The sequence below is a fragment of the Sphingopyxis sp. MG genome, assembly GCF_002953155.1.
In the GTDB taxonomy this organism is placed as follows: domain Bacteria; phylum Pseudomonadota; class Alphaproteobacteria; order Sphingomonadales; family Sphingomonadaceae; genus Sphingopyxis; species Sphingopyxis granuli.
The window spans coordinates 2,896,136-3,008,499 of record NZ_CP026381.1 but is presented as its reverse complement, the minus strand read 5'-3'; the positions used below and the strand labels follow the sequence as shown (position 1 = coordinate 3,008,499).

Genomic DNA, 112,364 nt, shown 5'->3' with positions numbered 1-112,364 from the left:
GCGATCACCTCGTTGGCGTTCATGTTGCTCTGAGTGCCGCTGCCCGTCTGCCAGATGACGAGCGGGAACTGGTCGTCGTGCTCGCCGGCGGCGACTTCGGCGGCGGCGGCCTCGATCGCGTCGGCTTTTTCGGGGGACAGGCCGTGGCGGCGGTTGACCCGCGCCGCCGCCTGCTTGACCAGCGCGAGCGCGTGGACGATCCCGACCGGCATCCGCTCGCGAGCGCCGAAGGGAAAATTCTCGATCGACCGCTGCGTCTGCGCCCCCCAATAGGCGGCGGCGGGCACCGTGATCTCGCCCAGGCTGTCGCTTTCGATCCGCGTGTCGTTCATAGGATCAATATCCTCGTCACCATCACCGCCCCGGCCCAGATCAGCGCGACGAGGCTGAGCAGCTTCCAGAAACCGCGCTCGCCGACCCGCGCGCGCAGCCACGCGGCGACGATCCAGACCAGCACCAGCGCAGGGGTCAGCACCAGCAGGCTGAAGCGCAGCAGCCCGTCGGCGATCTGGCCGCGGGGATAAGGGCCCTCGAACAAGGCATAGCCCTCGACCCCCCACCAGAAGGCGGCGGTCAGCACGACCATGCCCGCAAGAGCCCAATATTGCCAGAAGCGCGACGGCGGCCAATTGTCGGCCACGGCGCTATTTCTTCTTGCCGAAGTCCACGGTCACCACGTTCGACCCGTCCTCGGCCGATACGTCGGGGCGGTCGTTATGGGCTTCGTCATGCGGTTCGGGCGCTTCCATATCCTCGTCGCTGACCTGGAACTGGAGCCCGAAATCGACCGACGGATCGACGAAGGCGGTGATCGCCGCATAGGGGATCACCAACATCGACGGCGTCTGGTTGAACGACAGGCCGACGCTGAAATGATCCGATTCGACCTTCAGGTCCCAGAAGCGGTTCTGGAGCACGATCGTCATTTCGTCGGGGAACTTGGCGACCAGATGCGCGGGGATCGACACGCCTGGCGCCTGCGTCTTGAAGGTGATATAGAAATGATGCTCGCCGGGCAGGCTGTCCGATCCGACGATCTGCGACAGCACGCGGCCGACCACGGCGCGCAGGGCGTCCTGCACGATCTCGTCATAGGGAATCAGGCTGTCGCGGACATCGTCACTCATGGGCGAGGGGGATGAACGGCGCGCGGGCGATGGTCAAGGGGGGTCGAGAGCGGAGAGTCGCCTTGCAACGCGAAAAGTCGCTGCTATGGCGTCGGCCATGCGAACCGCCACCGTCCAGCGCACGACCCGGGAAACCGATATCGCGATCACCGTCGATCTCGACGGCAGCGGCACCTATTCGGTATCGACCGGCATCGGCTTTCTCGACCATATGATCGAGCAGCTGTCGCGCCATTCGCTGATCGACATTTCGATGACGGTGAAGGGCGACCTGCACATCGACCAGCACCACACGGTCGAGGATTCGGCGCTCGCGCTGGGCGATGCGGTTGCCAGGGCGCTCGGCGACAAGCGCGGCATCGCCCGCTATGGCGAGGCGCATGCGCCGATGGACGAGACGCTGACGCGCTGCATCCTCGACATTTCGGGGCGGCCGCATTGCGTCTGGAACTCGGGTTTCTCGCAGCCGCGGCTCGGCGAGATGGATACCGAGCTGTTCCCGCACTGGTTCGCCAGCTTCGCGCAGGCCGCCGGGATCACGCTGCACATCGAAACTCTCTATGGCGAGAACAACCACCATATCGCCGAGAGCATGTACAAGGCGCTGGCGCGCGCGCTGCGCCAGGCGGTCGAGATCGACCCGCGCAAGGGCGACGCGATTCCCAGCACCAAGGGCGTGCTATGACGCGCGTCATCCCAGCGAAAGCTGGGATCGCCCGCGTTCCGGCGGAGCGCCAACGACCCCAGCTTTCGCTGGGGTGACGGGACGGATATGACCATCGCTCTGATCGACTATGGCGCGGGCAATCTTCGCTCGGTGCATAATGCGCTGATCGCGGCGGGGGCGGAGGATGTCGCCGTGACCGCCGACCCGCGGACGATTGCCAAGGCCGACCGCATCGTGCTGCCCGGCGTCGGCGCCTTTGCGGCGTGCATGGACGGCCTGTCGGCGATCGAGGGGCTGATCGAGGCGATCGAGCGGCGCGTGCGCGGCGAGGGGGCGCCGTTCCTGGGCATCTGCGTCGGCATGCAGCTGCTCGCCGACGCGGGCGAGGAGCATGGGCGGCACCGGGGGCTCGGCTGGATCGGCGGGACGGTGCACGCCTTCGATCCGCAACCGGGCCTGCGCATCCCGCACATGGGCTGGAACGACGTGGTTCCGGCCGTCGCGCATCCGGTGATCGCGGCGGGCGAGGCCTATTATCTGCACGGCTATCATTTCGCCGACGCCGTGGACGTGCTGGCGACCAGCAGCCATGGCGGTCCTTTCACGGCGGCGGTCGGCCGCGACAATATCGTCGGCGTGCAGTTTCACCCCGAAAAGAGCCAGGCCTATGGCCTCGCCACCCTCGAAAGATTTTTGGCATGGCGGCCCTGACGATCTTCCCCGCGATCGACCTGAAGGGCGGGCAGGTGGTGCGGCTGGCCGAGGGCGACATGGCGCGCGCGACCGTTTACGGCGACGATCCGGCGGCGCAGGCGCGGCTGTTCGCCGCGGCGGGCGCGGACTGGCTGCATGTCGTTGACCTCGACGGCGCCTTCGCGGGGGAAAGCGTCAACGGCGCGGCGGTCGAGAGCATCATCGCCGCGTTTCCGGGCAAGGTGCAGGTCGGCGGCGGCATTCGCGACCGGGCGGGCGTCGATCGCTGGCTGGCACGCGGTGTCGAGCGGATCATCATCGGCACCGCGGCGCTGAAGGACCCCGAATTCGTGAAATCCGCCGCGCGTGCGCTGCCCGGACGGATCGTCGTCGGGGTCGATGCGAAGGATGGCATGGTCGCGACCGAGGGCTGGGCCGACGTCTCCGATGTCCGCGTCGCGGATCTGGCGCGCCGCTTCGAGGATGCCGGCGTCGCGGCGCTGCTGTTCACCGACGTCGGGCGCGACGGGCTGCTGAAAGGCTGCAACGTCGAAGCGACGGTGGCGCTGGCGCAGGCGGTCGACATCCCAGTGATCGCGAGCGGCGGCGTCGCGGGAATCGAGGACATTCACGCGCTGCGTCCGCATGTCGCCGACGGCATCGAAGGCGTGATCACCGGGCGGGCGCTTTACGACGGGCGGCTCGATCTGGCGCAGGCGATCGCGGCGGGGCGGCAATGAGACGCGCCTCCATTCTCGACACAGGCCCGTGGGGATTCGGAGTTCGGCGCGCTGCCTCATCCGTTCGTCATACTGAACTTGTTTCAGCATCCATGGCCGGACCTTCCCTTTTGTGCTGCCTTTCATTCGAGGGCAGACCATGGACCCTGAAACAAGTTCAGGGTGACGAAAGGGAGAAACTGCGCAGAAACCCGAATCCCCACAGACCTACGAACGGATTTTCAAGGTTGGCGCCATGACCGTCCGCGTCCGCGTCATTCCCTGTCTCGACGTCGCCGACGGCCGCGTCGTCAAGGGGGTCAATTTCGTCAACCTGCGCGACGCCGGCGATCCGGTCGAGGCGGCGCGGGCCTATGACGCGGCAGGCGCCGACGAACTGTGCTTCCTCGACATTTCGGCCAGTCATCAGGGGCGCGGCACCCTGCTTGACATGGTCGCCCGCACTGCGGAGGTCTGCTTCATGCCGCTGACCGTCGGCGGCGGGGTGCGCAGCGCTGAGGATGCGCGCGCGCTGCTGCTCGCGGGCGCCGACAAGGTCGCGGTGAACAGCGCCGCGGTGGTGCGTCCCGAACTGGTCGCCGACATCGCCGACCGCTTCGGCAGCCAGTGCGCGGTGGGCAGCATCGACGCGCGGCAGGTCGATGCGGGGCGATGGGAAATCTTCACCCACGGCGGGCGGCGGGCGACCGGGATCGACGCCGTCGCGCATGCGGTGCGGCTCGCCGGACTGGGGGCGGGCGAACTGCTCGTCACCAGCATGGATCGCGACGGCACGAAGGACGGCTATGACCTCGCGCTCACCCGCGCGATCGCCGATGCGGTTTCGGTGCCGGTGATCGCGAGCGGCGGGGTCGGCAACCTCGACCATCTCGTCGCCGGAGTGATCGAGGGCGGCGCGAGCGCGGTGCTGGCCGCGAGCATCTTCCACTTCGGCGAGGCGACGATCACCGATGCGCATGCCCGGCTGGCGGCGGCGGGATTGCCGGTCAGGTCTTCCTGACGAACACCGTGCCCGCCGAATAGCCGGCGCCGAACGAGCAGATGAGGCCGGTGTCGCCCGCCTGCATATCGTCGTGATGCAGGTGAAAGGCGATGATCGACCCCGCGCTCGACGTGTTGCCATAGGTGTCGAGGACGGTCGGGCTTTCGTCGTCGCTCGCTTCGTGGCCCAGCACCCGCTGCGCGATCAGCCGGTTCATGTTGGTGTTTGCCTGATGCAGCCACAGTCGGCGCATGTCGGCGCCTTCGAGCCCCAGCTTCGCCATTTCCTCGACGATCATCGCCGCGACCATCGGGACGACTTCCTTGAATACCTTGCGGCCTTCCTGGACGAACAGCTTGTCGGTCCTCGGTCCCGACTGGTCGATGCCGCCGTGGGCACGGTTGAGGAAGCCGAAATTGTTGCGGATATTGTTCGAGAAGACCGTCTTCAACTTCGTGCCGAGGATGTCCCAGTGCCCCGCGGGCGCCAGTCCCTTGTCCTCGATCAGGATCGCGGTCGCGACGTCGCCGAAGATGAAGTGGCTGTCGCGATCGCGCCAGTTGAGGTGCCCCGAACAGATTTCGGGGTTCACGACCAGCACGCTTTTCGCATGGCCCGCCCGGACATAGTCGGCGGCGGTCTGGATGCCGAAGGTCGCCGACGAGCAGGCGACGTTCATGTCGAAGGCGAAGCCGTCGATGCCGAGCGCCTGCTGAATCTCGATCGCCATCGCGGGATAGGGGCGCTGCATGTTCGACGCCGCGCACAGCACCGCATCGACATCGGCGGCGTCGCGCCCCGCGCGGGCAAGCGCGTCCTTCGCCGCCGCGACGCCGATCTCCGCAAGGATCGACACTTCGTCGTTGCCGCGCTCGCGCAGCCGCGGCGCCATGTGCGCGGGGTCGAGAATGCCCGCCTTGTCGACGACGTGGCGCGACCCGATGCCGCTGGCCTTTTCGATGAACTCGACGCTCGATTCGGTCAGCGCCGGGATTTCGCCCGCTGCGATCGCCGCCGCATTGTCGCGATTGTAGAGGGCGACATATCGGTTGAAGCTGGCCACCAGTTCTTCGTTGCTGATGCGTTCGGCGGGGGTGAAGAGGCCGGTGGCGGACAGGACCGGCTGCTGTGGGTGCGACATGGATGACCTGCGTGTCTTTTGTTGTTCGGGGACAGCCTGTTGATTAGGCCGCGGCATCGCGGCGCGCAACGCCCGTCGCAACAGGCTGAACGATCGCCGACATCATGGTTAACCGACTGCTAACTATCGGGGTGGCATGGTGCGCGGTGCAGGCCTCCGGGGGGATGGCTCCCCGGGCGCTGAGCGGGAGCACGACCATGGCCACGCGTTCAGGACCGGCAGCCGGCGATCTGTCGCTCGCGGAGATCAGGGAATTCGCCGCCTTCCTTCCGGGCACCCAGCGCTATATCCGCCGCTCGCTCGACATCGGGCTGGAGCGCGACGACGCGGTTGCGCGCTGGTCGCGCGATCAGGTCGAGGAAGCGGCGATCCGCGTGCAGGCGAAGGTCTATGGGCGGCTTGGCGCGATCCGTGCGCATATTCCGGAGGACAGCGGGCTCGACGCGCTGGAGGGTTTCATGGCGCCGCTGGTCGCGGTGTCGGCCTTCGACCTCGGGCAGGATCGCCTGCCGAGTTTCCGGGCCTATCGCTTCCTGTACGAACGATTGCTGGGCGCGCATGCGCGGCCCTGGCTGCCCGGTGCCTTCTGCGCCGCGGCGGCGTTGCCGCACCTCCATCCCGACAAGCGCAAGGCGCTGCTTCAGTCGATCGGCGAATCGGCGGCCACCGCGCCGGGCTGGTCGGCGCGCGAACCCAGCTTCTATCCCGAATGGGTCGACAAGATCGACGAGACGCGGCCGGCGAACTAGCGCCAAACAGCCCCTCCGGTCATAGCAGCGCTCGCCACAGGCCGAAGGCGCTGGTCAGCGTCAGGACGACGCCGACGAGGATCAGCATCAGCTTGGGCGAGAAGCGCTTGGCCATGAAGGCGCCCATCGGTGCCGCGATCACCCCGCCGATCAGCAGGCCGAGCGTCGCGCCCGCGATGTCGGCGAGGCCGAGGTGCCAGATGAAGGTGGCCGATACCGCGAGGGTCAGGAAGAATTCGACGCTGTTCACCGTGCCGACGACCTTGCGCGGCTCGGCGCCCTGGACGAGCAGGTTCGAGGTGACGACCGGTCCCCAGCCGCCGCCGCCCGCCGCGTCGAGGAAGCCGCCGACGAGGCCGAGCGGTGCGATCACCTTGGGCTTGCGGATCTTCGGCGGATACAGGAGGCCGCGGACGAGCAGCCAGACGCCGACCAGGATCAGATAGGTCAGCACCATCGGCTTGACCACCGCGCCGTCGATCGACGACAGCAGATAGGCGCCGGTCACGCCGCCGATGATCCCGGGAACGAGCAGGCGGAAGAAAAGCCCCCATTCGATGTTGCGGTGGATCAGGTGGCTGATGCCCGACACGCCGGTCGTGAACACCTCGACGACATGGACGCGCGCCGACGCGGTGGCCGGGGGCACGCCCATCACCGCGACGAGCAGCGTGTTGCAGATGACCCCGAATGCCATGCCGAGCGCGCCGTCGACGAGTTGCGCGGCGAAACCGATCAGAATGAAGGGCAGGAGCGCCGACGGATCGAGCGCCGAAAGTTCAAGCATGATTTCATCCCAACTGTTTTCGTTGAGAAGGTGCTGCCGCGATTCTACGGCGAACGCCAGTACAGTTTTTCTGCTGCCGTTGAAGGGAAGGGTTTCCGCGCCCAGCCGAGACGGCCCCGGTGCGGCATCAGCCGTTCACCTGGTCGGGAAGATATTCGCGCACATGGTCGATGAACGCGCGCAGCTTCGGCATCACCTGCTTGCGGCTGGGATAATAGAGGAACAGCCCCGATGTCGAACTCGCATGGTCGGTCAGCACCAGTTCCAGATCGCCGCTCGCAACCATCGTCTTTGCGACGGGTTCGGCCAGCATCCCCATCGCCACCCCCGCCCGCATCGCGACCATCGCCGCGATCCAGTCGTTGACGATCACCGGCCCCGTCACCGGCACCTCATATTCGCGATTTCCCCGTTCGAAGGTCCATGGCATCAGACCGCCCGTCGCATAGCGAAAGCGGATGCAGCGATGGTCGCGCAAATCCTCCGGCGTTTCGGGGCGCCCATGGCGGTCGAGATAGGCCGGCGCAGCCGCCGCGACGAAGCGGAAGGGACCGGTGAGGCGCACCGCGATCACGTCGGCGTCGAGCGTTTCGCCCATCCGGACGCCCGCATCGAAGCCGCCGGCGCTGAGGTCCGCCAGCCCATCGTCGGCGTAAATCTCCAGCTCGATGTCGGGATAGGCTTCGCAGAAGCCAGCGATGATCGGCTCGAACAGCGGCTGCACCGCGCCGCGCATCAGGTTGATGCGCAGCCGTCCCGCCGGCCGGTTGCCCAGATTGCGCGCCGCTTCGTAGGCGTCGGTCAGCCCCGCATAGGCCGGCGCGGCGCGTTCGAGGAACATTTCGCCCGCCTGAGTCAGACCGACGCTGCGCGTCGTGCGCATGAACAGCGGGGCACCGACCCGCGCTTCCAGCGCCTTCACCGTCTGGCTGATCGCCGAGGGCGAAACACCGAGGTCCGCGGCGGCGGCGGAGAAGCTTCGCCGTTCCGCCACGCGCAGAAAAGCCTCGATCCCGTCGAGCGCCCCCTGAGGGATTGTTAAATCCTGCTTCAAAGCACTTGCAGATTATAGAGGATTATCTATTGGCGCAAGCGCGGCTAGATAAGTTGCACAACGAAACGAAAGGATCTCTCCCATGACCAATCGGCTCTCCTCTTTCAACCGCTTTCCCTCCGCCTTCGCGATCGTCGCGGCTTCGGCGCTTGCCTTCACCGGCCTGATCGCCTCGACCGCGCCGGCGCACGCCCAGCCCCAGAGCGGCGACTATCGCTGCACCGCGCTCGCCGAGCAGGCGCGCGGCGCCGCCGACACCGTCCAGAGCGGCAAGCAGGCCAGCGCGAAGCGCTTCGTAGCCGCAGGCAACAAGCTGTGCGAAGCGGGCAACGAACGCGCCGCCGCCAAGCAGTATCGCACCGCGCTGAAGATCGCGGGCGTGGCCGAAGCGCAGGGCGACAGTCAGGTTGCTTCGCGCTGACATCATCCCAAGCCAGACACCATTCTCCGGTCCGCCCTCTCCCTCTCCCCGGCGGACACAACTGGGGCGGCCCTAATCGGGCTGCCCCATTTTGCTTGGAGTCGGATCGCGCAGCCCCAGCATGTCGCGCAGCATCCACAGTGGCAGCCACGGGCGCGCGAGCGCCTTGCCGATCGCATAGGGCCACCAGCCGGGGCCGAACGGGATATAAAGGCGCACGGGCACGCCGCGCTGCCGCGCAATGGCGACCGTTCGCGCCCGCGGAAGCCCGCGCAACTGTTCGAGTTCGACGGGCGTCCCGGCGGCGATCAGCCTGTCGAGCGCCTGCGCGGCGAGCGCCGGCTTGTGCGTTGCGATGGCGACCGGCGCAGTGCGGCCGGCGAGTTCCGACACCAGCGCCAGATAGGCCGCGTCGGTATCGGCGGGGTCCGCATCGGGATCGGGCCACTCGCCCTTGACGACCCGGATGCGCGCCGTCGTTTCGCGAAGGCGTACAGCATCGGCGGAGCTGCGCCGCCAGCGCGCGGGAAGCACGCAGCCGGTCCCCGGAAAGTCGGCGAGCAGCTGCTCGGTTGCCGCAATCGTCGCCTCGGCGTCGGCGGGGCCGTGGGCGTCGAGCATGAGCGGCATTCCCGCTGTCGCGCCCGCGTTGGCGAGCGCGCGCAGGCGCGCGGGACAGAAGCCGAGCGGCGGCGCCTTGATCGACAGATAGGCGCCGGTGCCGATAAGCCGTGCAGCGACGGCGCGGTAGGCGGCGACGATCGTATCCGGGTTGTCGCCGTCGTCCTGGAAATAGCCGACGGTCGCCGCGAACTCCCGCCGCCGCAGTCGCGCGCATAGCGCGGCGGCATCAGCGGGGTCGGGCGTCCGCAACCATCGCGCCGCGCGGCGCGGCAGCGCGTAACGCTGGTCGCGCAGCCAACGCCAGGCGGCCGACTCCTTCACCGCGCGGCTCTACCCAGTCGATGCCGCAGCCAGAACAGGCCGTCGGCAAGCAGCGCGACAAGGCCGGGCGGCGTGAAGGGATAGGTTCGCACGCGGACACAATCGCGTTGCTCCTGCGTCCAGAAGCGTGTGATCCACGCCTCTGTCTCGCCAAGCAGTTCATAGCTTTCGAGCCCCTGCTCGGCCGCCCAGCGCAGCGTGTGCAGCATCAGCAGGGTTCCGGGCGAGCATTTGCCGAAACGATCGTCGTGCCCGATCTTGAACAGCCAGTATCGCCCCGCCCAGAGCAGCGCCAGCTGCATCGCCACCGCCTCCCCGCCGATGCGCATGAATGACAGCCGAAAGGTGCCGCGCGCCGCGGCCGAACGGAAGAAGCGGCGAAAGAAGGTCTCGCGCCGCCGGTCGACCGCCAGCGCGCTGCCGGCCTCGCGCTTCCAGCTTCGCAGCTCGACACCGATCGCTTCGTCGAACAGCGCGTCGAAGTCTGCCGGGCCCGGGGCCAGCGTCTCGAACGTCACGGGGCCGATCGCTTCGGCGCGCCGCGCCGCGCGCCGAAAATCGGACCGGCGGCCGGCGTTGAACCGGCTTTCGGGATCGCGCCACGATTCGCCGAGCGGAATCATCGGGCATGGCATGGCGGGGCGGACCGATACCCAGCCGCGGCCCCGCATCGCCCGCCGCAACGCGGGTACGAGGGGCGAGTCCCGGGAAATGCGGTCGAGCGATAGCGGGTGATGTGCCGCACGGATCGCGGCGGCGATCGGATCGCCCGCCGTCGGGTCGGCACAGAGCAGGTCGCCGGGCTCGAACAATTCGATGGCGCCGGCCATCCGCCAGCGGGCGAGATAGCGCCGGTCCCGGCACAGCGGCAGCAGCGCGGTGATCGTGACGCCGTTGCGGACGCCGAGCAGTTTTTGATGTTGGCCGGACAGGAGCGGAGCGAGCGCTGCCGCGAAATCCCGCGTCTGCGTCGGCCAGCATCCGAGCGGTTCGAGCCGTTCCCATTCCGCCGCCAGCCGGACCGCGTCCATCTCGCGGGCGAGATCGATCGCGCGCGCCGGCCGGCGCCGCGCGGGGCGCGCATTTCCGCTTCCCATCCTGTCGAAACGCGCGTGCCGCAAGCGATGCCCCCCTTCCGCGCGGATACGACCGAAAAGCTAATAAATCTCTGCGATCCGCCGCGCGGAGGGATCTGCGGTCCGCAATCCCTTTTGCCAATGGGACCGCGGACGTATAGGCAGAATTTCCTGTCCCGCCGCGGAGCCGATCCTTGCGTCCATCTTCCGTTTCCCGCAGCCTTTCCGCTTTCGTCGGTCTTGGGCTGCTTTACGCAGCCTTCGGGGATCTGGGTCGATCGTGGGCGCATGATGCGGAAAAGCCGGCTCCCGCCGCCGCGGAGCGCGTTCGGGCGCGCGACATCGGCATCGCGCCCGGCCTGTTCGCGCCGGGGCCGCTCAATGCCATTACCGACGTAGGCGACATTCGCGTCGGACAGGTGACACGGATCGAAGGCGCCGACGTCCGCACGGGCGTGACCGCCATCCTGCCGCACGGCGGCAATCTGTTTCAGGACAAGGTGCCGGCGGGCGTCGTCGTCGCGAACGGCTTCGGAAAATTCGCGGGCACGACGCAGGTCGCCGAACTGGGGGAGGTCGAGACGCCGATCGTCCTCACCAACACGCTGAACGTCGCGCAGGCGATCGACGGCATCGTCGACTGGACGCTGCGCCAGCCGGGGAATGAATCGGTGCGGTCGGTCAACGCCGTGGCGGGCGAAACCAACGACGGCCATCTCAACGCTATCCGCAAGCGGGCGATCACCCGCGCCGACGTTGTCGCGGCGATCGAAGGCGCGCGGTCGGGGCCGGTCGCCGAAGGCAGCGTCGGCGCGGGCACCGGTACCATGGCGTTCGGCTGGAAGGGCGGGATCGGAACGAGCTCGCGGGTCCTGCCGCCGGCGCTGGGCGGCTATCGCGTCGGCGTCCTCGTCCAGACAAACTATGGCGGCACGCTGGTCATGGACGGCCTGCCGGTCGGCCGGGCGCTGGGGCGCTATTATCTGAAGGAGCATGGTGAGCGGACGGCGGCGGATGGCTCGATCATCCTGGTCGTCGCGACCGACGCGCCGCTCGGCGACCGCAACCTGACCCGTCTCGCGCACCGCGCGATCGCCGGGCTGGCGCGAACCGGATCGGCCTTTTCCAACGGCTCGGGCGATTATGCCATCGCCTTCTCGACCGCCGCCGAGGTGCGCCGCACGCCCGCGCGGCGCGCCGGGGTCGCGGCCTATCCCGAATTGTCCAACGATGCCGTCTCGCCGCTGTTCGTCGCCGCTGCCGAAGCCGCCGAAGAGGCGATCTACAATTCGCTGCTGATGGCGACGACGGTCGAGCGGCAGGCGACGGCGGAAGCGCCGGCGGCGCGCGGCGAGGCGCTCGACATTGCAGCGGTCAGGGCGCTGGTCGCGCGCCACCGCCCGCCGACGGACGACCGGCATGAAACGAAAAGGAGCAGCCGTTGAAGCGCGTGGAGATCGTGGTGATCGGGGGCGGGATCGCGGGCGTATCCGCCGCCGCGCTGTTCGCAAGGCATGCGCCGACCGTGCTGCTCGAGCGGGAAAGCGCGCTCGGCTATCATTCGTCGGGACGCAGCGCGACCTTCTATCATTTCGGGATCGGCGACGATGTGGTGCGCGGCCTGACCGCGGCCAGCCGCTTCTTCTTCGCCGATCCGCCGCCCGGCTATTCGGACGTGCCGCTGTGGCAGGAAAAGGCGGCGCTGTTCATCGCTACGCCGCAGCACATGGACGAGCTGGTCGCGCTCGAAACGGAGATGCGCCGCTTCACGGACAGCATCGCCCGGGTCGGCCCGGACGAGATGCAGGCGATCGTGCCGGTACTGAAGGTCGGAGGCGAGGGCGCGGTGGCGGGCGTCCTCGATACCGGCGGGCGAAAGCTTGACGCCGACCTGCTGCTCCAGGCCAATGCGCGCGCGCTGCGGGCGGCGGGGGGTGAGATCCGCTTCAACGCCGGCGTGACGGGGATCGCGCACGACGGCACCGAGTGGATCGTCGACACCGCCGAAGGAAGCTATGCCGCGAAGACGGTGGTCAACGCGGCGGGCGCCTGGGCCGACGAACTGGCGGTGCTCGCGGGGGTCCGGCCGCTCGGCCTGACGCCGCTGCGGCGCACGATCATCGGGTTCGACCCGCCTGAAGGCATCCCGATCGCGGACTGGCCGTTCCTCAAGACGGTTCAGGACGACGGCTTCTACATGCTGCCCGACGCCGGGCGCCTGCTCGTGTCGCCGATGGACGTCACGCCGTCGCCGCCGTGCGACGTTCAGCCTGAAGATTATGAGATGGCGCTCGCCGCCTGGCGCATCGAAGAGGCGACAACGCTGTCGGTGGGCCGGATCGCGCTCAAATGGGCCGGACTTCGCAGTTTCGTCGCCGACAAGGTGCCGACGGCGGGTTTCGCCCCCGACGCACCCGGCTTCTTCTGGCTGGCGGGGCAGGGCGGCTACGGTCTCCAGACGTCGCCGGCGATGGCGATGGCGGCGGAGGCGCTGCTGTTCGGCCTGCCGTGGCCGGGGCTGCTTTCGGAGCATGGCGTCGAGCCGCATCATATCCGTCCCGACCGGCTGTTCGCCTGACGGCGCGCCCGGTCCGAAGATCGTCCACCGCAACAGGGGAGTTCCGCATGCGTTTTCTGTTCCTTCTCGGCGCTCTTTCCCTGGTCGCCGCGCCGGCTGCCGGGACTCAGTCGCCATCGCAGGCCTCGGCCCCGCCGGGCTGGACCATCGTGATCCACGGCGGTGCCGGCACGATCGAACGCGATCGCCTGACGCCTGAGCAGGACAAGGAGATTCGCGCTGCGCTCGATCGGGCAATCGATGCGGGAAGTGCGGTGCTCGCGGCCAAGGGCAGTTCGCTCGATGCGGTCGAGGCGGCGATCAAGGTGCTCGAGGACGATCCGCATTTCAACGCGGGCCGCGGCGCGGTCTTCACCTGGGAGGGGCGCAACGAACTCGACGCCGCGATCATGGACGGCCGCACCCGGGCGGCGGGCGCGGTGACGGGCGTGACGCGGACGCGCCATCCGGTCAGCCTGGCGCGCGCGGTGATGGAAAAGAGCCCGCATGTCTTCCTGAGCGGTGCGGGAGCCGACGGCTTCGCGGTCGAGCAGGGCCTGCAGCAGGTCGATCCGGAATGGTTCGCGACGCCCGAGCGCCGCCGGCAGCTCGAACGGATGAAGGCGAAGCAGCTCGGTTCCTATGACGTCGATCGCAAATATGGCACCGTGGGCGCCGTCGCCGTCGACGTCGAGGGGCATGTCGCCGCGGCGACCTCCACCGGCGGCCTCACCGGCAAGCGCTGGGGCCGCATCGGCGACGCGCCGGTGATCGGCGCCGGCACCTACGCCGACGATCGCGCCTGCGCGGTGTCGGCGACCGGCGCGGGGGAATATTTCATCCGCGTCGGCGCGGCGCACGAAATCTGCGCGCGCATCCGGATGAAGGGTGAGACGCCCAGGCAGGCGGCCGATGCGGTCATGGTCGAACTGGAGGCGATGGGCGGCACCGGCGGCGTGATCGTCACCGGGCCCGGCGGCACCGCCGACTGGTCGTTCAACACGCCGGGCATGTATCGCGGCAAGGCGAGCAGCACCGGCGAGCGCAAGGTTGCGATCTACAAGGACGAAGACTGACCGGCTTCGACCGGGCGGTCTTCCCTGCGGTCACGCTCATGACAAGGGGCGCCGGAGGCCAAGCCTCCGGCGCCCTTGTTTGCCTTGGGCGAGCCGTTCGCCTTATTTCTTCTCGTCGACGGGCGGCACGGTCGCCGGGGGGGGCGCGACGGTTCCGTTGTCGATCGCGTCGGCCTTGGCTTCGCCGGCTGCTTCAACCGCGTCGGCCTTGTCCTCGGTGGCTTCCTTGGCGGGGCCTTCGGGCATGGCGTCGGCCTGGGCGTCGATGGCGTCCGCCTGGGCTTCGGCCTGATCCTCGACCTTGTCGGCCTGCGGGCTCTGGCAAGCGCCCAGCGCGAGGGCCGACGCGGCGGCGAGGGTGATCACAATCTTGCGCATATCGAGTTCTCTCCAAGTTTGACTCGGGGGCTTAACGCGGGATGAACGCATCGGTTGCAGGAAAATCGCCAAATATCGGAAGCAAGGCGATTCTTTCTTGATCCCGCCGCCGCTGGGGCGGGGTGCGGGGCAAAAAGAAGGCGCCCGAAGGCGCCCCCTTTCGTCCAGCGATGCCCGCGGTCAGAAGCGTTGCTGGCGCTCATAGAGGTCGCGGTAGTGCTGGATGCGCGTGACGCGCAGGCCGGCCATGCCGCTGCGGTCGATCGAGCGCTGCCAGCTGGCGAATTCCTCGAGGCTCAGGCTATAGCGCTCGCACGCTTCGTCGACCGTCAGCAGCCCGCCATTGACCGCGGCGACGACCTCTGCCTTGCGTCGGACGACCCAGCGCGTGGTGTTCGGCGGCGGCAGCGTGTCCAGCGTCAGCGGTTCCCCGAGGGGGCCGATGACCTGGGCCGGGCGGATTTTCTGATTCTCGATCATGCTCATTCCATAATGTCTGCAACGGGGGGGATCGGTTCAACCGACATTCGCGGGTCTAGAAAGGCGGGGCTCAACATCGGCTGAAACCCTCTGGTAAACGGACCGTTCACGGTTTCGGTCAAATCCTGCGTTTCGGGCGACAGGTCGAAGAAGCGCGCGGGCCGTGCCGCCGCGTCCTGCATGTCGCCGCGCCTGCCCCCCAACAGGTCGCGGACGGCGCCCACCCGCACCGCATGCGCTTCGCCGTGTGCGCGCTCGCGCATCATCCGCACCGTCGGCAACGCCGCCTGCCGCGCGCTCGACACCGCCAGCAATATGTCGAAGCCGGGCTTCGACAGGCGGGCCGCACCGGCGAAGGGCGGAAGATCGGACGGCACAAGGTTCATGCCACCCGTCTAGCGGCAACCGCCTAAGGCCGCGTAAATGCTCATTTCAGAGCTTGTTAGCGAAGCTTAATCTCCGTCAATATTTTGACAGACGTCCCGGAAATACTGGCATCTCGCCGCTATCGTCCCTAGATGGCGGCCATCATGGCAGCGCTGCTTACCCCCGACCGACTCGGCGATTTCCAGCTCGCCGAACCGCTGAAGGCCCGGCGAATCGTCGTCGCCATGTCGGGCGGCGTCGATTCGAGCGTGGTCGCGGCGCTCGCCGCGCGCTCGGGCGCCGAGGTAATCGGGGTGACGCTCCAGCTTTACGAGCATGGCGCGAAGGCGAAGCGCGTCGGTGCCTGCTGCGCGGGCCAGGACATCCGCGACGCGCGCGCCGTCGCCGACCGGCTGGGTTTCGCGCATCATGTCCACGACCATGAAAGCCGCTTTCGCGACACCGTGATCGACCAGTTCGCCGACGAATATCTCGCCGGGCGCACCCCGATTCCCTGCGTGCGCTGCAACATGGGGGTCAAGTTCACCGATCTGTTCCAGCTCGCGCGCGATCTGGGCGCCGATTGTCTGGCGACCGGCCATTATGTGCGGCGCGTGATGGGGGCCGCCGGCGCGGAATTGCACCGCGCGCTCGATCCAGCGCGCGACCAGAGCTATTTCCTCTTCGCGACGACGCAGGAGCAGCTCAATTTCCTGCGCTTCCCGCTCGGCGGGCTGGAAAAGAGCACGGTGCGCGAGATCGCGCGCGAGCTCGGCCTCGGCGTTGCGGCCAAGCCCGACAGCCAGGACATCTGTTTCGTCCCCGACGGCGACTATGCGGGGCTCGTGCGCAAGCTGCGGCCCGAAGCCGACGACCGGGGAGAGATCGTCCATGTCGACGGCACCCTGCTCGGCGCGCACAAGGGCCTGATCCACTACACGGTCGGCCAGCGCCGCGGGATCGACATCGGCGGGCAGGCCGAGCCGCTCTATGTCGTGCGGCTGGAGGCAGAAACGAAGCGCGTCGTCGTCGGCCCGCGGCGGGCGCTCGCGGTATCGGGCGCGCGGCTCGGCGAGGCGAACTGGCTCGCCGATGTCGAAGGGCGCGATGTGCTGGCAAAGGTCCGCAGCATGGCGAAGCCGGTGCCGGCGCGCATGGTGGGCGACCGGCTGTTGTTCGCGGCGCCCGAATATGGCGTCGCGCCGGGGCAGGCGGCGGTGCTCTATGACGCCGGCGATGCGAGCCGGGTGCTCGGCGGCGGGTGGATCGAGGAAAGCTTCGCGGCCGACGCCGCCTGATCCGAAGCGCGGCGCGCCGTCGCGGCGCGCAAGGATGGGATTGCACTTTTCCCGGCGATGCCGCAGCCTGCGGTCAACAAGGGAGAAGAGCGATGATCAACTGGGTATTGCGCGGTGCCGTCCTGCTCTGGGCGCTGCTGTTCGCCATATTGGGCGTGCGGGGCGTGCTCGATCCCGCCACCTATGTCGAACAGTTCGGCATCGGCATCGATGGCGCCGCCGCGAACACGGTGCGCGCCGACATGTCGGCCTTTTTCCTGGTCGCGGCCGGCGGGGCGGCGGTCGGGGCGCTCGTGCCAGGCTGGCTTCGCGCGCTGCTGGTCCCCGCGGCGCTCTATGGCACCGCGCTTCTCGGCCGCCTGATCGGCGCCGCGAGCGGCGATGTGGTCAATGGCGGTATCGTCCAGGCGATGATCATCGAAGCGCTGTCCACCGCTCTGATGATCGGGGCCTGGTGGACCCTGTCGCGCTCAGCCCTGGCGGCGGACGGCGCCATGCCGGAGGGCGGCTGATCCGGGCCTTCGATATTCCGCCGATTGTCTTTTCGGCGATAATGTGAATAATGTTTCGCGGGTCGCAGCAGCTTTTCCCTTTTCGCGTGGGAAAGGAAGACCATGTCGCGAGATCAGGACAAGAGGGACCGGGCGGATCGGCGCTCGGGTGACCGGAGGGTAGCGGACGACCCGAATTACAAAGGGCCGGAGCGACGCAGCGGTGACGATCGCCGTTCGGGCAAGGATCGCCGTTCACCTTCCTGAATCCGGTCAACACGCACGGCGGTGCGCAGGAGGACAATCGTGACCGACACGGCAATCCCGCGCCTCGACGTCGACATCGTGTCCGACGTGATGTGCCCCTGGTGCATCATCGGCTGGCTCCGTTTCGAGCAGGCGATGGCGCATTTCGCGGGGCGGCTGGCCTTTCGCGTCCGCTGGCACCCGTTCGAGCTCAACCCCGACATGCCGCCCGAGGGCGAGGACGCGGCGAGCCACGTGATGCGCAAATATGGCATCAGCGCCGAACAAAGCCGCGCGAACAGCGAAAGGCTCGCCACCGCGGCCGCCGAACTGCGCTTCGTCTTCAATCGCGGGCCCGCGTTCCGCATGCGCAACAGCTTCGACGCCCACCGGCTGCTCGCCTGGGCGGCTGGATGCGAAGCGGCCGAACCGGCGGGGACGGCGACCGGGGTCCAGACCGCGCTGAAGCTCGCGCTCTTCCGCGCCCATTTCACCGACAATCGCGACGTCGGCGACCCGCAGGTGCTGGCCGATGTCGCGGCATCGGCGGGCCTCGATCCCGCGCGCGCCGCCACGATCCTCGCGGGCGATGCCTATGCCGAGGAGGTCCGCGCCGAAGAGGCGTATTGGGCCGATAACAATATCACCGGCGTGCCGGCCTTCATCCTCGGCGGCCGTATGCTGATTCCCGGCGCGCAGGATCCCGAGGTTTTCGTCCGTATCATCGAGAACAAGCTGTTGACGGCCGCCGCCTGACGGAACGGCCGCGGCGTTTCGGGCGTTTCCCGGTCATCCCCCAGCGATGGAGCCGGTCATGGTCGACGAACCCCGCAACGACGAGAATGAAGCGCCCGAGGCGCGGAACCGCGAACAGCAGGACGAGGAAGCGCAGGCCCAGACTGTCGCCGAGGCCGCGCGGCGCGCCCGTCCGCTCGAAGACAGCCGGAAGACGAAGGCGCGCGACGAACGCGACGATGCCGAGGATCTGATCGATCATATGCGCCAGATGGAGCGATCGGGCCGGATCGACATGGATGCCTATCGCGGCGAGCGCAGCGACGATGACGAAGAGGCCGAACTGGGGCCGGGCGGTATCGAAGACGACGAACCGCGCGGCGCGCCCTGACAGACCCCATCCTATCGCGAGGCGCTGCGCGACCGCAGCTTTCGGGCGGTTCGTCGGAGCGGGCGGAGCCGAAGCGGGCCTTGCGCGTATCACCTCCATCGTCGCCGCGGAATGGACGGCGGCGCGGCAAGGAGACAGACCATGGCCGATCACGACCATAGCGCGATCAAGGAACATATGCATGTCATCGGCGCCGACGGCGTCCATATCGGTACCGTCGATCATCTCGACGGCGAGCGGATCAAGCTGACCCGCGCCGACAGCGGCGACGGCCGGCATCATTATCTGCCGGCTGGTCTTGTCGCTTCGGTCGATGGCGACACGGTTCGCCTGTCGGCGAACGCCGCGAACGCGGTCGATCTGTTCGAGGAATGATCGGATAACCAGAGGGCCGGGGGTGCAATCCGGCACCCCGGCACCGAAACTGGCCCGTCCCGACGCCCCGGGGCGGGCCATTTCCTTTTGGCGAAAGCCGAGATTAGCTCATTCCGCTCGGGCGATTGATCGATTGCACATCGAAAAACGGAGCCGACACGCAGACCGGCTCCGTTCGATACGCGCCCGGTCGCCACGCGGATCGCAGCGGCTGGGGCTTTTTTACTGACTTCAGCGCGTCGTTGCGTCGGCGTTCGTCTCGCCCTCGGCGCTGCCGCGCGCCTCGAGGCCGGCCTTCGGCAGCTTGGTCACCAGCGTGCCCGCCGCGCCGTCAGCCTGCCGGTAGAGCGAGGAAAGCGGCACGTTGTAAAGCTTGCCGCCATCGACCACCACCGCATTGTCGCCATCGATGCTTTGCACCGTGCCGATGCTCTTGCCCTTGGTATCGGTGATCTGAACGCCGGCGCGCACCTCTTCACGCGTCGCGAGGGTCAGCTTGGTCGCATCGGCAGTTCTGTTCACCGTGCCGTCGACGCGGTCGACCGTATCGCCGACCGGCTGCGTTACCCGGTCGACCGTGTTGCCGACCGTCGCGCCCGGATCGACCTGCGCGCCGAGCGTGCCGCCAACATCGAGCTGGGCGAACGCGGGGACCGCAAGCAGCGCGGTGCCCGCGGCGAATATCATCATCGTCTTGCGCATCATCATTCTCCATCGGATAGGGGAGTCCGCGAAGGGACGGATGCGGGTAAAACGAAGGATCGGCGGCGCTGTTGCATGGCGCCAAGTCGCGCCGACTGCCTGATCAGACGCGGCTATTGGAAATTACCTATTTCTTACACACGCTTATGCTGAATCTGGAAGGATGGCGAAAAGCGTCGAGACGCCGCGAGGTTGCGACGAACGCGGCCGGTGGCAGCGGAATGATCGTCGCAGACCATCGGCTTTCCGATTCGCTCTTGCAGCGGGCTTCCGACTTCGGCGCGAGGCGTCAGTGTTGGGACGCGGGCCGCGGCGCGATCAGCCGGTTCAACGTGGCGATGCGCCGGCGCGCCGCGGTCCAGTCGCGCTCGGGATGCGCCTGAATCTGATAGAGGAGCGCGCGGACCTCCTTGCGGCGATCGCCTTCGGTCACGACCTGCATGGCATTTCTCCTTTTCCGGACCAGCGTAGCATGCGCGCGCCGAGTCGGGCAAAGCGGTCGCCCGCAACCCGTCGTGGAGGGAGAGCGGAGTAGCGTGGCGCCGCGACGGTTGCGCGCGGGCTGGCGCGGTGCGGCGGCGATGCTATGGACCGGGCGATGACGCACCGGGGTTCCAGGATGATCGTGATCGGCCGATTGAGGGCGAAGCCGCTGCTGGCGGGGCAATTGCTGTGCGCGCTGGCGGCGGCTGGCCTGATCGCGCGGCAGGCACGTGGCGCGAACGTGACGGAGATCGCGTTGAACCTGCTGTTCGGCAATCTGGTGGTGACCGCGGCCCTTGCGGCGGCGATCTTCGGCTTCGTCGGCTTCTTCCGCGCGTGGCGCCGCCGCGATGCCTGGATCGTCCATGACGGCGCGCAGCTCTATCGCGGCACCGACGCCGCGTGGCCGCTCGCGCTGATTCGCGACGTGGTGATCGAACGCAACGATCTCGGCATCGCGTCGCTGCGGCTGGTCGTCGACGATGACAGCGAAGTGACGCGCGAACTGGTCAAGCTCTACCTGCTCGAAGACTCGCCGGAAGCGGTGCGCGGCGGCGTGATGTTCGCGGTGGGCCGCATGCGAAGCCCCGGCGGTTCGGTGTCGGTGCATTGATGCCGCGGCATTCGGGGGCGATTCCCCGTTGCAGGATCGTCCGGGGGAACCCGGAGCGACCGGAATAGCCGCCTTAAACCGAAAATCCGCCCTTGTTCCGCCGGTTGGAGTTTGCCGCCAGCACCTTCTTGCCCGTCGGGGTCAGCGCCCATCTGGCGCCCTGCTGCGCGACGAGGCCCAGCGCGACGAGCTCGTCGCGGATGGGATCGACGGCGAGTTGGGGGCGGCGGTTGGAGAGACCCTCGAGCGTCGCGCGCTGGGGCTGGCTGAGGATCAGGAGTTTGAGTTTCTTCTTTTCGGTCATTCTGTCGTCTCTGACTTCTCGTTCCTAAGCGTCCGGGGCGGACATCGGATGCCCGCCCCGCTACTGTGATCGATGGGACGGAGCCCATAAGTCTCGCCGTCCCTCCCCGCAAGCAGGAGGGGGTGAGGACGGGTTATTCCGCCGCGATGCCCGCCTTGGCGAACATGTCCTCGCCGTCGCCTTCGGCTTCGTCGACCGGCGCGTCGTCGTTCGCCTTCGCCTTCTTGCGGTTGTCGAAGCTGTCCCACACGCTGTTCCAGTCGCCGCGCGTCGCCGCCTTCGAATATTCGGTGGCGCGGGTTTCGAAGAAGTTGGCGTGCTCGACGCCGTTGAGCAGCGGCGCGAGCCAGGGGAGGGGATGCTCCTCGATCATGTAGATCGGCTGGAAGCCGAGCTGCCCGAGGCGCCAGTCGGCGATGTAGCGGATATAGCGCTTGATCTCCTTGGGCGTCATGCCGGGGACCGGTCCCTGCTCGAACGCCAGGTCGATAAACGCATCCTCAAGCCGCACCGTCTTCTGGCAGCAGTCGATGATGTCCTCCTTCACCGCCTTGGTCAGGCAGTCGCGTTCCTTGGCGAAGGCGTGGAACAGGCGCGTGATGCCTTCGCAATGCAGGCTCTCGTCGCGGATCGACCAGCTGATGATCTGACCCATTCCCTTCATCTTGTTGAAGCGCGGGAAGTTCATCAGCATCGCGAAGCTGGCGAAGAGTTGAAGCCCCTCGGTGAAGCCGCCGAACATCGCAAGCGTACGCGCGATATCCTCGTCATTGTCGACGCCGAAGGTGCCCATATAGTCGTGCTTGGCGCGCATCTCCTCATATTCGAGGAACATGCCATATTCGCTTTCGGGCATGCCGACCGTGTCGAGCAGATGCGAATAGGCCGCGATATGGACGGTTTCCATGTTGCTGAACGCGGTCAGCATCATCTTGATCTCGGTCGGCTTGAACACGCGGCCGTATTTTTCGTGGTAGCAGTCCTGCACCTCGATGTCGGCCTGGGTGAAGAAGCGGAAGATCTGCGTCAGCAGATTGCGTTCGTGATCGCTGATCTTCTGCGCCCAGTCGCGGCAATCCTCGCCCAGCGGCACTTCCTCCGGCACCCAGTGAATCTGCTGCTGGCGCTTCCAGAAATCATAGGCCCAAGGATATTCGAAGGGCTTGTAGGTCTTGCGGGCTTCGAGAAGAGGCATGGTTCGTTTCTTTCGTCAGGCAATGACAGCGGCAGGGCGGACAAGGGCAGATGCCGGACGGCCCGGCGGGCGTCCGGCGTGATAGAAGGGGGTGCGCGGGCCTGGTGCCCGTGCCCCCGGTGCTCGTGCCGGCGTCAGCCGGCGGGCGGGATATAGGGCGCGCTGAGCGTCGCGCGGCCGTCGATCGCGTCGAGCTCCTGACGCTCCCCGCTCAGGAACAGCATCAGGAAGGCGCCGAATCCGCCGAGAACGAACAGGATGATCGCGATCCACACCGCGCGCGCCGATGCCGTCACGCCGCGCGGCGCCGGGCCGGGCTCCAGATCGTTGGTCCGCCTGGCGAACAGCCGCGCCACGCCGCGTGCGTTGATGATGAGCCAGATCATCGCGACGAAGCTGACCAGCGTGAACAGCGCGGTCAGGATCGGGTAGTGGATGATGTCGCTCATCGCCATGCTCCGCTTCGGCCCGCCTCGCGTCGGAATAACGCGCGAGGGCTGCGGAGGATGCGTGGCGGCGCTCGCCGTGGGACAGTGATGCGCGTGCGCGCATCACTGGCACGCCAGGCATTCGTCGTAATCGGTGCTTTCGGCCGTGAGTTCGTATTTGGGCGCTTCGGCCGTGTTATCGGCCTCGACACCGCCCGCGAAGCCCGCGCGCTGCACCGACTTGGACCGCAGATAATAGAGCGACTTGATACCGAGTTCCCACGCGCGATAGTGGAGCATCAGCAGGTCCCACTTCTCGACGTCCGCCGGGATGAACAGGTTCAGCGACGCCGCCTGGTCGATATAGGGCGTGCGGTCGGCGGCGAGTTCGAGCAGCCAGCGCTGGTCGATCTCGAAGCTCGTCTTGAACGCGTCCTTCTCGTCCTGCGTCAGGAAGTCGAGGTGCTGGACGCTGCCGCCCTTTTCGAGGATCGAATTCCACACCGCATCGCTGTTCTTCGCCTTGTCGACGAGCAGCGATTCGAGGTGCGGGTTCTTGACCACGAAGCTGCCTGACAGCGTCTTGTGGGTGTAGATGTTCGCCGGGATCGGCTCGATGCATGCGCTGGTGCCGCCGCAGATGATGCTGATCGACGCGGTCGGCGCGATCGCCATCTTGCAGCTGAAACGCTCCATCACGCCCTGGTCCGCCGCGTCGGGGCAGGGGCCGCGTTCCTTGGCGAGCAGCATCGACGCCTGGTCGACCTGCGCGCGGATATGCTTGAAGATGCGCAGATTCCACGATTTCGCCATCGCGCCCTCAAAGGGCAGACCGCGCGCCTGGAGGAAGCTGTGGAAGCCCATGACGCCGAGGCCGACCGAGCGTTCGCGGCTCGCGCTGTATTTGGCGCGCGCCATTTCGTCGGGCGCGCGATCGATATAGTCGCTGAGGACATTGTCGAGGAAGCGCATCACGTCCTCGATGAACGGCTTGTCGCCGCTCCACTCGTCCCAGGTTTCGAGGTTGAGCGACGAGAGGCAGCAGACCGCGGTGCGGTCGTTGCCCAGATGGTCGCGGCCCGTCGGCAGCGTGATTTCCGAGCAGAGGTTCGAGGTCGAGACCTTCAGCCCCAGATCGCGGTGATGCTTGGGCATCATGCGGTTCACCTGGTCGATGAAGATGATGTAGGGCTCGCCGGTCGCGAGCCGCGTCTCGACCAGCTTCTGGAACAGCCCGCGCGCGTCGACGGTGCCGCGGACGCTCTGGTCCTTGGGGCTGCGCAGGTTGAACTCGGCGCCGTCGCGCACCGCTTCCATGAACTCGTCGGTCAGCAGGACGCCGTGGTGGAGGTTGAGCGCCTTGCGGTTGAAGTCGCCCGACGGCTTGCGCACCTCGAGGAACTCCTCGATCTCGGGATGCGAGATGTCGAGGTAGCAGGCGGCCGAACCGCGGCGCAGGCTGCCCTGGCTGATCGCAAGGGTCAGCGAGTCCATCACGCGCACGAAGGGGATGATGCCGCTGGTCTTGCCGTTGAGGCCGACGGGTTCGCCGATGCCGCGGACATTGCCCCAATAGGTGCCGATGCCGCCGCCGCGGCTGGCCAGCCAGACATTCTCGTTCCAGGTACCGACGATCCCCTCGAGGCTGTCGTCGACCGAGTTCAGATAGCAGGAGATGGGCAGGCCGCGGCCGGTGCCGCCGTTCGAGAGCACCGGGGTCGCAGGCATGAACCAGAGGCGCGAGATATAGTCGTAGAGGCGCTGGGCATGGTCGGCATCGTCGGCATAGGCGCACGCGACTCGCGCGAACAGGTCCTGATAGGATTCGCCGGGCAGCAGATAGCGGTCCTGCAGCGTTTCCTTGCCGAAATCGGTGAGCAGCGCGTCGCGGCTGGAATCGGTCGCGACCTCGAATCGGCGCGCGTGCACTTTCGGTTCGCCCGAATCGCCCTGCCCGGCGACCGGCGAATCATTCTTCGATTCGGCCGCACCCGGTGCATCGTTCCTCGTCAGTTCCACCGTCGCCACGTCGTTCATCTCCACCCGTTCGGTCTCGCGAAAATCCATCCTGCTTCACCCCGTTTGCATGGCGCGCGACGGCGCCTTCGTTCTTGTCTTGTTCGACTCGGGGCGAAGCCCCAGCCTAGCATCTTTCGGCGCGTCGGGTGGGACATATTTGGCGCACCACGTCCTTTTCCCGCCCCTCTGCACGAAGAGCGACGGAAATCCGCCATTTGCAGCCAGATACAATTTCTTGGGGCCCCCCGACGGATCACCCACCACCTATAGTGCCACTTCGGCGCAGGGATGCAAGAGAGTAAATGCCCGATTACCGACTCGATTCGTCGCTGATTTGATTCGGTTCATCGCTCGCGCACGCTCCGCGACGCGCGCCGGTCACGCTATTCCGCGGCGTTCGACGCTTTCAGGTGCGTGGCCGTCAACGGCCGTGTCATGGCAGGGAGCGGGATGGGGGCAGTGGGGCCCGGGCGCGGACGGAAATGGCTCCATCCCGAATCGCCATTCGCCCAAAAAGAAAAGGCCCCGGCGATGCCGAGGCCCTTCCTGCAGTTTTTCAAGGCTTAGGCGGACGCGCCGCCGATGGCGCTACCGGAGCCACCAAGCCAACCCCAAAACCAACCCATGATCAATCTCCTGTCGGCACTGCCCCACGAAAAGAACAGTTAACCGCGCGTATACCTTAATTTTTAAGGTAAATCGAGTCTTAACCAATGGGATTGCCGCCAGATTGGCAGCTATGCGATGCGGCTGTGGGAGTTGGGGAAGATCGACGCGATCAGATCGGAAAACAACTGCGGTTTTCCAAGATGATAGCCCTGTCCGACGTCGCAGCCGAGTTGATGGAGCAACGCCATCGTCGGGGCGTCCTCGATCCCTTCGGCGACCGCGACGGCGCCCAGGCGATGCGCCAGATCGATGGTCGATTTGACGATTTCGAAGTTGCGCTGCGAATCGCGCATCGTCATCACGAATCGCTTGTCGATCTTGATCTCGTCGGCTTCGATCTCGGTCAGATATTCGAGGTTGGACTGGCCGGTGCCATAATCGTCGATCGACAGGCGGATGCCGGCACGACGAAGCTGCGCCAGCGTCTGGCGCGCCTGCCGGCTGTTCTCGATCTGCGCGGTTTCGGTAATCTCGATCGTCAGCAGTTCGGGCGGCAGATGATGCGCCGTGAGCATCACGCGGATCGTGCCGACGAGGTCGTCATGGTCGAGCAACGCCGCCGACAGGTTCACCGACATGTTGGCGTGGAGGCCGCGAGCATGCAGCTGGGCCGCCGACCGGATCGCCTGGTCCATGACGAACAGCGTCAGGCGATAGATGTCCTGGCTCTTCTCGGCCTGGACGATGAACTCGTCGGGCGGGATGGGGCCGCGCGTCGGATGCGTCCAGCGCACCAGCGCCTCCACCCCGACCAGCTGGCCGGTCGCGATGCCATATTGCGGCTGAAAGGCGACCCAGATGTCGCCGCCGGTCAGTGCGTCCTCGAGCTGCGAATGGAAACTCAATTGCCAGCCGGCGTCCTCCTGCTGGCGCGGCATATGTTTGGTCCACAGCGTGCGGGTGCGGACCGCGTGATCGGCGGCAACCAGCGCCGCGGCCAGCCGCTGCGCATTCGATCCCTCGAACTCGTCGTTGACGCCGAAGGCGATCGCGACGTCGATGCGCGCGCCGCCGATCGTCAGCGGGGCGTTGAACAGCGCGGCGAGGCCCGCGAGTTGCGCCTCGATCTGGCTGTGCTGATAAAATGGGACGAGCCAGGCGAAGTTGCCGTCGGGGTCGTGGTGCAGCGCCGTCGACTGCGACGCGAGCTGCAGGCGTCGGGCGACCTGCTCGACGAGCTGCTGGCTGCCTTCGCCGGGCAGAAAGGCGACGAGATCGCCGAAATTGACAAGCTTTGCCGCAACCACGGTGTGGCTTCCGAACGGCGCCTGCGACCGCAACGCCTCGAAATTGGGTAGCCCCGATACGGGATTTTCGTGGAGCGCCGATTCGCGGCGGCGGCGGCGCGAAACATTGGCACCGAACACCCCGATCAGGACCAGTGCGGCGCCGATCGAACAGGTGACGAGCATCGTCGTCAGCCAGACCTTGACGACGATCAGCGCCGCGATCGTGCCCAATGCGGTCGCATTGAACCATCGGCCACGGCGGAAGGCGACGGCGCCCAACGTCGTGAGGAGGGCGAGCGCGAACGCCGGCATCCAGCCTATGTCGGCCGGATTGCCGCGCTTCAGCGTCTCCGCGCCGATGACATGGATGAAGGCGCCCGGCACGCGATTATGTCCCGGCAGAAAATGCGCGTCCTGAAAGGAGGGGGCGGTGGGTGCGAAGACGACATCCTTGCCCGCCAACTCGCGCCGGCCGACCTTTCCCGAGAGCAGGTCGATGGCCTCATAGACGGGAATGGAGCTGGTTCGATAGGAATAGTCGAGCGCGAAACTGCCGATCGGAAGCGACCGCTGCGCCAACAACGCGGAAAAGCTCGGAACGGTTTTCCCGCCGATCGAGACGGCCGTCGCGAGACGCCAGACCTGCCAAAAATCATATTCCAGCCCTATGCTGGCCTGACCGGCGGCAGAGCCGAACGCGGGACTGGGAAGGAACGTCGGCTGGAAATCGCCGGGCCTGTTCGAGCCGGCAACCAGCCCCAGGACGACCCGGTCGCCCATGCGGCGAATGGCCCCGGTCAGTCGGGGAAAGTCGCTGTCCGCCTCGCGTCGGTTGTAGTAGAAATCGATGAACAGCCGCCGCGCGCCGGCGGCATTGACCGCGTCGACGACCTGTGCGTGCTGTGTCAGCGAAAAGCTGGATTTGGGCGAATTGTCGAGCGTTCGCTCGTCGATTGCGACGACCACGATATCGCCCGACACCGGTCGCCAGGCAAACCGGCCGATGGCCGCTTCGACCAGCCGGTCGAGCGGCACCGCGGCCGCCGACAGGCCGACGAGCACGCTCAACAGCAGCGACAGGCCGATGGACCGCCAACTGATGATCAGGCTTCTGACCGGATTGGGCACGCACGTCTCCAGCGATTGCCCGCCGTGCTTAGGACGCGATGGTTATCATCGCGTTAATCATGCGCCCGACCCCGGCGGAAATCAGCCGATCCGCGGTAGCGTGGGAAGCGCGGCGTCGCCTGCGAGCGCGGCGGCGGCCAGACCCGTCGCGGCGGGCACGATCTGCTGAAGATAGAAACGCGTCGAGGCGATCTTGGATCCCAGGAAGGCGGCATCGCCGTCGTTCGCTTCGAGCGCCGCTTTCGCCGCCCGATGCTCGATCGCCATCAGCCAGCCGCAGGTCGCCGTCGCGAGCATTGTCAGATAGGGATAGCTGCCCGCAAGCCGGTCGGGCATGCTCGCCTGTTCGAGCCAGTCGGTGACCGCGCCGCACGCCTCGGCAAGCTGCGTCAGTTCGGGGAAATCGGCGCCGCCGTGCGCGATGTCGGCGATCAGCGAGCGCACCCCCTCGCCGCCGGCAAGGCCGAGCTTGCGTCCGACGAGGTCGGCGGCCTGGATGCCGTTGGTGCCTTCATAGATCGGCGCGATGCGCGCATCGCGGTAATGTTGCGCGGCGCCGGTCTCCTCGATGAAACCCATGCCGCCGTGGACCTGCACGCCGAGGCTCGCGACCTCGCAGCCGATGTCGGTCGCATGCGCCTTCGCCAGCGGGATCAGGACGTCGGCGCGCAGCGCCGCGGCGGCGTCGCCCAGCTTGCCGAAATCGGTCTGCGCCGACGCATAATAGATGAGCGCGCGCGCGGCCTCGGTCTGCGCGCGCATCCGCCACAGCATGCGCTTGACGTCGGGATGATGCTCGATCGTCACCGGGGTCCGGTCGGGCGAACCCGCGAGCGCCGACTGGACGCGCTCGGCGGCATAACGCTGTGCCTGCTGCAGCGCGCGTTCGGCGATCTGGACGCCCTGACAGCCGACCATCAGGCGGGCGTTGTTCATCATCACGAACATCGCGCGCATGCCGCCCATCTCTTCGCCGACGATCTCGCCGAGGCAATCCTCCTCCTCGCCATAGATCATCACTGCGGTCGGCGAGCCGTGGATGCCGAGCTTGTGTTCGATCGATGCGCAGCGCACGCCGTTCGAAATCGTCGGCCGCCCTTCGGCATCGAGCCGGTATTTGGGGACGAGGAACAGCGAGATGCCGCGCGTCCCCTCGGGCGCGCCCGGCGTGCGCGCGAGGACGAGGTGGACGATATTGTCGGTGAGATCGTGCTCGCCGAAGGTGATGAAAATCTTCTGCCCCCGGATCCGGTAGAGGCCGGCATGTTCGCCCTCGGCCACCTTCTCGGCGGTCGAGCGCAGCGCGCCGACGTCGCTGCCCGCGCTCGGCTCGGTCAGGTTCATCGTGCCGTTCCACTCGCCGGTGACGAGCTTCGGGAGCCAGGTCTGGCGCTGTTCCTCGGTGCCATAGGCCATCAGCGCGTGGATCGCGCCGGGCGTCAGGATGTTGCACAGGGTGAAGCCCATGTCGGCGCTGCCCAGCGCCTCGATCACCACGGTCGCGAGGGTGAAGGGCAGGTCCTGCCCGCCATAGGCGGCGGGACCGTCGAGGCTGCCCCAGCCCGCCTCGACGAACTGCCGATAGGCTTCCTTGAAGCCCGGCGGCATGGTGACCTTGCCGTCTTCCCAGCGGGGATTGTTCACGTCGCCGACGCGGTTGAGCGGCGCGTAGACCTCTGCCGCAAAGTCGCCGATGCCGGTGACGATCGCCTCGACCATGTCGGGGGTCGCGGCGGCGAAGCGCTCGTGCTGCGCCATCGCGTCGATGCGGGCGATATGGTCGAGGACGAATAGCTGTTCGGTGGTCGGCGCGGTATAGGTCATGAAGCGTCCCGTTTTAGGGGGTGATTCCGTTGCAGCCGGCGCTATAGCGCGGCATGGCCGATGGTCCAATCGAGAGTATGGCAACCGAAGTCTGCGCCTTCGACGCCGACACGGTCGTGTGCGCCGCGGCGCTCGTCGCGCAGGGGCTTCCGGTCGCGGTGCCGACCGAAACGGTCTACGGCCTCGCCGCCGATGCACGGAACGCCGATGCGGTCGCGCGCATCTATGCCGCGAAGGGGCGGCCTGACTTCAACCCGCTGATCGTCCATGTGCCCGATCTGGCGGCGGCCGAGGCGCTGGGGGTGTTCGGCACGGCCGAGCGCACCCTCGCGGCGCGCTTCTGGCCGGGGCCGCTGACGCTGGTGGTGCCGCGCACGCGCGACTGCACGGTTGCGCGCATCGCGACGGCGGGGCTCGACACGATCGCGCTGCGCGTGCCGGCGCACCGGGCGATGCGGGCGCTGCTTGCCGCCAGCCGCGCGCCGCTCGCCGCGCCGAGCGCCAACGCCAGCGGCCGGGTGAGCCCGACGAGGGCGGCGCATGTGCTGACGAGTCTCGACGGACGGATCGCGCTGGTGATCGACGATGGTGCGACGACGGCCGGAGTCGAATCGACGATCGCACGGGTCGTGGACGGCGCGGTGGAGGTGCTGCGACCGGGGCCGGTGACGGCGGCGATGCTCGGCGCAGCCAGCGGCCTCCCTGTCCGCGGACGCAAGGGGGCCGACGTCGTTGCCCCCGGTATGCTGGCAAGTCATTATGCGCCGGGCAAGCCGGTGCGGCTGGATGCGGCTTCCTTTGCGCCCGACGAGTTCGGCATCGGCTTCGGCGCCCTGCGCGGCGACTATTGCCTGAGCGAGGCGGGCGACGCGACCGAGGCGGCGGCGCATCTGTTCGACGCGCTGCATGCGGGAGCGGCGAGCGTAAAGCCGCGGATCGCGGTCGCCGCGATTCCGGCCGATGGACTGGGCGCGGCGATCAACGACCGGCTCGCGCGCGCGGCGGTGTGAATTCGCGCGAAATATTGCCTAAGCCGCCGCCGGCTCGACCGGGTCTCTGCGCGGGGTCTTGCGCGTGACGATCAGGCAGGCGGCGACGATCAGCAGCGCGCCGGCGATCGTCGGCAGCGTCACCGGCTCGGCATAGAAGAACCAGCCGAACAGCATCGCCCACAGGAAACCGGTATATTCGGTGGTCGCCAGGATCTGCGCCTCGGCACGCGCATAGGCCCAACTCAGCAGCAGCAGCGACAGGATGGCGAGCAGCGCGGCGCCGACGATCGGCGCAGCGTGGGCGGCGGCGGGAATCGCCGCGAACCACGGCGCCGCAAGCGACAGGAACAGCGCGACGAACAGATTCTGATAGAAGGCGATCTCCGCCGGCCCCGCCATCTTCGCCTGCCGCCGCGCGAGGATGAGGTTGTAGGCGTAGCAGACCGCCGAAAGGAACACCGCGCCGACCGCCCACAGCGCCTGCGTGTCGTGCCCGCCGCCGCGCAGCTTGCCCGCGACGATCACCAGCACCCCCGCGAACCCCAGCAGCGACGCGGCGATCGAGCGTCGCCCGATCCGCTCGCCGAGGAAGATCGCAGCCATGTAGAGCGCGAGCAGCGGCGCGACGAAGGCGAGCGCGATCGCCTCGGCCATCGGCAGCCGCGCGAGCGCCCAGAAGAAGCCGAGCGCCATGCCGGTGACGAACAGCGAGCGCCAGGCGTGGATGCGCATCGTCGCCGTGTCGGGGCGCGCCGGCCGCGCCGCGAAATAGACGAGACCGCTCAGCACGCTTCCCGCCATCGTACGCCACAGCACCGCATTATAGGCGCCGATGCCGATCGACAGGCCCTTCATCAGCACGTCCATCGACGAATAGGTCGCTATCCCCGCGCAGGCGACGAGGAACGGGACGAGCGGCGAGGGCGAGTCGGGACGCATGACGGGGCTTCGGTGCGATGAGATGACCGCCGCGCGGTTCAGTCGATATGGTCGGTGCGGCGGATGAAGTCGGCGACGTCGACGCGCATCTCGCGAAGCAACGGGACGTTGACGTAGACCATGTGGCCGGCGGGATAATATTTATAGGCGATGTTCGCCTGCAGCTCCTTGGGAACCGGCAGGTGCTGAAGCTCGTACCAGCCCGCGAAATAGGGGGTCGAGACGTCGAAATAGCCGCCGGTGACGAGCAGCTTCATCTGGGGATTCTGCTTCATCGCGGCCGCGAGGTCCGGCAGCACGTTGGGGAGGGCGATCAGCGGCCTGCCGGCCTCGGGCGGTTCGTGCTTGTAGTCCCAGCTTCCATAGACGCCGAGGCTGCCCTCGTAATGCCGGCCCTCGCCATAGCCGAGCGTGCGCCGGGCGTAATCGTTGAACGCCGCGGTGTAGGCGCCGCCGATCGCGCTGCCCTGCGGATCGTAGGAGGCGGTCTTGCTCAGCGGGTCGAGCGTCGGCCCGGTGAAGCGCGTGTCGAGCGTCCCGGTCGTCTGCCCCTTGTCGGCGAGCAGTTCCTTCTGCATCGCGCCATATTCGATGCGCAGGTTCGTCTTGAGCAGATAGGCGAGCGGCAGCCCGGTATAGGCGTGGAGCCTTGCGGCGATCGCCTGCCGCTCATCGTCGGGAAGCCCGTTCCCCTTCATCAGCGCGAGCGCATAGTCGGTGGTGGCGAATCTTTCGACTTCGTCGAGGAAGGGACGCAGTTCGGGATGATTGCCCGCGGCGCGCTTGTGGTACCAGGCGGTCGCGGCATAGGTCGGCAGCGACACGATATAGGGCAGGTCGACCCCGGGGTTGAGCTGCGGGTCGTCGGGGACAAGGTCCCAGTTCAGGATGTCGGACAGCAGGATCACGCCGTTGAGGTCGATGTCCTGCCGTTGCAGCGCCAGCGTCATCCCCGCGGCGCGCATCGTCCCATAGCTTTCGCCATAGAGATATTTGGGCGATTTCCAGCGGCCGTGTTTCGATAGGAAATCGCGGATGAAGACGGTGAAGGCGTGGATGTCCTGATCGACGCCGAAGAAGGCGTCGGCCTTGTCCTTGCCCGCGACGCGGCTGAAGCCGGTGCCCGGCGCGTCGACGAAGACGAGGTCGCTGACGCCCAGCAGGCTCTGGTCGTTGGCGACGATGCGATAGGGCGCGCTGCCGTGAACCAGATCGGGCGTCTCGACGCGCACCGGGCCGAAGGCGCCCATGTGCAGCCACAGCGTCGGCGATCCGGGGCCGCCGTTGAAGAAGAAGGTGATCGGGCGGCTCTCGGCGGGCACGCCCTCCTGGAAATAGGCGGTGTAGAACATCGACGCCTCGGCGTCGGGCACGTCCTTTCCGGCATCCTTGTCGCGGCGGCGCTCGGCGGCGAGCGTGTCGGTCCATCCCTTCGGATGGACGATCAGCGTGCCCGCCACCGCCTGATAGGCGATGGCGACGCCGTCGACCGTCACCGACCCCGCCGAGCGCACCTCGGTAGGCTCGAACATCGGACCGGCGGGCGGCGCCGTTTCGGATGCGGCGCGCGGTTCCTTCGACTGGGCGGCGGCGCAGCCCGCAAGCAGGACGGCAAGGGCAAGGGCGGCGAAGGATTTCATGGATCGGACCTCGGGATCATTAGGGACGGGTCATAGGGGCGACGGTGCGGGGGTCAGCGAAAGCTTCCCTGTCCGGCGCCGTCGATGTTGAGCTTCTGCCCCGAACAATAGGGGTTGGCGTCGGAGACGAACCACAGCACCGCCGCGGCGACATCGTCGGGCGTGGGGACGCGGCCGAAGGGGAATTTGGCGTCGAGGTGATGGATGTCGTCCTGCCCCGTGATCGCGCGTGCCAGCCGCTCACCCATGTCGCTGACGGTCAGCGACGGTGCGACGATGTTGACGCGCACGCCGCTGCGCACCTCTTCCTTGGCGAGGGTGAGCGCCAGCGCCTCGGCCGCCGCCTTCGCCATGTTGTAGGGCGCGCCGTTGGCGGCGTGGTTCAGCGTCGCGACGCTCGAGATGACGACGATGTCGCTGCGCTCGTGCCGGCGAAGCTGCGGCAACGCGAGGCGCGACAGGCGATGGGCGCCGACCGCGTGGATGGCGAGCAGCTTCTCGACCTCGGCGGCGTCGGTGTCGGCGACGGTTTTGCCGCGACTGGCGATGCCGGCGTTGTTGATCAGGATCGACATGGGGCCGAAGTCGGCCTCGATTGCGGCGACCATCGCGGCGGACGCCGCTTCGTCGGCGACCGATGCCTGATAGGCCCGAGCCTTGCGGCCGAGTGCGATCACCCCGGCCACCGTTTCGGCGGCGGCCTCGCCATCGCGCGTATAGTTGACCGCGATATCGGCGCCCGCCCTGGCCAGCGCCAGCGCGATGCCGCGCCCGATGCCGCGCGAGGCGCCGGTGACGAGCGCGGTGCGGCCCGCGAGGGTGATGTCGGTCATATCTCTTCTCTCCCCTTTGCCCCTCTCGTAAACGGGAGGGGAGAAAATGGGAATGACGTTTCCGTCAACGTAAGCTAGCGTCGCGCGATGAGCTGGGAAAAGGAAGTCGCCGAACTCGCCGCGCGGCGCGCGATGGCGGAGAAGATGGGCGGCGCCGAAAAGGTCGCGCGCCAGCACAGCCGCGGCAAGATGGACGCGCGGGCGCGGCTCGCCGCGATCGTCGACGCGGGCAGCTTTCGCGAGATCGGGCAGATCGCGGGACGGGGCACTTATGGTCCCGACGGCGAACTGGAAGATCTGGCTGCGAGCAACTTCATCTTCGGCCGCGCCAATATCGACGGGCGGCCGGTGGTCGCGAGCGCCGACGACTTTACCGTGCGCGGCGGCGCGGCCGACGCGGCGCTGCACCGCAAGTTCATCCAGTGCGAGGCGATGGCGCACGAATATCGCCTGCCGCTGATCCGCATGATCGACGGCACCGGCGGCGGCGGGTCGGTCAAGACGCTGGAGGACATGGGCTATACCTATATCCCGCATGTGCCCGGCTGGGACCAGATCATCGCCAATCTCGACACGGTGCCGGTGGTCGCGCTCGCGCTGGGGCCGACGGCCGGGCTGGGCGCGGCGCGGGTCGTCGCGAGCCACTACAGCCTGATGGTGCGCGGCCTGTCGCAGCTTTTCGCGGCGGGGCCGGCGGTCGCGGCGGCGATCGGCGACACGCTCGACCGCGAGGAACTGGGCGGCAGCGACGTGCACACGCGCAATGGCGTCGTCGACGACGAGGTGGCGAGCGAGGCGGAGGCTTTCGCGCGCGCCCGCCGCTTCCTGTCCTACCTCCCGTCGTCGATCCACGATCGCGCCGTGCGGACGAAGAATCGCGACCCCGCGGGCCGGCGCGAGGAGGCGCTGCTGTCGGTCGTGCCGCGCGAGGCGAAGCAGGTCTATTCGATGCGGCGCATCGCCGAAGCCGTGTTCGACAAGGGCAGCGTCTTCGAAATGGGCGCGCGCTGGGGGCGGGCGGTCATCACCGCCTTTGCCCGCCTCGACGGCTGGCCGGTCGCGGTGCTCGCCAGCGATCCCACCTACCTCGGCGGATCGTGGGACGCGAAGACGAGCGAGAAGGCCGAGCGCTTCGTCAAGCTCGCCGACCAGTTCCATCTGCCGATCGTCCACCTCGTCGACAATCCGGGCTTCATGATCGGCGGCGAGGCCGAGCGGACAGGGACGATCCGCTATGGCGTGCAGGCGATGAACGCGATCTATCGCGCGTCGGTGCCGCTCGCGTCGGTGGTGGTGCGGCGCGCCTACGGCATCGCGGGGAGCGCGATGTCGAACGCCGAGCGCTTCCAGTACCGCTTCGCCTGGCCGTCGGGCGACTGGGGCAGCCTGCCGATCGAGGGCGGAGTCGAGGTCGCCTACAAGAGCGAACTGGAAGCGGCCGAAGACCCGGGGGCGCATCTGGAGGCGATCCGCGAACGGCTCAACCGCGTACGCAGCCCGTTCCGCACCGCGGAGAAATTCGGGGTCGAGGACATCATCGACCCGCGCGACACGCGGCCCCTGCTGTGCGAGTTCGCGGAGCTCGCGTGGCGCGTGGTGGGGCGGGGCTAGGGATGGCGCGTCAAGCTCGCCCTATCCCCCCAGGCCGTCGACCTTCTTCGACTGCTTGACGATCAGGCCGGGGAACCAGCGGGCGAGGCGGGCGAGACGCTTCGCCATCTTGCCCACCGTCACATGCACCCGGTCGCCGTGCACCGCGTCCCACGCCGCTTCGGCGACGCGTTCGACGGGCACGATCTCATATCCGTTCGCCGACAGGCGATTGCGCGCGGGTTCGTTGCTGTCGGCGCTGACCTGATCGAGCAGCGGGGTGTCGATGAAGCCCGGCATCAGCGAGCGGACCTTGATGCCGTGCTTGGCGAATTCGATGTCGAGGGCCTCGGTCAGGCCGCGCACCGCGAATTTGGTCGCCGAATAGATGGCGAGCCCGCCGACGCCGTAGAAGCCCGATGCGGAGCCCGTGTTGAGGATCGTCGCCCCCGGCGTCGCGCGGAGCAGCGGCAGCGCCGCGTAGATGCCGTTGACGACGCCACCGAAGTTGATCGCGATCAGCCGGTCGGCCTCCTCGGGCGGCATGTCGATCAACTGGCCCCCCGTTCCGATGCCGGCATTGTTGAACAACACGTCGAGCCGGCCGCCGCTCGCCGCCGCGAAATCGGCAAGCGCCGCCCGCCACTGGTCGCGGTCGCGCACGTCCATGACGTGGCGCGACGAGGCGCCGTCGGGAAGCAGCGCCGCGGTTTCGTCGATCCCTTGCGCATTGACGTCGGCGATGCCGACGAACCAGTCCTGCGCGGCGAAATGTCGCGCGGTCGCCCGGCCGATCCCCGATCCGCCGCCGGTGATGAAAATTGCCTTCCTCGTCATCGCGCCCTCCCTGACATGTTTGTCAGCGAGGGATGGAGCGTCGGAAGCCCGCGCGTCAAGCGGCAATGCCGACCAGGGGTCAGGACCCTAGACGCGGCGGGGCTTTCACCCTATGTTCAGCGTCGCGTGCGCATAGGGGGGCGCGCTCAACCTGAAGAGGGGCGATTCTTGCGGTTATTGCTGACCCTTTTGGCCTTGCTGACCGGCCTCGCCGGTGCGGACCGGGCCGTGGCCGCGCCGCTGGCGCCCGCCACGATGGGGTCGCTCGTCTTGCTCGCCGATGTGGCGAGCCAGAGCGAGAATAACGACAAGGTCCGCCGTCCCGTCGACCCGACCCCGACCCGCCGCGCCTCCTGCGCCTGCCGCAAGGCGCCGCGCTCGTCGGCGCCGCATCTTCCCGGCCTGCTCGGCCGCATCGACCGGGCGCTCGAATAGCCTTTTTCGCGGGCCTTCGCGCCTGACGATCGACCAGCGGCCGCAATCAGCGGCCCGGCGGCGCACAAGCCGCCTCTTTCAGTTCATATACCAAGGAAATCGCCATGTTCGGCAGCTTCGCCAAAAGCCTTTTCGGTTCGTCCAACGACCGCTACGTCGCCTCGATCCGCAAGATCGTCACCGGGATCAACGCCTTCGAGCCCGCGATGGAGGCGCTCGACGACGACGGCCTGCGCGCGCAGACACAGAAATTCCGCGACCGGCTCGAAGCCGGCGAGACGCTCGACGATATCCTGCCCGAAGCCTTCGCCACCGTCCGCGAGGCCGCGAGGCGCCGGCTCGGCATGCGGCATTTCGACGTGCAGATGGTCGGCGGCATCGTCATCCACCGCGGCGAGATCGCCGAGATGGCGACCGGCGAGGGCAAGACGCTGATGGCGACGCTGCCCGTCTATCTGAACGCGCTCGAGGGCAAGGGCGTCCACGTCGTCACGGTCAACGACTATCTGGCCCGCCGCGACGCCGAATGGATGGCCGAGGTCTATGGCTTCCTTGGCCTCACCACCGGCGTCATCGTCCCGAACCTCAACGAGACGCAGCGGCGCGAAGCCTATAATTGCGACATCACCTATGCGACGAACAACGAATTGGGGTTCGACTATCTGCGCGACAACATGAAGTTCGACCGCACGCAGATGGTGCACCGCCCCTTCAACTTCGGCATCGTCGACGAGGTCGATTCGATCCTGATCGACGAGGCGCGCACGCCGCTGATCATCTCGGGCCCGACCGACGACAAGTCGGAACTCTACATCCGCGTCAACGAGGTGGTGAACCAGCTCGTCGAAGCCGATTACGAGAAGGACGAGAAGACCAAGTCGATCAGCCTGACCGAGGACGGCACCGAGCATGTCGAGCGACTGCTCGAGGCCGCCGGGCTCCTCCAGGGCAGCAACCTCTATGACATCGAGAACACCCAGGTCGTCCATCACGTCAACCAGGCGCTGAAGGCGATCCAGATGTTCCGCCGCGACACCGACTATATCGTCAAGGACGACAAGGTCGTCATCATCGACGAGTTCACCGGCCGCATGATGGACGGGCGCCGCTGGTCCGATGGCCTGCACCAGGCGGTCGAGGCGAAGGAAGGGGTCAAGATCGAGCCCGAGAACCAGACGCTCGCGTCGATCACCTTCCAGAATTATTTCCGCATGTACCCGAAGCTCGCGGGCATGACCGGCACCGCGGCGACCGAGGCGGCCGAATTCTTCGAAATCTACAAGATGAACGTCGTCACCATCCCGACCAATCGCCCGATCGCGAGGGCCGACGAGGAGGACGAGTTCTACAAGAACATCACCGACAAGTTCGGCGCCATCGCGCGTACGATCCGCGAGGCGAACGAGCGCGGCCAGCCGGTGCTGGTCGGCACCGTGTCGATCGAGAAGTCGGAACTGCTCTCCTCCTTCCTCGAAAAGGAAGGCGTCGCGCACAGCGTGCTCAACGCGCGCTTCCACGAGAGCGAGGCCAATATCGTCGCGCAGGCGGGGCGGCTGGGTGCCGTCACCATCGCGACCAACATGGCGGGCCGCGGCACCGACATCAAGCTGGGCGGCAACGAGGAATCGCGCATCGAGAACGAAGTGGGCGACATGCCCGCGGGGCCCGAGCGCGACGCGGCCGAAGCGCGCATCCGCGAGGAGGTCGCCGCCGAACGCGAGGCGGTGAAGGCGGCGGGCGGGCTGTTCGTGCTCGGCACCGAACGCCATGAAAGCCGCCGCATCGACAACCAGCTGCGCGGCCGCTCGGGACGCCAGGGCGACCCCGGCCTGTCGAAATTCTACCTGTGCCTCGACGACGACCTGCTGCGCATCTTCGGCCCCGACACGCTGTTCGCGAAGATGATGAACAAGAATCTGGAGGACGGCGAGGCGATCGGGTCGAAATGGCTGTCGAAGGCGATCGAGACCGCGCAGAAGAAGGTCGAGGCGCGCAACTACGACATCCGCAAGCAGGTCGTCGAATATGACAATGTCATGAACGACCAGCGCAAGGTTATCTACGACCAGCGCGGCGAGATCATCGACAGCGACACGGTCGACGACGCGATGGACGCGATGCGCGCCGAAACGGTCAATTCGATCGTCGCCGACGCCTGCCCGCCCGGCAGCTATCCCGAGCAGTGGGACATCGCGCAGATGAAGGCGCGCATCGCCGACGTGCTCGAACTGGCGCCGCCGCTCGAAGCGTGGATGGAAGAGGACGAGGTCGATCCCGAAATCTTCGAGGAGCGCATCCAGAAGATGGCCGAGGACGCCGCCGCCGCGAAGGCGGCGCAGGTCGACCCCGAAACGTGGCGCGGGATCGAGAAGTCGATCCTGCTCCAGACACTCGACCATCATTGGAAGGAGCATCTGTCGACGCTCGACGCGCTGCGCCAGGTCGTCTTCCTGCGCGCCTATGCGCAGAAGCAGCCGATCAACGAATATAAGCAGGAAGCCTTCGCCCTGTTCGAGCGCATGCTCCAGAACATCCGCGAGGATGTGACGCGCACCGTCGCGCGGATCGACTTCCAGTTCCAGGAGCCCGAGCCGCTGCCGCTGCCCGATCTCCCCGACTTCCTGACCACGCACATCGACCCCTTCACCGGCGAGGACAACAGCGCCGACATCGACGGCGGATCGCTGGGCGTGATCGCCGACACGCTGCCCCCGATGGCGGCCCCGCGTCCCGACCTGCCCGAGGGCGAGAATCCCTATGCGGCGATGGAGATCAGCCGCAACGCGCCCTGTCCCTGCGGGTCGGGCCGCAAATACAAGCATTGCCACGGGGCGCTTTGAGGCCGCGCGCACCGCTGCCCTTGACGGCGGCGGCGGACCGGGCGAACTTCGGGCGATGACCTATTGCGTCGGCATGCGCCTGAACAAGGGACTGGTGTTCATGTCGGACACCCGCACCAACGCGGGCGTCGACGACATCTCGCAGGTCCGCAAGATGCGGAGCTGGCACGTTCCCGGCGAGCGCGTGATCACGCTGATGTCGGCGGGCAATCTGGCGACGACGCAGGGGGTCGTCAGCCTGCTCGACGAGCGGCTCAAGGCGCCCGGCGACCGGCATCCGCCGATCCTCACCGCGGCGTCGATGTTCGAGGTCGCGACGATCATCGGCGAGACGCTGCGCGGCATCGTGATGCGCTATGGCGCGGAGGGCCAGAACGCCGAATCGATCTTCCGCGCCTCGCTGATCGTCGGGGGGCAGATCCGCGGCGGCGAGCCGCGGCTGTTCCTGATCTATCCCGAGGGCAATTTCATCGAATCGGGCGAGGACAATCCCTTCTTCCAGATCGGCGAGACCAAATACGGCCGCCCGATGATCGTCCGCTCCTATCATCCCGCCATGGCATTCGAGGATGCGGTGAAACTGCTGTGCGTCTCGTTCGATTCGACGATCCGCGCCAACGCCGGGGTCGATCTGCCGATCGACCTGAAGGTGCACGCGCGCGACGACTTCACCACCGTGCGCGAACGTCGCTTCGAACGCGGCGATCCCTATTACCAGAGCGTCTCCGACGGCTGGGCCGCGGCGTTGGGGCACGCGCTCGACACGCTGCCGGACTTTCATTTCTGACCACCGGCATTTCTGACGACCGACGCCGCTCCGGCTTTCGCTAGAGCATCGTGCGTTAAATCTGCATCACCCTTTCTGCCGTTCGTGCTGAGCTTGTCGAAGCACCGTCATTCTTCTTGCGGCGCCAAAAGAAAGAACGGCCCTTCGACAAGCTCAGGGCAAACGGTTCAGATTTAATGCTCGATGCTCTAGAGGCGGCGAAGCTACCGGTTCCGCCGCTCCTCGATCAGCCCGTCGACCAGGCTCGGGTCGGCGAGGGTCGAGGTGTCGCCGAGCGATCCGAAGTCGTTTTCCGCGATCTTGCGCAGGATGCGCCGCATGATCTTGCCCGAGCGCGTCTTGGGCAGCGCCGGGGTCAGGTGGATATGGTCGGGGGTCGCGATCGGGCCGATCTCGGTGCGCACCTGCTGCTTCAGCATGGTGACGATCTCGTCGGTCGGCTCGATACCCGCGTTCAGCGTGACATAGGCGTAGATGCCCTGGCCCTTGATGTCGTGCGGGAAGCCGACGACCGCCGCCTCTGCCACCAGTTCGTGCAGCACCAGCGCGCTTTCGACCTCGGCGGTGCCCATGCGGTGTCCCGACACATTGATGACGTCGTCGACGCGGCCGGTGATCCGCCAATAGCCTTCGGCATCGCGGCGGCAGCCGTCGCCGGTGAAATATTTGCCCTTGTAGGTCGAGAAATAGGTCTGAACGAAGCGCTCGTGATCGCCATAGACAGTGCGCATCTGCCCCGGCCAGCTGTGCGTGATGCACAGATTGCCCTCGGCGACCCCGCCATCCTGTTCGTCGGCGAGGACGTTGCCGTCGGAATCGACGAGTTGCGGGCGGACGCCGAAGAAGGGGCGCCCCGCGCTTCCCGGCTGCATCGGATGCGCGCCGGGCAGGGTGGTGATCATCGTGCCGCCGGTCTCGGTCTGCCACCAGGTGTCGACCACCGGCACGCGGCCCTTGCCGACGACATCGTGATACCAGCGCCACGCCTCCGGGTTGATCGGTTCGCCGACGCTGCCCAGCAGGCGCAGCGACGACAGGTCGTGGCGTGTCACATAATCGTCGCCTTCGCGCATCAGCGCGCGAATCGCGGTCGGCGCGGTATAGAGGATGTCGACCTTGTGCTTGTCGACGACCTGCCAGAAGCGGTCGTGGTCGGGATAGTTGGGAACGCCCTCGAACATCAGCGTCGTCGCGCCGTTCTGTAGCGGACCATAGACGACATAGCTGTGCCCGGTGACCCAGCCGATGTCGGCGGTGCACCAGAAGATCTCGCCGGGGCGATAGTCGAAGCCGTACCAGAAAGTCGATGCGATCCACACCGAATAGCCGCCGGTGGTGTGAAGCACGCCCTTGGGCTTGCCGGTCGAGCCCGAGGTATAGAGGATGAACAGCGGGTCCTCCGCCCCCATCGGCTCGCAGGGGCATTCGGCGCCGACGTCGGCCGACAGCGCGTCGTACCAATGGTCGCGGCCTTCCTTCATCGCGATGTCGCCGCCGGTGTGCGCGATGACGAGCACGCCTTTCACCGCGACGCGTTCAAGCGCCTTGTCGACATTGGCCTTCAGCGGAATGGTGCGGCCGCCGCGCAGCCCCTCGTCGGCGCAGATCACCCAGTCGCTGCCGCAATCCTCGATACGGCCGTGGATCGCCTCGGGTGAGAAGCCGCCGAAGATGACGCTGTGGATTGCGCCAATCCGCGCGCAGGCGAGCATCGCCACCGCGCCTTCGGGGATCATCGGCATATAGATGGTGACGCGGTCGCCCTTGCGGACGCCCAGCTTCTTCAGCGTGTTCGCCATGCGGACGACGTCGGCGAGCAGCGCCGCATAGCTGATCGTCCGCGCCTCGCCGTCGGGGGCGTCGGGTTCGAAGATGATCGCGGTCCGGTCGCCGCGGCCCGCCGCGACATGGCGGTCGAGCGCATTGTGGCAGAGGTTGAGGACGCCGTCCTCATACCATTTGATGCTGACGGGATCGAACGACCAGTTGGCGATCTTCGTGGGCGGGGTGAACCAGTCGAGCCGTTCGGCCTCCTTCGCCCAGAAGGCATCTGGATCGGCGATGCTTTCGGCATAGAGCCGCTCGTAATCGGCGGCGCTGGTGTGCGTGTTCGCTGCTGCCGCGGGCGGGACCGGGACGAAGGGCTCGGAAGGGGGCAGTTCGGACATCCTTGATTCTCCCGATCTTTGGGCCTGCCCGTTGCCGGGGCGTTCGGCCGCGAATCCTTTTTCCTTCCTTATCCGTTCGCATCGAGCGAAGTCGAGATGCCTATCGCTTGCATTCGCCTTCGGGGTGTCTCGACTTCGCTCGACACGAACGGAGAGAGGGGTATTGGGATGGAAGGCGAAAGGCTGAAAGGATGGACGTTGGCCGGGATCACGGAAGAAACTGGACGCTTGCTCGACGCATTGGGCGTCGATCGTGCCGCATGGACCGACGGTTCGATGCCGTCGCTGTCGCCGCTGACCGGCGAGCAGGTCGCGATGGTGCGCGTTTCCGGCGCGGCCGACATCGATGCGGCGCTGGATCGCGCGACCGCGGCATTCCGCGCGTGGAGCCGGGTCCCGGCGCCGCGGCGCGGCGAGCTGGTGCGGCTGTTCGGCGAGGAATTGCGCGCCGCGAAGGATAGCCTCGCCCGGCTGGTGACGATCGAGGCGGGCAAGATTCCCTCGGAAGGCGCGGGCGAGGTGCAGGAGATGATCGACATCTGTGACTTCGCAGTCGGGCTGTCGCGGCAGCTCTATGGCCTCACCATCGCGACCGAGCGCCCGGGGCACCGGATGATGGAGGTCTGGCACCCGCTCGGCGTCGTCGGCGTGATCTCGGCCTTCAATTTCCCGGTCGCGGTATGGGCGTGGAACGCCGCGCTGGCGCTGGTGTGCGGCAACAGCGTGGTGTGGAAGCCGTCCGAAAAGACGCCGCTCACCGCGCTGGCGACGCAGGCGATCTTCGAGCGCGCGCTGGTGCGTTTCGGCGAAGCGCCCGCGGGGCTGTCGCAGCTTCTGATCGGCGGACGCGAGGCGGGCGAGGCGCTGGTCGACGACGCCCGCGTCGCGCTCGTTTCGGCGACCGGCTCGACGCGGATGGGCCGCGCGGTCGCGCCGCGGCTGGCCGGGCGCTTCGCGCGCGCGATCCTCGAACTCGGCGGCAACAACGGCGTGATCGTCGCGCCGTCGGCCGACCTCGACCTCGCGTTGCGCGGGGTGGCGTTCGGGGCGATGGGCACGGCGGGGCAGCGCTGCACGACGACGCGGCGGCTGTTCGTCCACGACAGCATCCATGACGCCTTCGTCGCGCGGCTGAAAGCCGCCTATGCGAGCGTCGCGGTCGGCAACCCGCTGGAAGGCGACGTGCTCGTCGGGCCGCTGATCGACCGGGCCGCGTTCGAGGCGATGCAGGCGGCGCTGGCCGCCGCGCGGGCGGCGGGCGGCGTCGTCCACGGCGGGACGCGCGTCGGCGAGGGCGCGAGCTATTATGTCCGTCCGGCGCTGGTCGAGATGCCGGGGCAGGTCGGGCCGGTGCTGGAGGAGACGTTCGCACCGATCCTCTACGTGATGCGCTACGACGATCTGGACGCGGCGATCCGGCTGCACAACGCCGTCGCCGCGGGGCTGTCGTCGGCGATCTTCACGCGCGACCTGACCGAGGCCGAGCGCTTCCTCGCCGCAAGCGACTGCGGCATCGCCAACGTCAATCTGGGGACGAGCGGGGCCGAGATCGGCGGCGCCTTCGGTGGCGAGAAGGAGACGGGCGGCGGCCGCGAGTCGGGATCGGACAGCTGGAAGGCCTATATGCGCCGCGCGACGAACACGGTGAATTATTTGGACGCGCTGCCGCTGGCGCAGGGGGTGTCGTTCGATATCTAGTTCCCCTCCCGCTTGCGGGAGGGGTTAGGGGAGGGCGTGTCGCTCTCCCGTACCTTGGCTTTCAAACGGGCCCTCCCCCGACCCCTCCCGCAAGCGGGAGGGGAGAATTAGGCCCGCCAGCCGAATCCCTCGTCCAGCGCTACAATGCGCCCTTCCGTTCCCACCGGTTCGGCCTTGCCGTCGGTCAGGAAAGCCAGCATCGCCGCGTCGCGCACGTCGACATGCGCGAGCGTGCGCTGCCCTTCGGGCGTGCGCGCGACGACGACGCCCGCTCTGGGCGCGCCATCGCGCCCGTAGAAGACCGTGTAGCTCTCGATCGTCGCCGGCCCCGCATAATCCTCGACCAGTTCGGGAACGGGGCCGCGCTTTTCCTCGGCTTCGGCCTGATAGTCGAAATCCTGCGGAAAGCGTGCCGCCGCGATCGGCCGGTTGCCCAGCACGATGCAATGATTGTCGGTCGCGAAACCGCCATTGGCGAACAGGAAGCCATAGCGGCCTTCGCGGCGCAGCTTGTCGACCATCGAGACGACCGCGTGGCTCATGTAATTGGCGATCGGGCCGCCGCCGAAGGTCAGGCCGCCGAACACGCTCGCGGGCCGGTCCCACGGCCAGCCGAGGATGCGCCGCGCCATCTTCGGCACGCAGGGAAAGCAGCTGTAGAGTTCGACGCAGTCGCAATCCTCGACCGTCATGCCGTTCAGGTCGAGCGTGCGGGCGATCGACGTCTCCATGCTGACGCTATGGTCGTAGCGGTCGCGCGCCAGAATGCTCGCGGGTTCCTTCGCGGCAGCGCCCATGCCGACGTAGATCAGCCGATCCTCGGCGATGCCGCGTCGCCGCGCCTCGGCAAGGCTGGCGACGAGAAAGCCCGCGCCCTGGTTCACCGACGAATTGGCGACCATCAGCTTCGAATAGGGAAAGGCGATCGGGCGGTTGCGTTCGTTCACGTCGAGGATGTCGGCGGGCGAGGTGGGCTTTCTTATCCACGCGCCGGGGTTTTCCGCCGCGACCTCGGAAAAGCGCGACCAGATTTCGGCGCTTTCGAACTGCGCGTCCTCGAGGCTTTCGCCCCATGCCGCGCGCGTCGCATTTTCGTAGAGCGGATAGATGTCGACCGGCGCCGACAGGCCGTGCCTCTGGGCGTAGTTGGGTTCGCGCCGCGTCGCCACCTTGCGCACGGCATTATAGCTCTTGTCCTCGCCGCTCGCCGCCTTGGCGGCGCGGCCCGCGGCGGTGCGCAGCGCCTCGCCGCCGACGACGGCCGCCAGCTTGACCTCGCCTGCGCCGATGCGGTTCGCGGCCTCGTTGAGCAGGCGGATCGGCGTGTCGCCATGCGGCGCCGCCGACTGGTAGTTGATCGCGGGCGCTGCTCCGATCGCCACCGCGAGCGGTTCGCACAGCTTGCCGAGATGATGGAAGCTGATCTGGTCGACGATCGCGAGGCTGTCGATGTCGGCGAGCGGCACGCCGGCGTCCTGCGCCGCGACCTTCAATGCCTCGACCATCAGGCCGAGCGAGTCGAGCCCCCGGTCGGGATCGTCGGGGCGGTCGTTGACCTGCCCGACGCCGATGATGACGGGAATGCGTTCGGGATCGGTCATGCTCATCTCAGCGTGCCTTCCACACCGGCTTGCGTTTCTCCGCGAAGGCGCGCGGCCCCTCGCGCGCGTCCTCGCTCGCCATCAGCAGCTTGCGTTCGCGGCTGTTGTCGGCCCAATGCGCATCGTCGCCGGCGATCTGTCCGTCCTGCATCCTCAGCGCGACGCGCTTGGACGCCTGCACCGACAAGGGGGCGTTGCCCGCGATCTTCTCTGCGAGCGCCATCGCGGTCGGCATCAGGTCGGCGAGCGGCACGACGCGGTTGGCGAAACCATAGCGCAGCGCGGTCGCGGCGTCGAACGGATCGCCGGTCAGCAGATGTTCCATCGCCAGCTTCGGCGGTAGCTGCTTGACGATGCGGAAGGCGCCGCCCGCCGCCGCGAACAGCCCGACCTTGACCTCGGGCAGGCCGAACTGCGCATTTTCGGCGGCGACGATCAGGTCGCACATCAGCGCGAGCTCGCAGCCGCCGCCGAAGGCGAAGCCGTTGACCGCGCCGATCACCGGTTTCGAGATCGGGTGCGCGGCAAAGCCGCCGAAGCCCCATGCCTGCTGCGCCTTGTCTTCGGGAGCCAGCGCGCCGCCGCGCGACAGGGCGACGAGGTCGGCGCCGGCGCAGAACGCCTTGTCGCCCGCGCCGGTGATGATGACGACGCGGATTTCGGGGTCGCTTTCCGCTTCGTTGAGCGCGGTGCCGATGCCGACGTGGACCGCCGCGTTGACGGCGTTGCGCGCCTCGGGCCGGTTGATCGTGACGATCAATATATGACCGTTGCGTGTCGTCAGGACGGCGGGGGCGGCGGTGTCGGTCATGCGAATCTCTCCCTTTCGGGCGAGTATCGGCGCGAGTTGACGTTTACGTCAACTGGAAAGGGTGCGATTATGCAGTGTGTCCCCGCGAAGGCGGGGACCCATCTCCCGCCAGTTCAAAATAGCGCTGCAGGATGATGGGCACCCGCCTTCGCGGGTGCACACGGCTTGTTTATGTTCGGCAGATCAGATCGACTGCCCGGTCTTGGCCCAGTCCGCCAGAAACCCTTCGATGCCCTTTTCGGTCAGGACGTGCTTGAACAGCCCCTTGATGACCGACGGCGGCGCGGTCATCACGTCGGCGCCGATCTTCGCAGCCTCCAGCACATGGATGCCGTGGCGCACGCTGGCGACGAGGATTTCGGTGTCGAAGGCGTAATTGTCGTAGATCAGGCGGATGTCGGCGATCAGCTGCATGCCGTCGAAACCGTTGTCGTCGTGGCGGCCGACGAAGGGTGAGACGAAGGTCGCCCCCGCCTTTGCCGCGAGCAGCGCCTGCGTCGCCGAGAAGCAGAGCGTGACGTTGACCATCGTCCCGTCGCCGGTCAGCGCCTTGCAGGTCTTGAGCCCGTCGATGGTCAGCGGCACCTTGATGCAGACATTGTCGGCGATCCTGCGAAGGATTTCGGCCTCCTTCATCATCGTTTCATGGTCGAGCGCGACCACCTCGGCCGACACGGGGCCGTCGACGAGGGCGCAGATTTCCTTCGTCACCTCCTTGAAGTCGCGGCCCGACTTGGCGATCAGCGACGGGTTGGTCGTGACGCCGTCGAGCAGGCCGGTCGCGGCGAGTTCCTGGATGGCGTCGATTTCGGCGGTGTCAGCGAAGAATTTCATGGCTCGGGTGATCCTGCTGGATGGTGATTCGGGTTTTCCGATCCCCTAGAACCCTTTCCTCGTCATTGCGAGCGAAGCGAAGCAATCCAGGGCGGCTTACGCATGCTCTGAATTGCTTCGCTTCGCTCGCAATGACGATGGTGGGAAATTGCTAGCGTTCCATTTTTGTTCCGACTATGCGAGGCCGCATGGCCAAAGCGAAACGCCAATATGTCTGCCAGAATTGCGGCGCCGTCAGCTATCGCTGGCAGGGTCAGTGCGCCGATTGCGGCGAATGGAACACGCTGGTCGAGGAAGCGGCCGAAACGGTCTTTTCCGCGAAGCACGACCTGTCGAAGGGCGGCCGCACGCTCGCGCTCGAAACGCTCGACGAACAGAGCGCAATGCCCGAGCGGATGCTGTGCGGCATCGCCGAGTTCGACCGCGCGCTCGGCGGCGGCTTCGTCGCCGGGTCGGCGACGCTGATCGGCGGCGATCCCGGGATCGGCAAATCGACCTTGCTGCTTCAGGCCGCGGGCCGGATCGCCAAGGCGGGCAGGTCGGTCGTCTATATCAGCGGCGAGGAAGCGGCGGCGCAGGTGCGGCTGCGCGCGCAGCGGCTGGGGCTCGGCGACGCGCCGGTGGCGCTCGCCAGCGCGACTTCGGTGCGCGACATCCTCGCAACGCTGGAGGGGCGCGGCGCCGATTTCGTCGTCATCGATTCGATCCAGACGATGCACAGCGACCTGATCGACAGCGCGCCGGGCACCGTCAGCCAGGTGCGCGCGAGCGCGCAGGAGTTGATCCGCTATGCCAAGGACAGCGGCGCGGCGATCGTGCTCGTCGGCCATGTGACGAAGGACGGGACGATCGCGGGACCGCGCGTGCTTGAGCATATGGTCGACACCGTGCTGGCGTTCGAGGGCGAGCGCAGCCACCAGTATCGCATCCTGCGCGCGGTCAAGAACCGCTTTGGCGGCACCGACGAGATCGGGGTGTTCGCGATGGGCGAGGAGGGGCTGGGCGAGGTCGCCAACCCGTCGAGCCTCTTCCTGACCGACCGCAGCCGCGACGTGCCGGGGTCGGTGGTGTTCCCCGCGCTGGAGGGCACGCGGCCGGTGCTGGTCGAGGTACAGGCGCTGACCGTCCGCCTCGCCAGCGGCGCGACGCCGCGCCGCGCCGTCGTCGGCTGGGACAGCGGGCGGCTCGCGATGGTGCTCGCGGTGCTCGAGGCGCGCTGCGGGCTCCAGATGGGTGCGGCGGAGGTCTATCTGAACATCGCGGGCGGCTATCGCCTCACCGATCCGGCGGCCGACCTCGCCGTGGCGGCGGCGCTGATCTCGGCGTTCAGCGAGCGGCCGGTGCCCGCCGATGCGATCGTCTTCGGCGAACTTTCGCTGTCGGGCGAGGTGCGCCCGGTCGCGCACGACGCGCTGCGCCTGCGCGAGGCGGCGAAGCTCGGCTTTTCAAGCGGCTGGGGGCCAAAGGGGATGAAGGGTGTGAAGGGGATCGGCGTCACCGGCTTCGGCCGGCTCGGCGAACTCGTTGACCTGATGCTCGGGCGTGCCTAGGACGGATCGCCATTCAGAAGATGGCGAGCCGAAAATGGTGGTTTTTCGTGACCCGGAGCGCAGCGTGCTGATGGCACGTGAGCACCGGAAGCGCGAAAAGCCGCCATTTGCAGGCCGCCAGAGCTGAATGGCGATCCGTCCTGGATCGACGGACATCAAGCTATTCCGTTCGCCCTGAGCTTGTCGAAGGGCTGTTCTTTCTGCCGGGAAGGAGAAAAAGGACGGTGCTTCGACAAGCTCAGCACGAACGGTTGTATTTCATGCGTGATTTTTGGATTGCGGTTCGATGGCGAATCTGACGGCCCTCGACATCATCGTGCTGACGCTCGTCGGCGGCGGAGCGGTGCTCGGCTTTTCGCGCGGGCTGGTGCAGGAGGTGACGTCGCTCCTCGCCTGGGTGCTCGCTTTCCTGGCGGTGCGCTTCTTCCATGCGATGCTGACCGGCCTGCTGGGCGCCTATATCAGCGCCCCCGGCGGCGCGGCGATGCTGTCCTTCGTGCTGTTGTTCGGCGGCGCGTTCGCGGTGACGAAATGGGGATCGCGCGCGATGGGGCAGCGCAGCCGCGCCTCGCTGGTCGGCGGTTTCGACCGCGGGCTCGGCGCGGGGTTCGGCGCGGTGAAGGGGCTTTTGCTCGCGACATTGCTCTTCATGGCGGCGACCTTGCTCTACGATGTCGGTTACGGCAACGCGGCACGTCCGGGCTGGATGACCGAAAGCCGCACCTATCCCGCGCTGAGCGCGACGAGCGCGGCGCTGAGCAAGGTCATTGCCGACCGCCGCGCCGACGCGCGCTCGGCGGCGGTGCCCGACGCGGCGGAACAGGATGCCGCGGCGCAGGGCGGGGCGGATCGGGCGCGATGAGCGCGCCGCTCTACAATCGCGACATATTGGCGCTGGCCGTCGCCAACGCCGACTATCCGCTGCTGGATACCGGGCAGCGCGCCTCGCTGCGCGCGCCGCTGTGCGGCAGCCGGATCATCGTCGATATCGATGCCGACGCCGCCGGGACGGTGCGCGCGGTCGGCCTGCATGTCGAGGCATGCGCGCTGGGGCAGGCATCGGCGGCGCTGCTCGCGCGCCATGCGCCGGGGCGCAGCCTTGCCGACCTGCGCGCCGCGCGCGATGCGATCGCCGGCTGGTTCGCGGGCGAGGGTGCGGTGCCCGACTGGCCGGGGTTCGACCTGCTCGCGCCGGCGCGCGACTATCCGGCGCGGCACGGCGCGATCCTGCTGCCCTTCGATGCCGCGGTCGCGGCGCTCGCGGGCGCCGACGTCGCGGGATGATGCTGCCGCTCCTCTCGGCGGGCGCGGCGGTAACCGAGCGGGTATCCGAAACGCCGACCGACACCTTGCTGTTCGAAGGCGCGATCCTGCTCGGTGTCGCGACGCTGTTCGTGATGCTGTTCCGCCGCCTCGGGCTCGGCGCGGTGCTCGGCTATCTGGTCGCCGGGGCGCTCGTCGGCCCCTATGGGCTGGGGCTCGTCGGCGGCGGCGAATCGAAGCTCGCGTTCGCGGAGATCGGCATCGCCTTCCTGCTCTTCCTCGTCGGACTCGAACTGCATCCGCGGCGGCTGTGGCAGCTCCGCAAGGCGATCTTCGGGCTCGGCCTCGCGCAGGTGGTGGTGACGGGGCTGGTGCTCACCGGACTGATCCTGCTGACGCAGGGCTTCAGCTGGCAGGCGGCGCTCGCGCTCGGCCTGCCGCTCGCGCTCTCCTCGACCGCGCAGGTGCTGCCCAGCCTCAAGAGTTCGGGGCGGATCAACTCGCCTTTCGGTGAAAAGGCCTTTTCGATCCTGTTGTTCCAGGACCTCGCGATCGTGCCGATGATCACCATCGTCGCCGCCCTGTCGCGCGCGCCCGCCAATCCCGCGGCGCCGCCGGGCGGGGTGCTGGCGCTCTACACGGTGCTCGCGATCGTCGGGCTGGTGCTCGCGGGGCGCTTCGTCGTCAATCCGCTGCTGCGTCTCGTCGGCCGCTATGGTGAGCGCGAGCTGTTCGTGGTCGTCGGCCTGCTCGTCGTGCTGGCGAGCGCGGCGCTGATGCACAGCCTGCACGTCTCGACCGCGCTCGGCGCCTTCGTCGCGGGCGTGATGCTCGCCGATTCGCCCTATCGGCACGAGATCGAGGCCGATGTCGAGCCGTTCCGCCTGATCCTGCTCGGCCTCTTCTTCCTCGCGGTGGGCATGGTGCTCGACGTCAACGTCGTGCTCGCCGATCCGCTGCGCGTCGTCGGGCTGGCGGCGGGGCTGGTGATCGTCAAGGTGGTGGTGCTGACGCTGCTGGTGCGCGCGGCCGGCAAGTCGTGGCAGGTCGCCTTCGGCCTCGCGCTGCTGCTCAGCCAGGGCGGCGAGTTCGGTTTCCTGCTCTTCACGCAGGCGGCCGATGCGATGCTCATCGCGCCGCAGGCGGCCAGCCTGTTCAGCGCCGTCGTCACGCTGTCGATGGTCACGACGCCCTTCCTGATGCTGTTCGCGCGCAACCTCGAACTGGCGCCGGGGAGCGATGAGGCCGGTTATGACGGGCCCGATGCCGCGCCGCGCGGTTCGGCGCTGGTCATCGGCTATGGCCGCTTCGGACAGATCGTCGCGCAGATGCTGCACGCGGTCGACTGCTCGGTGACGCTGATCGACCGGAAGCCGAGCCAGATCGAGCTGTCGGGACGCTTCGACACCAAGGTCTATTTCGGCGACGGGCTGCGGCTCGACCTGCTGCGCCGCGCGGGGGCGGAGGAGGCGCGGCTGATCATCTATTGCATCGACGACCCGTCCGTCGACGCCGCGACGCTGGCGCCGATCGTCGAGGCCTTTCCGCAGGCGCAGGTGCTGACCCGCGTGTTCGACCGCCGCCAGTTGATGGCGATCGACGGCGCGGGGGTTTCCGGGGCGGTGCGCGAGCTGTTCGAAAGCTCGATCGCGCTCGGGCTGATGGCGCTCGGCCGGCTCGGCGTCGACCCGCGCGAGATGGAGGATGTCGAGGCGGCGCTGCGCCAGCTCGACGCCGAGCGGTTGGGCATGCAGATGAGCGAAGGCGACCTCGGCGCCGGGCGTGATTATCGCTTCGTCGCGGGCGGCGGCCGCCAGGCGGCGAGCGTCCTCGAAGCGCTGCGCGAGCGGCGGGCGGCGGCGAAACGCGCGCGCGAAGAAGAGGAAAGCGGTGCGGCGGCGTGACTTCAATAACCTCGCAATGACGAGTGTTTTAGGTAGCCTGCTGCCCGTCCAGAAAGGCCGCCACCGCGTCGAGCCCGTAGGCGTCGGTCACGAAGCTTTGCCCGATGCCGCGCGTCAGAATCAGCGGCAGCTTGCCGCCGCGCACCTTCTTGTCGTGCGCCATATGCGCCGCGAGCGCCGCGCCGCCGCTGTTGACCCCCGCACTCGTCAGGCTGTGCGGCAGGCCGACGCCGGCGAGATGGTCGCGCACCCGTGCCGCGTCGGCGGCGGAGCAGAGGCCGTGGGCGGCAGAGAATTGATGCGCGAGCACCATCCCCGCCGCGACCGCCTCGCCATGCAGCAGCCGGTCCGAATAGCCGGTCTCGGCCTCGAGCGCATGGCCGAAGCTGTGGCCGAGGTTGAGTAGCGCGCGCACATCCTGCGTCTCGCGCTCGTCGGCGGCGACGATGCGCGCCTTGGCGGCGACGCTGTGCGCGATCGCCCGGTGCCGCGCCTCGCCGTCGCCCGCGAGCAGCGCCGCGCCGTTCGCTTCGCACCAGGCGAAGAAACCGGCGTCGTCGATCAGCCCATATTTGACCACCTCGGCATAGCCCGCGCCCAGCTCGCGCGGCGGCAGCGTCGCCAGCGTCGTCGGGTCGATCACCACCAGCGCCGGCTGGTGGAAGGCGCCGATCAGATTCTTGCCTGCGGCGACGTTGATCGCGGTCTTGCCGCCGACGCTGCTGTCGACCTGCGCCAGCAGGGTCGTCGGCGCCTGGATGAAGGCGCAGCCGCGCTTGACGATGCTGCACGCGAAGCCGACGAGGTCGCCGATCACCCCGCCGCCGAGCGCGATCACATGATCGCTGCGTTCGATGCCTTCGCCGATCAGCCATTCGGTGAGGCGTGCAAGGCCGTCCCAGCTCTTGGTGCCCTCGCCCGCGGGCAGCACGAAGGAGGAGAAGGAGATGCCTTCGGCGCCCAGCGACGCGCCGACGCGCGCCAGATAGGAATCGGCGACATGGCTGTCGGTGACGATCATCGTGCGCGGCCGCTTCAGCAGCGGCGCGACGTGCGCGCCGATCTCGGCGAGCAGCCCGTCGCCGATCAGGATCGGATAGCTGCGAGCACCCAGTTCGACCGTCAGCTTTTCCATTGCGATAGAGCCTCCAATATCGCGCGCACCGTATGCTCGTGCGGCTTGCTCGCCGAACTGACGCGCAGATGCGCCTCGGCATAGATGGGGTTGCGGACCGCCGCCAGTTCGCGCAGCACCTCGCCGGGGTCGCGGTCCTTCAGCAGCGGGCGGTGGCTGCGCCGCGCGACGCGCTCGACCAAAGTCGGGATGTCGGCGTCGAGCCAGATGCACAGGCTGTCCTTCAGGATCAGCGCGCGCGTCTCTTCGTTGATGAAGGCGCCGCCGCCGGTTGCCAGCACCAGCGGCCGGCCGGCGAGCAGCCGCGCGATCACGCGCCGTTCGCCGTCGCGGAAATGCGCCTCGCCGAAGCGCGCGAAAATGTCGGAGATCGTCATGCCCGCCGCGCGCTCTATCTCGTCGTCGGCATCGGCGAAGCGCATCTTCAGCCGGTCGGCGAGCCGTCGGCCGATCGTCGACTTGCCCGACCCCATCAGCCCGACGAGCACGATCGAACGCTCGCGGATCGCGGGGGGAACGGCCGGTGCCGGGCTTTTCGGGTTTCGCGTCATGCCGCGCGCGGCTATACCGCCCGCGCCGCGCGGGACAATCATTTTACCGCTCGCGCGGCGCGGCGTGGCTGTTTTGCGTCGCCGCCGGCAAGGATGGGCATGGACTATTGCGTGCGAAGGACGGATCGGGAAAAAGCCGCTGGATCGGGCGACTGGCCATATTGGCCCTGCTGCTCGCGGCCTTCGCGCTGTTGCTGCTGGTGCTCGGCCGGCCGATCGAACCGCGGATGATTGAGGTGGACGTGACCGACAAACTGGCCGAAAGCATGGCCCGATGACGCGCAAGCTGCTTGCCCTGACCCTCGGCCTGTCGGGCACCGCGCTCGCCGCGGCGCTGGTGCTGCCCGCGATCGCGCAGGAATCGCTGCTGCCGGAGGGATTCGGCAGCCCCGCCGAAACGCCGGCGCCCCGGCCGGCCCCGACGCCCTCGACAAGTCCCGCGCCGACCCCTTCCGCCCGCCCGGTACCGCCCGCCGGCACTACCGTGACCCCGCCGCCGGTCGCTTCGACGATCGCCGCCGCCGAGCCGGGCGACGCCGCGACGGAGGAGGGGACCGAAGAAGAGGCGACGAGCGGCGGGCTGAAATACGACCTGCCACCCGGCGCGCGGCGGCTGCTCACCCGCATCGGGCCGCTGACGCCCGAAACCGGCGGCCTGGCGCCCGACGCCTTCGGGGTGCGCGGCCAATATGCCGCCGCGATCATGCGCGCGACCAGCGGCACGCTCGCGTCGCGCTGGGGGCAGATATTGCTGCGCCGCGCGCTCGCCTCGGCGATCGATACGCCGGAAACGATCAACGGCGCCGACCTGGCGGCCGAGCGTGCCGCGCTGTTGCTGCGAATGGGCGAATCGACGACCGCGCGGCGGATCGTCCAATCGGTCGATTACGACCGCGCGACCCAGCGGCTGGTCGCGGTCGCGCAGCAGACCTATCTTGCCAATGCCGACCCCGCGGGCCTGTGCGCCTATGTCCCCGCCGGTCTCGCGCACGGCGACGAGCAGGCATGGCGGCTCGGCGCGGCGATCTGCGCCGGGCTGTCGGGCGAGGCCGGGCCGGCGGGCTGGGCGATCGGGCGGGTGCGGTCGAGCGGCAAGATCGCCAATTTCGACATATTGCTGGCCGAGCGCGTGCTCGGCGCGACCGGCGCCGGACGCCGCTCGACGACGATCGAATGGGACAAGGTCGACCGGCTGACGAGTTGGCGCTTCGGCATGGCGACCGCGACCGCGGTGCCCATCCCCGACCCGCTGCGCGCGTCGGCGCCGCCCCAGATGCGCGGCTGGACGGTACTCGCCCCGATGACCGAAATGCCCGACCGCATCGCTGCCGCGCCCTATGCGGCGGCGCGCGGCGTGCTGTCGAGCGACGCCTATGTCTCGCTGCTCAGCGCCGCGGCGGGCGAAGAGGAGCCTTCGGAGGCGCTGGAGGAGCAGACCGACCGGCTTCGCAGCGCCTTCCGTGCCGCGAACGGCGCCGACCGCTATGCCGCGATGCAGACATTGTGGAGCGCGGGAACCGGTCCGGCGGCACGCTATGCCGCGATGGTGGCGACCGCGCGCGCGGCGGCGGGCCTGCCGCCCGCGACCGACGTCGGCGACGATCCGTGGCAGCTCGTCGGTTCGATGCTGACGGCGGGTTACGACAATAATGCGATGGCGTGGGTTCCGACCGTGTCGGTCGGCAGCCGCGCCTGGGGCATCCTGGCGGTTGGCTCGCCGCGTCCGCTGAACGGGACGACGTCGGGGGCGATCGGCAATTTCGCGAGCGACGACGACAGCGCCGATGCGCTGCGCAGCAAGCTGCTGCTCGCGGGGCTTGCCGGGCTCGGCCGGATCGACGAGGGACAGGCGGCATCGGCGGCGAGCGATCTCGGCATCAGCCTGTCGAAGCAGACGCGCTGGACGCGCGCGATCGAGGCGGCGGCGCAGCGGCGCGAACCCGGCATGGTCGCGCTGCTCGCCGCGGCGGGGATGCAGGGCGACTGGTCGAAGATGCCGCCCTATCACCTCTATCATATCGTCCGCTCGCTGCGCGAGGTCGGGCTGGGATCGGAAGCGCGGATGATCGCCGCCGAAGCGCTGGTGCGTGTCTGACGCGGCGCTGATCGACCGCTTCCTCGAGATGATGGCCGCCGAGCGCGGCGCGTCGCGCAACACGCTGGCGGCCTATCGCCGCGACCTGGTGCAGGCGGCGGAATGGGTGCGCGGTCCGCTCGCGGCGGCCGATGCCGCGGCGCTGCGCGGCCTGATGGCGGAGTATCGGACCCTCGCCGCGAGCAGCGCCGCGCGCAAGCTGTCGGCGCTGCGCCAGTTCTTCGCCTTCCTGCTCGACGAGTGCGAGCGGGCGGACAATCCGGCGCTCGACATCGCCCGCCCGGCGACGCGGCGGCCGCTGCCGCGCATCCTGACCCACGATCATGTCGACCGGCTGTTCGCGCAGGCGGGCGAAGAGGCGGACGGGGCGGCGCCGCCGGCGTCGGCGGTGCGGATGCTGCTGCTGCTCGAGCTCCTCTATGGCTCGGGCCTGCGCGCGAGCGAACTGGTGTCGCTGCCGCGCCGCGCGGTCGCGGGCGGACGCGACTATCTGATCGTGCGGGGCAAGGGCGACAAGGACCGGCTGGTGCCGCTGTCGGCGCGCGCGGGCGCGGCGCTGGACCGCTGGCTGCCGCTGGTCGCCGAGGGAAGCCCGTGGCTGTTTCCGTCGGGCAAGGCGCATCTGTCGCGCGTGCGGCTGTTCCAGATGCTGCGCGAACTCGCCGCGCGCGCCGGGGTCGATCCGGCGGCGGTCAGCCCGCATGTGCTGCGCCACGCCTTTGCGACGCACCTGCTCGAAGGCGGGGCCGACCTGCGCGCGCTGCAACTGATGCTGGGCCATGCCGACATCGCGACGACCGAAATCTATACCCATGTCGACAGCCGCCGCCTCGTCGAACTGGTCAACCGCCGCCACCCGCTCGCGCGGATCGACGAATAGGACCCGCCCCCGTTTCCGGCAGGCGTTGACCTGAACGCCCCATCCGCCTAGCGAATCCGGCATGACAGCCTTTCTGGACTTCGAAAAACAGGTCGCGGCGCTCGATCGCCAGATTGCCGAACTGCGCGAGATGGGCGACGATCCGTCGCTCGATATCGAGGGCGACATCGCGCGGCTGGAGGCGAAATCCGCGAAGATGCTGCGCGATATCTATGCGAAGCTGACCCCGTGGCAAAAGACGCAGGTCGCGCGCCATCCCGACCGGCCGCATTTCAAACATTATGTCGCGGGTCTGTTCGACGACTGGATGCCGCTCGCCGGCGACCGCAATTTCGGCGACGATCAGGCGATCCTCGGTGGGCTCGCGCGCTTCCGCGGCCGCCGCGTGATGGTGATCGGGCACGAGAAGGGCGACGACATCCCTTCGCGCATGAAGCATAATTTCGGCATGGCGAAGCCGGAGGGCTATCGCAAGGCGATCCGCCTGATGCAGCTCGCCGACCGCTTCGGGCTGCCGGTGGTGACGCTGGTCGATACCTCGGGCGCCTTCCCCGGCATCCAGGCCGAGGAGCGCGGCCAGGCCGAGGCGATCGCGCGCTCGACCGAGCAATGCCTGGCGCTCGGCGTGCCGATGGTCGCGGCGATCGTCGGCGAGGGCGGTTCGGGCGGCGCGATCGCGCTTGCCGCCGCGAACCGGGTGCTGATGTTCGAACATGCGGTCTATTCGGTGATCTCGCCCGAAGGCTGCGCGTCGATCCTGTGGCGCACCGCCGACAAGGCACCCGACGCCGCCGCGGCGATGAAGATGTCGGCGGAGGACCTGCTCGCGCTGAAGGTGATCGACCGCATCGTCCCCGAACCCGTCGGCGGCGCCCACCGCGCGCCAGAAGTCGCGATCCAGTCGCTCGGCGACGCGATCGCGGGCGAACTCGACGCGCTGTCGGGCCTGCCGCGCGATGCGGTGCTGGCGGCGCGCGAGGAGAAATTCCTCGCGATGGGGCGGGCCTGAAGGGGAACCCGTTCGCCGACGATGGCGTTCTTCTTCAAACCCGCTCCTCGAACGGAGGGCGGAAAGGAAAGGCGACCATGTCGTTTGCGAGCACGTCCAGCGGGGTCCAGATCTTTCGTTCTTCGTCACCCTGAACTTGTTTCAGGGTCCATGGCCTGCCCTCCGCTGAAAAGCGGCGTAAAGGACAGGTCTGGCCATGGATGCTGAAACAAGTTCAGCATGACGAGCGAGAGAGAAGCATGATTCGCCGGCCATGGTTCGCAAGCGGCGGACAGTGAAAGCAGAGGGAGGCATATGATGGCCCGCAGGACGACGACGATAGCACTCGCGGCGCTGGTTGCAGGCTGCGCCGCGGCCGGAAGCGGCATCGGCTCGCCCGCCGATGCCAAGGCGGTCAGGACCGCGACCAGCATCTCCGCCGCCGACCGCCAGCAGGGCAGCGAGGCGCATCCGCAGCTCATGGCCGAATTCGGCGGCGCCTATGCCGGCGCGCAGGCCGCCTATGTGAACCGCGTCGGGCAGAATATCGCGGTGCAGTCGGGCCTGTCGCGCAGCCCGAGCGATTTCACGGTGACCCTGCTCAACTCGCCGGTGAACAACGCCTTCGCGATCCCCGGCGGCTATGTCTACGTCACCCGCCAGCTGATGGCGCTGATGAACGACGAGGCCGAACTGGCGGGCGTGCTGGGGCACGAGGTCGGCCATGTCGCGGCGCGGCACAGCAAGAAGCGCCAGTCGGCGGCGACGCGCAACACCGTCCTCGGCGTCCTCGCCACTGTGCTCGGCGGCGCGATCGGCGATAATGGCGGGCTACTCGGCGGTCTCGGCGGCCTGCTTCAGAACAATGCGATGCAGGTCGCGCAGCTGGCGACGCTCGGCTTTTCGCGCAGCCAGGAACTGGAGGCCGACCAGCTCGGCGTGCAATATCTGAAGAGCGCGGGCTACGACCCGCTCGCGCTGTCGACGATGCTCGCCAGCCTCGCCGCGCAGACCAGCCTCGAAGCGCGCCTGTCGGGCGGCGACGCGCGCTCGCTTCCCGAATGGGCGAGCACCCACCCCGACCCCGCCTCGCGCGTCCGCAACGCCCAGACGCTCGCCGCGCGGCAGGGTACGGGCGGGGTGCGTAACGCCGACGCCTTCCTGGCATCGGTTAACGGCGTGCTCTACGGCGACGATCCGGCGCAGGGCGTCGTCGAGGGGCGCGAATTTCTGCATCCCGACCTGAAACTGCGGTTCGAGGTTCCGAACGGCTATGGCATGCAGAACGGGACGAGCGCGGTGTCGATCAGCGGCAACGGCGGACAGGCCCAATTCTCGACCGGCGCCTACAATGGCGACATGAACGCCTATATCGCCGCCGTCCTCAAGGAAATCGGCGGCAAGGCCAATCTGACGCCGGGCACGATCCAGCGCACGACCGTGGGCGGCATCCCCGCTTATTACACGACCGTCCGGGCCAACAGCCAGTCGGGGCAGGTCGACGTCACCGTCTTCGCCTATGAATTTTCGCGGACCAGCGCCTTCCACTTCGTCGCGCTGACCAAGGCGGGCGGCAGCGGCGTGTTCAATTCGATGTTCACCAGCCTCCGCCGGCTCAGCACCAGCGAGGCGGCGGCGATCCGGCCGCGCCGCGTCGATGTCGTGACGGTGAAGAGCGGCGACAGCGTCGCCAGCCTGGCGCGGCGCATGGCGTACAGCGATTATGCCGCCGAGCGCTTTCAGGTGCTCAACCGGCTGGCGGCGAACAGTCGCCTGACGCCGGGGCAGAAGGTGAAGATCGTCACCTACGCCAGCCGCTGACACGAAAAAGGGCGGTGCATGCACCGCCCTTTCCCTGGATTCTGTCATCCGCGAAGCGGATGGAAGAGGCCGATTACGCCTTGCTGTTGGCGTTGGTCAGCTTGCCGTCGACCTTGTCGAACGTATTGCTGACGCTCGAGCCGACGTTGGTCAGCGCGGTGATGGCGGCAACGGCGATCAGCGCCGCGATCAGGCCGTATTCGATGGCAGTCGCGGCCTTGGTGTCGCGAACGAATTTCTTGAAAAACTTCATGTCTGGTCTCCTGGTAGGTCACTTACCCCGTTGACGATCTGGTCGGTGTCAACATCTGCGGGATTTACGGGCAATTGGTTTTGAAAAGTTTAATGCCGGACGCCGGAATATGCGCGATTCGGCTTGGAAACCGCCGGATCAATTCTTGTTCGTCGCCGTGTCGGTGGTCGTCGACACGCGATTCCACATATTGGCGGTCGACGTTCCCACGCCCCCCATGGCGGACACTGCGGCGATGAAGATCATCGCCAGGATCAACCCATATTCGATGGCTGTCGCGGCCCTGGTCGACCGCAGCAGCGCGAGAAACTTGGCCATTGTTCCGCCCCTGCCCCAAATGTTACGTCCCGAAGCGGCCGAATTTTGCACAGGAAGGTTAAGGAATTTGACTGTCCCCGACGCGCCCCGCGACGCGCAAAACATGCTTCTCGTGGTCGCGGCGGCGCTCGTCGACCGCGACGGGCGGATTCTCGTCCAGCAGCGGCCCGCGGGCAAGCCGATGGCGGGATTGTGGGAATTTCCGGGCGGCAAGGTCGAACCCGGCGAGACGCCCGAGGCGGCGCTGATCCGCGAACTGGCCGAGGAACTGGCGATCGACGTCGATCACGCCTGCCTCGCCCCCGCCTGCTTCGCGAGCGATACGCTCGGCAATCGGCACCTGCTGTTGCTGCTCTATGTCTGCCGCAAATGGCGGGGAACGCCGGTGGCGCAACATGCGACCGCGTTGCGCTGGGTGCGGCCAGTCGAACTTTACGGCCTCGACATGCCGCCCGCCGACCTCCCGCTGATCGGGCTGCTCGAAGCGCTTGTTTAAAGCGGCGTGTCATTAGAGATGACGACATCAGACGGACTCGTCATTGCGAGCGGCGAAGCCGCGCGGCAATCCAGAGTAGGCATAAAGCGCCCTGTCTTGCTTCGCTCCGCTCGCAATGACGAAATGGGTCAATGCAAAGCCGCGGCCGCCGGCAAGCTTGCGCTACGCCGGTAGCCGCCCCGGCTCGACGATTATCGCTTCGGCTTCAGCGCCTCCGTCAGCGAGGCGGAGCCGCTGCCGCGTCTTGCCGGCTGTGGCTGGTCGGGGTGCGGCGCCCAGCCGCTGAAATGGACGAGCCGGAATTGCTCGGCGATACGGCCGTCGGGGTCGGCGCCGGCGGCGAAGGCGAGCGCGATCCGCGCCGTTTCCTCGCGGATCAGCGGCGGCGGAGCAGGGGACAGGCGGCTCGCCAGCCCCGCGGCGCGCAGGTCGCGGGCGAGGGCGAAGACGTCGCCATAGCGCACGGTCAGCGCCTCGACATCGACCACGGGCAGCGCAAAGCCGGTGCGCTGGAGCAGATTGCCCATCGCCGCCAGGTCGATCTGCGGGTGCATCCGCGCGACGGGGCGGACACCCTCGGCCATCACCGCGCGGCGCAGGCGTGGCAGGCTGCCGTCGCCGACGAAGGCGCCGAGCAGCAGCCCGTCGGGCGCGAGCAGCGCGCGCAGGCGGACGAGCGCGCCGGGCACGTCGTTGACGCCGTCGAGCCCGCCGGGCCACAGGATCAGGTCGAAACTGGCGAAGGGCAGGTCGATCGTGTCGGCTTCCCCGACCAGCGCGCCCGCCTCCATCCCCACCGACGCCGCGAGCGCCGGCCCGGCCTCGAGGATCGACAGCGCGGTCCCGGTGCCGCGCAGATGCGCGATCAGCGCGCCGTCGTGCGCGCCGATCAGCAGCGTGCGCGGAAAGCTGCGCGTGACCATGGTCAGCCGGTCGAGCAACGTCTCGGCGATGATCGGGGCGAGGAAATCGGCATCCTTCGGCAGGCGCGCCATCCGGTCGCGCTGGGCGCGATGGCGCGCGGGGGAAAAGAGCGGGACGGATGAGGCGGGGGCGGGAGCGGACGGCATGGCGCGCTTGTGCCGCTCCGGCCGATGCTTCACAACCCCAAGATGGCGATGCGCGCGGGGGAAGAGGGGCAGGATGCGGCGCCGCGGCGCTGGAATGGGTCGCTGCTGACGATGGTGCGGAGCGTGGCACGCGGCGTCGCCGACTATGCGCTGCCGCCGCGCTGCCCCGCCTGCGGGGTGATCGTCGGCGACGACCGGCAATTCTGCCTTTCCTGCTGGTCGTCGCTCGATTTCCTCGACGGACCTGCCTGTTCGCGCTGCTCGATCCCGTTGCCCGATGCGCCGGCGGGCATCCCGCTCGAATGCGGCGCCTGCCTTGGCGACCCGCCGCCTTTCGACGGCGCCCCCGCCGCCGTCGCCTATGGCCCCGCCGCCCGCACCGTCGCGCTGCGGCTCAAATATGGTCGCCGGCTCGGCCATGCGCGGCTGATGGCGCAGTTCCTCGCGCGGCCGCTGGCGGCGCTGACGGCGGGGGAAGAGGACGGCGAACCGCTGCTCGTCCCGATCCCGCTGCACCGCTGGCGGCTGTGGTCGCGCGGCTTCAACCAGGCGGCGCTCGTCGCCGACGCGCTGGCGCGGCACAGCGGCGTCGCGCACGATCCGCACCTGCTCGTCCGCACGCGCGCCACCGCGTCGCTGCGCGGCAGGACGAAGCGCGAGCGCGAACGGATCGTCGCCGGTGCCTTCGCGCTGGCACCCGCGGCAAGGGCGCGTGCCGCCGGGCGGCACCTGATTCTGGTCGACGACGTGCATGCGAGCGGCGCGACGCTGCGCGCTGCGGCGCGGGCGCTGCGGCGGGCCGGGGCGGCGCGCGTATCGGCGCTGACCTGGGCGCGCGTGGTGCCCGGCGCGGCGTCGCCCGTCGATCCGATTGACTTTGCCATGCTGGATTCCGATATGGACGGCAGGATGATGACGGGATAGCCGCATGGCGACGATCGAGATCTATACCAAATTCTTCTGCCCCTATTGCACGCGGGCGAAGGCGCTGCTCGACGGCAAGGGCGCCGCTTATGAAGAGATCGACGTGACGATGGATCGCGCGGGCTTCGACGCGATGGTCGCGCGAACCGGCGGACGGCGCACCGTGCCGCAGATCTTCATCGACGGACGGCACATCGGCGGCAGCGACGATCTTGCCGCGCTCGATGCGAAGGGCGGGCTCGACCCGCTGCTGGCGGCGGGGCGGCCGTGATCGTCTTCGACCTCAGCTGCACCGCGGGCGAACATCGCTTCGAGGCGTGGTTCGCCAGCAGCGACAGCTTCGCCGATCAGCAGGCGCGCGGCCTGATCGCCTGCCCGATCTGCGGCGACAGCGCGGTGCGCAAGGCGGTGATGGCGCCGCGCGTGGGGGCCAAGTCGAACCAGGCGGGCGGGGCGGTGGTCGCCGCGGTGCCGCCGGGCGAGCCGGCGAATGCCGTGCCGGCAGAGGTCGTGCGCCGCGTCCTCGCCGACATCGCGGCGAAGCAGGCGGAGATGCTGCCGCAGTCACGCTGGGTCGGCCGCGAATTCGCCGATGCGGCGCGCGCGATGCACGAGGGGCGCGCTCCCGAAAACCTGATCCACGGCCAGGCCTCGCCCGAAGAAGCCCAGGCGCTGCACGACGACGGCATTGCGGCGATGCCGCTGCTCGTGCCGGTCGTCCCGCCCGATCTCGCCAATTGACGACGGCAAGCCCGCGCCGGTAGAGAGGCGGGCGCTGCCCCGGCAGCACGCGCCCGTAGCTCAGCAGGATAGAGCATCAGATTCCTAATCTGGGGGCCACAGGTTCGAATCCTGTCGGGCGCACCATGTTTTCAATGACTTAGGTCACATCCTTTCGATTGCCAAACCTTTCAGCAATCACCTAGCAATCACCGCGCTGAGAAATTTGGATCGCTCTCTGGCAGGGGTGGGGAGCGATTTACCGCAGCAGCGGACATGACGGCCCGAGGTTTTGCGATGTGAGGTATTGTAGGAATCGCTGGTTCGGGAGCACGGTACGTCCACTGCGACGAACTGGGTCCGATACATCCACTCACGGTTTCAGTTATCGTTGAAATTGCTTGGACGACGAGTAAAATAATACTGCGTTCGGATTGCTGAGCGCGTGACCGGGTTCTGGCACGAATGTCCAGGCAGTCAGCTAAAGGTGTCAGTGTGCATGCCCGACGTGCGCTTTCTATAGCTCGGTCACTCTTTTTTGTATGTCTTCAGATGGCATCCGATAATAATTGAATTATTAAATGGATCGGCTTTCCTTCTCTTCATAATTTGGGACTGCGGTTCATTTCGGCCGCGATGTTGAAAAGGAAAGTGACATGAAAACGCATGACGACGTAATCGACCTCGGCGCAGCACAGGACGAAACCAATGGCGCGCTGCCGGTCGGTATTCCGGACGTTCAGCCCGGCGACCGTTTCATCGTCGGCGGCATCAGCACCGACGATTGACTTGGCGTGTGGCGTGCAGTCCGCGCACTGCACGCCACTGCTTTGTCCGAGCCGCGCTTATGAAGGCGACCGTCTCTCCCCCGACGCACTGGTGTCAGGTTGGCGATACATTCGTTTTTCTGGATTTGACCCGCGATCGATATTTCGCGCTGGAGCCAAGTGCGGGAGAGCGCTTTTCCCGGATTGTCTATGGCGAGCCGGGCGAAGGCGACCGCGAATGGTTGGCTGCCAGATGCCTGCACAATCTTGCGGCGCCAATTGAACAATCCTGCCAACGATTTATCTCACCGACGCGCAGTTTGCTGGAAGATCCAGACCTTGGAAAAGCTTCGGTGGAGCAAACTGCGCGCGCCATATTGTCTCTCGCAATAGCACGGCGAAGCGTTCGTCGGACTGCCTTAGCGAAAATCCTGTCGGATTTTCCGCGCTGTAAACCGCAGCCGCTGATCATTCAAAAGGCGCAAGCACGCGAAGTCGCTGCCGCATTTCAGCGAGCGCGACATTATATTTCCGGGCTTGATGAATGCCTCGGCCGCGGCATTGCCATGCGCCGTGTGCTGGCCGGGAAGGGGTGCGAGGCTCGGCTGATAATCGGCGTGACCTTGCCCTTCGCTGCGCATTGCTGGGTCCAGCTCGACGAGACCGTTTTGACTGATCCGCTTGATCTTGTGGCCCCCTACAAGCCTATCCTCATCGTCTGATGCCTGGCTATTTCCGCCTCGAAATCTCCCCATCGGACAGACGAGCGCATCTAGGCGAGGCCGAGGCAGGGATACCGGCCTTCGCGCTTCCCGGCGCCAGGCTATGGTGCGACGAGACACCTCTAGACCTGCACGGGCACGGTTATTTGGTCGGCCATCTGTTCGAGCGGGCTGGAACGGGCCGCCGCATTCTGGATCTCGACGAGGCGGCGACGGCGAAAATCATTGCGTCGGGCGGCAGATCGCTCGTTTCTGATTATTGGGGCGGCTATGTCGCAGTTCTGAAGAGACCCGATGGCGCCATAACGACTTTTCGGGACCCCTCGGGATTGCTGCCTTGCTATTATCGCGAGGAGGGCGCCGACATCAAATTGTCGAGCGACGCCGCGGAACTCGGCCGACGCGGCGGTGTCGATTATGAAGCGATCGCCCGGTTTCTGGCTAGCGCAGGCGCACCGAGCAGGGAGACCTGCCTTGAGGGCGTAAAGGTGCTGCTCCCGGGGGAATGCCTGACAGCATTACGTGGTTTGCGTCGCTTCGAAAGTTGGTGGTCGCCATGGGAATGGACGAATGTCACTGAAAGCGGATTCCAAGCTGAAGCCCACAAACTCCGAGAGGTCGCAACCCGCTGCATCGAGAGTTGGGCGTCCAGTTTCAATTCCACTCTGATCGGCGTGTCGGGGGGCCTCGATTCCTCGATCGTTGCATGCGCCGCCGCTCGCCGCGCGGCGACCCTTCATTGCCTGACGATGGTCGAAGAAGATGCCATCGGCGATGAGCGCCGCTATGCTTCCGTCCTCACCAAGGCCATTGGCGTGCCCTTGCTCGAAGCCCGCTATGACCTGGGCGAAGTCGAAATCGGTCGCGCAGTGGCGCCGCATCATCCCTGGCCGCATGCACCATATTACATGCAGGCAATCGCTGCCGTACATGAAGAGCTGTGCCGCGAGCACCAAATTGATGCGATTTTTTCAGGCAATGGCGGTGATAATATCTTCTGCGCGATCCGCAGCGCGTCACCGTTTGTCGATCGTTTCCTGACGCAGGGTCCGGCGCGCGGGCTTGTCGACACGTTGCGAGATCTGAGCGAACTTACCGGAGCTAGCGGAGCCGTGATCTTGCGGCTCGCCTGGGATCGATATCGTGACCTTCGCCGCCCGGTGGCATTGCATCGCGACTATTCTGGCCTTTCATCCGCTGCGATCGCCGCGCTCGCTCGTTCTGTAGCCCCACATCCATGGATGGAAGCGCCTGAAGGCGCGCTACCTGGCAAGGCGGCGCATGTCAGGCTGCTCGCGCGAGCCCAGCGCAGCGTCGAACTCTATCCACGGCGTACCCATGCGCCGCATGTCGCGCCGCTTCTGTCTCAGCCCATTGTCGAAACATGTCTTTCGATCCCGACCTGGCAGTGGATCGAAGGCGGTCGGGATCGGTCCATCGCGCGGGCAGCTTTCCAATCCATCCTACCTGAGCAATTGCTGCGCCGCACGTCCAAAGGCGGGCCGGGCGGCTTCATGCAGCGCATATTTCAGGCGAACGCCGAGGCGGCCGGCGATCTACTTCGAAATGGTCTGCTCGCGCGAGCAGGCTTGCTCGACCTCACGATCTTGGAAGGGGCATCGCAGCCGACCGTGGACGGGTTCGAAAAGGCGCAGCGGATTCTGACGATTTGCGCCGCCGAAAGCTGGGTTCGTTCGTGGACCGACGTAGAGCCGTCACGACGCTAGCGCCGTTCGGTTCATTGTGTTCGCGCGCACCTTGGGCTCCATTGCGCTGCCATCTTCTCCCAGCGATCAAAAACGCCTCTGTCCTCCAATTCGGGATCGCGCCGACCACGAAGCCAGAAGTCGAACCAAGCCAGATTCTCGCGCATCGCGCGTTGCCGGTTGACCGGAATATGAAACAGATGCGTCTCGTCGGTGGCAGCGGTTTCCCCAGGATAGAGACTGATCTGCGCAGGCACCTTGGCGTCGCGGAGCGCGGTGTAGAAATCGATCGCCCCCGCAAAAGGCGAAGCCATTTGCTGGAGAACTGGAGCGCACACCTTATCCGCGCGAAGTGATGGCGACAGCTGGCGATACGCTTCGAGATGGCTGCCGGAGGGTGGGCCGCCGAAGACGGCGTGGTATCCCTCTTTCGGGTCTGAATAGGAAGCGGGTTCAAGATAATTCCCGTCCCCGCTGGAAGCCGCGTCGAATATCTCTGATTGGGTCACAGCGACATTCACCATTTGGGAGCCGCGGCTGTATCCCGCTATGCCAACGCGGTCGGGGTCGACAACGCCCTCACTTACCAGTTCGGCGATCGCATCTTCGAAACTGTAGACGCCGTTGAGCCAGATCAGTTCGCGGAGCTTGGCTGGGCCGAGAGCGCCTGGGCCGCTCGACCATTCCATATAGGCATCCCACAATTCCGCCTGCTGCCGCGCCGAAGGATCGTTCTGAAGAATGACGACATATCCGCGCTCGGCGAACAGCTGGGCGGGATAGTTCCATTGCATGTCGGAACTCGCGAAGCGCTCATCGGCGTCGCTGCCGTGCGTGATGACGATGGCCGGATAACGCGATTTCGCACGGTAATCGCGAGGCCAGATGATGAATCCCGTCGACCGATAGCCTCGCCGGTTCGTCCATTCATGCGGCGTCACGCGCAGCGGCGCGATCGTCTCATGGATGGGCGAGAGCGATGCGAGTTCACGCACACGCCCCGTGTCCGGAACGACATGCACGAGCCGCGGGGCTTGATTGAGGGATTCCTCGACGCAAATTCCCCATGCGAGATCCTTGCGGAAATCGCAGGCGGTCAAGCTGCCGGGCCGGATAAGCGGCCGAGCGCGCCGACCGGTGAGCAGGACCAAGCCGTAGCGCGGATGCGAAAGCGTTCGCACGCCAAGCAGCGCTGCCCGCCCGTCCGGCGAGAGCCAATTTCCCGCCGAACGCGGGTCGCCGATATAAAATGGCTGGGGGCCATAGTCGATTTTGCGGCCGTCGGCGCGTGTCTCGGTAAGGGCGAGCATGCTTCCGAAGCCTTCGCTTGCGAGCCCACCTCCATTTGGACCGCGGACCAGGCCGATCGCCGGAAAGCTGGAGCCTTGCCCGACGGGACGGCTCGCCTTGGTCGCAAAGCTCCAGGCAAAGGTTCCGATGCCACCGGTCTTTTCCGCGCCCGTCTGCTCCAATTGGTAACGCGGTCCTTCGCTGGTCCATTCGACGTTCCCGCCATAATAGAAGGCGAGCCGATCGCTCGATGGCCGCGATTCGACGAGCCACTCCTCGCCCGTGGCCGATCGTATTCGCAGTTCGACCATTGCCTTTATCGGCGCGCGCCGCCGATTGCGCTGAGCGACCACCGCCGCGTCGATGGCCACCTCGACCGGCTCGGGGTTCGGCTTGAGCGTCGCATACCACAGCCATTGTCCATCGGGCGACCAGTCGTGATACAATATGCCGATCCGGCGCGGCGCACCACTCCGTACCGCGAAGAGTCCGCCTTCGGTCTGGCCGACGGTAACGAGCGCATCGCGTTCGACAAGGACCTTGATCGTCCCTCGTGCATCCAGCTCATGGAGTTGAAGACCGTCTCCGCGATCGATCAGGAGGCTCCAACCCCTGCCTCCCGGCAGCGGCTTGAGCTGTTCCGCGCTTGAAGCCCGGAGTATCTCGCGGGAGGCAAGCGAGCGCAGGTCGAGAAGGTGAAGGATCGAGACGGTTTCGTTCTTCTCGATGTCCGCTCGCCGTTCGATATAGGCGAGCGATTGGCCATCGGGCGCCAGGCTCAGATCGAAATCCGCGGGAACAGTAACGATGTCCTCCACCGTCCAGCGCCGGCCTTCATTCGAGCCTGCGGTCTGTGCGCTACCGATAGCGAGCGACAGGACGAGCGGCAGCAAATGAGCCTTACCAGTCATGGCGCACCGTCACGCTCAGGAAGCGGCCGATCGCCGACCCATTGGTCGTGTCGAAGGGTGTGTCGAACGGCGAGGTGGTGAAGATCGGTTCGGGCTTGCTGTTGAAGATATTCTGCGCGCTCAGCGCGATTTCCGTCCCGGCGCCGAGCCGAAGCCGACCGGTCAGGTCGAGCGTCGTCGATCCACTAATCTTGACCTGCACAGGCCTTCGATCGTCTGTGACGCCGCCGCTGTGGTTCAGAAATGCGGCAAGCGAGAAGGACTGGCCGCTGAACGTGATTCCCCCGCGCGCCCGGAAATGCGGAGGGTGGAAGATCGTCCCGGCAAGCTCGGTCGTCGGCACCCCGGGCAACAACTGCTGGCTGCTGTCGAGCCAGGTGCCAGTCGGGTTCAGGCTCAGCTGCTGCTTGCTACTGAGGTCGAAATCATATCGCACCGCTACGTCGACGCCGCGATACTTCTGCCGCGCGACATTGCGGTCACGAGCATCGAGAAATGCGACGACCCGTACTGGATCGTAAGGAAATCCCGTGATGTTCTGGAGCCCCCCGTCCGCGCCGGCGATAATATCGTCAAGCAGTTCCGGCGTGGGGTTGAATGTAATCAGATCAGCATAGACCGGATTGTCCAGCACGCCTGCTCCGGACGCGAGCGGCGGCGCGACACGGTCTTTATAATCGATCCGGAAATAGCTCGCCGAAAGCTCCAGCCCCCGGGCCGGCTTCACTGTGGCGCTGAAGGTCCAGTTTTCGGAACGTTCAGGCTCGAGCCGGTCGTTCGGTCCGAGCGCATAGGCGACTGTCGAGCCTGCCGGATATCCCTGGCCGAAGCCTCCGACCGGCACGAGCAGCGCAACATAGCCCGAATATTGCTGATAAAGAGTCGGGAGCTTAAACGACTTCCCCCACGACAGCCCGAGCCTCACCTCTTCGACCGGGTCGTAAACGAAGCTGAGCTTCGGCGTGACGATGTCGCCGGAGTCTGAATAATCTTCGTAGCGCACCGCGCCCGTGATCGAGGCCCGGTGCGCGATGCCAAGATTCTGGTCGGGACTGGCGAGCGGAAGCAGGAGCTCCCCATAGGCAAAATGATTGTGGCGCGAGCGCGCTACGCTTTGCGTGCCGATTTCGGATTTGAAACGGTTGGTGCGATAGCCGCCGCCGACTGCCAGCCGTGCGGCGCCCGCAGGGAGATCGAACAGCGAACCCTCCAATCCCGCTTCCACCGCAATATTTCGATTGAAGAAATGGCGTGCGATTGCGGTGCTCGGCGCACCGCCGCTGAAATTCTGGCTAAGTCCATCGGTTGTGTCGGTGCCGAAGAACACGCCTGCTTTCAGCTTCCAGCTGGACGAGAGTTCTGCCGACAATGTGGGTGCTAAACCGAATGTCTCGAATTCGGTGCGCGCCTCGAGCCCGGACGCCCTGAGCGGTTGTCCCACCGTATATCCGGTGGCGGTTTTCATGATCCCGCTCTTGTAAATGAGGTCTGCGGCGAGGGTTACGCCGCCGCCCATCGACTGGTGTCCGCTGAGCAAAACCGCGTGCCGGCGAAGGGCAGGAAAGAGTGTGGAATCGGGGTTGTTCGCAGACGCGTAGCTGCGATCTTTCGCGCGGATTGCGGAGCCGCGCGAATAATCATAGGCGGCGATGATACCGCCGCTCGACCAGGTTGTTCCGCCGAGAAGATTATATTGCTGCTGAAAATTGCCGCCGTCGGTCGACAGGCCGAGCCGCGCGCTGGTCGACACGCCCTCATAGTCGCGCTTGAGGAGAATATTGACGACCCCGGCCACCGCGTCCGCGCCATAGATGGCGGAGGCTCCGTCGGCGACGACCTCGACGCGGTCCACTGCGGCGATGGGAATGGCGCTGACGTCGATGACGGAATTGACGCTGCTGTAGGCGAAGCGATTGCCGTTGATCAGTGTCAGCGTCGCATTCGGCCCGATACCGCGCAGGTTGAAAGTCGATGCGCCATTGGCGTTGACGTTTTCATTCGCCGCGCCCTGCGAGTTGCCGATCCCAGGGTTCTGGCCCCCGCCAAAATTCTGCGGTAGGCTGCGAGCTACTTCGCCGAGATCAGCATGGCCGGCATTGCGAATGTCTTCCGAGGTCACGCGGATAACCGGCGTTGCCGTCGGCGCCCCCGTTATCCTTGATCCGGTCACGATGATCGGCTCGGCTCCATTATCACCCGCATTTGCAAGCGGCGTGCCTCTCGATATGACGACCGAACCGGCTTCGAACCTTGCCACGAGCCCGCTTTTGGCCAGAAGCGCTTCGATCGCTTCGCGCGGTGTCAGCTCGCCTTTCAGCGGCGGCGCGGTCTTGCCTTCAAGATCGCGCGAAGAGGCATAGAGTTCGATGTCGGCAACCGCGGCGGCGCTGCGCAGCGCGTCGCCGAGATCCTGCGCGGGCATATCGTAGGTCTGGCGCTGCTGCTGCATGGCCAGCGCCGCCGCCGGCGAAAGACAGGCAGCGCTGCCGATCAGCAGCAGGGCCAGCGAACGGGACTTTTTCATTAAAATTACTCCCCCTTATTCTCGGCCGTGCTTCAGGCAGGCGGCCAGTGGGGGTGCGTTGACGGGGCGATGCGGGGCCCCTTAGTCTGAGAATGAAAAAATTATCGGCGACGCAGATGAAGGGCGTCCGCCTCCGGTACCACGCGGAGGTCGAACAGGCTTGCAATGCGGTCGGCGAAGCGTTCGGTCTGGCTGATGTGGAAGCGGCCCGACACCTCGAGAGCCGCAGTCGCACTGTCGTCGATCATGATCGGCAGCACGGCATAGCGGTTGGCCTCGGCAACCAGCCGGTCGAGACGTATCGAGCGATATTCGGCCCAGCCATCGGGCCAGCTTTCGGGAATTTGGGCCTCCGGGGCAACAGCAAGTCGCTTGCCGTCACCCTGATAGGTCAGCGTCTCGCCTCGGGAGAGTGTCGTCGCCGGTTCGGCCTTGGCGCCCATGCGCAGTTCGGCCTTGCCGCGCCGCAGGGCCGCGGTAACGGTGCCCGCCTCGTCGATGCTCAGGTCGATCTCGGCATCGTTCGCCATGGCCCCGCCTTGCCCCGCCTCGATATGAAGCGGGACATCCTGCCTCGCGACCGCAAGGCGTACCCGGCCTTTGACCAGGCGGACGCTTCGCGCGCCGTTCGCCAGGGCGACGTCGAGCCGACTGTCGGTATCGAGCGTCGCGCTCGATCCATCGGCGAGACGGAAGGTGCGGATCTCGCCGCGCTGCGTTACCAAAGGTTCGGCGGCGCGCGCGACCGCGCCGCTTCCGGGCTGGCCGGGAAGGGAGGCGCCTCCCGCCCCGATCGCGACGATCAGAAGCGCCAGCGCTGTCGCTGCGGCGCCCCACGGGAGCCAGCCGCGAACGCGGCCCCGCCGCGCATCGGCATGGCTGGCGCCGTGGCGCTGAGATGTCTTGAGCACCGCGAGGGCCGACATCCGGCGTTCGGCGCGTTGGTAGGCATCGCGGTGATCGGGCGAAGCCGACAGCCAGGCGTCAAATTCTGCGCGCAGCTTCCTGGCATCTTCGCCGCGCATCTTGATCAGCCAGGCGCTGGCGACCTCGTCGACGGGATAGTTGCCGTCGCTTGCTCTGCTCATTGGCCGACGTCCACCACCTTCGAAATCTGACCGAGCGCCTTCATCATATGATATTCCACTGTCGCGATGCTGATACCAAGCTGCTCATGTATCTCGCGATAGGTGAGTTCGTCCACCCGGTGCATCAGGAAGACGCGCCGGGTTTTGGGCGGCATGGCGTCGACGGCCGTCTCGTAGAGTCGTAGAAGGTCCGCGGCTTCGAGATTCCATTCCTGCGCGGCCGGGGTGACGGCGTCGCTCTCTTCGCGGAGCGGAAAGAAGACGGTTGGCGTGGTCTTGTGCCGCCGCGCGCGGTCGATGAGCAGATTCTGGGCGATGCGGCGAAGAAAGCCGCCCGGATTGACGAGCCGGTGGCGTTGCTCGCTTCCTGCCGCGCGCGCGAAAACCTCCTGCACGAGATCGGGCGCTTCCTCGGGCCCCGCCTTGCGGCGCAGGAAATGAAAGAGCGACGTGCGATGCATCCGATAGACGGCGTCCAGGTCATGCTCGGCATCAGCCCGCCGATCGACGGCCGGCGGCCGATCGTCGGGATGCACGTGGCAGGCCGAGGACACCGAAAAGGGTGGGCGCGGCGGGGCGCGGTCGCCGCAGGTACAGGAAGACACGACACATAATCCCGGAGGCACGAGCGGAACCGTCCAGCCGCGGCCGGATATCTCGCTCCCAGTGCTGTGCCGCCGTTCGGTCGCTTGTGCGAGCCATGGTCCGGTTGGGCCGCCGGTCCGGATGGGGACTGGCGCAAATGATGCCTGGCGAATTAGTCCGCGCAGGAGCTGCCAGCGATGCTCCTGCGCGGGGGAATCATGTCAATTATTGCCCGGCGTGACAAGGAAAACGTCACCCCACTTCGTGTTGGTGCTCAGGGTTGGCCGCCGGGATGCCCGGCAAGCGTCCGGGCGTAGCTCGCCGCTTCGTGTGCCCGCCGCTCGTGATAGCCGAGCAGGAGGTTGCGTATCTGGGCCTGCGGTTCGGCATCGGCAACGGCGGCTTCGATCGAGCGATACTCGGCCTCGACGTCGGCGAGGATCATGGCGTCGAAATGTCGCGATAGCTGAAGCCGGTCGCCGATCGCGGCGATGCTCGCGACGATCTCGCTGTTCGACGAGCGCTCGGCGATCGCGAGGAACAGGTCGGCGACGCGATCGGGATAGGGCTGGTCGGCGAGCACCAGTGCCGCCGGCCCCTTTGGCGCCGTCGCAAGGGCGGCGAGCAACAGGATCAGGTGCAGCTCGAGCAGGTCGCGAAACTCGGTCTCGGTGAGGCGGTGGGCATGGAAACCTTCGCCCGGCGTGAAGTCGACCATGCGCTCGCCATTGAGCCGGTAGAGGCTGTCGCGCACCGGGGTGACGCTCACCCCGAGGTCGTCGGCGAGACGCGCGGCCTCGATCCTCGTGCCGCTCGCCCATTCGCCCGTCATCAGCCGGCGCTTGATCGCTTCATAGGTCGGCTCGAAGACATGCGCGGGGCTCATTGGCCGCTCCTTTCGGCAGCGGCGAATTGGGCGACCGCAACTTCCTGGTCGGGAAGCAGCGCGTCGATTGCGCCGATATGCGCGGGCAATTGGTCTTGCAGCAGGACCGACGGGCACTGCCCCTCATAATTGCCGAGATTGGGGCGGTGCTGCGCATAGCCCGCGAGCGCGGCGAGCTCGGGCGAAAATGTCCTGGCGACCTCGGGTGGATAAGCGAGCCAGAGATTTTCATATGGCTTCAGCCAGCCGAGGCTGTAGCTGATCAGTACACCCCGCCGGACCTCTTTCGTGATGTTCGATCCCGCGCCATGCGCGGTGGACCCGAGGAAGCAGATCGCCGAGCCGGGCTCGCATTCTGCGATCTTGGGAAGCCCGAGATCCCTCTTCGCCATGCCGGCTTCACCGTGGCTCTTGGGAAAGATGCGCGTTGCGCCATTGTCCGCGGTGAAGGAGGTAAGCGGCCAGAGGATATTGACGAGATATTCCTGCTTGCCGGTCGCGCCGCGCCACATGTCCTGGTCGCGGTGCGGGAACTGGCGCACCTCGCCCGGATGAATCTCGATCGCCTGCGCGAGGTTGAGCTGGATGCGGTCGCATCCCGGCACCAATATCCTTTCGACCGCCGTAAGAATGAGCGGGTCGAGCACCAGCGGCGCGACATGCGGCGACCGCTTGAGCAGGCTGCCGAACCGCTTCGTGCGGCGGCCGTAGAAATTGCCTTCGCAAAAGGGCGTTGCCGCGAACACCGGATCGAGGTCGCGGGCAAGGGCGAGCGCCCGCCCGACCTGGTGATTGCGGAGGATGCAAAAGCCTTTGGCGTTTAGCTCGGCCACGAGCATGTCGATCAGATCGGCTTCGGTCAGATCCTTTTTCATTGCACTGTCTCCCCGCCATCTTCGAGGTGGAGCGAGATCGGGGCGTGGATGCCCGTGCGCTGAAGCCCGGCGAGCGTATCGCCGTCGATCCGGATGTGGAGCGCAAGCAGGTCGCAGCCGGCATCGCGCCTGGCTTCGCCCAACGCCCGGCAGTCCCATCCGAAGTGGCGGACCTTGTCGAACCAGCCTTGCTCGGCGACGCCGACATAATCGGTGATGCCATGGCGCAGCGCATAGTCGGCGAGCGCGGTCACAAGCTGGTTACGCGCATCGAGGCGTTCGGCGGCGCTCTGCGCGGGGTCGAGACAGAAGCGGCTGATCTCCCACACGCCTGCGCCGGACGGCGCGCTTTCGGTGCAGAGATGCGCATAATATTCCCCGAGCAGATGCGGCGCCGATGTCGGCAGCAGCCTTGCCGACGCCCGGTGTCTCAGATCATCGGGGTCGAGCAGGATCAAATAACGCGCGTCGGGCGTGTCGAACTGGTCGATCTCGAAGCGGCCGTCGAGCGCGGGAAGGTCCCATTTCAGAAGGTCGATGAAGACCTGCTTGCGGGCAGCGAACATCGCGCGCAGCGCGGCGTCGCCGGGCGCGTCCTGCGCCCGCGGGTTTTGGTCGATCATGATATGTCCTTGGCTTGTGGTCCAAGGATCAGACCATCATTCCCGCGGCGCGCCTATGCCCAGAACAGAGGATGTTTTTGGCGATTTCTGTTTCTGTTGTCGTCGTCAGGGACGGCCCCACCAGTCGTAGACATCCGAAAAGCCGATGAGCCCATCGAACAGGGCGCACAGGATCAGCATCTGCCGGCAGTGCACCGAATAGCGTTCGCGCGCGATCTTGAGATGGCGCACGACGGTGGCCTCGGTGATCCCCAATATGCTTGCGGTTTCGCCGGCGGTCTTGCCGCGCGCCGACCACAGCACACATTCGCGCTGCCGTTCGCTGAGCACCGCGCGGCGCTTGTATACGGCGGTGCCGACCAGCTGCCGCGCGGCAGCCAGTGCGACGGCACCGACGATTTCGGCGACATGGAGCATCTCGGCCGGGATGCTGGCCTTCGGGCTGACGGCGAAGGAGCAGGTCCCGGTCGCTTCGCCGGGGAGGTGTCGCGGAACCGTATATCCGTCGCCGATGCCGCTCTCGCGCGCGACCTTGAGCAATTGCCGGTCGCCGCGCGAGAGCGGGATATAGCGGTCGACGTCGCGCCATTGGAATCCGGTCAGCGATCTCTCGCTCGCGCGCCGGATCGGATCGGTGCCGCTGAGGTCGAACCCGACATAGACGTTCGCCCAGGCATCGGGATAATTGTGCACGAGCATCGAAGCGGCATCGCCGGCGCCGCGACGATCGAAGGCGAGCGCGAAAAGGTCGAAGCCCATGCGGCCGGCGGCATGGGAGAGGGCAGCGTAGAGCTGTTCTTCCTTCTCGGCGCCGGTAATCTGGTGTGCGAGTTCCTCCGTCAGTTCAAAATGCTTCACGTCATTCTATCGGCCGCCGGCACGTTCCCGACCCGCCCGCCCGCGGTCCGCTCCATGGCTCATCGCCGCCCGGTTCCTTTCCGGGCGTGATGAAGATGGACTTGGCTTACGACGGGTCCGCGCCTGACGGCGGGCCGCTGTTGCCGCGACCTCAGCACGCCATGCCATCGCGGTTTCGGTGTAACGACAAGAAATCGGGCGATAAAGTAGTCCGGCCGATCAATTGGGCCCAGATTGACCGCTAATATTTCCATCACTTTGCGCGTGAGGAGAGGCATCGGTCATCGGCGGGCCCGCAGTCGGTCGCAGCTCGGCCCGACGAGGTCACAGGCCGCATCGACCACCACTTGTGAGCGCCTCGAGATAGGGCTGCATCCGCTTCCAGGCGCCGCCCGCCGCCGCCGCTTCGGCGATGGCGCCCGTGCTCGCCTTGCGCTGGTCCAGCGCCGCGCGCAGACCTTCCACCGCAACCGCGCGATCGACGAGGCGCGGATTGCGGAACAGGTCGGCCAGCGTCTTGGGAACCGAATAGACGGGAACGTCGACGCCGGCGACCATGTGATGCTCGATCCCCTGGCGCAGATATTTGTCGGCGAGGCGGACGATGCGGACGGGCGGATAGTCGAGGGCGGGGCTCCAGTCACGGGTTCCGATCGCAACCCAGGCCCGCCGCGGCATCTGGTCGGTGAGCCCGTGGAAAGCGAGCGCCGAGACCATGGCGATCACCCCCCTGGGGATCCGCTTGGCGATTTCGGCGAGGCCCTCGTCCGTGTCGATCGGCGCGTCGTGAAGCTGATAGAGACCTCGCGCGATACGGTCGATGTCGCCATGATCGACCGCGCGGGCGATAGTCTCGGGCGCCACACCTGCGGCGCGCAGCTCGCGCGCGCGCAGCATCGGGTGCGCGTCGAAGAGCGCTCGGAGCGTATCCCGCTGGGTCATCGATATCGACATGTGACAAAATCTCTAACTAAAACTGAATGTATCATAGGTTTGGTCACATGTTATCTGTCAATTGGGGCATTCGAAACCGGATGGGATTCGCTATTTCCTACATTCATCGATCATGCCATGCCCATCGGATGAAGCGGGAACCGAAATGGAAATCGCGCGCGCTGGCGATCGAATTCTGGTTCGCCGCCGCGCTGGTCGGCGGCTAACCCGTCGGATCGGCGGGCGGGGGGGCGTGTGGCGCTGGCGCGCACCGTTTTGCCCACAAGCTAGTGCATCGCGAGGAGTGCTTCGCTTGCCTCGACGAGCGGCATGGCCTCGACCCCTCCGCCGAGCGGAAATATTCCCGATCCGGGATAAATGAGCAGATGCCGCTCCGTCGTGGCAATTTGACTCTCAATCATCCTAGCAATTGTGGATTTTGATTCCCGATTTGCAGGGTTAACTTTGTGATTTTTTCTAGGGGCCAAGTCTTTGCTGGGAAAAGTCATCCGTGCGAACGTCCGTTTTTAGCAAGAGGGTCGCTGCGACGAGCCGGTTCGCTGCCGCCGCGTTCAGGCTCGTGAGCCTTCCGTTCATTCACCGGCGGCCGATCCTCCTCTCGCAATCGGCAGGCTAGAGGAGTGTCGGGGCTTGCGTGCTCGGCGCCTTGCGGCTGAACCAGGGCACGTCGGTTCGCTCGACCTCCAGCCGGCCTGCCGGATATTGGGTGACGAGCTTCATCGCCTCTTCAGACGGGGCTTGCAGCCAGGCGTCATGGTCCGCGGCATGAAGAATGACGGGCATGCGGTCGTGAATGTGAAAAAGCTCCGCGGTCGCATCGACCATCACCATCGTATAGCAATCGCCCCACTCGTCGGTCGGACGCCATAGCCCGGCGCAGGCGGCGAGCGGCTGGTCGATGACGCTGAGCCAAGTTCGCGTCATTCGGCCCTTCTCGCCTTCGGCCTCTGCGAAGGCGCTGATCGGGATGAGGCAGCGCTGCGCGGGATTGGTGAACCAGCTGCGCCAGAAGGTCATGAGCTTGTCGTCGCGCGCATTATTGACGGGCTTCGGCTTGCTCGTCGGCTTCATATGCTTGAGCCGGACCGGGAAACCCCATGTCATCGATTGCAGCGCGCGCGTGCCCGCATCCTCGCGGACGACGAACCCCTGGCCGCCGGGATAGACTTCGCCGGGCTGGGCATTGGTGAGCGGGCGCCGCGCGCCGAACGCCGAGGCCACCTCGTCCACCGAGGCCTTAAGGGTCACGAGATTGCACATGGCGGCGAGTCCCCTTGGGCGGTGTCGGTCAGGCCGCGCCGAGCATTTCGTCGAAATTCTGCTGGATCGGCGGCATGATGCTGAAGCTATTCTTGGGGAAAGGCCGCAACATGTCCAGCGGCGGCCGCGCTCCCATCAGCCAGTCGAACCAGTCCTCGGGGCGGACCACGCCGACATGGCGATCCTTGTGCGGCGCCAGATCGTCATAGGCCGGGACGGTGAGCGCCGCGAAGCTCTCGGGCCACAGGCGGTGCGCCGGACGCCAGACCGCCGCGATGCAGAAGAAGGGCTCGTCGGTGATCAGGCTCGCGGCGTAAACCGTCTTGCCGCGCTTCACGAGCCCGAACTCATTGGCGAGCAGCAGACAGGGCCGATCGATGATCGCGGTCTCGGACTTCAGGAGCGGGATCTGGAATATATCGGCATCGCGCGAGGGCAGCCCCCACAGCATCTCCTTCTCGCGTTCGCGCTGGCCGTCCCATACCATCACGCGGTGGAGCTTGCCGATGCCGACCAGTGCGTCATCCGTCTCGATATCCATAAGGTCAGTCCTCAGGCGCGGAAGCGGCTGAGCGCGCGCTTCCATTCGCGTTCGTCGGGCATGGGCAGGGCGATGTCGTCGAGCCCCGGGTCGACGAGTTCGATCCGCACCGGGCGAACGCGCTTGCCCGTGCGCGCGCCGCACCGCACGCACCAGAATCGCTGACGCGCCTTGAAAAGATCGTCGTCCCACATCCTGCACTGGAAGCGCCACCAGATCCCATAAGGGTTGAAGGCCGCGCTGTGCCCGCAGCGGCACACCGGCTTGATCGCCCTGAACCAGGCCGCGGCCTCGAAGATGTGGGTCGCGCGGGGCTGTCCGTCCTTTGTCCAGCCGCCCACGTCACAGCGAGAGTCCGAGCTGGTCGGGGCTCGTCGGCTCCGCGCCGGCGCGCGCGCTTTCGACGATCGCGCGCGCGAGCTCGAACGCAGCCTCAACCCGGATATGGCTTGTCGGCGCGGTGATGCCGACGCGCGCCCATCCGGGGGCGGAAAGGATGGTCTCTGCGACTCGGGCGGTATCGATATTGTCCATGGCCTTATGAGAACATAGGGGGAACAATTTGGCAAGTGGTCTGCCGGAACAGCGCGGGCGGCCCGCGTGGCCCGCAGGGCCGGCGGGCGCCTGCCGGCGCTACCGCCCGTTTCCGCCCGGTCCGGGGCCCGCGGCCGCCCCCGTAGCGCGAGAAACCCGCGAGGGAGAGTTGGCTGGCCCCCCGGGCGGCGGACCGGGCGCGGCGAGAGAGGCTCGCTGCCGGACGCCCCAGGAGACGCTTGCCATGAAACTCTTGACCCCAAAGCTTGAGGCGCAGCTTCGCGCCAATCTGACGGCCCGGATCGACGCGGCCGCGCGCGGCCAGCGCGAACCCGACCCGCTGCCGGTCGTCCGCCTGTTCAGCCCCGTCGGTGCCGCGACCTGGCTCGCGACCGAAATCGATGCCGACGGCATCTTCTTCGGCCTCGCCGATCTCGGCTTCGGCTGCCCCGAACTCGGCAGCTTCGCGCTTTCCGAACTCGAAGCCGTCCGCCTCCCGTTCGGCCTTACCATCGAGCGCGATCTCCACTTCACGCCTCGCCACCCGCTCTCGGCCTATGCCGAAGCGGCGCGGCTGGCGGGGTCGATCGTCTTGGGCGAGCAAAGGCTCCGCCGCGCGGCCGAACGGCTTTCGGGGCGCGGCTGACGCGCCTCGCCGCCTGCGGGGGGCCGCTGTGCGGCCCCGGGAGGAAGAGGGGGGCTGGCGCCTTCGTGACGGGTCCAGGAGCCGGGAGAGTGTCTCGCGGCGGCCCGTCACGGAGAATGGCCATGGCCCGAACTGCTGCCAAAATCACCCTCAGCCCGTCGCGCGACATTCCGCTCGACCGGCTGGCCCTCTCGCAGTCGAACGTCCGGCGCATCAAGGCCGGCGTGTCGATCGAGAGCCTCGCCGACGACATCGCCAGGCGGGGACTGCTCCAGAGCCTCAGCGTCCGCCCGCTGCTCGACGCCGAGGGCCAGGAAACCGGCCGCTATGAAATACCGGCCGGGGGGCGCCGCTACCGCGCGCTCGAACTGCTGGCGAAGCGCAGGCGTCTCGCGAAGGATGCGCCGATCCCCTGTGTCGTCCGTGCACCGGGCGACGATATACTCGCCGAGGACGATAGCTTCGCCGAAAATGCCATGCGCGAGAGCCTGCATCCGCTCGACCAGTTTCGCGCGATGCAGGCGATGGTCGACAAGGGCGACGATGTCGAAGCGATCGCGGCGCATCATTTCACAACCCCGGCGGTCGTGCGCCAGCGGCTCAAGCTCGCCGCGGCGTCGCCGAAGCTCCACGCCATCTACGCCGACGACGGCATGACGCTCGACCAGCTGATGGCCTTCACCGTCGCCGACGATCATCAGCGCCAGGAAGAGGTCTGGGCGCAGCTCGATCACAGCTTCAACAAGAGCCCGGCCTTCATCCGCCAGAAACTGACCGAGGACAGCGTGCGCGTCACCGACAAGCGCGCGGCGTTTGTCGGCATCGACGTCTATGTCGGGGCCGGCGGGGCAGTGGTGCGCGACCTGTTCGAGGCCGATGGCGGCGGCTGGCTCACCGACCCGGCGCTGCTCGACCGGCTCGTCGATGAAAAGCTCAAGGCCGAAGGGACACGCATCCTCGCCGAGGGCTGGAAATGGGTGACGACCTCGGTCGATCTGCCGTGGGACGCGACGCGCGACCTGCGCGCGATCGACCGCGAGGAGGTCGCGATGAGCGACGATGAACAGGCGCGCGTCGCCGCGCTCGAGGCCGAAAGCGAGGCGCTTTGCGAACAATGGTCCGATGCGCCGGATGTGCCCGCCGAAGTGCACGCGCGGATCGATGCGATCGACACCGAACTCGGCGCGCTCGTCGACCGCCCGTTCGTCTTCGATCCCGCCGAGATGGAACGCGCCGGCGCCTTCGTCTCGATCGACCGCGACGGCTCGGTACGCGTCGAGCGTGGTTTCGTGCGGGCTGAGGACGAGCCGGAACAGGATATGCCCGATGGCGCGGCTTCACCGGGAGCGGAAGGGGGCGGCGATGAATCCGATCCGCGTGGCGGCGAGGAGGGCGATCACGGCACACCCGCCGCGGGCAGCGATGGCGAGGAGGAAGGTGAGGGGCTTCGTCCGCTTCCCGATCGCCTCGTGTCCGACCTCACCGCATGGCGCACGCTCGCGCTGCAGGATGCCTTTGCCAAGGATCCGGCAATCGCCTTCGCCGCGGTGCTCCACTCCCTCGTTCTCGGCTGCTTCTATGCGGGAACGCGGGAAAGCTGCGTGCAGGTCGCGGCGAACCGTGTCTATTTCAGCAACGCGCCGACGAACCTGCGCGACTCTGCGCCGGCGCAGGCGATCGATGCGCTTGCTGCGGCATGGAAGGAGCGGCTTCCGCAGTCGGACAAGGATCTGTGGGACTTTCTGTTCACGCTGGGCGGCGACGAGCAGGCCATGCTGTTCGCCCATTGCGCATCGCTCTGCGTCAACGCACAGGCCGAGATCGTTCCCAAATATGACAATGGCCGCATCTCGGCGCACGGCGTCGCGCGCCGGATCGCGCACAGCGATGTCCTCGCGCGTTCGGTCAGTCTCGATCTCGTTGCGGCGGGCTGGCGGCCGACGGTCGAGGGCTATTTCCGCTCGGTGACCAAGCCGCGGATCCTTGCCGATGTCGCCGAGGCGCGGGGGCCGCAATTTGCCGAGATGATCGACCATCTCAAGAAGGCCGACATGGCGCGCGAGGCCGAACGCCTTCTCGAAGACGCGGCCTGGCTCCCCGAGCCGATGCGCACGCCGGGGCTCGACGATGCGGAGCCCGGTGACGCGGAGGGCGATGCCGCCGACGGCGAATTGCCTGCCTTCCTCGCCGAAGATGCAGACGGACCCGACGACGCGATCGACGCCGAACTGCCTGTCGCGGCCGAATAATCGGCTGCCATCCATCCCTGACAATCGAAGCTCGGACCCGGCAGCGACGCCGGGCCGAGCCTTTTTCCGGAGACCTGACATGAATATTCCGAACCACATTCGCCGCTCGAACGATGGAGGCTGTCATGGCTGATCGCGTTCCCGCATCGATCCTGATCGGCGGCGACATCTCCGCTGCCGTTTTCGTCGAACTGCTCCACATCATTGCCTTCGAGGGCCTGTCGCCCGAATGGGGCGGCGAGCCGTTCGACCCCGGAAACCGGGTGGTGGGCGAGCCTCTCGCGCTGTTCGACGAGAGCTGCGCCTGGGGCAAGATCGACAATCTCGAGGCCTTCTGCGTCGAGCATGGGCTGCCCTTTGTCCGCTGGTCGGGCAGCTATCCCGGAGAATGGTCGCCCGAGCGGCTCATCTTTCGGGGGAGCGGCACGGTGGACAGTTACATGGTCGATGAAAGCGACCGCGTTCTGATCGATCGCCGCCTGCTGAGCGACCTCGGCACGATCGCGGCCGCGATGGCCTATTTCGACGCTGCGGAATTCGCGGTGCCACCGCTGGTGGTGGAGGGCGATCCGCCCCCGGTGCCGGCGGAAAGCGCGGCCGCATCCGGGGAGGCGGGTCATGGCTGACTATTTTTCCCAGACCGTCATCCGTCCGGATATCCCGCGCACCGCGATGACAATGCTCGAATATAAGGTGCTCCGCCAGATGTTCGATCATGAAGATGTCGGCGACGATGTCTATTTCTGCGCCAGCCATGGTCCGAACGACTTGCTGTACCTCGCGACTGCCGAGGTGAAGGCGCTGCTCGCCGAAGAGGAGGGTATCGGCAGCGGCCTTGCTGATCTCGTCCGGGAGGAGATAGCCAAATGCGAACCCGACGACGTCGAGCTCGAACTCGACATGTCGGCGATCGGGTTCGAGGGCATTTTCCAGGACATCGTGCAGCGGTCCGCGCTCGATTATGTCGAGGTCGAGGCCGCATGGACCTGCTCGAAAATGCGGCCCGACGGTTTCGGTGGCGCCGCGACGCTGATCACGGCGGACGACATCGAATCGGTCTCGACGGCCGGATGGCTCGAAGAGGCCATCGCGCGCCTGTCTGGCGATGCCTCCGGCTGACGCCTGTCCAGCCCATCGTTCACCGACTGCGAAAGCCCGGCCCGCGCGCCGGGCTTTCGTCTTTTCCGGCCCCTAAGCCGAGAGGAGGATTTCATGCCCTCGATTATCGAAACGACCGTCTATTGCCTTGATGAACTGCCCGATGCCGGAAAGGAGAAGGCGCGCGCCTGGTATCGCGAAAGCTGTCTCGATTATGACTGGTTCGACTTTGTCTATGAGGATTTCGAGCGCGTCTGCGCCATAGTGGGCGTCCGTCTCGACACGGTCCCGGTGCGCCTCTTCGGCGGCGGGACGCGCCGGAAGCCCTGCATCTGGTTTTCCGGCTTCTGGAGCCAGGGCGACGGGGCCTGTTTCGAAGGTGATTACAGCTACGCCAGGGGCGCATCGGCGGCGATCCGCCGCTACGCGCCCAAGGATGTCGAGCTTCAGCGCATCGCCGATGCGCTCGGTGCGATCCAGCGCCGCAATTTCTATCAGCTGAGCGCGCGCATCACGCATCGCGGCCGCTATTATCACGAATATAGCATGGCGATCGCGGTCGAGCGGGGCAGCCCGGTCGTGCAGGACATGACCGCGGACGCCGATGAGGATGTGAGCGAGGCGCTGCGCGACCTCGCCCGCTGGCTCTACGGGCGCCTTGAGGACGAATATAAGCATCTGACGTCGGACGAGGCCGTCGACGAGAGCATCCGCCTCAACGAATATAGCTTCACCGAAGACGGTGTTCGCTTCGGTTGAGAGGGAGAGGTGGGGCCGGGAAGGGGGAACGGCCCGGATCCCCGAGAGAGCAGCGGGCAGTTCATTCCTGCCCCGCTCTCCTGAGGATCTCAGCCATGCGAATGACTTTTTCCGATGCGGCGCGCTGCGCCGTGGTCTCCCCTGCATCCGAACCGGAGGGGCCGCCCGCCCGGCGGCTGCTCGATGCCGCCGAAGCCCTCCAGCCTCTGCTCGAGACGGGCCAGCCCTTCTCCACGGCCCAGCTTCGCGGCGCGATGGCGAGCGCCTTCGGCGCGAGCGACGCCGCCGGAGCGTGGGACTGGAAGGCGGCTTATGACGCGTGCGAGGCGGCGCAAATCCTGCTGCTCCGCCGATACGGCGGCGCGCTCGCGGCGCGAAACCACTCGCCGCAGCGCGTCCTTGCGATGTGGGAGCGGCTTGCCGCGCGCATTCCCACGCAGACGCGCCGCTCGGAGGAAGGCCAGGCCCTCCAGCAATTCTCGACACCCTTGCCGCTCGCCTTCGTCGCGGCGCACGCCGCCTCGATCCACATCGGCGACCGTGTTCTCGAACCCTCGGCGGGGACGGGCATGCTCGCAATCCACGCCGAACTTGCCGGGGCCGCGCTGGCGCTCAACGAATTCGCCGACGGGCGCGCCGAGCTGCTCGAGCGGCTGTTTCCCGCCGCGCCGGTCACGCGGCATGATGGCGCGTCGATCGACGACCGTCTCGATGCCGATTTCGTCCCCGACGTCGTTCTTATGAACCCGCCCTTTTCGGCGACCGCCCATGTCGATCGTCCGATGCGAGGCACCGCGCTTCGCCATCTCGCCTCCGCGCTCGCACGGCTCCGCAATGGCGGGCGGCTGGTCGCGATCGTCGGCGCCAATTGCGCGCCCGAGGCTGCGGCCTTTCGTGACGGCTTCGCCCGGCTGCAGGAACAGGCGACGATCCTGTTCTCCGCCGCGATCGCCGGGAAAATCTATGCCAAGCATGGGACGACGACCGCGACGCGGCTCCTCGTCATCGACAAAGTGCCTTCGGCCGATCCGGCCATGCTGCCGGAAAGCCTTGGCGAGGCGCCCGACCTCGCGACGCTCCTCGCATGGGTCACGGATCATGTTCCGCCGCGGCCGGCACCACCGACGGCTGCGCTTCCATCGGCGGTGCCCATTCTGCGCTCGGCGTCTCTTCCTCAAGGTCCTGACCGCAAGCCTGCCGCTGGTCGGGAGCGGTCCGCGCTCATTGCCCCGCGCGAGCTTGTCTACGATACGATCGATTGGTCGCCGCCCGAAGGCCAGCTCGGCGAGGCGATCTACGAGCCCTATGCGCTCCAGTCGCTGTGCATCGCCGGCGCGCGTCCACATCCGACCGCGCTCGTCCAGTCGGCGGCAATGGCGTCGGTCGCGCCGCCGCGGCCCTCCTATCGCCCCCATCTTCCGGAAAATCTCGTCCGCGACGGCCTATTGTCAGACGCCCAGCTGGAGTCGGTCATCTATGCCGGCGAGGCGCATGCCGGCCATTTGTCGGGCGCCTGGACCGTCGACGAGACATGCGATGTCGTCAGCGCGGCGAGCGACGACAATGAGGCGGCCGTGCAATTTCGGCGCGGCTGGTTCCTCGGCGACGGCACTGGCGCGGGCAAGGGGCGGCAGGTCGCGGGGATCATCCTCGATAACTGGTTGAAGGGCCGACGCCGCGCACTCTGGATCTCGAAATCGGACAAGCTGCTCGAGGATGCGCAGCGCGACTGGTCGGCGCTCGGGCAGGAGCGCTTGCTTGTGACGCCGCTGTCGCGGTTCCGACAAGGTACGTCAGTCCGGCTGGCCGAAGGCATCTTGTTTACCACCTATGCGACGCTTCGCTCGCAGGGCCGCGAGGGCAAGGCGAGCCGCATCGAGCAGATCGTCGAATGGCTGGGCCGCGACTTCGACGGGGTGATCAACTTCGACGAAGCCCATGCGATGGCCAATGCCGCGGGCGGCAAGGGTGGGCGCGGCGACCAGAAACCGTCGCAGCAGGGACGCGCGGGACTGCGGCTTCAGCATGCGCTGCCGCAAGCGCGCGTCGTTTATGTGTCGGCGACCGGCGCGACGACGGTGCAGAACCTCGCTTATGCGCAGCGGCTCGGCCTCTGGGGCGGGACCGATTTTCCGTTCGCGTCGCGGAGCGAATTCGTTGCCGCGATCGAGGAGGGCGGCGTCGCGGCGATGGAGGTGCTCGCGCGCGACTTGAAGGCGCTCGGCCTCTACGCGTCGCGGTCACTGTCGTTCGATGGGGTCGAATATGAGCTGCTCGAACATCGGCTGACCGACGAGCAAAGGCGGATCTACGACAGCTACGCCGGCGCCTTTCAGGTCATTCACAACAATCTTGCCGCCGCGATGGAGGCGGCCGGGGTGACGAGCGCTGAGCATGGCACGCTCAATGCGCAGGCGAAGTCGGCGGCGCGATCGGCGTTCGAGAGCACCAAGCAGCGCTTCTTCAATCATCTCATCACCGCGATGCAGACCCCGAGTGCGATCGCGAGCATTGCGCGCGACATCGAGGCGGGGCATGCGGCGGTGGTCCAGATCGTCTCGACCGGAGAGGCGCTGCAGGAGCGCCGGCTCGCCGAAATCCCGGCGGACGAGTGGGGCGACGTGTCGGTCGACATCACCCCGCGCGAATATGTGCTCGACTATCTCGCCCACGGCTTTCCGGTGCAATTGTTCGAGCCCTGCACCGATGGCGAGGGAAACCTCGCCTCGCGTCCCGCCTATGATGGGGAGGGCAATCCCATCGTCAGCCGCGAGGCCTGCCGCCGCCGCGACGCGATGATCGAGAAGCTCGCAGCGCTGCCGCCGGTGCCCGGCGCGCTCGACCAGATCGTCCAGCATTTCGGGACCGAGCAAGTCGCCGAGGTGACGGGGCGGTCGCGCCGCATCGTTCCGCGAAAAGGGGAGGGCGGCGATGTCCGTTTCGCGGTCGAGAACCGGCCCGGCAGCGCGAACATCGGCGAGACCCACGCCTTCATGGACGACGAGAAGCGCATCCTTGTCTTCTCGGAGGCCGGGGGGACGGGCCGTTCCTATCATGCCGATCTCGGGGCGAAGAACCAGCGGCGGCGCATCCACTATCTGCTCGAGGCGGGCTGGAAGGCCGATGCCGCGATCCAGGGCTTCGGGCGGACGAACCGCACGAACCAGAAACAGCCGCCGATGTTCCGTCCCGTGTCGACCGATGTGAAGGCGCAGAAACGCTTCATCTCGACGATCGCGCGCCGGCTTGATTCAATGGGCGCGATCACGCGCGGCCAGCGTCAGACGGGCGGACAGAATATGTTCCGGGCCGAGGATAATCTCGAATCCTTCTACGCCCGCGATGCGCTCCGCCAGCTCTATGTGTTGATCGTGGATGGCAAGGTCGAAGGCTGTTCGCTGCTGACGTTCGAGAGCGCGACAGGTCTGTCCTTGATCGACGTCGACGGATGCCTGCGCGAGGAACTGCCGCCGATCACGACCTTTCTCAATCGCATGCTCGCGCTGACGATCGACCTGCAGAACATATTGTTCGAGGCCTTCGAAGGCCTGCTCGTGAACCGCATCGAGGCAGCGGTCGCAGCGGGCACCTATGAGATCGGCCTCGAAACCTTACGCGCCGAGAGCTTCGCGGTGAAAGCGCGGCAGACGATCTACACGCATCCGGGAACCGGGGCGGCAACGCAGCTTCTCACGATCGAGCGCAAGGAACGGGTCCTTCCGCTCGCGTTGGACGACGCGCTGGCGCTCGTCCGCGAGCGTGGCGGCGAACTGCTCGTGAACGAGCGCTCGCAGCGCGCGGCGGTGAAGCTCGGCGCGCGAAGCGTGATCGACGATGACGGCGCGGTGCATCGACGGTTCCGTCTGCATCGGCCGCTGGAAGCCAGCCATCTGCTGCTCGCCGATTTCGTCATGAGCCATTGGCAGCCCGCCGACTACGATCGGTTCGCCAGCGTCTGGAATGCCGAGCTTGCAACCATCCCCGATTTTGAGACCTCGACGCTGCACATCGTGTCGGGCTTGCTGCTGCCGATCTGGCGGCAATTGCCCAAGGAATCATCGCGCGTCTATCGCCTCCAGACCGATGACGGCGAGCGCATCATCGGCCGCAGGGTGTCGGCGGGCTGGGTCGCGTCGGTGATCCGCGATGCGCCGAGCGAGCTCCCCAAGGATCAAGCGTGGCAGCTCCTCCAGCAAGGTGAGGCCGTCCTGCATCTTGCCGAGGGGCAGGTGCTGCGCCGCGTTCGCGCGATGAACGACTGGCGTATCGAACTCAGCGGCTTCAACGATCTCGGTGTCGACCGGCTGAAGGCGATGGGCTTGATGTCGGAAATCGTCTCATGGAAACTGAAGCTCTACGTGCCGGCAGGGGCTGCTGGCGCCGACGTGTTCGCGCGGCTCGTGGATCGGTTTCCGATCCAGCGGGTCAGCGATCGCAAGGCCGCCTGAAGGAGCCCCGCCATGGACAATCCGGTTCGCGAACTTGCGCGCCGCCTCGGTGAAAATGCCGAGGCGGTGTGCCGCCACTATCTCTCCAACGGTCGCCGCGAAGGCCATTACTGGATGGTCGGCGATATCAACAATGCAGCGGGACGAAGCCTGTACGTGCGTCTGGTTGGCGGCGAAGGCGGCCGATTGGCGGGCAAATGGACCGATGCCGCGACCGGCGACCATGGGGACCTGCTCGACATCATCGCCGTTCGTTGCGGGCATGCCCACCTCGGCGAAACGCTCGCCGAGGCGCGGCGCTTCCTGAGCTTGCCCTCAACCGAAGTCGGCACGCAGGCGCCGCGTCCGCGTCGTGCGCGCGCTGGCAGCGCGGAGGCGGCCGCGCGGCTGTGGGCCGCATCGAAGCCGATCGCGGGGACGCCGGTGCGCGCCTATCTGGCGGGCCGTGCGCTTCGGCGGGGCGGCGATCTGCTCGCGCTGCGATATCATCCGCATTGCTATTATCGCCCGTCCAAGGAGGATGGGCCTTCGGTCAATCGAGCCTATCCGGCAATGATCGCCGCGGTGACCGATCTCGATGGCTCGCTCCAGGGCGTTCACCGCACATGGCTCGATCCGGCCCGATCGACCAAAGCGGATGTGGCCTATCCCAGGCGCGCAATGGGACATCTGTTGGGGAACGGCGTCCGTTTCGGGCTTGCAGGCGATGTCATGGCATTCGGTGAGGGCATCGAAACCATGCTCTCCTTGCGCGAAATCGCCCCCGCCTTGCCGCTCGTCGCGGGCCTGTCGGCCGCCCATCTCGCGGCGCTCGCATTTCCGGCACCGCTTCGCCGCCTCTACGTTGCGCGCGACCGGGACGCGGCGGGCCTTGCGGCATTCGGGGCGATTGTCGAACGAGCGTCGTCGGTCAGAATTGATGTCAGGCCGCTCGACCCGCGGCTCAACGATTTCAACAGCGATCTGGTCCGGATCGGCCGGCAGGGCATGACCGCCTGGGTGCGAAGTCAGATGCAGCCTGGCGATGCCGCGCACTTCCTTGCCGACTGAGGAGCGGTCGGGGTTCCTTTGAAGGACACGCGCGTGTTCGAAAAACACATGGGTATTTCCGACACGTTCGGGCACGCCCGAATGCCGCGTCCTGTTTGGCGCGCAGGCCTGGATCCTGCCGCTCGATCGCTCGCCGCTTTCGGGCGTTGCCCCGTGACAGGCCGACGTCGTTGCGTGTTGAAGGCAGCATGACGCCGGCGTTCGATCGCTGATATATTTCCCGATCGGTAAAATTTGTAGCGCTTCGGACGATGGAACAGATAATATTCCCGTTCGGTAAAATTTGTCGACAGCGGCGCCCTCTCATGCTAGAAAATTCCCGAACGGGAATATTTATGGATATCACGACCCTAGGGCAATTGGTGCGCCGTGTGCGCAAACAGGCTGGTCTTCGCCAGGATGAACTCGCTGGCGCGGCGGGCGTGGGTATACGTTTCATCGTCGATCTCGAAAGCGGCAAGTCCACGCTGCAGATCGGCAAGGTGCTGCATGTCCTCGATACGCTGGGTATCGCCGCTACCTTCTCGGCGCCCGGAGAGGACAGCGTCGGATGAGCGACGCGCTCGCCGTCTACTGGGACGACCGGCGTGTCGGTACGCTCGCGCGCAACGCCGAGGGCACGATGTTGTTTTGCTACGATGACCTGTGGCTCGCCGATCCCGCCTTCAGGCCGATTTCGGCCTCGCTCCCCCGCCAGACCGGGCCATTCAGCCGCGCCGCGACCCGCCCTTTCTTCGCCGGTCTCCTTCCCGATGAAGAACAGCGCGCCGCCGCGGCGCGCGCCGCCGGTGTCTCGGCCCAGAATGATTATGCGCTGCTCGACGCCCTCGGCGGCGACGTCGCCGGCGCATTGGTCATCGTGCCGGAAGGGCAGGCGGTACCCGCAGCTTCGGGCACGGCCCCCGACCCGCTGACCGAGGCGGCGCTCGCGGCGCTCCTCGAGGAACTGCCGCGCCGTCCCTTTCTCGTTGGCGACGAGGGCATACGCATGTCGCTCGCGGGCGCGCAGCCCAAGCTGCCGGTCATTCTCGTCGCGGGCGCTCCCGCGCTGCCGTCTCCGGGGCAGCCGACCACCCACATCGTCAAGCCCGCCATGTCCCGCTTCGCGCACAGCGTCGAAACGGAAGCCTTCGCGATGCGACTGGCCGCCGCCGCCGGTCTCGCCGTGGCGGCGGTCGAGCCGCGCCGCGCTTCGGCCATCCCCTATCTTCTCGTCGAGCGATACGACCGCAGCGACGCTGGGGGCACGATCCGGCGTATCCACCAGGAGGATTTCTGCCAGGCGCTCGGCATCGCGCCCGAACATAAATATGCCATCGAGGGCGGGCCCGGCTTTGCCGCCTGCTTCGATCTCGTTCGCCGCACCTGCACTGCTCCGGCCCGCGACATCCTGCGCCTGCTCGATGCGGCCATATTCAACGCAGTGGTCGGCAACGCCGATGCGCATGGCAAGAATTTCAGCCTCCTGTACCGCGACGATGCGACCGTCCTCGCTCCGCTCTACGATCTCATGGTCACGGCCCATTATCCCGAGGTCGCCACCCGCTTCGCGATGCCGATCGGCCGCGCCAACCAGCTCGACGGTCTCGATGCGCGCGCATGGGAACGCCTTGCCACCGACACAGGGCTCGGCGCCCCCTTCGTCCGCCGCCGTGTCCAGGCCCTCGCTGACGGCATCCGCGAGGCCGCACCGGGCATCGCCGACGCGCTCGCTCACGAAGGCTGCGATCCCGATGTTCTCGCGTCGCTCGTGGCGCTCGTCGGACACCGGGCCGATGCCATAGCGGCCGCGCTCTAGAATTCGGCAGGACGCGGAACCGGGCGGCGCGCAGATGGCCGCCGCGCGGCTCGGGCGTTTTTGAGCCGAATACGCCGTCTCATCCTCTTCCGAGCTTCTTTCCGCGCCCGTGCTCTTACGCGCACCCGGTTCGCTTTTGCGATCCGGCGTTCGAACAGACGCGATGTCGCAGCAAGCGCCGGAAGACGGGGAGTGACGCCTCCCGGCAAGGCCGCGCCTCGGCCTTCGCTGGAGGGCGACTGCGGCAGCGCGCGCGGGCCGCGCAATGGCTCTGCTCGCGGCTATTTTCCGCCGGGGCTGGCGCCCCTTTGCATCGCGAAACAAAATAGCCGCGAGCCCGCCATCCTTCGCTGGCGCTTCGGCCGCGCGGGTGCCCCGCGCGGTGCGGACCCGCACCCGCCGCCGCAAAGGCGTCGCCGCGAAGGCCGCGAGAGGCGCGGCCCCAGACAAGAGAAACGCCATGACCGATCTGTCCGACCTTCCCGAACCCGGCGAACCGTATGAGCCCGGCGCCAGCGCCTATCTCCTCCAGGAAATGCAGCTTTATGGCCACCGGCCCTATGACGACGAACCCGACGGCAGGCCCCTTCCCGATGATCGGCTCGCTGGCGGTGCCGTCGCCGACATCTTCGACGCCTTGGCGGGCTGCCTTGTCGATACCCGCATCGAGCCCGATCTGGAGGACCTGCTCTGGAATGTCGTCAATATCTTCCACCGCGCCGGCGAACGGATCGAGCGCGAACTCGACAAGAATGAGCAGGCACAGCGCGAGCAGCAGCGCGAGCAGGACGGCAGCGAAATCCGCTCGGTCGAACTCGAGCGCGCGATTGCCGAGGGGCTGACGATGATCGAGCGCCGCGACACCATGGAGTTTTTCCGCGAATGCGCCGCCGAACAATTCCGCATCCACGCCCGCAAGGCCTGGACGCCTCGCACGGGGTCGCGCGTCCGTCACAAGACGATGACCGCGGCGATGATCGACAGCCGTGACTTCATGGACAAGCGCCTCCGCGAAAAGGCCAAGGCCTTGATCCCCGAGGGGACGCGCATCGCCTTCAGCGGCGGACCCGCATGCAACGATCACCGCCATATCTGGTCGGCGCTCGACAAGGTCCATGCCCGTCATGCTGACATGGTACTGATGCACGGTGCGACACCGACCGGCGCCGAGCGCGCTGCAGCCTGCTGGGCCGATGCTCGCGGCGTGCCGCAGGTGGCGTTTCGCCCCGACTGGAATCGCCACAAGAAAGCGGCGCCGTTCAAGCGCAACGAGCGGCTGATCGATGCGATGCCTGCGGGACTCGTCGTTTTCTCGGGCACCGGAATCCAGGACAATCTCGTCGACAAGGCGCGGGCATTCGGCATTCCGGTCTGGGATTTTCGCATCAAGGAAGGCGGCTGAGGTGCCGATTTGGATCTGACGGCGCTTGCCATCCGGCGAGCGGGATTACAGGATGAAAATCAAATGAAAACCGATCTCGATCATCTTCCGGCGAACAAGCAGCGCGAACTCGAACGCGTGAAGCAGATCATTTTCGAAGAATTCGAGGATGCGCTCGCGCTCGGCACGATGAGCTGGAAGAAGAAGGGGCGGATCGACAAGATCATCCTGTACGGTAGCTATGCGCGCGGCGGCTGGGTCGACGAGCCGCACACCGCCAAGGGCTATCGCTCGGACTTCGATCTCCTGATCATCGTCAACGACAAGCGCCTGACCGAGCGCGTCGATTATTGGCTGAAGCTCGAGGACCGGCTGACCCGCGAGCTCGCGATCGACAAGACGCTGCACACGCCGGTCAATTTCATCGTCCACACCATCCAGGAAGTGAACGACGGGCTCGCGCATGGGCGCTATTTCTTCATGGACGTCGCGAAGGATGGCATCGCGCTCTACGAATATGACGACAAGGAATTGCACAAGCCGAAGCCCAAGACGCCCGAGCAGGCGCTCGCGATGGCGCGGGAGTATTTTGACGAGTGGTACCCGATGGCAGCGGGTCGGCTCGACACCGCCAAATACACGCGCGGTCAAGGAAGGCTAAAAGAAGCGGCGTTTGATACGCACCAGTCGACCGAGTTTCTTTATCATTGCGTACTCTTGGTGTGCACCTTCTACACGCCGCATGTTCACAATTTGGGTTTCCTTCGCACTCAGGCTGAACGGATCGATATGCGTCTCGTTGACGCTTGGCCAAGGGAATTGAGGGCCGATCGCGCACGCTTCGAGAAACTGAAGGAAGCCTATGTGAAGGCTCGTTACTCGAAGCACTATCGGATTTCCGAGGAAGACCTCTTGTGGCTTGCTGACCGCGTCGAGGAACTCGGCCGCGCGGTACATGCCATTTGTTCCGAGCGGATTACAACGCTGGAAGACGCTGCGCGGATCGCGGACTAGCCAAGGGTTATGCGCGTTCGCGATTTCTTGCTGCTCCTCGCCGTCTGCCTGATCTGGGCATTCAACAATGTCCTGAGCAAGATCATCGTGACCGATTGGGCGATTCCGCCGCTCTTTTATGCATCCTTGCGGTTCGCCGTGGTCGCGCTCGTAATGTTGCCGTGGCTGTTCCCGATGCCCCGGCCCGCATGGCGGATCGTCGCGATTGGCATATGCCTCGGCGGCGGCAGCTTTTCTCTTCTGTTCGTCGGTTTGCAGACCGTCTCGCCTTCGGCCGCGGCGATCATCCTCCAGCTCGGCGTTCCTTTCACCATGCTGCTGTCGGTGCTGGTGCTCGGCGAGCGCATTCACTGGCGCCGGGGCCTGGGCATCGCATTGACGCTGATCGGCGTATTGATCGTGACCTGGCGGCCGGGCGGGTTGGCGCTTTCGACGGGGCTGTGGTTCGTGGCCGCCAGCGCATTTGCCGGTGCCGCTGGCGCGGTGCTGATGAAGCAGGTTGACGGCGTCACACCGTTTCGATTCCAGGCGTGGGTTGGACTTGTGTCGGCGACAGTCCTGACGGCTGCTTCAATATTATTGGAAGACGATCAGTGGACGGCGGCATCAGCCAATGGCTGGCCGCTCGTCGCAGCAGTCCTGTTCACGGCGCTGATTGTGTCGGTTGGCGCGCACTCCGTCTATTATCATCTCATCGGTCGCTACGAAGCAAACTTGCTCGCGCCCCTGACCTTGATGACGCCGCTCGCGACGATCGGGCTCGGGGTGCTGATCACCAATGATCAATTCGATATGCGCATGGGCATCGGCGGCGGGTTGGCGATGCTCGGGGTGCTCATCGTCGCATTACGGCGCAAGCCGGCGACCGAATTACTTGTCGAACGCGAAGTGCGATAGGCTTTTGCCGCAAGTCTGTTGCGAAAATGCATCAGACCGGGAAATTCCGTTACGGCATGGTAAATTCTCTGGCGCTGGTGCGAGGGTTCTATATGCGCCGCTTCGCGACCCGAATGGAGGGCTCTCTTCATTCATTTTCCTTGGCGGCCTCTCGGGGCCGCCATTTTTTTGTCGGGCAAATCGGGCGACTCTGCCGGTCAGCGTGCCGCACTGGCTTTGATGTAAGCGTGTTCTAAAGCTTTCAATTACCCATAAGTCGAACGGATGGCGTTAGCGCCGATTTTGATATCCATAAGCCGGGACCATCCGCGCCAGATCACGATGTTGCCAGGCGGCGGATCATGGGCTCGGGCCAGGTAACCGCCGAGCCGCGCGATCTGGGTCAGGTAATCGGAGAGGGTTCTGCCCATGGGCGCCCTATTTCGAGAAGCCGCAAGGTGATCAATCAGGGCGATTTCATCATCAGTCAATGCGAGTTTGGGGGATGCGGCAGGCGCGGCGCGGTTGATCATGGTCACCCAGAACAGTCGCCAGGATAGGATGCAGAATATCGCGATCAGATTGGCAAGGCGATCGGCGGTCCGGAGCCGTGCATCCTCGGCGCGGCAGCCGGATTTGAGTATCTTGTGGAAGAGCTCGATCTTCCAACGCTGGGCGTACCAGTCGAGCTTTTCGATGGCCTGGTCAGGCGTCGTCACTGGTAGATCGGTGATAAGCCGCCAGTCGACAGGAGCCCGGCCTTCGGGGGCCCCACATTCACGGGCATGCAGGACGGTCAGACTGAGGGGCGGATAGCGCTTTTGCTTCCCGATCGGCGGCAAGACCTGGATACGCCGATAGCGTAGCTCGATGTCGGCATGATCATCCTTGCTGACGGCGACCCGATGTATCGCCTGTACGGACACTTCGCTCATTTCGTCGGCAATGGTGTGATCACCGTCGCCGGCCAGGCGATCGACACAGGTGCGGACAAGAAAATGCGTGCCGATCGCTTGGGCCTCGCAGAAGAATTCGTAAATATCGTTCTCGCGGTCGCCGATATGGACCAGGCGATCGGGCTCGCCCAGCAGGGCGGCCGACTGGCGCATGTTTTCGAGCCAGCGGTAGCTCTCCTTTTCCTCGATCGGCACGCGGGTGGGATTGATCCGGCGCTTCAGCGCGTTGGTGCCCTTGAACTTGGTGCGGGTCCAGAATTTCGCCGCCGTCAGCCCAAGCGGTAATCCTTCGGGCGTGACCGCAAGGCTGGAGTGCATGAGCAGCCCGCAGACCGTATGAAGCCGCAGCCGACCATTTTCATCGCGTCGGCTGGGAACCAGGCTAATGGCACCGATTCTTTCGGGATCGCGCCGTTGATAGGAGAATTCAGTGGTGTCCTGCAGAACGAGGATAAGCCCATCAGTCGCGGCAACGCGGGCCCGCGTCGCCTGGAGATGGCCCGCGAGGATATTGCCTTCGTTTACCGAACTATTCGACAAAAAGCGGTACGCTGCCTTGGTATTTGCCCAGTCCTGACAGGCCATCGGGATCGGCGCGCCAATCGCTCCCGCCATCTGTCCCAGCATCGTGCGCAGCCGCTCGCCCAAGCGCTTATCGCGAAATGCGCCGAGATCGACTTCCTCATCGGCCCATTTGACCGCATCGAAAACAGAATTGCTCATTGTGCACCCCACCAACCGTTTCAGGTGCCAGGAAAGGAATCATGTCCGATTCCGGGCAAGCAACGGCCATGCGACCAACGGAATCACGCCAACGACGAGTTGTGGGTAATTGAAAGCTTCAGGACACGGTTACGCTTTGATTTGATCGGCTTCTTATTCTACATGGCTGCCAATCGCACCCGCCCGGCCTCTGTTCTTAAGGACATGCACACTGGGCGGGTCTTTTATTGGGCGGGAAGAGCGGCAGCTTTGCGCCTGATGTCGGCCATTCCGGCCTCGCATAGCCTGCGCCTGAAAGCGGTCATTTGACTGGATCTCAGAGAGCGATCATGCCGATGCCGGTCGTCCCTTCATTCGGCACATACCGCCTGAGAGCGGATGTTCTCATTAATCTCCAGATCAACTTTGTTCTTTGTCAGAAAGTGTTTGAAAAAGTCAGGAAGGTAGTCCGCCATTCCGCGCCACTGGTCCAGCGTGTGCCCCGGCGGCCGCGACCGTCGTAGGTCCTAGATTATTGATGAAAAAACGTCATATAGAATGTTGTTCCGGCGGGGTTTCAGTTGAGCATAATCGATTCTTCACTAATTAGGCTTGCTCTTGCATCCAACCCGAGCCTTCGGGCTAATCTGCGCGAGCTAGTGCTCCGCCTTTCTCCGGGCGCCTTCAATGATGCGGAAATGCTAAAGATAGAACGCGAACTTGTGGGTGCACTTAGGTTGGCGGAGGTTCGCTTAATGCCGACCCAAATGCCCGCGCGAAACATGCCGCTCCGACTGACCGAAAATCAGATAAAAACTTTGTCATCCACTGTTACCCGATTTCGAGATACTAAACTTCGTACTAAGTGCCAGGATACTCTGTCAAAAGCGGTGTCGACCGGAAAGATCGTGAGTGTGAAATCGTGACAACGCAAATCGAAGTAGTTTCCGAACGCACCGGATATGGGTTTTTACATCTGTCCGACATTCATTTCGGTCAGGAGCGAGGCGGAGAAGTCTTCATTAACAGGGAGATCAAGAAGGATCTGGTCAGGTTTTTGAAAGACGTTAAGGCAAAGCGAGAAAAAGCTGGTCTCCTGCCGGTGGACGGAGTGGTCGTAACCGGTGACATCGCATTTAGCGGAAAGGCGAATGAATATCGCGACGCGTCCGAGTGGCTTGCACAAATTACCGATGCTCTCGGATGCAAGGAGACCTCCGTCCACGTCGTCCCCGGAAACCACGATGTTGACCGAAAAAAAATATCTCCTGGCGTGCATGCCATTATCGACCAGGTGATGGAAAAGGGACAGGAGGCATTGGATCTTTATCTGTCTGACGAGACAGATCGCGAGCGGCTCTATGATCGTTTCTCCGAATATCGCGTTTTCGCGGCTGGCTATGGGTGCAGGCTTGATCGCGAAGGAGGGGCCGCAGGGACAAAAGACTTTCCGCTCCGGAACGGCCTTAAGCTGCGCTTCATCGGTATGAACAGCGCGCTTATTTGTCGGGGCCGCGACGAAGATGCTGAGCCGGGTAAGCTGTTTTTAGGAGCAAAGCAGCGCGCTGTGTCCATGGATGACGGTGTCGAGCAGATCATCTTGATGCACCACCCGATTTCGTGGCTCGCCGACGGGCCAGATTCATGGAATTATTTCAAAAACCGAGCCCGGATCTTCATCTCGGGGCATGAGCATCGGCCCGATCTTGGTGTTGACGAAATCGAGGGCAATGGGACCGTGTTACGGATTGACTCGGGTGCTACCGTCCCGCCGAAAGGCGAAGATGGACATGGCTATACATTCAACATTATCGACCTTGCGCTCGATGATCAGAACGCCGCCTTGAATGTCGTCGTTCGCGGATACATCTGGGATCGTGGAACAACATCGTTCCGTGAAGATCACGAGCGGTTCGCCGGCAATCATGAGCACGAGCTCTGTTTGCCGTGCCCACGGTTCGCGAGGGTGAATGTCGAATCCGGCGGTAGCGGGGCCGACGACCTAGCCGAGAAAGTAGCGCCGACCGGTTCGCAGGAAGTTGCCGCTGAGGCCAGCATGGGGATAGACGAAGAGCGTTTTGCCGAGTTGAGGTTGAAGTACTTCCATTCTCTCACGCCGTTGCAGCGCCTTGAGATTTTGGTCGATTTGGCGATTTTGCCATCTGACTGGTCGGGGAGTTTAACCTCAGCGTTGGAGTTGTCGGCAATCGAGGCGATTGCCGGAATGGGGCGGCTTGACGACCTTGAAGAAGCAATTGGGAAATATGCAGCGGGAGCGGGCAATGGGGCTGGAGAATAACAAACATCTGAAGATCATCGATCCGGCGGCTAATGATGATTTCATTGCCCGCCGGCTGGAAGCAATTTCCAAGCTTGCCCAGAAAATTCGGCGCATTACATCGCTGCCAGATCAGGCGCGTTTCGCATCCCAACTTGTCGATGCCTTGGCGCACTGCAGGATTTCGGATGATTCCAAGGCTTGGGTTACCGAGGCGCTCGTCAAGGCGGCTCCTTCGTTCGAGGACGACGGCAACAAAGATAACGAGCTCGGAATATTACTGGTGTTGGCGTGCGGAGACGCGATTGACGTGGCAGCCACGGCCGCCAGTGCGCCGTCGATGGAGTTTTTGGCGCAAGCCGCGCTGTCGGGCCTCCAATATGTCTCCAGCTTGAATGATCCTCAACGAGAGCTCTTGCGGAAGGATTTGATGGGCCTCGCGCGATCGAAAATTCAGGATCGCGGAGCGCAAGCACGGCAGCGCCAACCGGTGCCGACCCCTGTCACTTCTGAAAACTGCGCGGCAGCCGCTACGATCATGGCCAGCAACGCAAAATGGGATCGTGAGGAAATCGATCTTCTATGGTGGGTTGTGACTGATTGGAGCGTGGTTGGTGATGTAAGGGTTTCGACTTTGGATGCCGAACCGGCCTGCGTGGTTTCGGCAATCGAAACCTCCGGTTTGTTCGCGGGCCCGGCTTCGCAAGCGCACCGTAACATCGCAACGCGGCATGTCGGACGACTTGCGGAAGAGCAGACGCCGAAGGAGTTTGCATCGGGAAGTGTTGAGGCGAGGACTTGGGCGCGTCACGCGCTGCAAAACGGCATCGAAGATATTTCGCGATATCCGGCGATACTCCCGGCGCTATCAATTGCGACACTCACCGACGATCAGGTGTGGGAGGCACTGCCTGCATCAATAACTGCAGGGGCTCCCCTGACAATTGCAGATTGGTGCCGCCGCCTCGTTGACGAAATTGAACTGCTTTCGCGATTGGGTCGGTCGATCGTGTTGACCCCGGCACGATGACTACATCGTGCACCTACACCGGCTGTACCGTCGACACTACCGGTCTGTGCTTGTTGGGAAACGATCCGTCGTCCTGTCCTCATCGGCCAGCATCCACAGAACCGTCCGAGATTGCTGTTCCGAGTTCGCCCACCGAGTCCGAGGCGGCCGCCACTGAGATCGTACAGGAAGAGGCGCAGTCTGTTGCGCCTCCGCCGCTCGAAGCACCAAAATCGACAAAAATCGCTCTGCCACTTGGCGGGCAATTGACGTACGACGATCTCCTGCGGATCGCTGCCCGTCGAGGGTTGCGTCTGGTGGGAATATTGGGCGCGCCGGACGCCGGTAAAACCGCGTCTCTTGTCAGTCTATATTTGCTGGCAGCAAACGCGAAGATGGAACGCCTTAAATTTCGCAACAGCGATTCACTGTTTGCCTTCGACCAATTGGCGAGCGGAACGCGGGCGTGGGACTCGAACGGCAAGATGCTCGAGCAGATTGTCGAGCACACCGAACTTGCGGACCCGCGTCGTCCCGGATTTGTTCACCTTCGGCTCTACAGCGAAAAGGTGAGTGATATTGTCGATCTTGTTTTCCCAGACCTTCCGGGTGAATGGTCCGACAGTTTGATCGATAAGAGCGATCATCTGCGCCTTGGATTTCTCAGGTCCGCTCAAGCGATCTGGGTGTTTGTAGATGGTTCGGCACTGGCTGACCCGGCAAGACGGCAAGTCGCGACAGGTCGCGCGCAAAATCTGCTGGGGCGGATCAGGCAGTTTCTGGACCCCGCTGAGGACGTTCCCATTCTGCTTGTGCTCACGCGAAGAGATCAGGTGGATTCGATCCCGAAAGATGCGGTTTCTCGCATTCTTGAGGAAGCAACCCGGCGCAAACTCAACGTCGAGGTATTCGAAATAGCCTCGTTCTCTGACGGCACTCGGGTCGAGCCAGGCCATGGTTTAGAACAGCTTCTGGAAGCCTCTATCGTCGTGCCACCTCGCCAAAAGATGACATTCGACAATGTTGTCGACGCTTCCGTCACCAGACAGATGCTGCGTTTCAGGGGTGGTCTATGAGTTCGGCACAATCCGCGGCATCGATTCTGATGATCGGTGCACACGACACGGGCAAATCGAATTATCTCGCGCGCCTTTGGCTCGCCCTTCGGCGTGGTAACGGGCTGCTAGGGATACCCGAGGATCCTGAGCATATCGAGTATGTCGAGGAACTAATTACGGAGCTGCGAAGCGGTCGATATGTCGGACGGACAGACAATGACGGCGAGGCGCGAGATTTCGAGGGGAGGGCAATCATCGGTGCTGGCCCTCAGAAGGGGGCATTCGTCGAAGTCCTCGTTCCGGACGTCGCGGGAGAGCTTTGGGAGACGGCAAGCGGCGAGCGCGAAGTCGAACGCCAGTGGGTCGAGCGGATCCGGCAGTGCCGCGGCGCCCTTCTTTTTCTGCGGTTTGGATCCAAGCATCATGTGGATGCGCTCAATTGGGTTACATCTGCGGCAGCAATGAAGGCACCGATCGCGAAGCTCGTCGCAAAACCATCGCAGGTAGCGACCCAGATATTCCTCACCGATATGATAAATGTGCTCGAGACCAACCTTGGCAAGGCGATTCCGGGCGTCACTCCAAGGGTCGCGGTCATCGTGGCTGGGTGGGACTCAATTCCCGCGGAGGGTCGTGAGGGAGGACCTGCCGCATACGTCGATCAAATATATCCGATGTTCGGAGGGCGGATGCTGGACGAGGGCAGGCTTGCTATCAAGCCTTTCGGCACGAGCATCACAGGTGGAGATTTGCGCACTGCCGGACATCGAGATGAGTATCTGAAGAGCAATGCTGATCAAGAGGGATATGTTGTCTATCAGGCGAATGACGGTACACTGACACAGAGTGAAGACATGACGGTGCCCGCGGCATGGGCCGCGGGAATCGATCTCCCAGAGACTGACTAGGTGAATGGAAATCCATCAGCAGCACCACGGATATCTTCGTGGACACCAACTGCTTGCGTCATCCGTCAAGCTCGAACGATCTGATCAGGAGGTCGTCGATCGGTTGTCTGATATCGCCGGGCAGGTGCATGGCGATACCGAACTCCCCAGTTATTTGACGGGCTATCCTCTTCCCAGCGGACATTATTTTGCCTTCGCGCGCAGTTGGTATGATACTGAAGCTCATAGATCGGGCTGCGTGCTGACGCACAGCCTCATTATCGCGAAGAGCGATTGGATAAGCTTCTCGCGTCCATCGGGTCTGCGACATCTTCATTCTCGATTTCCGCATGCAGACCAAGGCGGCTTGTTGCCGATCCGCTTGGATCACAGTATTCTGGGGCCTTCCCCCGGGAGTGATTTCGATGCCTCCCCAGAACTGATTGAGGCTCTGTTCCTCGAGGATCGGAAGCCCGTTTTATGGATCGCGGACAATCCCGAGGACGCGATCCTCAGAATAGTGGATTCGCTTTGGCCATCGCTTAGATCGAATTTCGCATTCCAGACTTACGCAATCAAGCCACGCTTGATCAATGATCGCCCGTTTGATCTCGTTGCAGTTCCCCGCATGGCTCGAAGCCGCTTCGTGGATTGGCCCGGTCGACGGATCGAGGGGCCGGGTGCACCCCGTCACGCTTGGACGAGCCAACTTAGCGAAGAAATTTTCAGAGCCGAGGAACCAGATTTAAGACGCATTGATCCGCTGGGCGTCCTTTCGTCGGACGCCCATGGAGATTCCGCGAGCCTCAGAATGTCGCTCCTTTGGAGTGACCTCAATGAGCAAGCCGAGCATTCTGCAGTCGCGACATTGGGCATGCTCGACATTTTGGCGGCATCATCACTGCCGAATGGAAACATTGTGCCGCTCTTGGTGCCGATCGTCAGGCGCGCCCTTGCAATGAGGGTCGCCGACGAGTTTCCAAACGGACAGGCAAAGTTCTTCACTTTGCTGGCAGATAAGCTCTCCAGACTGCCTGGCTCCGAGCCATTGCGAGAGCCCCTTGAGGCTTCAATACAGGACATCTTCCTCTCGCTGCCGGATGAGGGGGGCAAACTGCTTCGCGAATCGCCGGCCGCTTCTGGTGCTTTTGCGGAGTTGACGGAAGATGCGTTCCTATCGGCCCTGTACAAGGCTGGCATGCCAGACCAACTCGTTGGATTGCTCGAAAACACGACTGACGAGCAATTTGCTCGGCTGATCGACCGCTCTCCGGATCTCCCGGAACTCATCGTTTCGCGCCCCCATGGCGCGGACAGCTTCGAGCGCCGGCTGGCCGACTGTTATGGAAGACTAGAAGACAGGACGAAGGCTCATCTGCGAGCATCTCTCCCGGACAAGATAAGGTATACTCACCTTGTCGATGAGCTGTTTGCAGATACTGACGACAACGAATTTATCGATGTCGCCGATAAACTTCTCAGCGGCGATCCTGAACGGGTTTCGATCTTAGCTCAATCGTTGCTGGATTCACGAAGTGCACAGCCGAGGTTAGGCGTGCTTCGACAGTTGATTGTCGAGCGCCAGATGCCTCTACAGGTGAAATCGGCCTTAATTGCGGAAGGCATGCAACCCACGGAAGTGGAGATCGCTTGGCTACTAGATCGGCTCGACACCGAACTTGCACTCGGAGTGATCGAGAAGGGAGGCTGGAGCGACGTAAAGCTGGCATCCTTGGTCTCCAATGATCAAAAACACCTCGCGCAAATCTTTCGGCTTTTTGCATCCAATGGGGATTTTGCTCGTCTCTTGAAGTTGATCCGGGGCTTAAAGCTTCCGGTCGCATCCAAGATGGAAATTGCGAGCCCTATCTTCGAAATGACACCCCCGTCACGGGAAAGGGACGAGCTTCTCGAGCAATTCATAACGTCTTCTTTTCCCGTCACGACCGCGCGCGACGCTGAAGCAGTGGGCCGAGTTCTACGCCTCCCAGGGGCGGCTGAGCTGTTGAATCGGCGTTCGCCCGCTGGGCTGGCCAAGCTCGTTCTGCCGGATTTACACCCGCCGTCGAGAGCCCTTCATTGGACTCTGCAAGTCTTGCTCAGCGGAGAGGAGGAAATATTGGAGATCTTCGCAAGGGCGACGGCGGAGATTTCGTATCGCCTCATTGCGGCAATCAGGAAAGAGCACGGCGAAGAGACTTTTAAATCTTGGGCGCTTTTTCTCGATAGAATGTCTAAATATGACAGGAATTCGGCGGTCGAAGCCGCTGCTGAGAGTCTCGAATTTGCATTCTCACGGCAATATTGGCCCGCAAGCGAGCTTGTCAGATCGGCTGTTCGAATCGTGTACCCAGTAGTCAAGCAGGATCGCCGGATAGTTTCGCGCGGCTTTTTTTCAGCGCCGATGGACCGTCCCACAAAGCTAAGGCAGTCGCTCGCGACCGCATATTACTACTCCACTTGGCCTCCTAAGGATCTGGCGATTATTGCCGAGACACTAGATATTGCAGATAAAATGTATCGGCTAATCCGGGAAAGGTGGAGCGGTAGAAAATACCTGCGGGACATGTTCGACGGGCTCGATCCGAAACGCTCCGATATCGAGAAGAGGGCTCGAAAGCACTTGCGAGATTTTCTCTGACAAGCAAGCGTGGCCGAGCTGTGCATCTTTTTGTATAATGTCGCGCTGTCATCTCCGATCAGAACTGTCAAGCTGCCAGTCCGCAACCGGCCATTCTTGCGAGACCGAGCATCTGGCCGTGCGGCTTGCGCCATTAGTCCTCGTCCCATTGATAATGACCGCGCGCTCGAAGCTTACCCGCCAATTCTATGAGATCACGTTGGTGCGAACTGCTAAACACTGGGTCGGCTTTCAGCATCTTGGCGAGCTTTGCAATCTCGCGCCGGAAGGCTGCGTTCCCGCTCTTGGTCGTGACAAGGCCAAGATTTGCAATTTCGGCGAGATCGAGCGCAAGCAGTGCGGCCCCTTCAGCAATTTCGGCGAAATTTAGCCCGCTGATCATGCCTATGTACGAATGTTCTTTCGAGCCATAAAGACTGATCTCGGCCGTTCCATTTACTGCCAGAGCCCCGAGTGGCTCGCCGTCGAAGAAAACTTCACCGCATGCGATCACCACCATAGGTCCCGTGGACCAAGTGAAGCGAGTTCGATTGGCCTCGAGCCAGTGCGACAGGAGGTGCAGTTTCTTTCGATATATCTTCTCGAGCCTGGATATCTGGCTGAAGGGCATTTCCATCGCGCCCGGTATTCGTTCAAGTTCGTCCACCAGATCTCTGCCGTCGAGAAATGCGAGGGCGCTAAAATGGCGAAGCTCTAGATAGCCACGTTCAGCCTTAGCGAAGTTTGCGGCATATCGCTTGCTTGCGCCGGCCGCTGAGTTCGCCAAATTGTGGAAGCCGCTACTGCAGAGAAGCGCGCCTTCCCGATCGCGGGAAAGATGGCGCAAGACCGCTAGTCCGACCGAGTGGCGTTGAAGCCCGGTATATTCAGTGAATAGGCGACCGTTCGCAGCAAGAAGACTAATCTCGTCGACCCCAACGATGAAACGGATCGGGTCGAGGTACTGCTCGTCGCCGGCATCGATGTTGATATGCCAGCCGCAATCGTCGGTGAACTGAGAGCGCTCAAAATTAAAATCACCATCGATTTCGAAGATGGCGTCCGCGATCTGCCGGCGCACGACGTCAGCATCTTCAAACGGCAGCGGTGGGGTCAACAGTTCGACACCAGCCAGCCTGCCCCGCGGCCAATCAAGTGGGTCCAAACCATGTTCAGGGACCACATAAAAGCCTGGTCGCCCGGGAGCCGCCTGCGGTGCCGTCCAGCGCTGACCAGTATGTTCGGTAAGCGCTTTAGCCACAGCGCGGCAAAATTCGGGCGAAGCGAGGTCCATCGGTTCATAAGCGGCTTCGCGCGCGAACCGCGAAATTCCAAGATCGCCGAGTATGACTTCGACCTCGAAGCCAGCGCGCCAGCGGATTCCGTCAATCATCCTGTTCCCCCGCTCGCTATTAGTCGGCCGGCGCTCTCGTTTCGCTGGCGGCAAATCCTGTATGCACTGGCGGCAGATGGTCGCAACCACCTCTTCAATACATCATCAACGGCCGTGACGTCCGCTATTGCCAATATCATACTGAAAGGTGCCGGTCAGGAACCGGCCACTCATGATCGGTCCGGCAACGCCGAGGGGCGATGGCGGTACGAATGGACCGGCCGATCAGAAAAAGCCCCATCCTTCGACGGGGCTTTTTCCATCCTCTGCGGTCGTGACCAAAGGAAGCCCCATCAACTCTCACAAGGGTCGCATTCGAGAGCCTTTGCCGGGAGAGCCTAGGCTTATCCATGAGAGAGTCGAGCGGTAAAAACCACCAGGCGCGAAAGGTGGATGCCTCGCTGAAATCGGCGGTTTTTTTGTGCTCGTAATCCGCTTTGGTTTCGCACCGGGCTTGGGTAAGCCGGAGGGGACGCGGCGGTAGACGCTGGTACGGGTGGAAGGTCTCGTTCTGCGTGGCGAATTGATGCCCGCATCATGCCCGTCTGTGGTAGGATGCGCCATCACCCGATTTCGATCGCAAGCTTCCCGTGACTGAGAGACATCGAGCTCCCGCTTGCACGACGGGAGTCTATTCGATGATCGCTATCCGCGAACCTTCGCGCCTTTTCGGGCGGATCATTCGGCTGTGGAACCGGCTTCTCCATCACGGGCTGGAACATGTCCCGCAAACTATGGAAAATGTGTTTTACCAGTCGCGCCGCCGCCGCGGCGACCTTGAGCGCGCAATCGATAGCTGGGCGCGTGAGAGCAATGCCCACTCGGGGGCGTCGCAACCAGCCGATCTTTCAATCGCACCATTGTCTCCCGCCCAACAAGCGATTGAACGATGGGACAATGAAGGAGGCGCTCAACCCCGACGAGGACCGCGATCATGATTTTGCACAATCTTTTCGGCCGCCATGTCGTCAACATCAGGACTAGCCGGCAGGATCGGGGCCGGTTCGTCGGCCACTGCAGGGTCTGCGGTTGCGAAATGGTCAAGCTTGGCGATCTGGCATGGCAGGTAAGCGGGCGGCGGACCTGAGAATCCGATTTCCTGCCCTTGACCCCGCGAGCCTCCATCCCAGGAGGAAATCGGTAGCCCCCGTCGCGCCTTGGGCCGACTGGCCCGGAACCAGCGGTCTCACCAGGATATGGAAACGGCAAAGCCGGGCAAGCGGAACAGCTGGTGCCGGCCGGGTTCCGTTTTGGGAAGGGCCCCGCGGCGCTTCAAGGTTTCGGTCGCCGGCAGCGTCCGATTATCGGTTCACATGCCGGAACGGCGTGCCTGCGCGACCGCATCGGCAAGGCTGGTGTAGCGATACCCGTCCCGGAGATAGGTTGCCGCGGGCACGCGGGTAATGGCGTATCGATCCAGCGTTTCGCGCTCGGCTGCGTCGATGCCGCCGCATCGGCATGATCCACCATTGCTGGCTGTGCTTTTGTCCATGTCGAAGTCCTTTCAAGCCTGGAGTTGGTCGAGAAGCGTCGCAATCTTGATTGTGGCGACGGTCGAAAAGGCGTCGGAAATTGCATAGGGGAGCAGGATGCGCTCGCCGTGCTTCATGGCGCCGCACGAATAGACGACATTGGGGACATAGCCGTGCCGCTCCGCGGTCGCAGGCTGAACGAGCGGTTTACGCGAGCGCCCGAGCACGCGCGACGGATCATGCTTGTCGAGCAGGACGGCGCCGATCGAATAATGGCGTACCGGCCCGACGCCATGGGTGAAGAGCAGCCAGCCTTCGTCGAGTTCGATGGGCGAGCCGCAATTTCCGATCTGGACGAACTCCCAGGGATATTTCGGCTTCACGATCACCTCGCCCAGGCCCCATTCATGGACGCTGTCCGACAGGATCAGGTGCAGGCTCTCATTGTCGTGGCGCGCTATCATCGCGTAGCGCCCGCCGATCTTTCGCGGAAAAAGCGCCATCCCTTTGTTGCGCGCCGCGGCGCCCTTGAGCGGTGCCAGATGGAATGTCACGAAGTCCCGGGTTTCGAGCAGCTCCGACCGTATGCTGCTTCCGCTGTAGGCGGTGAAGGTCGCGTAATAGGTGGTCTGGCCTTCGTCCTGGAAGGCAACGAAGCGGGCATCCTCGATCCCGTTCGCCTGCATCTCGGTGACAGGGAAGATCACCCGCTCGGCGATGTCGCTGGCGGGATCGAAGCCGAGTTCCAGACGATCGCCGACACGGGCGGTCACGACGGGCGTCGCGGCGAGCCGCGCGGGCGGGTCGATGGTGACGGTTCCGTCGGCGGCCAATATTCCCGACCGAAACGTCAGGGAAGAGATGTGGCCCTCGCCGACGGCGCGCAGGCTGAGAATGAAGCGGCGGCACCCCTCGGCGACGCCGGACTGGTCGGGGTGCGGCACGATACTGGGATTGAACAGCGCCGCCGCCTCGAAGCTGTATTCGTGGAGGAAATAGGCGCCGACGAGCTGGCGCTGCGCCTGCGAAAAACTCTCGTGAGCTGTGAAGGCATCCTCCATTTCCGCGGCGCGCCGTTCGAAGATTGCGGGGAGGTTGCGGTGCCGGTCGTCGAAGTTTCGCAGCGTTTCGGCAAGCAGCGCGTCGGTCTCGTCCGGGGTCATCGCGAGGACGCGGTCGACGATGTGATTGGCGCGCGTCTTGTCGAGGGGGTTGAGGTCGCGTGGTTCAACTGCCGGCCGGAACGGGCGGACGACGACACGCGACGGGTCGGGCCGCAGATGGAGCGCCTGCCGGTTGAAGAAGGGGGCGGATGGCAGAGCCCCGTCAGGCATCGACGGTTCCAGGCTCGGATGGCGCGATCGTCTGTGGCGGTACCCGCAGTTTCGTGGCGTTCAGCCTTTGCATGTCGGCCAGCGAGAGCAGGAAGGACAGCACCGACTCCGCTCCCCGGTTCTCGTTTGCGCGGTCCGGATGCAGGCCGTCGCGGCAGCTGCCCGTCGCGACGTCGGCGAGTACGACGCCGAGATCGTTCGCACCGAAAAACCATGCGAAGGCGCGTTCGGCTTCCGCACGCCACGACGAGCCGGGATCGACGCGTTGAGCCGCGACACAGGCGGCGATCGTCGCACAGGCTTCCAGCGGTTGTTGATCGAACGCCTGGGGCATATTCCGGGAGGCCATCAGGAAGCCATGCGAACCGACGGGCCGGAAATGCCCTTCGGGGGCCGTCTGTATCGCGACCAGCCAGCGCAGGCTTCGCAATCCCGCTTCGACGTGGGTCGCCGAGCGCGCCGCGGCGCCCGTGACGATCAACGCCTGCGGCAGCCGCGCATTGTCATAGCTGAGGCCATTTTCGAACCACGTCCATTCGGGCCCTTCCCGCGCGCGCAGCAGCTTCTCGAGACGACCCGCGAGTTCGGCGCGCAGGTGCGCGGCGGCATAGTCTTCGGCATAAACCGCGCAATAGGATGCGAGGCCCAGCAGGGTGAACGCCCAGGCCCGCGGCGAAGTAAACGCTGCGACCCCGTCCAGCGCCTCGCCGAACAGCTCCTTTGCCCAGCGCGCGTGTCCGGGGGAGCCGGCGCGTGCGCTATAGGTGCCCAGCGCCCAGAGCGTCCGCCCGTGACTGTCTTCCGAGCCCGCATCTTCCAGCCACCGCCGGTCGAAGCTCATGAAATTGCGAAAGCGTCGATTGTCCGGATTCCAGCCATGCTGGATGAAGGCCGCGAAGGTGGACGACAGGCGGCGCGCCAACGGCGCATCGGGACCGTCGGCGAGACTGCAGCACAGCAGCAGCGCCCGCGCATTGTCGTCGATGCAATAGCCATGGTGGCGGTCGGCGATCGCATGAACCGCATGCTGGGCCATGCCCGTATCGTCGCTCATCGCGGCGAGATGATCGAGCGACATGGGCGGGAGGTTCGGTCGGGCTTTCGTCTGTGCGATCGTCGGGATGGGTCTTGGCATGTCCATCCGGTTGCCGGTCGCGACCCTGCCTCTGCGGGAAGCCGCGCGAAAGCTCGCGGCATAGCGGCGCGCCGTATTGGCCCAGGTCATCGGACGGCTGGCGGCATAGGCCTTGCGGCCCATCGCCAGACGTCCGGTTTCGTCGCCCAGCAGATTGGCGATTGCAGGGCCGAAGCCCGCCGGATTGTCGAACGGGATCAGCACGCCCGACCCATCGGCCAGCAGCTCGGCGGCGTGCCAATAGGGCGTCGAAACGACCGGCCGCCCCATGCCGTGCGAGTAGGCGAGGGTTCCCGACGTCATTTGCGCCGCCGCCAGATAGGGCGTCGCATAGACATCGCACATCGCGATATGGTCGAGCAGTTCGGGGCGGTCAACGAAACGGTTGATGAACGCGACATGGTCATCGAGGCCAAGCTCGCGTACCCGCGCCGTCAGCGTGTCGCGATAACGCTCGCCCTCCCGGGCCTGCAAGGCGGGGTGGGTTGCGCCCATCACGACATAGAGGACGTCGGGGGTGCGCCGGACAATTTCGGGCATGGCCTCTATCATCGCCTCGATACCCTTGTTCGGGCTCATTAGCCCGAACGTCAGGATCACCTTGCGATCGGTAAACCCCAGCCGCTCCTTGGCGGCTCGCGTCGAGGCGAGCGGAACATCGGGAATGCCGTGCGCGATGATGTCGATCTTCTCCGGATCGGTGCCATAGATTTCGATCAGGATATCGCGGGCCTTGTCGGCCATGACGACCACCCGCGCCGATGCGGCGATGAGTGCGTCCATGACCCGGCGCTGCGCCGCATTCGGCCGATCGAGAACCGTGTGCAAGGTGGTGACGAGCGGCGCATCGAGGCTCGCTACGAGGCCCAGAACAAGCGCGCCCGCCCCGCCGCCGAAGATGCCGAACTCATGTTGGAGGCAGACGAGATCGAACGCCTCGCGATTGATGAAATCGGCGGCGGCGCGATAGTCGGCCACCTGGTCCTGCCGGATTGTCTTGCGGACGGCTGGCGGAAATTCATGGTCGCCGCCCGGCTCGATCATCGCGACAATGGCCGTATCCGCAACCTCGCCGAGCGCGCCGACCGCGAGTTCGAGGTCGGTCGTGAAGGTGGCTATGCCGCAGCGGCGCGGGAGGGCATTGCCGACGAACGCGATCCGCAGCGCCGGCGTGTGCAGGCCATCTCAGTGCTTGCCTTTCGGCTTGGCGGTCATTTTCACCGCAGACGCCTCTTGGGCGGCGAGAGCGGTGAGTGCTTTGGGTTTTGCTGCCTTAGGCTTGCGGATCTCGCGATTGCTGCGCTTTTGCGATTTTGCCATGTCAGACGTCCTTCCGTTCGATCATCCGATACGAGAATTCGTCCGAACGCTGCGGGCGGGCCGAAGCGATCGCACCGGCCCTGACATTTTGAGAAAAATAGGGACGGTGACGGTAGGGGAAGGGTTTGAAGCGCCGACCGAGGCTTTCGATCTTGCGCCGATATCGCATGACCTCCGAGGGCTTGGTCGCGGCGGAATAGCGCATCAGCGCGATCTGTTCTTCTTCGAGTAGCTGGTTGAGGCACATGGTGCGTGCTCCTGCATCAAGCGAGAGCACGATATTGTCCCTCTGTCACATGGAGCTTGTTCAGAATTCAGGTGATGTGGCCTTATAACACATTCTGCGAGGATCGCCGCACGAATACGGGATTGGGAGATATTAGTTCTCGTTCGCCGATGGGCGATAAAAACGGTAACGTATGACATCGCCTTCGATCAGGTGGCCGCGAAGCCGCAGTCGCATTTCGTCGGCGCCCGCACTCGAGGTACAGACGAGGCGCGTGCCGCCCGACTGAAGCGGCTCGATCGCGCTGATGCTGACGCCCTGCGCCAGGCAAAGGCGCCTGACCTCCTCTTCGGGCAGAGACAGGTTCATGGCGCGGCTCATCTGGACCGCCGCGTGCTTTCCCACGCCCGTATGGCGGCGGCCACTTGTTCATAGCCTTCGGCACTTGCGGTCGCCACTGCGAGCGGGCGGCCTCCCAGCTCGTCATTCTCCGCGTTGAGGAAGGCGATTGCGGCGTCGCGGCCACCAAGGAGCAGGAAAGCGAGTTGACTGATATCGCCTTGCCGCCGCGCATCCTCGAGTGCGAAGGGCACCCGGCTCCTACGGAAAAAGCTGTTCGACCGCCGCTTGATAGCGTCTTGTCCCTGCACATCGGAAGTCATGGTGCGCCTCCTTCGTAAGCGGGAGCGCGATGTCTCTCAGCCGCGACGGCCTACGATGTACGGTGCCGCGATGCGATTGATATGGGGACGATGCCCGAAGATGTAAGATGCGATCGGTCCGCTGTCCGCTTTACTTCGGCGTCGTCCTGAAAGCGGACGGTCTCCTGGCGGCCAAGTTCTGCTTATTCCTACCACTTCGTTTTGCCTGCGGCCGGCGGTTATTCGATCCGCGCGGCATCGATCATAGCTCGATAAATTCTTCGGACTTCATCTTTGCCAACGTGGCCAGCGTCGAGCGCGGCGGCACTGACCATCGCCGCGTCGGGTTCGCGAAGAGCCATGATCGCCGCCGAAGCTTCCGGCAAATAGTCCTGCCAAAGCGGCTTGCCGCCCATCTTCGCATCGGGCGGATTTGCATCCAACTCGCAAAGTGCGCGGGCGACTCGTTCTAGGCCGGAGGTCATGCCGCGAGAATAACATAGAACGTCGAACTGATCTGGAGGGGTTGCCGTGTTTCTCGCGATCCA

General features: G+C 65.6%; 109 protein-coding genes and 1 tRNA gene (2 of these 110 running past the window's edge). 55 read left to right on the top strand and 55 right to left on the bottom strand.

From position 1 onward, the window contains the following. The 3 genes in view from fumC to C3E99_RS13810 are tightly spaced (at most 4 nt apart) and all read right to left on the bottom strand, a layout consistent with a single transcriptional unit that may run on beyond the window. Positions 1–332 carry the start of a class II fumarate hydratase gene (gene fumC / locus C3E99_RS13820; protein WP_076076968.1) on the bottom strand. Its footprint begins 1,084 nt before the window's first position, so only the first 332 of its 1,416 coding nucleotides appear in the window; the start codon lies at positions 330–332; its stop codon lies beyond the left edge, outside the window. Beyond that, complete coding sequence (locus C3E99_RS13815) at positions 329–640, bottom strand: hypothetical protein (RefSeq protein ID WP_067106077.1); 312 nt, start codon at positions 638–640, stop codon at positions 329–331. Before C3E99_RS13815 ends, fumC begins: the two co-directional genes overlap by 4 nt. Positions 641–644: 4 nt before the next feature. Then, a complete protein-coding gene (locus tag C3E99_RS13810) occupies positions 645–1,127 on the bottom strand; it encodes an SspB family protein (protein WP_076076965.1) in 483 nt (160 codons plus the stop codon). A gap of 97 nt (positions 1,128–1,224) precedes the next feature. On the opposite strand from C3E99_RS13810, the gene hisB reads away from it, so the two are divergent. The 4 genes from hisB (at position 1,225) to hisF (ending at position 4,227) form a co-directional block, all read left to right on the top strand. After that, complete coding sequence (gene hisB / locus C3E99_RS13805) at positions 1,225–1,812, top strand: imidazoleglycerol-phosphate dehydratase HisB (protein ID WP_104960388.1); 588 nt, start codon at positions 1,225–1,227, stop codon at positions 1,810–1,812. 87 nt (positions 1,813–1,899) lie between these two features. After that, the gene (gene hisH / locus C3E99_RS13800; RefSeq protein ID WP_104959964.1) at positions 1,900–2,505 is read left to right on the top strand and encodes an imidazole glycerol phosphate synthase subunit HisH; all 606 of its coding nucleotides are present in this window, start codon (positions 1,900–1,902) and stop codon (positions 2,503–2,505) included. After that, positions 2,493–3,227, top strand: a complete 735-nt coding sequence (gene hisA / locus C3E99_RS13795) for a 1-(5-phosphoribosyl)-5-[(5-phosphoribosylamino)methylideneamino]imidazole-4-carboxamide isomerase (RefSeq protein WP_104959963.1) — start codon at positions 2,493–2,495, stop codon at positions 3,225–3,227. Before hisH ends, hisA begins: the two co-directional genes overlap by 13 nt. A 235-nt stretch (positions 3,228–3,462) precedes the next feature. Then, a complete protein-coding gene (gene hisF, locus C3E99_RS13790) occupies positions 3,463–4,227 on the top strand; it encodes an imidazole glycerol phosphate synthase subunit HisF (RefSeq protein ID WP_104959962.1) in 765 nt (254 codons plus the stop codon). Here the strand turns inward: hisF and C3E99_RS13785 are convergent. Further along, positions 4,214–5,350 carry a beta-ketoacyl-ACP synthase III gene (locus C3E99_RS13785; protein WP_076076960.1) on the bottom strand — a complete coding sequence of 379 codons (1,137 nt, stop codon included), beginning with the start codon at positions 5,348–5,350 and terminating at the stop codon, positions 4,214–4,216. The two genes, hisF and C3E99_RS13785, sit on opposite strands and share 14 nt — an antisense overlap. A 197-nt stretch (positions 5,351–5,547) precedes the next feature. Here C3E99_RS13785 and C3E99_RS13780 point away from each other — a divergent pair, with 197 nt between their 5' ends. After that, positions 5,548–6,099, top strand: coding sequence for a hypothetical protein (locus tag C3E99_RS13780; protein ID WP_076076957.1), 552 nt, complete (start codon positions 5,548–5,550; stop codon positions 6,097–6,099). A gap of 19 nt (positions 6,100–6,118) precedes the next feature. Here C3E99_RS13780 and C3E99_RS13775 read toward each other — a convergent pair whose 3' ends face one another. Both C3E99_RS13775 and C3E99_RS13770 read right to left on the bottom strand, forming a co-directional pair. Beyond that, positions 6,119–6,886 (bottom strand): sulfite exporter TauE/SafE family protein, encoded by a 768-nt coding sequence (locus tag C3E99_RS13775; RefSeq protein ID WP_076076955.1) that lies wholly within the window; start codon positions 6,884–6,886, stop codon positions 6,119–6,121. A 127-nt stretch (positions 6,887–7,013) separates the two neighbouring features. After that, on the bottom strand, positions 7,014–7,940 hold the full coding sequence (locus C3E99_RS13770; protein WP_076076952.1) for a LysR family transcriptional regulator: 927 nt from the start codon (positions 7,938–7,940) through the stop codon (positions 7,014–7,016). A gap of 82 nt (positions 7,941–8,022) precedes the next feature. Between C3E99_RS13770 and C3E99_RS13765 the strand changes: the two genes are divergently transcribed. Continuing rightward, positions 8,023–8,361, top strand: a complete 339-nt coding sequence (locus tag C3E99_RS13765) for a hypothetical protein (RefSeq protein WP_067106095.1) — start codon at positions 8,023–8,025, stop codon at positions 8,359–8,361. A gap of 72 nt (positions 8,362–8,433) precedes the next feature. Here C3E99_RS13765 and C3E99_RS13760 read toward each other — a convergent pair whose 3' ends face one another. Both C3E99_RS13760 and C3E99_RS13755 read right to left on the bottom strand, forming a co-directional pair. Beyond that, a complete protein-coding gene (locus C3E99_RS13760; protein ID WP_076076949.1) occupies positions 8,434–9,306 on the bottom strand; it encodes a proline dehydrogenase family protein in 873 nt (290 codons plus the stop codon). After that, positions 9,303–10,427 (bottom strand): GNAT family N-acetyltransferase, encoded by a 1,125-nt coding sequence (locus tag C3E99_RS13755; RefSeq protein ID WP_234002482.1) that lies wholly within the window; start codon positions 10,425–10,427, stop codon positions 9,303–9,305. Before C3E99_RS13755 ends, C3E99_RS13760 begins: the two co-directional genes overlap by 4 nt. 149 nt (positions 10,428–10,576) lie before the next feature. Between C3E99_RS13755 and C3E99_RS13750 the strand changes: the two genes are divergently transcribed. Genes C3E99_RS13750 through C3E99_RS13740 form a run of 3 tightly spaced genes read left to right on the top strand, consistent with a single transcriptional unit; the run spans position 10,577 to position 14,015 of the window. Beyond that, a complete protein-coding gene (locus C3E99_RS13750; RefSeq protein WP_324787676.1) occupies positions 10,577–11,827 on the top strand; it encodes a DmpA family aminopeptidase in 1,251 nt (416 codons plus the stop codon). A 5-nt stretch (positions 11,828–11,832) separates the two neighbouring features. Then, positions 11,833–12,960, top strand: coding sequence for an NAD(P)/FAD-dependent oxidoreductase (locus C3E99_RS13745; RefSeq protein WP_234002681.1), 1,128 nt, complete (start codon positions 11,833–11,835; stop codon positions 12,958–12,960). A gap of 47 nt (positions 12,961–13,007) precedes the next feature. Then, a complete protein-coding gene (locus C3E99_RS13740; protein ID WP_083675156.1) occupies positions 13,008–14,015 on the top strand; it encodes an isoaspartyl peptidase/L-asparaginase family protein in 1,008 nt (335 codons plus the stop codon). A 102-nt stretch (positions 14,016–14,117) separates the two neighbouring features. Here the strand turns inward: C3E99_RS13740 and C3E99_RS13735 are convergent, their stop codons facing one another. The 3 genes from C3E99_RS13735 to C3E99_RS13725 all read right to left on the bottom strand — a co-directional run bounded on the left by C3E99_RS13735 (position 14,118) and on the right by C3E99_RS13725 (position 15,259). Continuing rightward, positions 14,118–14,393, bottom strand: a complete 276-nt coding sequence (locus C3E99_RS13735) for a hypothetical protein (protein WP_067106103.1) — start codon at positions 14,391–14,393, stop codon at positions 14,118–14,120. 180 nt (positions 14,394–14,573) lie between these two features. Beyond that, complete coding sequence (gene sciP / locus C3E99_RS13730) at positions 14,574–14,873, bottom strand: CtrA inhibitor SciP (RefSeq protein ID WP_067106105.1); 300 nt, start codon at positions 14,871–14,873, stop codon at positions 14,574–14,576. A gap of 2 nt (positions 14,874–14,875) precedes the next feature. Beyond that, a complete protein-coding gene (locus tag C3E99_RS13725) occupies positions 14,876–15,259 on the bottom strand; it encodes a hypothetical protein (RefSeq protein ID WP_076076944.1) in 384 nt (127 codons plus the stop codon). Between the two features lie 144 nt (positions 15,260–15,403). Between C3E99_RS13725 and mnmA the strand changes: the two genes are divergently transcribed. The 5 genes from mnmA to C3E99_RS13700 all read left to right on the top strand — a co-directional run bounded on the left by mnmA (position 15,404) and on the right by C3E99_RS13700 (position 18,775). Then, positions 15,404–16,537 (top strand): tRNA 2-thiouridine(34) synthase MnmA, encoded by a 1,134-nt coding sequence (mnmA, locus tag C3E99_RS13720; RefSeq protein WP_076078143.1) that lies wholly within the window; start codon positions 15,404–15,406, stop codon positions 16,535–16,537. 92 nt (positions 16,538–16,629) lie between these two features. After that, positions 16,630–17,049 carry a hypothetical protein gene (locus C3E99_RS13715; RefSeq protein ID WP_104959961.1) on the top strand — a complete coding sequence of 140 codons (420 nt, stop codon included), beginning with the start codon at positions 16,630–16,632 and terminating at the stop codon, positions 17,047–17,049. A 285-nt stretch (positions 17,050–17,334) separates the two neighbouring features. Then, positions 17,335–18,030 (top strand): DsbA family oxidoreductase, encoded by a 696-nt coding sequence (locus tag C3E99_RS13710; RefSeq protein ID WP_234002481.1) that lies wholly within the window; start codon positions 17,335–17,337, stop codon positions 18,028–18,030. A gap of 58 nt (positions 18,031–18,088) precedes the next feature. Beyond that, complete coding sequence (locus C3E99_RS13705) at positions 18,089–18,400, top strand: hypothetical protein (RefSeq protein WP_076078138.1); 312 nt, start codon at positions 18,089–18,091, stop codon at positions 18,398–18,400. A gap of 141 nt (positions 18,401–18,541) precedes the next feature. Next, positions 18,542–18,775 (top strand): DUF2171 domain-containing protein, encoded by a 234-nt coding sequence (locus tag C3E99_RS13700; protein ID WP_067106114.1) that lies wholly within the window; start codon positions 18,542–18,544, stop codon positions 18,773–18,775. 231 nt (positions 18,776–19,006) lie between these two features. Here the strand turns inward: C3E99_RS13700 and C3E99_RS13695 are convergent, their stop codons facing one another. After that, positions 19,007–19,483 carry a hypothetical protein gene (locus C3E99_RS13695; protein WP_104959960.1) on the bottom strand — a complete coding sequence of 159 codons (477 nt, stop codon included), beginning with the start codon at positions 19,481–19,483 and terminating at the stop codon, positions 19,007–19,009. A 283-nt stretch (positions 19,484–19,766) separates the two neighbouring features. Beyond that, positions 19,767–19,919, bottom strand: coding sequence for a hypothetical protein (locus C3E99_RS19990; protein ID WP_199775017.1), 153 nt, complete (start codon positions 19,917–19,919; stop codon positions 19,767–19,769). Positions 19,920–20,096: 177 nt separating this feature from the next. Here C3E99_RS19990 and C3E99_RS13690 point away from each other — a divergent pair, with 177 nt between their 5' ends. Beyond that, positions 20,097–20,573 carry a hypothetical protein gene (locus tag C3E99_RS13690; RefSeq protein ID WP_234002480.1) on the top strand — a complete coding sequence of 159 codons (477 nt, stop codon included), beginning with the start codon at positions 20,097–20,099 and terminating at the stop codon, positions 20,571–20,573. Positions 20,574–20,646: 73 nt separating this feature from the next. On the opposite strand, the gene C3E99_RS13685 is transcribed toward C3E99_RS13690, so the two are convergent. The 6 genes from C3E99_RS13685 to C3E99_RS13660 form a co-directional block, all read right to left on the bottom strand. Further along, on the bottom strand, positions 20,647–20,877 hold the full coding sequence (locus C3E99_RS13685) for a hypothetical protein (protein ID WP_076076938.1): 231 nt from the start codon (positions 20,875–20,877) through the stop codon (positions 20,647–20,649). A gap of 133 nt (positions 20,878–21,010) precedes the next feature. Continuing rightward, positions 21,011–22,072, bottom strand: coding sequence for a ribonucleotide-diphosphate reductase subunit beta (locus C3E99_RS13680; protein WP_067106120.1), 1,062 nt, complete (start codon positions 22,070–22,072; stop codon positions 21,011–21,013). A gap of 134 nt (positions 22,073–22,206) precedes the next feature. Next, positions 22,207–22,521 carry a hypothetical protein gene (locus tag C3E99_RS13675; protein ID WP_158682314.1) on the bottom strand — a complete coding sequence of 105 codons (315 nt, stop codon included), beginning with the start codon at positions 22,519–22,521 and terminating at the stop codon, positions 22,207–22,209. Positions 22,522–22,623: 102 nt separating this feature from the next. After that, positions 22,624–24,567 (bottom strand): ribonucleoside-diphosphate reductase subunit alpha, encoded by a 1,944-nt coding sequence (locus C3E99_RS13670; protein WP_076076933.1) that lies wholly within the window; start codon positions 24,565–24,567, stop codon positions 22,624–22,626. Between the two features lie 689 nt (positions 24,568–25,256). Further along, a complete protein-coding gene (locus C3E99_RS13665; protein ID WP_104959959.1) occupies positions 25,257–27,545 on the bottom strand; it encodes an EAL domain-containing protein in 2,289 nt (762 codons plus the stop codon). Between the two features lie 81 nt (positions 27,546–27,626). Further along, positions 27,627–29,369 (bottom strand): acyl-CoA dehydrogenase, encoded by a 1,743-nt coding sequence (locus C3E99_RS13660; RefSeq protein ID WP_076076930.1) that lies wholly within the window; start codon positions 29,367–29,369, stop codon positions 27,627–27,629. Between the two features lie 77 nt (positions 29,370–29,446). Between C3E99_RS13660 and C3E99_RS13655 the strand changes: the two genes are divergently transcribed. Next, complete coding sequence (locus tag C3E99_RS13655) at positions 29,447–30,379, top strand: L-threonylcarbamoyladenylate synthase (protein WP_076076928.1); 933 nt, start codon at positions 29,447–29,449, stop codon at positions 30,377–30,379. 18 nt (positions 30,380–30,397) lie between these two features. Here C3E99_RS13655 and C3E99_RS13650 read toward each other — a convergent pair whose 3' ends face one another. Genes C3E99_RS13650 through C3E99_RS13640 form a run of 3 tightly spaced genes read right to left on the bottom strand, consistent with a single transcriptional unit; the run spans position 30,398 to position 33,773 of the window. Then, positions 30,398–31,300 carry a DMT family transporter gene (locus C3E99_RS13650; protein ID WP_076076925.1) on the bottom strand — a complete coding sequence of 301 codons (903 nt, stop codon included), beginning with the start codon at positions 31,298–31,300 and terminating at the stop codon, positions 30,398–30,400. 38 nt (positions 31,301–31,338) lie between these two features. Next, positions 31,339–32,940 carry a S10 family peptidase gene (locus C3E99_RS13645; RefSeq protein WP_076076922.1) on the bottom strand — a complete coding sequence of 534 codons (1,602 nt, stop codon included), beginning with the start codon at positions 32,938–32,940 and terminating at the stop codon, positions 31,339–31,341. Between the two features lie 53 nt (positions 32,941–32,993). Then, entirely contained in the window at positions 32,994–33,773 is a 780-nt protein-coding gene (locus C3E99_RS13640; RefSeq protein ID WP_104959958.1) for an SDR family NAD(P)-dependent oxidoreductase, read from the bottom strand. Positions 33,774–33,860: 87 nt separating this feature from the next. Between C3E99_RS13640 and C3E99_RS13635 the strand changes: the two genes are divergently transcribed. Then, entirely contained in the window at positions 33,861–35,384 is a 1,524-nt protein-coding gene (locus tag C3E99_RS13635) for an acyl-CoA carboxylase subunit beta (protein WP_076076917.1), read from the top strand. 21 nt (positions 35,385–35,405) lie between these two features. On the opposite strand, the gene C3E99_RS13630 is transcribed toward C3E99_RS13635, so the two are convergent. Then, on the bottom strand, positions 35,406–36,200 hold the full coding sequence (locus C3E99_RS13630; protein ID WP_076076914.1) for an SDR family oxidoreductase: 795 nt from the start codon (positions 36,198–36,200) through the stop codon (positions 35,406–35,408). 168 nt (positions 36,201–36,368) lie between these two features. Between C3E99_RS13630 and C3E99_RS13625 the strand changes: the two genes are divergently transcribed. The 3 genes from C3E99_RS13625 to C3E99_RS13615 all read left to right on the top strand — a co-directional run bounded on the left by C3E99_RS13625 (position 36,369) and on the right by C3E99_RS13615 (position 40,262). Beyond that, positions 36,369–36,635 (top strand): hypothetical protein, encoded by a 267-nt coding sequence (locus C3E99_RS13625; RefSeq protein WP_067106142.1) that lies wholly within the window; start codon positions 36,369–36,371, stop codon positions 36,633–36,635. 104 nt (positions 36,636–36,739) lie between these two features. Beyond that, the gene (gene secA / locus C3E99_RS13620; RefSeq protein WP_076076912.1) at positions 36,740–39,475 is read left to right on the top strand and encodes a preprotein translocase subunit SecA; all 2,736 of its coding nucleotides are present in this window, start codon (positions 36,740–36,742) and stop codon (positions 39,473–39,475) included. 55 nt (positions 39,476–39,530) lie between these two features. Then, on the top strand, positions 39,531–40,262 hold the full coding sequence (locus C3E99_RS13615) for a peptidase (protein ID WP_067106147.1): 732 nt from the start codon (positions 39,531–39,533) through the stop codon (positions 40,260–40,262). Between the two features lie 203 nt (positions 40,263–40,465). On the opposite strand, the gene acs is transcribed toward C3E99_RS13615, so the two are convergent. Further along, positions 40,466–42,430 carry an acetate--CoA ligase gene (gene acs, locus C3E99_RS13610; protein WP_076076909.1) on the bottom strand — a complete coding sequence of 655 codons (1,965 nt, stop codon included), beginning with the start codon at positions 42,428–42,430 and terminating at the stop codon, positions 40,466–40,468. A gap of 168 nt (positions 42,431–42,598) precedes the next feature. On the opposite strand from acs, the gene amaB reads away from it, so the two are divergent. After that, positions 42,599–44,128, top strand: coding sequence for an L-piperidine-6-carboxylate dehydrogenase (gene amaB, locus C3E99_RS13605; RefSeq protein ID WP_104959957.1), 1,530 nt, complete (start codon positions 42,599–42,601; stop codon positions 44,126–44,128). A gap of 107 nt (positions 44,129–44,235) precedes the next feature. Here the strand turns inward: amaB and C3E99_RS13600 are convergent, their stop codons facing one another. The 3 genes from C3E99_RS13600 to fsa form a co-directional block, all read right to left on the bottom strand. Next, positions 44,236–45,735, bottom strand: coding sequence for an acetyl-CoA acetyltransferase (locus C3E99_RS13600; RefSeq protein ID WP_442800473.1), 1,500 nt, complete (start codon positions 45,733–45,735; stop codon positions 44,236–44,238). 1 nt (position 45,736) lies between these two features. Next, the gene (locus tag C3E99_RS13595) at positions 45,737–46,540 is read right to left on the bottom strand and encodes an enoyl-CoA hydratase-related protein (RefSeq protein ID WP_076076904.1); all 804 of its coding nucleotides are present in this window, start codon (positions 46,538–46,540) and stop codon (positions 45,737–45,739) included. A 183-nt stretch (positions 46,541–46,723) separates the two neighbouring features. Then, positions 46,724–47,374, bottom strand: a complete 651-nt coding sequence (gene fsa, locus C3E99_RS13590; RefSeq protein WP_076076901.1) for a fructose-6-phosphate aldolase — start codon at positions 47,372–47,374, stop codon at positions 46,724–46,726. Between the two features lie 188 nt (positions 47,375–47,562). On the opposite strand from fsa, the gene radA reads away from it, so the two are divergent. From radA to C3E99_RS13570, 4 genes are all read left to right on the top strand, one after another. Then, the gene (radA, locus tag C3E99_RS13585) at positions 47,563–48,924 is read left to right on the top strand and encodes a DNA repair protein RadA (protein WP_104960384.1); all 1,362 of its coding nucleotides are present in this window, start codon (positions 47,563–47,565) and stop codon (positions 48,922–48,924) included. A 286-nt stretch (positions 48,925–49,210) separates the two neighbouring features. After that, the gene (locus C3E99_RS13580; RefSeq protein WP_076078127.1) at positions 49,211–49,786 is read left to right on the top strand and encodes a CvpA family protein; all 576 of its coding nucleotides are present in this window, start codon (positions 49,211–49,213) and stop codon (positions 49,784–49,786) included. Then, positions 49,783–50,208, top strand: a complete 426-nt coding sequence (locus tag C3E99_RS13575) for an iron-sulfur cluster assembly scaffold protein (protein ID WP_104959956.1) — start codon at positions 49,783–49,785, stop codon at positions 50,206–50,208. The genes C3E99_RS13580 and C3E99_RS13575 overlap by 4 nt, the downstream gene beginning before the upstream one ends. Then, positions 50,205–52,091, top strand: coding sequence for a cation:proton antiporter domain-containing protein (locus C3E99_RS13570; protein WP_076076899.1), 1,887 nt, complete (start codon positions 50,205–50,207; stop codon positions 52,089–52,091). Before C3E99_RS13575 ends, C3E99_RS13570 begins: the two co-directional genes overlap by 4 nt. A 28-nt stretch (positions 52,092–52,119) precedes the next feature. Here the strand turns inward: C3E99_RS13570 and aroB are convergent, their stop codons facing one another. Together aroB and C3E99_RS13560 are read right to left on the bottom strand one after the other, a co-directional pair. After that, complete coding sequence (aroB, locus tag C3E99_RS13565) at positions 52,120–53,226, bottom strand: 3-dehydroquinate synthase (RefSeq protein WP_104959955.1); 1,107 nt, start codon at positions 53,224–53,226, stop codon at positions 52,120–52,122. Next, the gene (locus tag C3E99_RS13560) at positions 53,214–53,777 is read right to left on the bottom strand and encodes a shikimate kinase (RefSeq protein ID WP_067187173.1); all 564 of its coding nucleotides are present in this window, start codon (positions 53,775–53,777) and stop codon (positions 53,214–53,216) included. Before C3E99_RS13560 ends, aroB begins: the two co-directional genes overlap by 13 nt. Before the next feature lie 107 nt (positions 53,778–53,884). Between C3E99_RS13560 and C3E99_RS19835 the strand changes: the two genes are divergently transcribed. The 5 genes from C3E99_RS19835 to C3E99_RS13540 all read left to right on the top strand — a co-directional run bounded on the left by C3E99_RS19835 (position 53,885) and on the right by C3E99_RS13540 (position 59,561). Then, positions 53,885–54,055, top strand: a complete 171-nt coding sequence (locus C3E99_RS19835) for a hypothetical protein (RefSeq protein WP_158682313.1) — start codon at positions 53,885–53,887, stop codon at positions 54,053–54,055. Next, positions 54,052–55,872: a hypothetical protein gene (locus C3E99_RS13555; RefSeq protein WP_076076894.1), complete on the top strand. Its 1,821-nt coding sequence runs from the start codon at positions 54,052–54,054 to the stop codon at positions 55,870–55,872. Before C3E99_RS19835 ends, C3E99_RS13555 begins: the two co-directional genes overlap by 4 nt. Then, the gene (locus tag C3E99_RS13550) at positions 55,865–56,752 is read left to right on the top strand and encodes a tyrosine recombinase (protein WP_076076891.1); all 888 of its coding nucleotides are present in this window, start codon (positions 55,865–55,867) and stop codon (positions 56,750–56,752) included. Before C3E99_RS13555 ends, C3E99_RS13550 begins: the two co-directional genes overlap by 8 nt. Positions 56,753–56,813: 61 nt before the next feature. After that, positions 56,814–57,761 carry an acetyl-CoA carboxylase carboxyltransferase subunit alpha gene (locus tag C3E99_RS13545; protein WP_067106173.1) on the top strand — a complete coding sequence of 316 codons (948 nt, stop codon included), beginning with the start codon at positions 56,814–56,816 and terminating at the stop codon, positions 57,759–57,761. Positions 57,762–58,055: 294 nt separating this feature from the next. Continuing rightward, positions 58,056–59,561: a M48 family metalloprotease gene (locus C3E99_RS13540; RefSeq protein ID WP_199775016.1), complete on the top strand. Its 1,506-nt coding sequence runs from the start codon at positions 58,056–58,058 to the stop codon at positions 59,559–59,561. Positions 59,562–59,634: 73 nt separating this feature from the next. Here C3E99_RS13540 and C3E99_RS13535 read toward each other — a convergent pair whose 3' ends face one another. Next, positions 59,635–59,814, bottom strand: a complete 180-nt coding sequence (locus tag C3E99_RS13535) for a Flp family type IVb pilin (protein ID WP_067113752.1) — start codon at positions 59,812–59,814, stop codon at positions 59,635–59,637. Between the two features lie 138 nt (positions 59,815–59,952). Continuing rightward, positions 59,953–60,132 (bottom strand): Flp family type IVb pilin, encoded by a 180-nt coding sequence (locus C3E99_RS13530; protein WP_067113754.1) that lies wholly within the window; start codon positions 60,130–60,132, stop codon positions 59,953–59,955. 103 nt (positions 60,133–60,235) lie between these two features. On the opposite strand from C3E99_RS13530, the gene C3E99_RS13525 reads away from it, so the two are divergent. Then, complete coding sequence (locus tag C3E99_RS13525; RefSeq protein ID WP_076076886.1) at positions 60,236–60,628, top strand: (deoxy)nucleoside triphosphate pyrophosphohydrolase; 393 nt, start codon at positions 60,236–60,238, stop codon at positions 60,626–60,628. Positions 60,629–60,819: 191 nt separating this feature from the next. Here C3E99_RS13525 and C3E99_RS13520 read toward each other — a convergent pair whose 3' ends face one another. Beyond that, the gene (locus C3E99_RS13520) at positions 60,820–61,698 is read right to left on the bottom strand and encodes a methyltransferase type 12 (RefSeq protein ID WP_234002479.1); all 879 of its coding nucleotides are present in this window, start codon (positions 61,696–61,698) and stop codon (positions 60,820–60,822) included. 111 nt (positions 61,699–61,809) lie between these two features. On the opposite strand from C3E99_RS13520, the gene C3E99_RS13515 reads away from it, so the two are divergent. From C3E99_RS13515 to C3E99_RS13490, 7 genes are all read left to right on the top strand, one after another. Continuing rightward, positions 61,810–62,622, top strand: coding sequence for a double zinc ribbon domain-containing protein (locus tag C3E99_RS13515; RefSeq protein WP_420894051.1), 813 nt, complete (start codon positions 61,810–61,812; stop codon positions 62,620–62,622). Positions 62,623–62,626: 4 nt separating this feature from the next. Further along, positions 62,627–62,893, top strand: coding sequence for a glutaredoxin 3 (gene grxC, locus C3E99_RS13510; RefSeq protein WP_076076878.1), 267 nt, complete (start codon positions 62,627–62,629; stop codon positions 62,891–62,893). Then, the gene (locus C3E99_RS13505; RefSeq protein WP_076076876.1) at positions 62,890–63,363 is read left to right on the top strand and encodes a DUF1178 family protein; all 474 of its coding nucleotides are present in this window, start codon (positions 62,890–62,892) and stop codon (positions 63,361–63,363) included. Before grxC ends, C3E99_RS13505 begins: the two co-directional genes overlap by 4 nt. A gap of 49 nt (positions 63,364–63,412) precedes the next feature. Beyond that, a tRNA-Arg gene (locus C3E99_RS13500) sits at positions 63,413–63,489 on the top strand. A 509-nt stretch (positions 63,490–63,998) separates the two neighbouring features. Next, positions 63,999–64,130, top strand: a complete 132-nt coding sequence (locus tag C3E99_RS20265) for a hypothetical protein (RefSeq protein WP_267894964.1) — start codon at positions 63,999–64,001, stop codon at positions 64,128–64,130. 59 nt (positions 64,131–64,189) lie between these two features. Beyond that, the gene (locus tag C3E99_RS13495; RefSeq protein WP_104959954.1) at positions 64,190–64,831 is read left to right on the top strand and encodes a lasso peptide biosynthesis B2 protein; all 642 of its coding nucleotides are present in this window, start codon (positions 64,190–64,192) and stop codon (positions 64,829–64,831) included. Positions 64,832–64,977: 146 nt separating this feature from the next. Beyond that, entirely contained in the window at positions 64,978–66,558 is a 1,581-nt protein-coding gene (locus tag C3E99_RS13490; protein WP_158682312.1) for an asparagine synthase-related protein, read from the top strand. Positions 66,559–66,569: 11 nt separating this feature from the next. On the opposite strand, the gene C3E99_RS13485 is transcribed toward C3E99_RS13490, so the two are convergent. The 13 genes from C3E99_RS13485 to C3E99_RS13425 all read right to left on the bottom strand — a co-directional run bounded on the left by C3E99_RS13485 (position 66,570) and on the right by C3E99_RS13425 (position 79,466). Next, complete coding sequence (locus C3E99_RS13485; RefSeq protein WP_104959952.1) at positions 66,570–68,738, bottom strand: prolyl oligopeptidase family serine peptidase; 2,169 nt, start codon at positions 68,736–68,738, stop codon at positions 66,570–66,572. Beyond that, the gene (locus tag C3E99_RS13480) at positions 68,728–71,262 is read right to left on the bottom strand and encodes a TonB-dependent receptor (RefSeq protein WP_104959951.1); all 2,535 of its coding nucleotides are present in this window, start codon (positions 71,260–71,262) and stop codon (positions 68,728–68,730) included. The genes C3E99_RS13485 and C3E99_RS13480 overlap by 11 nt, the downstream gene beginning before the upstream one ends. A 101-nt stretch (positions 71,263–71,363) precedes the next feature. Continuing rightward, positions 71,364–72,350, bottom strand: coding sequence for a FecR family protein (locus tag C3E99_RS13475; RefSeq protein ID WP_104959950.1), 987 nt, complete (start codon positions 72,348–72,350; stop codon positions 71,364–71,366). Further along, entirely contained in the window at positions 72,347–72,886 is a 540-nt protein-coding gene (locus C3E99_RS13470) for an RNA polymerase sigma factor (protein ID WP_234002478.1), read from the bottom strand. The genes C3E99_RS13475 and C3E99_RS13470 overlap by 4 nt, the downstream gene beginning before the upstream one ends. Before the next feature lie 323 nt (positions 72,887–73,209). Further along, positions 73,210–73,821 (bottom strand): GntR family transcriptional regulator, encoded by a 612-nt coding sequence (locus tag C3E99_RS13465; protein WP_104959948.1) that lies wholly within the window; start codon positions 73,819–73,821, stop codon positions 73,210–73,212. Then, entirely contained in the window at positions 73,818–74,696 is an 879-nt protein-coding gene (locus tag C3E99_RS13460) for a phytanoyl-CoA dioxygenase family protein (protein WP_104959947.1), read from the bottom strand. The genes C3E99_RS13465 and C3E99_RS13460 overlap by 4 nt, the downstream gene beginning before the upstream one ends. After that, positions 74,693–75,319, bottom strand: a complete 627-nt coding sequence (locus C3E99_RS13455) for an acyl-homoserine-lactone synthase (RefSeq protein ID WP_104959946.1) — start codon at positions 75,317–75,319, stop codon at positions 74,693–74,695. The genes C3E99_RS13460 and C3E99_RS13455 overlap by 4 nt, the downstream gene beginning before the upstream one ends. Positions 75,320–75,424: 105 nt before the next feature. Further along, positions 75,425–76,177 carry a LuxR family transcriptional regulator gene (locus C3E99_RS13450; RefSeq protein WP_234002477.1) on the bottom strand — a complete coding sequence of 251 codons (753 nt, stop codon included), beginning with the start codon at positions 76,175–76,177 and terminating at the stop codon, positions 75,425–75,427. 324 nt (positions 76,178–76,501) lie between these two features. Then, positions 76,502–77,119, bottom strand: a complete 618-nt coding sequence (locus tag C3E99_RS13445) for a type IV toxin-antitoxin system AbiEi family antitoxin domain-containing protein (protein WP_199775015.1) — start codon at positions 77,117–77,119, stop codon at positions 76,502–76,504. A 624-nt stretch (positions 77,120–77,743) separates the two neighbouring features. Beyond that, on the bottom strand, positions 77,744–78,391 hold the full coding sequence (locus C3E99_RS13440) for an SOS response-associated peptidase (RefSeq protein WP_104959944.1): 648 nt from the start codon (positions 78,389–78,391) through the stop codon (positions 77,744–77,746). Positions 78,392–78,419: 28 nt separating this feature from the next. After that, a complete protein-coding gene (locus tag C3E99_RS13435) occupies positions 78,420–78,932 on the bottom strand; it encodes a hypothetical protein (protein ID WP_104959943.1) in 513 nt (170 codons plus the stop codon). Between the two features lie 11 nt (positions 78,933–78,943). Further along, positions 78,944–79,273: a hypothetical protein gene (locus tag C3E99_RS13430; RefSeq protein ID WP_104959942.1), complete on the bottom strand. Its 330-nt coding sequence runs from the start codon at positions 79,271–79,273 to the stop codon at positions 78,944–78,946. 1 nt (position 79,274) lies between these two features. Then, complete coding sequence (locus C3E99_RS13425) at positions 79,275–79,466, bottom strand: DUF6771 family protein (RefSeq protein ID WP_104959941.1); 192 nt, start codon at positions 79,464–79,466, stop codon at positions 79,275–79,277. A 244-nt stretch (positions 79,467–79,710) separates the two neighbouring features. On the opposite strand from C3E99_RS13425, the gene C3E99_RS13420 reads away from it, so the two are divergent. From C3E99_RS13420 to C3E99_RS13365, 12 genes are all read left to right on the top strand, one after another. Next, complete coding sequence (locus C3E99_RS13420; protein WP_104959940.1) at positions 79,711–80,112, top strand: DUF2958 domain-containing protein; 402 nt, start codon at positions 79,711–79,713, stop codon at positions 80,110–80,112. A gap of 122 nt (positions 80,113–80,234) precedes the next feature. Further along, positions 80,235–82,361, top strand: a complete 2,127-nt coding sequence (locus tag C3E99_RS13415) for a ParB/RepB/Spo0J family partition protein (RefSeq protein ID WP_104959939.1) — start codon at positions 80,235–80,237, stop codon at positions 82,359–82,361. 125 nt (positions 82,362–82,486) lie between these two features. Further along, entirely contained in the window at positions 82,487–82,987 is a 501-nt protein-coding gene (locus tag C3E99_RS13410; protein ID WP_199775014.1) for a hypothetical protein, read from the top strand. Then, positions 82,980–83,480, top strand: a complete 501-nt coding sequence (locus tag C3E99_RS13405; RefSeq protein ID WP_104959938.1) for a hypothetical protein — start codon at positions 82,980–82,982, stop codon at positions 83,478–83,480. Before C3E99_RS13410 ends, C3E99_RS13405 begins: the two co-directional genes overlap by 8 nt. A 93-nt stretch (positions 83,481–83,573) precedes the next feature. After that, positions 83,574–84,218: an antitoxin of toxin-antitoxin stability system gene (locus C3E99_RS13400; RefSeq protein ID WP_104959937.1), complete on the top strand. Its 645-nt coding sequence runs from the start codon at positions 83,574–83,576 to the stop codon at positions 84,216–84,218. A gap of 95 nt (positions 84,219–84,313) precedes the next feature. Next, positions 84,314–88,666, top strand: coding sequence for a strawberry notch-like NTP hydrolase domain-containing protein (locus C3E99_RS13395; protein ID WP_324787674.1), 4,353 nt, complete (start codon positions 84,314–84,316; stop codon positions 88,664–88,666). 12 nt (positions 88,667–88,678) lie between these two features. Beyond that, positions 88,679–89,716, top strand: a complete 1,038-nt coding sequence (locus C3E99_RS13390; RefSeq protein WP_104959935.1) for a DUF7146 domain-containing protein — start codon at positions 88,679–88,681, stop codon at positions 89,714–89,716. Positions 89,717–90,051: 335 nt separating this feature from the next. Next, positions 90,052–90,270: a type II toxin-antitoxin system Y4mF family antitoxin gene (locus tag C3E99_RS13385; protein ID WP_104959934.1), complete on the top strand. Its 219-nt coding sequence runs from the start codon at positions 90,052–90,054 to the stop codon at positions 90,268–90,270. Then, the gene (locus tag C3E99_RS13380; protein WP_104959933.1) at positions 90,267–91,514 is read left to right on the top strand and encodes a type II toxin-antitoxin system HipA family toxin; all 1,248 of its coding nucleotides are present in this window, start codon (positions 90,267–90,269) and stop codon (positions 91,512–91,514) included. Before C3E99_RS13385 ends, C3E99_RS13380 begins: the two co-directional genes overlap by 4 nt. 460 nt (positions 91,515–91,974) lie before the next feature. Then, positions 91,975–92,916 carry a DUF2493 domain-containing protein gene (locus tag C3E99_RS13375; protein WP_104959932.1) on the top strand — a complete coding sequence of 314 codons (942 nt, stop codon included), beginning with the start codon at positions 91,975–91,977 and terminating at the stop codon, positions 92,914–92,916. A 63-nt stretch (positions 92,917–92,979) separates the two neighbouring features. Further along, positions 92,980–93,909: a nucleotidyltransferase and HEPN domain-containing protein gene (locus tag C3E99_RS13370; protein WP_104959931.1), complete on the top strand. Its 930-nt coding sequence runs from the start codon at positions 92,980–92,982 to the stop codon at positions 93,907–93,909. 9 nt (positions 93,910–93,918) lie between these two features. Continuing rightward, the gene (locus C3E99_RS13365; RefSeq protein WP_104959930.1) at positions 93,919–94,806 is read left to right on the top strand and encodes a DMT family transporter; all 888 of its coding nucleotides are present in this window, start codon (positions 93,919–93,921) and stop codon (positions 94,804–94,806) included. Between the two features lie 245 nt (positions 94,807–95,051). On the opposite strand, the gene C3E99_RS13360 is transcribed toward C3E99_RS13365, so the two are convergent. Beyond that, the gene (locus tag C3E99_RS13360) at positions 95,052–96,464 is read right to left on the bottom strand and encodes an IS4 family transposase (protein WP_104959562.1); all 1,413 of its coding nucleotides are present in this window, start codon (positions 96,462–96,464) and stop codon (positions 95,052–95,054) included. Between the two features lie 901 nt (positions 96,465–97,365). On the opposite strand from C3E99_RS13360, the gene C3E99_RS13355 reads away from it, so the two are divergent. Genes C3E99_RS13355 through C3E99_RS13335 form a run of 5 tightly spaced genes read left to right on the top strand, consistent with a single transcriptional unit; the run spans position 97,366 to position 104,316 of the window. Further along, the gene (locus C3E99_RS13355; RefSeq protein ID WP_158682311.1) at positions 97,366–98,742 is read left to right on the top strand and encodes a metallophosphoesterase; all 1,377 of its coding nucleotides are present in this window, start codon (positions 97,366–97,368) and stop codon (positions 98,740–98,742) included. Further along, on the top strand, positions 98,678–99,751 hold the full coding sequence (locus C3E99_RS13350) for a GTPase-associated system all-helical protein GASH (RefSeq protein WP_158682310.1): 1,074 nt from the start codon (positions 98,678–98,680) through the stop codon (positions 99,749–99,751). Before C3E99_RS13355 ends, C3E99_RS13350 begins: the two co-directional genes overlap by 65 nt. 53 nt (positions 99,752–99,804) lie before the next feature. Continuing rightward, positions 99,805–100,806: a TRAFAC clade GTPase domain-containing protein gene (locus C3E99_RS13345; RefSeq protein WP_158682309.1), complete on the top strand. Its 1,002-nt coding sequence runs from the start codon at positions 99,805–99,807 to the stop codon at positions 100,804–100,806. Then, positions 100,803–101,696, top strand: coding sequence for a hypothetical protein (locus C3E99_RS13340; protein WP_158682308.1), 894 nt, complete (start codon positions 100,803–100,805; stop codon positions 101,694–101,696). Before C3E99_RS13345 ends, C3E99_RS13340 begins: the two co-directional genes overlap by 4 nt. A gap of 4 nt (positions 101,697–101,700) precedes the next feature. Next, complete coding sequence (locus C3E99_RS13335) at positions 101,701–104,316, top strand: GAP1-N1 domain-containing protein (protein WP_158682307.1); 2,616 nt, start codon at positions 101,701–101,703, stop codon at positions 104,314–104,316. A gap of 133 nt (positions 104,317–104,449) precedes the next feature. Here the strand turns inward: C3E99_RS13335 and C3E99_RS13330 are convergent, their stop codons facing one another. The 9 genes from C3E99_RS13330 to C3E99_RS19825 form a co-directional block, all read right to left on the bottom strand. After that, complete coding sequence (locus C3E99_RS13330; RefSeq protein ID WP_104959924.1) at positions 104,450–105,688, bottom strand: hypothetical protein; 1,239 nt, start codon at positions 105,686–105,688, stop codon at positions 104,450–104,452. A 1,309-nt stretch (positions 105,689–106,997) separates the two neighbouring features. Beyond that, positions 106,998–107,180 carry a hypothetical protein gene (locus C3E99_RS19830; protein WP_158682306.1) on the bottom strand — a complete coding sequence of 61 codons (183 nt, stop codon included), beginning with the start codon at positions 107,178–107,180 and terminating at the stop codon, positions 106,998–107,000. 12 nt (positions 107,181–107,192) lie between these two features. Next, a complete protein-coding gene (locus C3E99_RS13325; protein ID WP_104959923.1) occupies positions 107,193–108,494 on the bottom strand; it encodes a glycoside hydrolase family 130 protein in 1,302 nt (433 codons plus the stop codon). Beyond that, on the bottom strand, positions 108,487–110,673 hold the full coding sequence (locus C3E99_RS13320) for a glycosyltransferase family 4 protein (RefSeq protein ID WP_234002476.1): 2,187 nt from the start codon (positions 110,671–110,673) through the stop codon (positions 108,487–108,489). The genes C3E99_RS13325 and C3E99_RS13320 overlap by 8 nt, the downstream gene beginning before the upstream one ends. A 141-nt stretch (positions 110,674–110,814) precedes the next feature. Further along, entirely contained in the window at positions 110,815–110,949 is a 135-nt protein-coding gene (locus tag C3E99_RS20260; RefSeq protein WP_255211373.1) for a hypothetical protein, read from the bottom strand. Position 110,950: 1 nt separating this feature from the next. After that, a complete protein-coding gene (locus tag C3E99_RS13315; RefSeq protein ID WP_158682305.1) occupies positions 110,951–111,226 on the bottom strand; it encodes a hypothetical protein in 276 nt (91 codons plus the stop codon). A 102-nt stretch (positions 111,227–111,328) separates the two neighbouring features. Further along, positions 111,329–111,544 (bottom strand): hypothetical protein, encoded by a 216-nt coding sequence (locus tag C3E99_RS13310; RefSeq protein ID WP_234002475.1) that lies wholly within the window; start codon positions 111,542–111,544, stop codon positions 111,329–111,331. Positions 111,545–111,552: 8 nt separating this feature from the next. Then, entirely contained in the window at positions 111,553–111,837 is a 285-nt protein-coding gene (locus tag C3E99_RS13305; protein ID WP_104959920.1) for an antitoxin Xre/MbcA/ParS toxin-binding domain-containing protein, read from the bottom strand. Positions 111,838–112,055: 218 nt separating this feature from the next. Continuing rightward, positions 112,056–112,364, bottom strand: partial view of a hypothetical protein gene (locus tag C3E99_RS19825; protein WP_158682304.1) — the 3' portion only. Its footprint extends 27 nt past the window's final position; 309 of the gene's 336 nt are visible here — the last part of the coding sequence; the start codon falls outside the window, past its right edge — the gene reads right to left on this strand; the stop codon is at positions 112,056–112,058.

Bases quoted from the DNA above. Each gene is read 5' to 3' on its own strand.
- C3E99_RS13460 (WP_104959947.1), bottom strand. From the start codon at position 74,696: ATGAAAAAGGATCTGACCGAAGCCGATCTGATCGACATGCTCGTGGCC.
- C3E99_RS13690 (WP_234002480.1), top strand. From the start codon at position 20,097: ATGATCGTGATCGGCCGATTGAGGGCGAAGCCGCTGCTGGCGGGGCAA.
- C3E99_RS13725 (WP_076076944.1), bottom strand. From the start codon at position 15,259: ATGAACCTTGTGCCGTCCGATCTTCCGCCCTTCGCCGGTGCGGCCCGC.
- C3E99_RS13545 (WP_067106173.1), top strand. From the start codon at position 56,814: ATGACAGCCTTTCTGGACTTCGAAAAACAGGTCGCGGCGCTCGATCGC.
- sciP (WP_067106105.1), bottom strand. From the start codon at position 14,873: ATGATCGAGAATCAGAAAATCCGCCCGGCCCAGGTCATCGGCCCCCTC.
- fsa (WP_076076901.1), bottom strand. From the start codon at position 47,374: ATGAAATTCTTCGCTGACACCGCCGAAATCGACGCCATCCAGGAACTC.
- C3E99_RS13560 (WP_067187173.1), bottom strand. From the start codon at position 53,777: ATGACGCGAAACCCGAAAAGCCCGGCACCGGCCGTTCCCCCCGCGATC.
- hisB (WP_104960388.1), top strand. From the start codon at position 1,225: ATGCGAACCGCCACCGTCCAGCGCACGACCCGGGAAACCGATATCGCG.
- acs (WP_076076909.1), bottom strand. From the start codon at position 42,430: ATGTCCGAACTGCCCCCTTCCGAGCCCTTCGTCCCGGTCCCGCCCGCG.
- C3E99_RS13420 (WP_104959940.1), top strand. From the start codon at position 79,711: ATGAAACTCTTGACCCCAAAGCTTGAGGCGCAGCTTCGCGCCAATCTG.
- C3E99_RS13555 (WP_076076894.1), top strand. From the start codon at position 54,052: ATGACGCGCAAGCTGCTTGCCCTGACCCTCGGCCTGTCGGGCACCGCG.
- amaB (WP_104959957.1), top strand. From the start codon at position 42,599: ATGGAAGGCGAAAGGCTGAAAGGATGGACGTTGGCCGGGATCACGGAA.
- C3E99_RS13360 (WP_104959562.1), bottom strand. From the start codon at position 96,464: ATGAGCAATTCTGTTTTCGATGCGGTCAAATGGGCCGATGAGGAAGTC.
- C3E99_RS13380 (WP_104959933.1), top strand. From the start codon at position 90,267: ATGAGCGACGCGCTCGCCGTCTACTGGGACGACCGGCGTGTCGGTACG.
- C3E99_RS13650 (WP_076076925.1), bottom strand. From the start codon at position 31,300: ATGCGTCCCGACTCGCCCTCGCCGCTCGTCCCGTTCCTCGTCGCCTGC.
- C3E99_RS13570 (WP_076076899.1), top strand. From the start codon at position 50,205: ATGATGCTGCCGCTCCTCTCGGCGGGCGCGGCGGTAACCGAGCGGGTA.
- C3E99_RS13740 (WP_083675156.1), top strand. From the start codon at position 13,008: ATGCGTTTTCTGTTCCTTCTCGGCGCTCTTTCCCTGGTCGCCGCGCCG.
- hisA (WP_104959963.1), top strand. From the start codon at position 2,493: ATGGCGGCCCTGACGATCTTCCCCGCGATCGACCTGAAGGGCGGGCAG.
- C3E99_RS13395 (WP_324787674.1), top strand. From the start codon at position 84,314: ATGCGAATGACTTTTTCCGATGCGGCGCGCTGCGCCGTGGTCTCCCCT.
- C3E99_RS13340 (WP_158682308.1), top strand. From the start codon at position 100,803: ATGAGTTCGGCACAATCCGCGGCATCGATTCTGATGATCGGTGCACAC.
- C3E99_RS13405 (WP_104959938.1), top strand. From the start codon at position 82,980: ATGGCTGACTATTTTTCCCAGACCGTCATCCGTCCGGATATCCCGCGC.
- C3E99_RS13580 (WP_076078127.1), top strand. From the start codon at position 49,211: ATGGCGAATCTGACGGCCCTCGACATCATCGTGCTGACGCTCGTCGGC.
- C3E99_RS13375 (WP_104959932.1), top strand. From the start codon at position 91,975: ATGACCGATCTGTCCGACCTTCCCGAACCCGGCGAACCGTATGAGCCC.
- C3E99_RS13645 (WP_076076922.1), bottom strand. From the start codon at position 32,940: ATGAAATCCTTCGCCGCCCTTGCCCTTGCCGTCCTGCTTGCGGGCTGC.
- C3E99_RS13615 (WP_067106147.1), top strand. From the start codon at position 39,531: ATGACCTATTGCGTCGGCATGCGCCTGAACAAGGGACTGGTGTTCATG.
- C3E99_RS13335 (WP_158682307.1), top strand. From the start codon at position 101,701: ATGGAAATCCATCAGCAGCACCACGGATATCTTCGTGGACACCAACTG.
- aroB (WP_104959955.1), bottom strand. From the start codon at position 53,226: ATGGAAAAGCTGACGGTCGAACTGGGTGCTCGCAGCTATCCGATCCTG.
- C3E99_RS13660 (WP_076076930.1), bottom strand. From the start codon at position 29,369: ATGACCTATACCGCGCCGACCACCGAACAGCTATTCGTCCTCGACCAT.
- C3E99_RS20260 (WP_255211373.1), bottom strand. From the start codon at position 110,949: ATGGCAAAATCGCAAAAGCGCAGCAATCGCGAGATCCGCAAGCCTAAG.
- C3E99_RS13465 (WP_104959948.1), bottom strand. From the start codon at position 73,821: ATGAGCCCCGCGCATGTCTTCGAGCCGACCTATGAAGCGATCAAGCGC.
- C3E99_RS13630 (WP_076076914.1), bottom strand. From the start codon at position 36,200: ATGACGAGGAAGGCAATTTTCATCACCGGCGGCGGATCGGGGATCGGC.
- C3E99_RS13515 (WP_420894051.1), top strand. From the start codon at position 61,810: ATGGTGCGGAGCGTGGCACGCGGCGTCGCCGACTATGCGCTGCCGCCG.
- C3E99_RS13785 (WP_076076960.1), bottom strand. From the start codon at position 5,350: ATGTCGCACCCACAGCAGCCGGTCCTGTCCGCCACCGGCCTCTTCACC.
- C3E99_RS13535 (WP_067113752.1), bottom strand. From the start codon at position 59,814: ATGAAGTTTTTCAAGAAATTCGTTCGCGACACCAAGGCCGCGACTGCC.
- C3E99_RS13680 (WP_067106120.1), bottom strand. From the start codon at position 22,072: ATGCCTCTTCTCGAAGCCCGCAAGACCTACAAGCCCTTCGAATATCCT.
- C3E99_RS13320 (WP_234002476.1), bottom strand. From the start codon at position 110,673: ATGATCGAGCCGGGCGGCGACCATGAATTTCCGCCAGCCGTCCGCAAG.
- C3E99_RS13700 (WP_067106114.1), top strand. From the start codon at position 18,542: ATGGCCGATCACGACCATAGCGCGATCAAGGAACATATGCATGTCATC.
- C3E99_RS19990 (WP_199775017.1), bottom strand. From the start codon at position 19,919: ATGCAGGTCGTGACCGAAGGCGATCGCCGCAAGGAGGTCCGCGCGCTC.
- C3E99_RS13485 (WP_104959952.1), bottom strand. From the start codon at position 68,738: ATGACTGGTAAGGCTCATTTGCTGCCGCTCGTCCTGTCGCTCGCTATC.
- C3E99_RS13325 (WP_104959923.1), bottom strand. From the start codon at position 108,494: ATGCCTGACGGGGCTCTGCCATCCGCCCCCTTCTTCAACCGGCAGGCG.
- C3E99_RS13305 (WP_104959920.1), bottom strand. From the start codon at position 111,837: ATGACTTCCGATGTGCAGGGACAAGACGCTATCAAGCGGCGGTCGAAC.
- mnmA (WP_076078143.1), top strand. From the start codon at position 15,404: ATGGCAGCGCTGCTTACCCCCGACCGACTCGGCGATTTCCAGCTCGCC.
- C3E99_RS13425 (WP_104959941.1), bottom strand. From the start codon at position 79,466: ATGGACAATATCGATACCGCCCGAGTCGCAGAGACCATCCTTTCCGCC.
- C3E99_RS13695 (WP_104959960.1), bottom strand. From the start codon at position 19,483: ATGATGATGCGCAAGACGATGATGATATTCGCCGCGGGCACCGCGCTG.
- C3E99_RS13575 (WP_104959956.1), top strand. From the start codon at position 49,783: ATGAGCGCGCCGCTCTACAATCGCGACATATTGGCGCTGGCCGTCGCC.
- C3E99_RS13370 (WP_104959931.1), top strand. From the start codon at position 92,980: ATGAAAACCGATCTCGATCATCTTCCGGCGAACAAGCAGCGCGAACTC.
- C3E99_RS19830 (WP_158682306.1), bottom strand. From the start codon at position 107,180: ATGGACAAAAGCACAGCCAGCAATGGTGGATCATGCCGATGCGGCGGC.
- C3E99_RS13525 (WP_076076886.1), top strand. From the start codon at position 60,236: ATGCTTCTCGTGGTCGCGGCGGCGCTCGTCGACCGCGACGGGCGGATT.
- secA (WP_076076912.1), top strand. From the start codon at position 36,740: ATGTTCGGCAGCTTCGCCAAAAGCCTTTTCGGTTCGTCCAACGACCGC.
- C3E99_RS13685 (WP_076076938.1), bottom strand. From the start codon at position 20,877: ATGACCGAAAAGAAGAAACTCAAACTCCTGATCCTCAGCCAGCCCCAG.
- C3E99_RS13480 (WP_104959951.1), bottom strand. From the start codon at position 71,262: ATGAAAAAGTCCCGTTCGCTGGCCCTGCTGCTGATCGGCAGCGCTGCC.
- C3E99_RS13435 (WP_104959943.1), bottom strand. From the start codon at position 78,932: ATGGATATCGAGACGGATGACGCACTGGTCGGCATCGGCAAGCTCCAC.
- C3E99_RS13530 (WP_067113754.1), bottom strand. From the start codon at position 60,132: ATGGCCAAGTTTCTCGCGCTGCTGCGGTCGACCAGGGCCGCGACAGCC.
- C3E99_RS13810 (WP_076076965.1), bottom strand. From the start codon at position 1,127: ATGAGTGACGATGTCCGCGACAGCCTGATTCCCTATGACGAGATCGTG.
- hisF (WP_104959962.1), top strand. From the start codon at position 3,463: ATGACCGTCCGCGTCCGCGTCATTCCCTGTCTCGACGTCGCCGACGGC.
- C3E99_RS13385 (WP_104959934.1), top strand. From the start codon at position 90,052: ATGGATATCACGACCCTAGGGCAATTGGTGCGCCGTGTGCGCAAACAG.
- C3E99_RS13330 (WP_104959924.1), bottom strand. From the start codon at position 105,688: ATGATTGACGGAATCCGCTGGCGCGCTGGCTTCGAGGTCGAAGTCATA.
- C3E99_RS13365 (WP_104959930.1), top strand. From the start codon at position 93,919: ATGCGCGTTCGCGATTTCTTGCTGCTCCTCGCCGTCTGCCTGATCTGG.
- C3E99_RS13400 (WP_104959937.1), top strand. From the start codon at position 83,574: ATGCCCTCGATTATCGAAACGACCGTCTATTGCCTTGATGAACTGCCC.
- C3E99_RS13715 (WP_104959961.1), top strand. From the start codon at position 16,630: ATGATCAACTGGGTATTGCGCGGTGCCGTCCTGCTCTGGGCGCTGCTG.
- C3E99_RS13440 (WP_104959944.1), bottom strand. From the start codon at position 78,391: ATGTGCAATCTCGTGACCCTTAAGGCCTCGGTGGACGAGGTGGCCTCG.
- C3E99_RS13390 (WP_104959935.1), top strand. From the start codon at position 88,679: ATGGACAATCCGGTTCGCGAACTTGCGCGCCGCCTCGGTGAAAATGCC.
- C3E99_RS13655 (WP_076076928.1), top strand. From the start codon at position 29,447: ATGGCAACCGAAGTCTGCGCCTTCGACGCCGACACGGTCGTGTGCGCC.
- C3E99_RS13765 (WP_067106095.1), top strand. From the start codon at position 8,023: ATGACCAATCGGCTCTCCTCTTTCAACCGCTTTCCCTCCGCCTTCGCG.
- C3E99_RS13640 (WP_104959958.1), bottom strand. From the start codon at position 33,773: ATGACCGACATCACCCTCGCGGGCCGCACCGCGCTCGTCACCGGCGCC.
- C3E99_RS13775 (WP_076076955.1), bottom strand. From the start codon at position 6,886: ATGCTTGAACTTTCGGCGCTCGATCCGTCGGCGCTCCTGCCCTTCATT.
- radA (WP_104960384.1), top strand. From the start codon at position 47,563: ATGGCCAAAGCGAAACGCCAATATGTCTGCCAGAATTGCGGCGCCGTC.
- C3E99_RS13600 (WP_442800473.1), bottom strand. From the start codon at position 45,735: ATGAGCATGACCGATCCCGAACGCATTCCCGTCATCATCGGCGTCGGG.
- C3E99_RS13635 (WP_076076917.1), top strand. From the start codon at position 33,861: ATGAGCTGGGAAAAGGAAGTCGCCGAACTCGCCGCGCGGCGCGCGATG.
- C3E99_RS13310 (WP_234002475.1), bottom strand. From the start codon at position 111,544: ATGAACCTGTCTCTGCCCGAAGAGGAGGTCAGGCGCCTTTGCCTGGCG.
- C3E99_RS13675 (WP_158682314.1), bottom strand. From the start codon at position 22,521: ATGAGCGACATCATCCACTACCCGATCCTGACCGCGCTGTTCACGCTG.
- C3E99_RS13540 (WP_199775016.1), top strand. From the start codon at position 58,056: ATGATGGCCCGCAGGACGACGACGATAGCACTCGCGGCGCTGGTTGCA.
- C3E99_RS13410 (WP_199775014.1), top strand. From the start codon at position 82,487: ATGGCTGATCGCGTTCCCGCATCGATCCTGATCGGCGGCGACATCTCC.
- C3E99_RS13495 (WP_104959954.1), top strand. From the start codon at position 64,190: ATGAAGGCGACCGTCTCTCCCCCGACGCACTGGTGTCAGGTTGGCGAT.
- C3E99_RS13705 (WP_076078138.1), top strand. From the start codon at position 18,089: ATGGTCGACGAACCCCGCAACGACGAGAATGAAGCGCCCGAGGCGCGG.
- hisH (WP_104959964.1), top strand. From the start codon at position 1,900: ATGACCATCGCTCTGATCGACTATGGCGCGGGCAATCTTCGCTCGGTG.
- C3E99_RS13735 (WP_067106103.1), bottom strand. From the start codon at position 14,393: ATGCGCAAGATTGTGATCACCCTCGCCGCCGCGTCGGCCCTCGCGCTG.
- C3E99_RS13475 (WP_104959950.1), bottom strand. From the start codon at position 72,350: ATGAGCAGAGCAAGCGACGGCAACTATCCCGTCGACGAGGTCGCCAGC.
- C3E99_RS13455 (WP_104959946.1), bottom strand. From the start codon at position 75,319: ATGATCGACCAAAACCCGCGGGCGCAGGACGCGCCCGGCGACGCCGCG.
- C3E99_RS13415 (WP_104959939.1), top strand. From the start codon at position 80,235: ATGGCCCGAACTGCTGCCAAAATCACCCTCAGCCCGTCGCGCGACATT.
- grxC (WP_076076878.1), top strand. From the start codon at position 62,627: ATGGCGACGATCGAGATCTATACCAAATTCTTCTGCCCCTATTGCACG.
- C3E99_RS13445 (WP_199775015.1), bottom strand. From the start codon at position 77,119: ATGACCCAGCGGGATACGCTCCGAGCGCTCTTCGACGCGCACCCGATG.
- C3E99_RS13670 (WP_076076933.1), bottom strand. From the start codon at position 24,567: ATGGATTTTCGCGAGACCGAACGGGTGGAGATGAACGACGTGGCGACG.
- C3E99_RS13595 (WP_076076904.1), bottom strand. From the start codon at position 46,540: ATGACCGACACCGCCGCCCCCGCCGTCCTGACGACACGCAACGGTCAT.
- C3E99_RS13520 (WP_234002479.1), bottom strand. From the start codon at position 61,698: ATGCCGTCCGCTCCCGCCCCCGCCTCATCCGTCCCGCTCTTTTCCCCC.
- C3E99_RS13780 (WP_076076957.1), top strand. From the start codon at position 5,548: ATGGCCACGCGTTCAGGACCGGCAGCCGGCGATCTGTCGCTCGCGGAG.
- C3E99_RS20265 (WP_267894964.1), top strand. From the start codon at position 63,999: ATGAAAACGCATGACGACGTAATCGACCTCGGCGCAGCACAGGACGAA.